General features: G+C 64.2%; 104 protein-coding genes and 2 tRNA genes (2 of these 106 cut by a window edge). 68 read left to right on the forward strand and 38 right to left on the reverse strand.

The annotated features are described in order from the left end of the window. The 5 genes in view from PanNE5_RS13315 to PanNE5_RS13335 are tightly spaced (at most 58 nt apart) and all read left to right on the forward strand, a layout consistent with a single transcriptional unit that may run on beyond the window. Positions 1-1,281, forward strand: the 3' portion of a protein-coding gene (locus PanNE5_RS13315; RefSeq protein ID WP_261938126.1) for an FAD-dependent monooxygenase. It extends 219 nt beyond the left edge of the window; 1,281 of the gene's 1,500 nt are visible here — the last part of the coding sequence; the start codon falls outside the window, past its left edge; the stop codon is at positions 1,279-1,281. Between the two features lie 4 nt (positions 1,282-1,285). Next, positions 1,286-2,623: an amidohydrolase family protein gene (locus PanNE5_RS13320; protein ID WP_261938127.1), complete on the forward strand. Its 1,338-nt coding sequence runs from the start codon at positions 1,286-1,288 to the stop codon at positions 2,621-2,623. Beyond that, the gene (locus PanNE5_RS13325) at positions 2,620-3,609 is read left to right on the forward strand and encodes an alpha/beta hydrolase (RefSeq protein ID WP_261938128.1); all 990 of its coding nucleotides are present in this window, start codon (positions 2,620-2,622) and stop codon (positions 3,607-3,609) included. Before PanNE5_RS13320 ends, PanNE5_RS13325 begins: the two co-directional genes overlap by 4 nt. Positions 3,610-3,646: 37 nt before the next feature. Further along, the gene (locus PanNE5_RS13330; RefSeq protein WP_261938129.1) at positions 3,647-4,495 is read left to right on the forward strand and encodes a fumarylacetoacetate hydrolase family protein; all 849 of its coding nucleotides are present in this window, start codon (positions 3,647-3,649) and stop codon (positions 4,493-4,495) included. 58 nt (positions 4,496-4,553) lie between these two features. After that, positions 4,554-5,501: a VOC family protein gene (locus PanNE5_RS13335; protein ID WP_261938130.1), complete on the forward strand. Its 948-nt coding sequence runs from the start codon at positions 4,554-4,556 to the stop codon at positions 5,499-5,501. Positions 5,502-5,692: 191 nt separating this feature from the next. Here PanNE5_RS13335 and PanNE5_RS13340 read toward each other — a convergent pair whose 3' ends face one another. Beyond that, on the reverse strand, positions 5,693-7,174 hold the full coding sequence (locus PanNE5_RS13340; RefSeq protein WP_261938131.1) for an efflux transporter outer membrane subunit: 1,482 nt from the start codon (positions 7,172-7,174) through the stop codon (positions 5,693-5,695). A 76-nt stretch (positions 7,175-7,250) separates the two neighbouring features. Here PanNE5_RS13340 and PanNE5_RS13345 point away from each other — a divergent pair, with 76 nt between their 5' ends. From PanNE5_RS13345 to groL, 6 genes are all read left to right on the forward strand, one after another. Beyond that, positions 7,251-7,868, forward strand: a complete 618-nt coding sequence (locus tag PanNE5_RS13345; protein WP_261938132.1) for a TetR/AcrR family transcriptional regulator — start codon at positions 7,251-7,253, stop codon at positions 7,866-7,868. Between the two features lie 82 nt (positions 7,869-7,950). After that, a complete protein-coding gene (locus PanNE5_RS13350; protein ID WP_261938133.1) occupies positions 7,951-9,066 on the forward strand; it encodes an efflux RND transporter periplasmic adaptor subunit in 1,116 nt (371 codons plus the stop codon). After that, complete coding sequence (locus PanNE5_RS13355; RefSeq protein ID WP_261938134.1) at positions 9,063-12,194, forward strand: efflux RND transporter permease subunit; 3,132 nt, start codon at positions 9,063-9,065, stop codon at positions 12,192-12,194. Before PanNE5_RS13350 ends, PanNE5_RS13355 begins: the two co-directional genes overlap by 4 nt. Positions 12,195-12,229: 35 nt before the next feature. Continuing rightward, entirely contained in the window at positions 12,230-13,036 is an 807-nt protein-coding gene (locus PanNE5_RS13360; protein WP_261938135.1) for an oxidoreductase, read from the forward strand. 649 nt (positions 13,037-13,685) lie between these two features. After that, entirely contained in the window at positions 13,686-13,976 is a 291-nt protein-coding gene (groES, locus tag PanNE5_RS13365; protein ID WP_017231613.1) for a co-chaperone GroES, read from the forward strand. A 49-nt stretch (positions 13,977-14,025) separates the two neighbouring features. Next, positions 14,026-15,672, forward strand: coding sequence for a chaperonin GroEL (gene groL, locus PanNE5_RS13370; RefSeq protein WP_017231612.1), 1,647 nt, complete (start codon positions 14,026-14,028; stop codon positions 15,670-15,672). Between the two features lie 142 nt (positions 15,673-15,814). Here the strand turns inward: groL and PanNE5_RS13375 are convergent, their stop codons facing one another. Next, positions 15,815-16,780 carry a LysR substrate-binding domain-containing protein gene (locus tag PanNE5_RS13375; RefSeq protein WP_261938136.1) on the reverse strand — a complete coding sequence of 322 codons (966 nt, stop codon included), beginning with the start codon at positions 16,778-16,780 and terminating at the stop codon, positions 15,815-15,817. A gap of 103 nt (positions 16,781-16,883) precedes the next feature. Between PanNE5_RS13375 and PanNE5_RS13380 the strand changes: the two genes are divergently transcribed. Next, positions 16,884-18,095: an MFS transporter gene (locus PanNE5_RS13380; RefSeq protein WP_261938137.1), complete on the forward strand. Its 1,212-nt coding sequence runs from the start codon at positions 16,884-16,886 to the stop codon at positions 18,093-18,095. Between the two features lie 84 nt (positions 18,096-18,179). On the opposite strand, the gene moaC is transcribed toward PanNE5_RS13380, so the two are convergent. Then, a complete protein-coding gene (moaC, locus tag PanNE5_RS13385; protein WP_261938138.1) occupies positions 18,180-18,659 on the reverse strand; it encodes a cyclic pyranopterin monophosphate synthase MoaC in 480 nt (159 codons plus the stop codon). 413 nt (positions 18,660-19,072) lie between these two features. On the opposite strand from moaC, the gene PanNE5_RS13390 reads away from it, so the two are divergent. From PanNE5_RS13390 to PanNE5_RS13400, 3 genes are all read left to right on the forward strand, one after another. After that, positions 19,073-20,560, forward strand: a complete 1,488-nt coding sequence (locus tag PanNE5_RS13390; RefSeq protein WP_369751539.1) for a M48 family metalloprotease — start codon at positions 19,073-19,075, stop codon at positions 20,558-20,560. A gap of 321 nt (positions 20,561-20,881) precedes the next feature. Further along, a complete protein-coding gene (locus PanNE5_RS13395; RefSeq protein ID WP_261938139.1) occupies positions 20,882-21,244 on the forward strand; it encodes a hypothetical protein in 363 nt (120 codons plus the stop codon). Between the two features lie 129 nt (positions 21,245-21,373). Next, positions 21,374-22,597: a hypothetical protein gene (locus PanNE5_RS13400; protein ID WP_261938140.1), complete on the forward strand. Its 1,224-nt coding sequence runs from the start codon at positions 21,374-21,376 to the stop codon at positions 22,595-22,597. Between the two features lie 12 nt (positions 22,598-22,609). On the opposite strand, the gene PanNE5_RS13405 is transcribed toward PanNE5_RS13400, so the two are convergent. The 5 genes from PanNE5_RS13405 to PanNE5_RS13425 all read right to left on the reverse strand — a co-directional run bounded on the left by PanNE5_RS13405 (position 22,610) and on the right by PanNE5_RS13425 (position 26,179). After that, a complete protein-coding gene (locus PanNE5_RS13405; protein ID WP_261938141.1) occupies positions 22,610-23,275 on the reverse strand; it encodes a DUF2946 family protein in 666 nt (221 codons plus the stop codon). Between the two features lie 9 nt (positions 23,276-23,284). Further along, a complete protein-coding gene (locus PanNE5_RS13410) occupies positions 23,285-24,316 on the reverse strand; it encodes a YheT family hydrolase (protein ID WP_261938142.1) in 1,032 nt (343 codons plus the stop codon). A 16-nt stretch (positions 24,317-24,332) separates the two neighbouring features. Then, positions 24,333-24,788, reverse strand: coding sequence for a nuclear transport factor 2 family protein (locus PanNE5_RS13415; RefSeq protein ID WP_017231603.1), 456 nt, complete (start codon positions 24,786-24,788; stop codon positions 24,333-24,335). Positions 24,789-24,848: 60 nt separating this feature from the next. Then, positions 24,849-25,874, reverse strand: a complete 1,026-nt coding sequence (gene waaF / locus PanNE5_RS13420) for a lipopolysaccharide heptosyltransferase II (RefSeq protein WP_017231602.1) — start codon at positions 25,872-25,874, stop codon at positions 24,849-24,851. A gap of 107 nt (positions 25,875-25,981) precedes the next feature. Next, the gene (locus PanNE5_RS13425; protein WP_010808463.1) at positions 25,982-26,179 is read right to left on the reverse strand and encodes a zinc-finger domain-containing protein; all 198 of its coding nucleotides are present in this window, start codon (positions 26,177-26,179) and stop codon (positions 25,982-25,984) included. A 455-nt stretch (positions 26,180-26,634) separates the two neighbouring features. Here PanNE5_RS13425 and PanNE5_RS13430 point away from each other — a divergent pair, with 455 nt between their 5' ends. From PanNE5_RS13430 to fba, 5 genes are all read left to right on the forward strand, one after another. After that, a complete protein-coding gene (locus tag PanNE5_RS13430; protein ID WP_017231601.1) occupies positions 26,635-27,420 on the forward strand; it encodes an AzlC family ABC transporter permease in 786 nt (261 codons plus the stop codon). Beyond that, positions 27,417-27,740: an AzlD domain-containing protein gene (locus tag PanNE5_RS13435; protein WP_017231600.1), complete on the forward strand. Its 324-nt coding sequence runs from the start codon at positions 27,417-27,419 to the stop codon at positions 27,738-27,740. Before PanNE5_RS13430 ends, PanNE5_RS13435 begins: the two co-directional genes overlap by 4 nt. Before the next feature lie 86 nt (positions 27,741-27,826). Beyond that, entirely contained in the window at positions 27,827-29,032 is a 1,206-nt protein-coding gene (locus tag PanNE5_RS13440) for a phosphoglycerate kinase (RefSeq protein WP_017231599.1), read from the forward strand. Positions 29,033-29,265: 233 nt separating this feature from the next. Then, a complete protein-coding gene (pyk, locus tag PanNE5_RS13445) occupies positions 29,266-30,699 on the forward strand; it encodes a pyruvate kinase (protein ID WP_150563483.1) in 1,434 nt (477 codons plus the stop codon). Positions 30,700-30,821: 122 nt separating this feature from the next. Further along, a complete protein-coding gene (fba, locus tag PanNE5_RS13450; RefSeq protein ID WP_026131529.1) occupies positions 30,822-31,886 on the forward strand; it encodes a class II fructose-bisphosphate aldolase in 1,065 nt (354 codons plus the stop codon). A gap of 101 nt (positions 31,887-31,987) precedes the next feature. Here fba and PanNE5_RS13455 read toward each other — a convergent pair whose 3' ends face one another. After that, entirely contained in the window at positions 31,988-32,521 is a 534-nt protein-coding gene (locus PanNE5_RS13455; RefSeq protein WP_261938143.1) for a hypothetical protein, read from the reverse strand. A gap of 376 nt (positions 32,522-32,897) precedes the next feature. Between PanNE5_RS13455 and PanNE5_RS13460 the strand changes: the two genes are divergently transcribed. The 5 genes from PanNE5_RS13460 to PanNE5_RS13480 all read left to right on the forward strand — a co-directional run bounded on the left by PanNE5_RS13460 (position 32,898) and on the right by PanNE5_RS13480 (position 38,240). Then, on the forward strand, positions 32,898-34,367 hold the full coding sequence (locus tag PanNE5_RS13460; protein ID WP_157211328.1) for a hypothetical protein: 1,470 nt from the start codon (positions 32,898-32,900) through the stop codon (positions 34,365-34,367). Positions 34,368-34,511: 144 nt separating this feature from the next. Beyond that, the gene (locus PanNE5_RS13465) at positions 34,512-35,417 is read left to right on the forward strand and encodes a phosphoribosylaminoimidazolesuccinocarboxamide synthase (protein WP_017231847.1); all 906 of its coding nucleotides are present in this window, start codon (positions 34,512-34,514) and stop codon (positions 35,415-35,417) included. A 16-nt stretch (positions 35,418-35,433) separates the two neighbouring features. After that, complete coding sequence (gene purE, locus PanNE5_RS13470) at positions 35,434-35,940, forward strand: 5-(carboxyamino)imidazole ribonucleotide mutase (protein ID WP_026131577.1); 507 nt, start codon at positions 35,434-35,436, stop codon at positions 35,938-35,940. A gap of 41 nt (positions 35,941-35,981) precedes the next feature. Further along, a complete protein-coding gene (locus PanNE5_RS13475; RefSeq protein ID WP_026131576.1) occupies positions 35,982-37,175 on the forward strand; it encodes a 5-(carboxyamino)imidazole ribonucleotide synthase in 1,194 nt (397 codons plus the stop codon). Between the two features lie 3 nt (positions 37,176-37,178). Further along, on the forward strand, positions 37,179-38,240 hold the full coding sequence (locus PanNE5_RS13480) for an L-threonylcarbamoyladenylate synthase (protein ID WP_261938144.1): 1,062 nt from the start codon (positions 37,179-37,181) through the stop codon (positions 38,238-38,240). Positions 38,241-38,283: 43 nt separating this feature from the next. Here the strand turns inward: PanNE5_RS13480 and PanNE5_RS13485 are convergent, their stop codons facing one another. Beyond that, positions 38,284-39,222: a sterol desaturase family protein gene (locus PanNE5_RS13485; protein ID WP_261938145.1), complete on the reverse strand. Its 939-nt coding sequence runs from the start codon at positions 39,220-39,222 to the stop codon at positions 38,284-38,286. 176 nt (positions 39,223-39,398) lie between these two features. Beyond that, positions 39,399-40,916: a D-alanyl-D-alanine carboxypeptidase/D-alanyl-D-alanine-endopeptidase gene (dacB, locus tag PanNE5_RS13490; RefSeq protein WP_261938146.1), complete on the reverse strand. Its 1,518-nt coding sequence runs from the start codon at positions 40,914-40,916 to the stop codon at positions 39,399-39,401. Between the two features lie 394 nt (positions 40,917-41,310). Between dacB and PanNE5_RS13495 the strand changes: the two genes are divergently transcribed. After that, positions 41,311-42,018, forward strand: coding sequence for a response regulator transcription factor (locus tag PanNE5_RS13495; RefSeq protein ID WP_017231841.1), 708 nt, complete (start codon positions 41,311-41,313; stop codon positions 42,016-42,018). Continuing rightward, complete coding sequence (locus PanNE5_RS13500; protein WP_017231840.1) at positions 42,018-43,427, forward strand: ATP-binding protein; 1,410 nt, start codon at positions 42,018-42,020, stop codon at positions 43,425-43,427. Before PanNE5_RS13495 ends, PanNE5_RS13500 begins: the two co-directional genes overlap by 1 nt. A 30-nt stretch (positions 43,428-43,457) precedes the next feature. Here the strand turns inward: PanNE5_RS13500 and PanNE5_RS13505 are convergent, their stop codons facing one another. Continuing rightward, entirely contained in the window at positions 43,458-43,859 is a 402-nt protein-coding gene (locus tag PanNE5_RS13505) for a hypothetical protein (protein WP_157211327.1), read from the reverse strand. Positions 43,860-44,109: 250 nt separating this feature from the next. Here PanNE5_RS13505 and PanNE5_RS13510 point away from each other — a divergent pair, with 250 nt between their 5' ends. Both PanNE5_RS13510 and PanNE5_RS13515 read left to right on the forward strand, forming a co-directional pair. Then, positions 44,110-45,645: a DegQ family serine endoprotease gene (locus PanNE5_RS13510; RefSeq protein ID WP_261938147.1), complete on the forward strand. Its 1,536-nt coding sequence runs from the start codon at positions 44,110-44,112 to the stop codon at positions 45,643-45,645. Between the two features lie 128 nt (positions 45,646-45,773). Then, on the forward strand, positions 45,774-46,217 hold the full coding sequence (locus PanNE5_RS13515) for a carboxypeptidase regulatory-like domain-containing protein (RefSeq protein WP_017231837.1): 444 nt from the start codon (positions 45,774-45,776) through the stop codon (positions 46,215-46,217). A 159-nt stretch (positions 46,218-46,376) separates the two neighbouring features. On the opposite strand, the gene PanNE5_RS13520 is transcribed toward PanNE5_RS13515, so the two are convergent. Continuing rightward, positions 46,377-47,396 (reverse strand): XdhC family protein, encoded by a 1,020-nt coding sequence (locus tag PanNE5_RS13520; RefSeq protein ID WP_150563473.1) that lies wholly within the window; start codon positions 47,394-47,396, stop codon positions 46,377-46,379. Positions 47,397-47,698: 302 nt separating this feature from the next. Between PanNE5_RS13520 and PanNE5_RS13525 the strand changes: the two genes are divergently transcribed. From PanNE5_RS13525 to PanNE5_RS13545, 5 genes are all read left to right on the forward strand, one after another. After that, on the forward strand, positions 47,699-48,316 hold the full coding sequence (locus PanNE5_RS13525) for a CoxG family protein (protein ID WP_261938148.1): 618 nt from the start codon (positions 47,699-47,701) through the stop codon (positions 48,314-48,316). Then, positions 48,306-48,830, forward strand: a complete 525-nt coding sequence (locus tag PanNE5_RS22950; RefSeq protein ID WP_315973434.1) for a winged helix-turn-helix domain-containing protein — start codon at positions 48,306-48,308, stop codon at positions 48,828-48,830. The genes PanNE5_RS13525 and PanNE5_RS22950 overlap by 11 nt, the downstream gene beginning before the upstream one ends. Positions 48,831-48,939: 109 nt before the next feature. Next, entirely contained in the window at positions 48,940-49,575 is a 636-nt protein-coding gene (locus PanNE5_RS13535) for a cytochrome b/b6 domain-containing protein (RefSeq protein ID WP_261938149.1), read from the forward strand. A 29-nt stretch (positions 49,576-49,604) separates the two neighbouring features. Next, a complete protein-coding gene (locus PanNE5_RS13540; RefSeq protein WP_017231647.1) occupies positions 49,605-50,423 on the forward strand; it encodes a molybdopterin-dependent oxidoreductase in 819 nt (272 codons plus the stop codon). 81 nt (positions 50,424-50,504) lie between these two features. Then, on the forward strand, positions 50,505-50,798 hold the full coding sequence (locus PanNE5_RS13545; RefSeq protein ID WP_017231648.1) for a hypothetical protein: 294 nt from the start codon (positions 50,505-50,507) through the stop codon (positions 50,796-50,798). 115 nt (positions 50,799-50,913) lie between these two features. Here the strand turns inward: PanNE5_RS13545 and modC are convergent, their stop codons facing one another. The 4 genes from modC to PanNE5_RS13565 all read right to left on the reverse strand — a co-directional run bounded on the left by modC (position 50,914) and on the right by PanNE5_RS13565 (position 54,535). After that, positions 50,914-52,020, reverse strand: coding sequence for a molybdenum ABC transporter ATP-binding protein (gene modC / locus PanNE5_RS13550; RefSeq protein ID WP_017231649.1), 1,107 nt, complete (start codon positions 52,018-52,020; stop codon positions 50,914-50,916). Then, the gene (gene modB / locus PanNE5_RS13555; protein ID WP_017231650.1) at positions 52,010-52,708 is read right to left on the reverse strand and encodes a molybdate ABC transporter permease subunit; all 699 of its coding nucleotides are present in this window, start codon (positions 52,706-52,708) and stop codon (positions 52,010-52,012) included. The genes modC and modB overlap by 11 nt, the downstream gene beginning before the upstream one ends. A gap of 19 nt (positions 52,709-52,727) precedes the next feature. After that, complete coding sequence (gene modA / locus PanNE5_RS13560; RefSeq protein ID WP_261938150.1) at positions 52,728-53,552, reverse strand: molybdate ABC transporter substrate-binding protein; 825 nt, start codon at positions 53,550-53,552, stop codon at positions 52,728-52,730. Between the two features lie 320 nt (positions 53,553-53,872). Continuing rightward, positions 53,873-54,535 (reverse strand): TetR family transcriptional regulator, encoded by a 663-nt coding sequence (locus PanNE5_RS13565; protein ID WP_026131538.1) that lies wholly within the window; start codon positions 54,533-54,535, stop codon positions 53,873-53,875. Between the two features lie 484 nt (positions 54,536-55,019). Between PanNE5_RS13565 and PanNE5_RS13570 the strand changes: the two genes are divergently transcribed. The 8 genes from PanNE5_RS13570 (at position 55,020) to PanNE5_RS13605 (ending at position 64,278) form a co-directional block, all read left to right on the forward strand. Beyond that, positions 55,020-56,231 (forward strand): efflux RND transporter periplasmic adaptor subunit, encoded by a 1,212-nt coding sequence (locus PanNE5_RS13570; protein ID WP_026131539.1) that lies wholly within the window; start codon positions 55,020-55,022, stop codon positions 56,229-56,231. A gap of 15 nt (positions 56,232-56,246) precedes the next feature. Beyond that, positions 56,247-59,426 (forward strand): efflux RND transporter permease subunit, encoded by a 3,180-nt coding sequence (locus tag PanNE5_RS13575; protein WP_017231654.1) that lies wholly within the window; start codon positions 56,247-56,249, stop codon positions 59,424-59,426. 3 nt (positions 59,427-59,429) lie between these two features. Next, positions 59,430-60,920 (forward strand): AdeC/AdeK/OprM family multidrug efflux complex outer membrane factor, encoded by a 1,491-nt coding sequence (gene adeC, locus PanNE5_RS13580; protein WP_017231655.1) that lies wholly within the window; start codon positions 59,430-59,432, stop codon positions 60,918-60,920. A 315-nt stretch (positions 60,921-61,235) separates the two neighbouring features. After that, the gene (locus PanNE5_RS13585) at positions 61,236-61,493 is read left to right on the forward strand and encodes an acyl-CoA-binding protein (RefSeq protein WP_017231656.1); all 258 of its coding nucleotides are present in this window, start codon (positions 61,236-61,238) and stop codon (positions 61,491-61,493) included. A 467-nt stretch (positions 61,494-61,960) separates the two neighbouring features. Further along, positions 61,961-62,179 (forward strand): hypothetical protein, encoded by a 219-nt coding sequence (locus PanNE5_RS13590; RefSeq protein WP_017231657.1) that lies wholly within the window; start codon positions 61,961-61,963, stop codon positions 62,177-62,179. Continuing rightward, positions 62,176-63,129 (forward strand): PilW family protein, encoded by a 954-nt coding sequence (locus PanNE5_RS13595; protein ID WP_174975148.1) that lies wholly within the window; start codon positions 62,176-62,178, stop codon positions 63,127-63,129. The genes PanNE5_RS13590 and PanNE5_RS13595 overlap by 4 nt, the downstream gene beginning before the upstream one ends. After that, positions 63,108-63,761, forward strand: a complete 654-nt coding sequence (locus tag PanNE5_RS13600) for a pilus assembly protein (RefSeq protein ID WP_261938151.1) — start codon at positions 63,108-63,110, stop codon at positions 63,759-63,761. The genes PanNE5_RS13595 and PanNE5_RS13600 overlap by 22 nt, the downstream gene beginning before the upstream one ends. Beyond that, a complete protein-coding gene (locus PanNE5_RS13605; protein ID WP_261938152.1) occupies positions 63,751-64,278 on the forward strand; it encodes a GspH/FimT family protein in 528 nt (175 codons plus the stop codon). The genes PanNE5_RS13600 and PanNE5_RS13605 overlap by 11 nt, the downstream gene beginning before the upstream one ends. Positions 64,279-64,369: 91 nt before the next feature. On the opposite strand, the gene PanNE5_RS13610 is transcribed toward PanNE5_RS13605, so the two are convergent. The 3 genes from PanNE5_RS13610 to PanNE5_RS13620 all read right to left on the reverse strand — a co-directional run bounded on the left by PanNE5_RS13610 (position 64,370) and on the right by PanNE5_RS13620 (position 65,688). Beyond that, complete coding sequence (locus tag PanNE5_RS13610; protein ID WP_261938153.1) at positions 64,370-64,888, reverse strand: DUF3318 domain-containing protein; 519 nt, start codon at positions 64,886-64,888, stop codon at positions 64,370-64,372. Between the two features lie 13 nt (positions 64,889-64,901). Next, the gene (locus tag PanNE5_RS13615) at positions 64,902-65,285 is read right to left on the reverse strand and encodes a phage holin family protein (RefSeq protein ID WP_017231662.1); all 384 of its coding nucleotides are present in this window, start codon (positions 65,283-65,285) and stop codon (positions 64,902-64,904) included. 94 nt (positions 65,286-65,379) lie between these two features. Further along, positions 65,380-65,688, reverse strand: coding sequence for a YqjD family protein (locus PanNE5_RS13620; RefSeq protein ID WP_026131540.1), 309 nt, complete (start codon positions 65,686-65,688; stop codon positions 65,380-65,382). Positions 65,689-65,893: 205 nt separating this feature from the next. Here PanNE5_RS13620 and PanNE5_RS13625 point away from each other — a divergent pair, with 205 nt between their 5' ends. Next, positions 65,894-66,532 carry a peroxiredoxin gene (locus PanNE5_RS13625; RefSeq protein WP_017231664.1) on the forward strand — a complete coding sequence of 213 codons (639 nt, stop codon included), beginning with the start codon at positions 65,894-65,896 and terminating at the stop codon, positions 66,530-66,532. Positions 66,533-66,790: 258 nt separating this feature from the next. On the opposite strand, the gene PanNE5_RS13630 is transcribed toward PanNE5_RS13625, so the two are convergent. Next, positions 66,791-67,984, reverse strand: coding sequence for an acyl-CoA dehydrogenase (locus PanNE5_RS13630; protein WP_017231665.1), 1,194 nt, complete (start codon positions 67,982-67,984; stop codon positions 66,791-66,793). 231 nt (positions 67,985-68,215) lie between these two features. On the opposite strand from PanNE5_RS13630, the gene PanNE5_RS13635 reads away from it, so the two are divergent. Further along, the gene (locus PanNE5_RS13635) at positions 68,216-69,064 is read left to right on the forward strand and encodes an IclR family transcriptional regulator (protein ID WP_261938154.1); all 849 of its coding nucleotides are present in this window, start codon (positions 68,216-68,218) and stop codon (positions 69,062-69,064) included. A 397-nt stretch (positions 69,065-69,461) separates the two neighbouring features. Here the strand turns inward: PanNE5_RS13635 and kynA are convergent, their stop codons facing one another. The 5 genes from kynA to PanNE5_RS13660 form a co-directional block, all read right to left on the reverse strand. Beyond that, entirely contained in the window at positions 69,462-70,430 is a 969-nt protein-coding gene (gene kynA / locus PanNE5_RS13640) for a tryptophan 2,3-dioxygenase (protein WP_017231667.1), read from the reverse strand. Positions 70,431-70,446: 16 nt separating this feature from the next. Further along, positions 70,447-71,700 (reverse strand): kynureninase, encoded by a 1,254-nt coding sequence (kynU, locus tag PanNE5_RS13645; protein ID WP_017231668.1) that lies wholly within the window; start codon positions 71,698-71,700, stop codon positions 70,447-70,449. A 75-nt stretch (positions 71,701-71,775) separates the two neighbouring features. Next, a complete protein-coding gene (gene kynB, locus PanNE5_RS13650; RefSeq protein ID WP_017231669.1) occupies positions 71,776-72,441 on the reverse strand; it encodes an arylformamidase in 666 nt (221 codons plus the stop codon). Between the two features lie 255 nt (positions 72,442-72,696). Next, positions 72,697-73,161: a MarR family winged helix-turn-helix transcriptional regulator gene (locus PanNE5_RS13655; RefSeq protein ID WP_017231670.1), complete on the reverse strand. Its 465-nt coding sequence runs from the start codon at positions 73,159-73,161 to the stop codon at positions 72,697-72,699. An 8-nt stretch (positions 73,162-73,169) separates the two neighbouring features. Further along, on the reverse strand, positions 73,170-73,688 hold the full coding sequence (locus tag PanNE5_RS13660; RefSeq protein WP_017231671.1) for a flavin reductase family protein: 519 nt from the start codon (positions 73,686-73,688) through the stop codon (positions 73,170-73,172). 160 nt (positions 73,689-73,848) lie between these two features. Between PanNE5_RS13660 and PanNE5_RS13665 the strand changes: the two genes are divergently transcribed. The 10 genes from PanNE5_RS13665 (at position 73,849) to msrA (ending at position 83,564) form a co-directional block, all read left to right on the forward strand. Beyond that, positions 73,849-74,898, forward strand: a complete 1,050-nt coding sequence (locus PanNE5_RS13665) for a hypothetical protein (RefSeq protein WP_017231672.1) — start codon at positions 73,849-73,851, stop codon at positions 74,896-74,898. Continuing rightward, positions 74,895-75,692 (forward strand): alpha/beta fold hydrolase, encoded by a 798-nt coding sequence (locus PanNE5_RS13670; RefSeq protein WP_261938155.1) that lies wholly within the window; start codon positions 74,895-74,897, stop codon positions 75,690-75,692. The genes PanNE5_RS13665 and PanNE5_RS13670 overlap by 4 nt, the downstream gene beginning before the upstream one ends. Before the next feature lie 9 nt (positions 75,693-75,701). After that, the gene (locus PanNE5_RS13675; RefSeq protein ID WP_017235003.1) at positions 75,702-76,946 is read left to right on the forward strand and encodes an acyl-CoA dehydrogenase family protein; all 1,245 of its coding nucleotides are present in this window, start codon (positions 75,702-75,704) and stop codon (positions 76,944-76,946) included. A gap of 45 nt (positions 76,947-76,991) precedes the next feature. Next, positions 76,992-78,542, forward strand: a complete 1,551-nt coding sequence (locus PanNE5_RS13680; RefSeq protein ID WP_017235004.1) for a class I adenylate-forming enzyme family protein — start codon at positions 76,992-76,994, stop codon at positions 78,540-78,542. A gap of 245 nt (positions 78,543-78,787) precedes the next feature. Further along, positions 78,788-79,534, forward strand: coding sequence for an IclR family transcriptional regulator (locus PanNE5_RS13685; RefSeq protein ID WP_017235005.1), 747 nt, complete (start codon positions 78,788-78,790; stop codon positions 79,532-79,534). A 37-nt stretch (positions 79,535-79,571) separates the two neighbouring features. Then, on the forward strand, positions 79,572-80,309 hold the full coding sequence (locus PanNE5_RS13690; protein WP_017235006.1) for a transporter substrate-binding domain-containing protein: 738 nt from the start codon (positions 79,572-79,574) through the stop codon (positions 80,307-80,309). 112 nt (positions 80,310-80,421) lie between these two features. Then, positions 80,422-81,090: an amino acid ABC transporter permease gene (locus PanNE5_RS13695; RefSeq protein WP_261938156.1), complete on the forward strand. Its 669-nt coding sequence runs from the start codon at positions 80,422-80,424 to the stop codon at positions 81,088-81,090. Continuing rightward, complete coding sequence (locus PanNE5_RS13700) at positions 81,087-81,863, forward strand: amino acid ABC transporter ATP-binding protein (RefSeq protein WP_017235008.1); 777 nt, start codon at positions 81,087-81,089, stop codon at positions 81,861-81,863. The genes PanNE5_RS13695 and PanNE5_RS13700 overlap by 4 nt, the downstream gene beginning before the upstream one ends. Before the next feature lie 19 nt (positions 81,864-81,882). Then, a complete protein-coding gene (gene hutG, locus PanNE5_RS13705; protein WP_017235009.1) occupies positions 81,883-82,830 on the forward strand; it encodes a formimidoylglutamase in 948 nt (315 codons plus the stop codon). 158 nt (positions 82,831-82,988) lie between these two features. Then, on the forward strand, positions 82,989-83,564 hold the full coding sequence (msrA, locus tag PanNE5_RS13710; protein WP_232424681.1) for a peptide-methionine (S)-S-oxide reductase MsrA: 576 nt from the start codon (positions 82,989-82,991) through the stop codon (positions 83,562-83,564). Between the two features lie 166 nt (positions 83,565-83,730). Here msrA and PanNE5_RS13715 read toward each other — a convergent pair whose 3' ends face one another. Further along, a complete protein-coding gene (locus PanNE5_RS13715) occupies positions 83,731-84,081 on the reverse strand; it encodes a hypothetical protein (RefSeq protein ID WP_017235011.1) in 351 nt (116 codons plus the stop codon). Positions 84,082-84,501: 420 nt separating this feature from the next. Between PanNE5_RS13715 and PanNE5_RS13720 the strand changes: the two genes are divergently transcribed. Together PanNE5_RS13720 and fabV are read left to right on the forward strand one after the other, a co-directional pair. Continuing rightward, complete coding sequence (locus PanNE5_RS13720) at positions 84,502-86,040, forward strand: MFS transporter (RefSeq protein WP_261939847.1); 1,539 nt, start codon at positions 84,502-84,504, stop codon at positions 86,038-86,040. A 169-nt stretch (positions 86,041-86,209) separates the two neighbouring features. Beyond that, complete coding sequence (gene fabV, locus PanNE5_RS13725; RefSeq protein ID WP_261938157.1) at positions 86,210-87,403, forward strand: enoyl-ACP reductase FabV; 1,194 nt, start codon at positions 86,210-86,212, stop codon at positions 87,401-87,403. 203 nt (positions 87,404-87,606) lie between these two features. Here fabV and PanNE5_RS13730 read toward each other — a convergent pair whose 3' ends face one another. The 4 genes from PanNE5_RS13730 to PanNE5_RS13745 form a co-directional block, all read right to left on the reverse strand. Then, positions 87,607-88,740 carry a DUF72 domain-containing protein gene (locus PanNE5_RS13730; RefSeq protein ID WP_261938158.1) on the reverse strand — a complete coding sequence of 378 codons (1,134 nt, stop codon included), beginning with the start codon at positions 88,738-88,740 and terminating at the stop codon, positions 87,607-87,609. Further along, positions 88,737-89,948: an SAM-dependent methyltransferase gene (locus PanNE5_RS13735; protein WP_261938159.1), complete on the reverse strand. Its 1,212-nt coding sequence runs from the start codon at positions 89,946-89,948 to the stop codon at positions 88,737-88,739. Before PanNE5_RS13735 ends, PanNE5_RS13730 begins: the two co-directional genes overlap by 4 nt. A 113-nt stretch (positions 89,949-90,061) precedes the next feature. Beyond that, on the reverse strand, positions 90,062-90,709 hold the full coding sequence (gene pdxH / locus PanNE5_RS13740) for a pyridoxamine 5'-phosphate oxidase (RefSeq protein WP_017235016.1): 648 nt from the start codon (positions 90,707-90,709) through the stop codon (positions 90,062-90,064). A gap of 282 nt (positions 90,710-90,991) precedes the next feature. After that, positions 90,992-93,070 carry an AsmA family protein gene (locus tag PanNE5_RS13745; protein ID WP_261938160.1) on the reverse strand — a complete coding sequence of 693 codons (2,079 nt, stop codon included), beginning with the start codon at positions 93,068-93,070 and terminating at the stop codon, positions 90,992-90,994. Here PanNE5_RS13745 and tcdA point away from each other — a divergent pair. Beyond that, the gene (gene tcdA, locus PanNE5_RS13750) at positions 93,069-93,905 is read left to right on the forward strand and encodes a tRNA cyclic N6-threonylcarbamoyladenosine(37) synthase TcdA (RefSeq protein WP_026132159.1); all 837 of its coding nucleotides are present in this window, start codon (positions 93,069-93,071) and stop codon (positions 93,903-93,905) included. The genes PanNE5_RS13745 and tcdA overlap by 2 nt on opposite strands. A 210-nt stretch (positions 93,906-94,115) precedes the next feature. On the opposite strand, the gene PanNE5_RS13755 is transcribed toward tcdA, so the two are convergent. Then, positions 94,116-95,768: a long-chain-fatty-acid--CoA ligase gene (locus PanNE5_RS13755; protein ID WP_017235019.1), complete on the reverse strand. Its 1,653-nt coding sequence runs from the start codon at positions 95,766-95,768 to the stop codon at positions 94,116-94,118. Positions 95,769-96,176: 408 nt separating this feature from the next. On the opposite strand from PanNE5_RS13755, the gene PanNE5_RS13760 reads away from it, so the two are divergent. Both PanNE5_RS13760 and PanNE5_RS13765 read left to right on the forward strand, forming a co-directional pair. Continuing rightward, positions 96,177-96,253 (forward strand) — tRNA-Arg (locus PanNE5_RS13760). A gap of 154 nt (positions 96,254-96,407) precedes the next feature. Beyond that, positions 96,408-96,484, forward strand: a tRNA-Arg gene (locus PanNE5_RS13765). A 169-nt stretch (positions 96,485-96,653) separates the two neighbouring features. Here PanNE5_RS13765 and PanNE5_RS13770 read toward each other — a convergent pair. The 3 genes from PanNE5_RS13770 to PanNE5_RS13780 are packed head-to-tail and all read right to left on the reverse strand — an operon-like array spanning position 96,654 to position 101,199. Continuing rightward, positions 96,654-98,126: an efflux transporter outer membrane subunit gene (locus tag PanNE5_RS13770; RefSeq protein ID WP_017235020.1), complete on the reverse strand. Its 1,473-nt coding sequence runs from the start codon at positions 98,124-98,126 to the stop codon at positions 96,654-96,656. A gap of 6 nt (positions 98,127-98,132) precedes the next feature. After that, on the reverse strand, positions 98,133-99,848 hold the full coding sequence (locus tag PanNE5_RS13775; RefSeq protein WP_261938161.1) for a DHA2 family efflux MFS transporter permease subunit: 1,716 nt from the start codon (positions 99,846-99,848) through the stop codon (positions 98,133-98,135). A gap of 10 nt (positions 99,849-99,858) precedes the next feature. After that, on the reverse strand, positions 99,859-101,199 hold the full coding sequence (locus PanNE5_RS13780) for an HlyD family secretion protein (RefSeq protein WP_261938162.1): 1,341 nt from the start codon (positions 101,197-101,199) through the stop codon (positions 99,859-99,861). Positions 101,200-101,301: 102 nt separating this feature from the next. On the opposite strand from PanNE5_RS13780, the gene PanNE5_RS13785 reads away from it, so the two are divergent. The 3 genes from PanNE5_RS13785 to PanNE5_RS13795 all read left to right on the forward strand — a co-directional run bounded on the left by PanNE5_RS13785 (position 101,302) and on the right by PanNE5_RS13795 (position 103,979). Further along, positions 101,302-102,051, forward strand: coding sequence for a CerR family C-terminal domain-containing protein (locus tag PanNE5_RS13785; protein WP_150563442.1), 750 nt, complete (start codon positions 101,302-101,304; stop codon positions 102,049-102,051). A gap of 201 nt (positions 102,052-102,252) precedes the next feature. Further along, positions 102,253-102,726, forward strand: a complete 474-nt coding sequence (locus PanNE5_RS13790) for an Lrp/AsnC family transcriptional regulator (protein ID WP_017235024.1) — start codon at positions 102,253-102,255, stop codon at positions 102,724-102,726. A 65-nt stretch (positions 102,727-102,791) separates the two neighbouring features. Then, positions 102,792-103,979, forward strand: a complete 1,188-nt coding sequence (locus PanNE5_RS13795) for an alpha-hydroxy acid oxidase (protein WP_261938163.1) — start codon at positions 102,792-102,794, stop codon at positions 103,977-103,979. A 484-nt stretch (positions 103,980-104,463) separates the two neighbouring features. Here PanNE5_RS13795 and PanNE5_RS13800 read toward each other — a convergent pair whose 3' ends face one another. Together PanNE5_RS13800 and PanNE5_RS13805 are read right to left on the reverse strand one after the other, a co-directional pair. After that, the gene (locus PanNE5_RS13800) at positions 104,464-104,898 is read right to left on the reverse strand and encodes a hypothetical protein (protein WP_150563440.1); all 435 of its coding nucleotides are present in this window, start codon (positions 104,896-104,898) and stop codon (positions 104,464-104,466) included. A 135-nt stretch (positions 104,899-105,033) separates the two neighbouring features. After that, a complete protein-coding gene (locus PanNE5_RS13805) occupies positions 105,034-105,960 on the reverse strand; it encodes a LysR family transcriptional regulator (RefSeq protein WP_261938164.1) in 927 nt (308 codons plus the stop codon). Between the two features lie 305 nt (positions 105,961-106,265). On the opposite strand from PanNE5_RS13805, the gene PanNE5_RS13810 reads away from it, so the two are divergent. The 3 genes from PanNE5_RS13810 (at position 106,266) to PanNE5_RS13820 (ending at position 110,207) form a co-directional block, all read left to right on the forward strand. Further along, positions 106,266-107,585 (forward strand): MFS transporter, encoded by a 1,320-nt coding sequence (locus PanNE5_RS13810; protein WP_017235222.1) that lies wholly within the window; start codon positions 106,266-106,268, stop codon positions 107,583-107,585. 134 nt (positions 107,586-107,719) lie between these two features. Further along, positions 107,720-108,508, forward strand: coding sequence for a substrate-binding domain-containing protein (locus PanNE5_RS13815; protein WP_026132209.1), 789 nt, complete (start codon positions 107,720-107,722; stop codon positions 108,506-108,508). A gap of 148 nt (positions 108,509-108,656) precedes the next feature. Next, positions 108,657-110,207, forward strand: a complete 1,551-nt coding sequence (locus PanNE5_RS13820) for an amidase (protein WP_254441002.1) — start codon at positions 108,657-108,659, stop codon at positions 110,205-110,207. A gap of 29 nt (positions 110,208-110,236) precedes the next feature. On the opposite strand, the gene PanNE5_RS13825 is transcribed toward PanNE5_RS13820, so the two are convergent. After that, positions 110,237-110,485 carry a DUF3820 family protein gene (locus tag PanNE5_RS13825; protein WP_026132211.1) on the reverse strand — a complete coding sequence of 83 codons (249 nt, stop codon included), beginning with the start codon at positions 110,483-110,485 and terminating at the stop codon, positions 110,237-110,239. A gap of 108 nt (positions 110,486-110,593) precedes the next feature. Here PanNE5_RS13825 and PanNE5_RS13830 point away from each other — a divergent pair, with 108 nt between their 5' ends. From PanNE5_RS13830 to PanNE5_RS13840, 3 genes are all read left to right on the forward strand, one after another. Beyond that, positions 110,594-111,217 carry a hypothetical protein gene (locus tag PanNE5_RS13830; RefSeq protein WP_017235226.1) on the forward strand — a complete coding sequence of 208 codons (624 nt, stop codon included), beginning with the start codon at positions 110,594-110,596 and terminating at the stop codon, positions 111,215-111,217. 221 nt (positions 111,218-111,438) lie between these two features. Beyond that, complete coding sequence (locus PanNE5_RS13835) at positions 111,439-113,019, forward strand: rhodanese-related sulfurtransferase (RefSeq protein ID WP_261939848.1); 1,581 nt, start codon at positions 111,439-111,441, stop codon at positions 113,017-113,019. Between the two features lie 168 nt (positions 113,020-113,187). Beyond that, positions 113,188-114,060, forward strand: partial view of a glycosyltransferase family 9 protein gene (locus PanNE5_RS13840; RefSeq protein ID WP_261938165.1) — the 5' portion only. 252 nt of this gene lie beyond the right edge of the window; only the first 873 of its 1,125 coding nucleotides appear in the window; its start codon is at positions 113,188-113,190; its stop codon lies off the right edge, out of view.

Raw genomic sequence — 114,060 nt, forward strand, 5'->3', positions numbered from 1 at the left:
TATCGACCATCGCACATTTGGGCGGGATTCCATCCGATCGAATGGAAGTACCTCGAGACGCGTTTCGGCTTCACGCTGGGTTTGCCGCAGAACAAGACCGAGGAAGTCCTGTGGGAGTGGGCCGCTGAATCGGGAGCGGTGATCCGGCGAGGCGAGGAAGTCCGTGACGTGCGCGAGTTGCATGACGGCGTGGAGCTTGCGCTATCCGATTCCACCGGAAATCTCTCGACGCTGCGCGCCCAGTACGTTGTCGGCGCGGATGGCGGGCGTAGCGTCGTGCGTTCCAAGCTGGGTCTTCCGTTCGACGGGCATTCGGGGACGTTTCGCGGCATTGTTGTCGACGCTGAGCTTGAGGCGCCGTGGCCGGGGGGACGTATCAATGTGGACAACGAGATGGGGTGGGTGCGCGGCTACGTATTTGGCGAAGGCATTACGCGATTCAATATCGTGCATCGTGATCGCCGGCACGCACCGAAGGACGAGCCGGTAACGCTCGATGAGGTGTTGCAGTGCATTCGTGACGTGCATGGCACCGATTACGGCATCAAGGGGTACCGCTGGGCTTCGCGTTTCGATGACCAGATGCGCGCGGTGCCAACCCTTCGGCAGGGGCGTGTGTTTCTGGTAGGGGAATCCGCCCGTATTCACTATCCGGCCAGTGGCGTAGGCATGAACTTCTGCTTGCAGGACGCGTTCAACCTTGGCTGGAAGCTGGCCAACGTCATCAACGGCGTGGCGGACGCCAAGACGCTCGACACCTACGATGCGGAACGCCTTCCGGTCATGCGCCGGCTGCTCGAGAGCGTAAAGGCGCAGTGCGCGTTGCAATTCAACTTCGGCCCCGAGGCCGTCGCGCTCAAGCGGCGGATGCAGGAGCACCTGATTCCGCTGCCGGAGGTGCAACGCAAATTGGTGCTCGAACTCAATGGTCTGGAGATGGCCTATCCGTGCGATCCAGGCAGCCATCCGTTGACCGGGCAGCGTTGCCCAGATATCGATCTGGTCTTGCTTGACGGCCGATCGGTGGCGATCACGCAGGCGTTGCGCGAGCGGAAATTCTTGCTGATCGATCTGGACGGCTTTGCACGTCAGTTCGAATCGATCGACGTTACCGGTCGGCCGGTGAGTGTGCTCAGGGCTCGTGTCGCACGCATTCCTGCGGCGCTCGAAGGCGTCAAGGGATTGCTGGTGCGTCCCGATGGCTATGTCGCGTGGGCAAGCGAGACGTTGGCTCGCGAAGAAGACGTCGACGTGCAACTTGGCAAATGGCTGAAGCGGTGACCCCATGAGCGAACATCGACGATTACTGACGGGCGGCTGGGTGCTGAGCATGGACCCGGCGATCGGCGATCTGCGCGTGGGTGACGTGCTGATCGAGGGGGAGCGCATTCTGGCGGTGGCGCCACGCATTGACGCATCGGATGCCGAACGCGTCGACGCAAGCGGCATGATCGTCCTGCCGGGGTTTGTCGATACCCATCGCCATACCTGGCAGAGCTGCGTGCGGCATCGCTACGCGGATATCGATCCGCAAATCTACTTCGCCGAAATGCTGGGCGCGAAGGGGGCCGCGTTTCGCCCCGAAGACGTTCATGTTGCCACGATGCTTGGTGCAGTGTCCGCGCTTGACGGTGGCATCACCACGATGCTCGATTGGTCTCATGTCCAGAACAGCCCCGATCACGCGGATGCCGCGATCCTTGGGCTGCGCGAGGCCAACATTCGGGGCGTGTTTGCACATGGCTGGCCGCTAGTGGACGGTGCATCGTGGATGTTCGACAGTCAGCGGAGGCATCCGGAAGATATTCGCCGGTTGCGAACGCGGTATTTTTCGTCGGACGATCAACTGCTCACGCTTGCCATGGCGGCACGGGGCCCAGAGATGACGCGGCGCGATGTCTGGCTGGAAGATCTGCGCCTTGCGCGCGACCTAGGAATTCGATCGAGCATTCACATGGGGGCGTATGCGCGAAACGCCTCGGTACGTGCGATCGCGCAGATGCATGACGCCGGCGTGTTGGGCGACGATTTGACGTTCGTGCACTGCTGCTTTTCCGGCGCCGACGAGATCGCGATGATGGCGGATGCCGGCGTAAGCGCTTCGCTCGGCGTGCACTGCGAGTTGAACGCACAAGGCATTGGCGATATCCCGTTTGATCGCTTGCTTGCGGTGGGCATCCGGCCTAGCTTGAGCGGCGATACCGAGACCAAATGCTCGGGCGATATGTTCACGCAGATGCGTCATGCCTTCGCGTACTACCGTTCGTGGATGGGCGGGCAACACTCGCGGGTTCAGAACGCGCCCGCAACGCTCTCGATGCGCGAGGTGCTGGAGTTTGCCACGGTGGCGGGGGCGCGCGCCAACGGGCTGGATCACAAAGTCGGCTCGCTGACGCCTGGCAAACAGGCCGACATCATCATGATTCGTGGAGAGGACCTCAACCTCACCCCGGTGTCGGACGCCGTGGGCGCTGTCGTGCTTGCCGCGCATCCGGGCAATGTGGACTCGGTATTCGTCGCCGGGCGCGCAGTGAAGCGACAGGGCCGAATGATCGGTGTCGACCTGAACGTTCTGCGACAGCGTGCTGTTGCGTCCCAGCAATACATTCTTGAATTGAAATGAGTGACGCTAAATTGCCTCAGCCGTTGGACCGCGAGCTGGCGGATCTCGTGTCGGCGATGCGCGCCGCGCAAACGCTCCCGCCATTTTCCGGAACGCCGCAGCAAGCCCGTGAACGTATGCGCCGCGGCATTATGGCAGCGCGTGAACGAAATCCATTGCCGAAGGTCGGCGCGATGGAAGATACGATCGCCGAGTCTGCGGGGGCGCATGTCCCAGTACGCGTCTACCGTCCCTTGGATACGAGCGCGGTGATGCCTACGGTGGTGTTTTTTCATGGCGGCGGATTTGTTCTCGGCAGTGTTGAGCTGATGGATGACATCGCGCGCAAGCTCTGCCGCGACATGCGGGCGGTGGTGGTGTCGGTTGACTATCGACTGGCCCCGGAGCACCCGTTTCCCGCCGCACATCACGACGCGTTGACCGCGACACGCTGGGCGATCCGACATGTCGCGGTACTTGGCGGGGATCCCTCGCGGGTCGTGCTGGCGGGTGAGAGTGCCGGCGCCAATCTGGCAACGTCGGCGGCACTGACGTTGCGCGATTGCGGCGTCGGTATCTCCGCGCAACTGCTCGTTGTGCCCGGCGTCGACATGGCTCGCGACGTCGCGCGCATTGAGGCAAAGGGCATCGACTTCCCGATGCTTTCGCCATCCGACCTGCGAGACATCTCGCGGCTTTATATGGGCTCGGCGTTGGCGCGTGCGCGGGAGTTCCCCCCGTCGCCACTGCGCGCTGCCGATCTGCGCGGCATGCCTGCCGCGTTGATCGCGATCGCTGGCCATGACCCGCTACGCGACGAAGGTATTGCCTACGCGCGGCGTCTTGAGGCGGCTGGTGTGCCGGTGCAACTCCTATGCTTCGAAGACATGTTTCATCCGTTCTTCGGCTTCTTCGAAGCCTCACGTTCGGCGCGTCGCGCCAACGACACCATCTGCCGCGCTTTTTCAGCGTGGCTCGAACAACATGCGCGGCCCCGCGATCTGTGAGCGGGCGCGCCAACCCTAAAGTCTCTGGAGAACACCCATGCGTTATGTATCGTTCGTAAAAAATGGAAAGGCGACGCTGGGCGTTCGCGATGGCGACGCCATTCGCGTGCTCGGCGAGGACACCCTGGAATCGTTGTTGGCGAGCGGGGTCGATCTCGTCGCTCATGGCCGCGCGCACGCCGGGCAGGAAAAGGTGAGCGCCGAAGGTCTCGTGTACCTGCCGCCGCTTGCCCGTCCCCCCAAGCTCATCTGTGTCGGTCTCAACTACGCTGACCACACGGAGGAAAGCCCGTACGAGCAACCGGATTACCCGACGATTTTTTTTCGCGTTGCAACCAGCCTGGTGGCGCATGAGCAACCGTTGGTGCGCCCGGCAGTATCCGATAGCCTGGGCCTCGACTTCGAGGGCGAAATCGCGGCCGTGCTGGGCAAGGGCGGTCGCCACATCCGCAAGGAGGATGCGCTCGATTGCGTTGCGGGCTACGCGCTCTTCAACGACGGGTCGGTCCGGGAGTACCAGTTCAAGTCGCCGCAATGGACGGTCGGGAAGAATTTCGACGGCACAGGCGCATTCGGTCCCGACCTCGTGACGGCCGACGAGTTGCCACCCGGCGCCAAGGGGCTGCTGCTGGAGACACGTTTGAATGGTGAGGTCGTGCAGTCCGCCAGTACCGACGACATGATCTTCGACGTCGCTCAACTGATCAGCATCGTCAGCCAGGCCATTACGCTCGAACCGGGCGACGTGATCGTGACCGGTACGCCTTCAGGTATCGGCTGGGCACGCACACCGAAACTTCTGATGAAGCATGGCGACCTTTGTGAGGTCAGCGTGGAGGGCATCGGCGTGCTGCGCAATCCTGTCGTTGACGAGGCCATCCGCTAAGGTGTTTCATGAACGATCGACCAACGAGTTGTCGCCGATGATTTCCGAGGAGCGAGTCATGACCGAATTCTCATCGACGCATCCGCGGGCAGCGGTGCATTCCATCGACCATTTCGCGCTGAATGTCCCGTCCGTCGACGAAGCCCATCGCTTCTTCGAGGCTTTCGGCCTGACGGTCAACCGCGCCGGACTGCAGGGCGACGAACTCGAGATCAGGGCGACTGACGGCCATCGTTGGGGACGCGTGCTCGCGGGGGAGCGAAAGGAGATGGCGTACCTTAGCTTCAATTGCTACGAGGACGATCTCGCGGACCTACGTGCCCAGACGGTCGCGGCGGGCGCGAGCGTTGTCGCTTCGATGGCTGGAGGGGGCGGTGCCGGTTTTGAGTTCCGAGATCCCGACGGTAATCTGATTCAAGTGCGGGTGGGGCCGAAGACCAGCCCGAATAGCAAGACGGCGAGTCAGGCTGTCGTTGTCCCGGCGGACGCCCGCGGCGCTTGTACTCGGGCGGAGGTGGTGCGGGTGAAGCCGCGACGGCTATCGCATGTGTTGCTTTTTTCGCCAGATGTCCTGCGAGCGGTCTCGTTCTACGAACGCGCGCTGGGTCTTCGTTTGTCAGATAAATCGCTGGATCTGATCGCGTTCACGCACGCGCCGCATGGCTGCGACCATCATTTGGTGGCGTTTGCCAAAAGTCGCTCGCGTGGCTGGCATCATTCGTCGTGGGATGTCGAAGGCGTTGATCTTGTTGGGGAGGGGGCCGCTCAGATGCTGGCCGCCGGCTACGCGAAGGGGTGGGGGACAGGGCGGCATGTGTTGGGGTCGAATTACTTTCATTATGTTGAGGATCCATGGGGATCCTTTTGCGAGTACTCGGCCGACATTGATTTTGTTTCGGCGGGACGAGATTGGCCCGCCGGGGATTTCGCGCCGGAGGATTCGTTGTACCTATGGGGGCCGAACGTCCCGGAGAATTTTATTTGCAACACCGAGGCCCAGGATTGAAGAGACCCATGCCGCCGCAGCCTTGGCGCAGCACATGCCGGCCCTGATGTCGAGATCCATTGAACGTTGAACCGGACGTGTCCTGAAATCAGTGGGTTCCGCCTGAGCCTGTCTGCCAATATTGAACTCAAAATTCTCCCAGGTTTGAACTATCCGATATTCGAATCTCGTCGCGTTGAACTTTCGAAACCCTATCCTTGCCCCTTCATCGGTTCAGCGCTTCCCGCAGCCTCCGGATCATTCGGTTGCCACCCCCCACCGAGTGCCTTGAATGCCGCGACCGCTGCGCGCGCCGATTCCGTTTGCGCCTGCACCCGGGTATCCGAGGCGCGCAAGAGGTTGTCGTCTGCCTGCAGCACTTCGACCAGGCTGACGACACCCTTTTGATATGCAGCGAATGAGGCTGCTCGCGCGCGTCCGAGCGCGCTCACACCCTGCGCGAGAATGGCAGCCTGCGCTTCGCGCTTGACGAGCGCCGAGAAAGAATTCTCAACGTCCTCCGTTGCGTGCAATACGGTAAGCCGGTACGCGGCAAGCATTTCGGCTTCCTGTCCTTTCGCCGCATTGATCTGCGCGTTGATTCGGCCAAAATCGAATAGACGCCAGCGCAGCCCCAGCACACCGGCCGCTTGACTGGCGCCGCTACTGAACAGGTTGCCGCTAGCCACTGAGGTGGCGCTCCCAATCAGTCCGCTGAGCGACACCTTGGGGTAATACTCTGCGATGGCCATGCCGATACGCGCGTTCGATGCAGCCAGGCGACGTTCTGCCACGATCAGGTCGGGCCGACGCCTGAGCAACTCGCCAGGCGATCCCGTGCCAGTGATTCGAGGGGCGACCGGGATATCGCCGCCCTCGAGCAGTACCGCCCGGTGCGTGCCGGGCTGTGAACCCAACATGACGTCCAGCGCGTTCATCGCTGCATCGAGCGCTGCCTCAAGGACCGGAATGGATGCCTGAACCTGAGCCAGCGCGCCTTCAGCCTGACTCACCTGGAGGTCGGCCGCCAACCCTTTTCCATAGAGGAGGTTAATGGTCGAGAGCAGATCCTGCTGCGTCTGCAACTGCTTGCGGGCCACCGCTAAACGAGCCTGCAATCCACGAATGGTGATGTAGATGTCCGCAGTCTGTGCTGCCACTGCCAGACGCGTCGCTACCTCGCCGGCCTCTGAAGCCTGATAGTCGGCAAGCGCCGCTTCCCGACCGCGACGCAGGCCACCGAAAACATCCAGCTCCCAGCTCGCGCTGAAATTGGCCTCGTAGTCGTTGCCATAGCGGTCGAAGCCGGGCGTCGAATTCAGGACGCGTCCCAGGGGGGTCTCGACCGACTGGTAGGCCCGCGCGCTCTGGCCGCTAACATTGCCGGACGGCAGCAGCGCGGCGTCCGCCGCGCCGAGTCCTGAGCGGGCCTGCGAGACGCGCGCGGCGGCCTGCGCGAGGTCCAGATTCTGTTCCAGCGCGAGCGTGACGAATCGTGTCAGTTGCGGATCACCAAAACCTGTCCACCACGCTTCAAGGTTGGCACCGGCCGCCGCGTGCCGCTGATCCACCGCGGCTTGACCCTGGAACTGCGCTGGCATGGCGACATTGGGTCGGACATAATCCGGACCGACAGCGCAGCCTGTCGAGAGGCTGGCGACGATGACCGCAGCAAGGAGGTGTTTAGGTAGCATGAGAAGCTTCGCGAGGTTTTATTTGTGACTATAATACCAAATAGTCACTGGTTGTCCATTCCTGTATGCTATCCGCATGAAAAACACCATGACTCCCTCCGTCCCCGCTCGCGGCCCAGCCGATCACGAGGTGCGCGACCAGATCGTTGCCGCCGCCACTGAGCACTTCAGCCGGTACGGCTACGAGAAAACGACGGTCTCCGATCTTGCGAAGGCGATCGGGTTTTCGAAGGCTTATATCTACAAGTTCTTCGAATCCAAGCAAGCCATTGGCGAGATGATCTGCGCCAACTGTCTGCAAGAAATCGAACGCGAGGTTCGGACAGCGGTCGCAGAGGCGGAGCTGCCGCCGGAGAAGCTGCGACGGGTGTTCAAGGTCTTTACCGAAGCCAGCCTCAAGCTGTTTTTCCGGGATCGCAAGCTTTACGACATCGCCGCATCGGCCGCCACGGAAAACTGGCAGGCCGTGCAAGCCTATGAAGCTCGTGTTCAAAAGCTACTTCGCGAAGTGCTGCAGGAAGGCCGGCAAAGCGGTGACTTCGAGCGCAAGACGCCGCTGGACGAAACCGTGATGGCGATCTATCTGGTGCTGCGCCCCTACCTCAACCCGCTGCTGCTTCAGTACAACCGCGATACCACCGATGTCGCGCCGGCCCAGTTGTCCAGCCTGGTACTTCGTAGCCTGTCGCCCTGATCGAGATCGCACCTGTGACTATTGACTATATTGGTCACTGGAATCACAATGGAAGCCATCGCCACTCACCGATGGGACTTCCATGTACTCGCGTCGCCTCGCCATCCCCACACTCGCCTGTGCACTGCCGTTTGCGCTAGCGGCCTGCGGCGAAAAACCACTGCCCGATCCGCGCACCCAGGCCCCATTGGTGCGCATGGCTGTCGTGCAACGCGCCATCCCGGCGTCCCGTTCGTTCACGGGGATCGTCGCAGCACGCGTGCAGAGCGATCTGGGTTTCCGTGTTTCCGGAAAAGTGCTGGAACGGCTGGTGGATGCCGGCCAAACCGTCAAACGCGGTCAGCCGCTGATGCGCCTCGACCCCATCGATCTCAAGCTTGCCGCGCGAGCCCGGCAGGAGGCGGTCACCGCCGCGCGAGCGCGCGCGCAGCAGACCGCGCAGGATGAGGAGCGCTATCGCGACCTGCGCGGCACGGGAGCGATCTCGGCTTCGGCCTACGACCAGGCCAAGGCGGCCGCTGATGCCGCCAGGGCGCAGCTCAATGCGGCCGAGGCTGATGCCGACGTGGCGCGCAATGCGACGGGCTATGCTGAGTTGACGGCGGACGGGAATGGCGTGGTGATGGAAACGTTGGCCGAACCCGGTCAGGTCGTCAGCGCCGGACAACCTGTCGTGCGCCTCGCTCACGCTGGGCGTCGCGAGGCGGCCATCCAGCTACCCGAAACCCTGCGTCCCGCGATGGGTTCGGTCGCCCAGGCAACGCTCTTCGGCAGCAGCGGCAGCACCGTGCCGGCGACGCTACGTCAGCTCTCGGATAACGCGGATCCCCGCACCCGGACCTTTGAAGCGCGGTATGTCCTGCAGGGTGAACTCGCCGACGCCCCACTGGGCGCGACGGTGACGGTCCAGATTCCGGACGCACCTTCTGTGGCGCAAGACCGATTGCAGGTCCCGATTGGCGCGGTGCTCGACACGGGCAAAGGCCCGGGTGTGTGGCTGATAAGCGGCGAGCCGGCCAAGGTTGCGTGGCGGCCGGTGACGGTTCTTCACCTGGACGACGACAGCGCTCGCGTGTCAGGTACGTTGAAGCAAGGCGACAGGGTCGTCGCGCTTGGCGCCCAATTGCTGCGCGAAGGCGAGCCGGTCCGCGTGTCCGGCCGGGTCGTCGCGATGGCGAGTGAAGGAGCCCGTCCGTGAGCGAAGGCCGATTCAACTTGTCTGCGCTCGCCGTGCGCGAGCGCTCCATCACCCTGTTCCTGATCTGCCTGATCTCTCTGGCCGGACTGGTTTCGTTCTTCAAGCTGGGGCGCGCGGAAGACCCCGCTTTCACTGTCAAGGTGATGACCATCATCACCGCTTGGCCTGGCGCCACCGCGCAGGAAATGCACGATCAGGTCGCAGAGAAAATCGAAAAGCGTATGCAGGAGCTGCGCTGGTACGACCGGACCGAGACTTATACGCGCCCCGGCCTGGCCTTCACTACGCTGACATTGCTCGACAGCACACCGCCTTCGGAGGTGCAAGAGCAGTTCTACCAGGCCCGAAAAAAGATCAACGACGAAGCAGCCAACCTGCCAGCCGGCGTGATCGGGCCTATGGTCAACGACGAATATGCCGACGTCACCTTTGCGCTCTTCGCGCTGAAAGCGAAGGGCGAACCGCAACGCCTGCTCGTGCGCGATGCCGAGACGCTGCGACAACGGCTGCTGCACGTGCCCGGCGTGAAGAAGGTCAACATCATCGGCGAACAGGGTGAGCGCATCTACGTACAGTTCTCGCATGATCGGCTGGCAACGCTCGGTGTCAGCCCGCAGGACGTGTTCGCCGCGCTCAATGGCCAGAACGCCCTGACGCCCGCCGGCTCCGTGGAGACCAAGGGTCCGGAGGTGTTCATTCGCCTGGACGGTGCCTTTGACAACCTGCAGAAGATCCGGGACACGCCGGTCGTGGCCCAAGGTCGCACGCTGAAGCTGTCGGACATTGCCACCGTTACGCGAGGTTATGAAGATCCGGCGACGTTCATCATCCGCAACAACGGCGAACCCGCACTGCTGCTGGGCGTCGTGATGCGCGACGGCTGGAACGGACTTGACCTCGGCAAGGCGCTGGACAACGAGGTCGGTGTCATCAACGCCGGGCTGCCGCTGGGTATGGGCCTGACCAAGGTCACCGACCAGTCCGTGAACATCAGTTCGTCCGTCAACGAGTTCATGGTCAAGTTCTTCGCTGCGCTGCTCGTCGTCATGTTGGTGAGCTTCGTGAGCATGGGCTGGCGCGTGGGCCTTGTTGTTGCGGCGGCCGTGCCGCTGACGCTGGCCGTGGTGTTCGTCGTAATGGCCGCGACCGGCAAGAATTTCGACCGCATCACGCTCGGCTCGTTGATCCTGGCGCTCGGCCTGCTCGTCGACGACGCGATCATCGCGATCGAGATGATGGTCGTGAAGATGGAGGAAGGCTATGGGCGCGTGGCCGCGTCGGCCTACGCGTGGAGCCACACGGCCGCGCCGATGCTGGCCGGCACGCTGGTGACCGCGGTCGGCTTCATGCCGAACGGCTTCGCGCGATCCACCGCCGGCGAATATACCAGCAACATGTTCTGGATCGTGGGGATCGCACTGATTGCATCGTGGCTCGTAGCGGTGGTCTTCACGCCATATCTCGGCGTGAAGATGCTGCCGGAGTTCAGAAAGTTCGAAGGCGGTCACGACGCGATCTACAACACGGCCCGCTACAACCGTTTCCGCCAGTTGCTGACACGCGTGATCGCGCGCAAGTGGCTCGTCGCAAGTTCGGTCGTCGGCCTGTTCGTGCTCGCGATTCTCGGCATGGCGATCGTCAAGAAACAGTTCTTCCCGATCTCCGACCGTCCCGAAGTGCTGGTCGAGGTGCAGATGCCCTATGGCACGTCGATCTCCCAAACCAGCGCCGCCACGAAGAAAGTCGAAGCGTGGCTTGCAAAGCAAAAGGAAGCAAAAATCGTCACTGCTTACATCGGGCAGGGTGCGCCGCGCTTCTTTCTGGCGATGGGGCCCGAACTACCCGATCCGTCGTTCGCGAAGATCGTGATCCGCACGGACAGTCAGGAAGCGCGCGACGCATTGAAGCAGCGGATGCGTCAGGCCATCGCAGACGGTCTCGCCCCGGAAGCGCGCGTGCGGGTCACGCAACTTGTGTTCGGGCCCTATTCGCCGTTCCCAGTCGCCTACCGCGTCACCGGTCCGAATCCGGACAGGCTGCGCGGTATCGCAGCCGAGGTTCAGCGCGTGATGGAGGGTAGTCCGATGATGCGTACGGTCAATGCTGACTGGGGTACGCGCTCTCCGACTCTGCACTTCACGTTACAGCAGGACCGTCTGCAGGCAGTGGGGTTGACGTCCAGCGCTGTTGCTCAACAGTTGCAGTTCCTGCTTACCGGAGTGCCTGTCACCGCTGTGCGCGAGGATATCCGGACTGTGCCGATCATCGCGCGCTCGGCCGGCGATGTGCGGTTCGACCCCGCGCGGCTTGGTGACTTCACGCTAGCCGGAGCGAACGGGCAGCGCATCCCGCTGTCGCAGGTCGGCAAGGTCGAGGTGCGCATGGAGGAGCCAATCATGCGCTGGCGCGATCGCGTGCCGACGATCACGGTGCGCGGCGATATCGCCGATGGCTTGCAACCGCCGGACGTCTCGAACGCGATCACGAAGCAGCTTCAGCCGATCATGGCGAAGCTTCCCAGCGGCTATCGAATCGAGGAAGCGGGCTCCATCGAAGAGTCGGGCAAGGCGACGACCGCAATGCTGCCGCTGTTCCCGATCATGCTGGCGATCACGCTGATCATCATCATCTTTCAGGTACGTTCGATCTCCGCGATGGTGATGGTGTTCATGACCAGTCCGTTGGGCCTGATCGGCGTGGTGCCGACGTTGATCCTGTTCCGGCAGCCGTTCGGCATCAACGCGCTGGTCGGCCTCATTGCACTGTCCGGGATTCTGATGCGTAACACACTGATCCTGATCGGGCAGATCCACCAGAACGAGCGGGCGGGACTTGAGCCGTTCCATGCGGTCGTCGAAGCCACAGTGCAGCGCGCACGTCCGGTGATCCTGACTGCGATGGCTGCGATCCTCGCGTTCATCCCGCTGACCCACTCGGTGTTCTGGGGCACGCTCGCCTACACGCTGATCGGTGGAACGTTCGCCGGGACGGTGCTGACGCTGGTGTTCCTGCCAGCGATGTATTCGATCTGGTTCAAGATTCGGCCCGGCAACCCGGCCGCTTCCCCCAAGGGCCGCCACGAGCACGCTTCTGCGCCCGAACCGACGTTGCACGACGCGCGCAGCTAATACGCAATCAATCTACTGTATGGAAGGAAATTGCTATGCCTAATTCCGAAGTGGTCGTTGTCACCGGCGTGTCGTCTGGTATCGGACGCGCGACCGCCGAGAAGTTCGCGAAGCGCGGGTGCCGCGTATTTGGCACCGTGCGCAGCATCGCGAAAGCGGTGCCATTGGCCGGCGTTGAGCTGGTGGAGATGGATGTGCGCGACGATGCTTCCGTTCGAACCGGGATTCATGCGATCGTCGATCGTGCCGGGCGTATCGACGTACTCGTCAACAATGCCGGCACGACGCTGATCGGCGCGGTTGAGGAAACGTCGGTTGCCGAAGCTGCGGCGCTGCTCGATACCAACGTATTCAGCATTCTGCGTACGACCCAGGCGGTGCTTCCCTATATGCGGGCGCAACGACGCGGACGGATTGTCAATATCAGTTCGGTACTTGGCTTTTTGCCGGCACCTTACATGGGACTCTATGCGGCGTCCAAGCATGCCGTCGAGGGGTTGACCGAGACACTGGATCACGAGGTGCGCCAGTTCGGCATCCGCGCAACGCTGATCGAGCCGTCCTTTACCCGAACCAATCTCGATGTCAACGCGCCTCAAGCGAGTTCGAATATCGCCGCCTATGACCGCGAGCGTGCGCTTGCATCGGGCGCCGTCGTCGACAGCGTCAAAGGTGCTCCCGCACCCGATGGCGTGGCAAACACAATCGTTGAAGCCGCGCTCGGCAGCTGGCGTATGCGTCGTACGCCCGCGGGTCAGGCGTCGCTCCTGAGAAAATTGCGGCGCTTCATGCCCTCCGGGCCGGTCGATGCCAGCTTGAGGAAAACTTTCGGGCTCGCGTGAACCCTTCCGTCGCAGCGAAGATGTTGTGCGTCGCATCAGCACGCCATGCGACCCTAACACCCGGTTCTCTTAGTGCCGAGTGCTACCGAAGTCGGGGGGACGTCGGGCCTCCGGCGTTACACAAGTCTTCACTCGAGCGGGTCTCGTACGCCCACCGGTGGGCGGGGCACACATGGCGGCTCAACTGGATGCGTATAGGCGCGTCTTTCGCCGCTTCCGTACGGCTTACCGTTGTTCGCGAGAGCCAGCAAAAGTCCACCCGACGTTAGGTTTCTTGTGGGAACACCGCCTGACGCCCATAGCGACCCACCGTACGAACCTCGTAGCGGTTCGTCGCATCGTCAGTAGCAAACGTTTACGCCCGGCAAGGGGGTGGGCTGCGATTGTCCCGTATGTCATTGATTTCATAGGGGTTGTCTCGGCTGTCGATCTGGCGAGTTCAACGTTGAGTGAACAACGTTCAAAATTCAGTGAATCTCGACAACAGACAATTCACCTCCGGGAAAACCCCGCGTCTTGAAATCGTCAAACCCCGTCCCTATAATTAGCACTCGTTGGCGCAGAGTGCTAACGCCATGAATTCACCAAATATGCAAATGTTTGCATATTTAGGTTTTGTCGATCTCACAGAGAGAAAGAGGAGCTTGTAATGAACCTTCGTCCCTTGCATGACCGCGTGATTGTCAAGCGCCTGGACAACGAAACGAAGACCGCATCGGGCATCGTGATCCCTGAAGCCGCCGCTGAAAAGCCGGATCAGGGCGAGATCCTGGCCGTCGGCCCGGGCAAGAAAGACGATCAAGGTAAGTCGATCGCACTCGATGTGAAGGTGGGCGACCGTGTTTTGTTCGGCAAGTACGCCGGCCAAAGCGTGAAGGTCGATGGCCAGGAACTGCTGGTCATGCGCGAAGAAGACATCATGGCCGTCGTGGCCGCCTAAGACTGTCTCCCCCCAGACATCTACGTAAAGTATTCAAGGAGTTAATGCAATGGCAGCTAAAGAAGTCGTTTTCGGCGATGCCGCTCGTGCCAAGATGGTCGAGGGCGTCAACATTCTCGCCAACGCCGTCAAGGTGACCCTGGGCCCGAAGGGCCGCAACGTCGTGCTCGAGCGCAGCTTCGGCGGCCCGACCGTGACCAAGGACGGTGTGTCGGTCGCCAAGGAAATCGAACTCAAGGACAAGCTCCAGAACATGGGCGCGCAAATGGTCAAGGAAGTGGCTTCCAAGACCAGCGACAACGCCGGTGACGGTACCACCACCGCCACGGTGCTGGCCCAGTCGATCGTGCGCGAAGGCATGAAGTACGTTGCCTCGGGCATGAACCCGATGGACCTGAAGCGCGGTATCGACAAGGCCGTTGCCGCCGCCATCGAAGAACTGCGCAAGATCAGCAAGCCCTGCACGACGAACAAGGAAATCGCTCAAGTCGGCTCGATCTCGGCCAACAGCGATACCTCGATCGGTGACTATATCGCCAAGGCGATGGACAAGGTCGGCAAGGAAGGCGTGATCACCGTCGAAGACGGCAAGTCGCTGCAAGACGAGCTGGACGTCGTCGAAGGTATGCAATTCGACCGCGGCTACCTCTCGCCGTACTTCATCAACACCCCGGAAAAGCAAGTCGCGATCCTGGAAAACCCGTTCGTCCTGCTGTTCGACAAGAAGGTCTCGAACATCCGTGACCTGCTGCCGGTGCTCGAGCAAGTCGCCAAGGCTGGCCGTCCGCTGCTGATCATCGCCGAAGACGTTGAGGGCGAAGCCCTGGCAACGCTGGTGGTCAACAACATCCGTGGCATCCTGAAGACCTGCGCCGTCAAGGCTCCGGGCTTCGGCGACCGCCGCAAGGCCATGCTGGAAGACATCGCCATCCTGACGGGCGGCCAGGTCATCGCCGAAGAAATCGGCCTGACGCTGGAAAAGGCCACGCTCAACGAACTGGGCCAAGCCAAGCGCATCGAAATCGGCAAGGAAAACACCATCATCATCGATGGTGCCGGCGAAGGCGTGAACATCGAAGCCCGCGTCAAGCAAATCCGTGCCCAGATCGAAGAAGCCACGAGCGACTACGACCGTGAAAAGCTGCAAGAGCGCGTGGCCAAGCTGGCCGGCGGTGTTGCCGTGATCAAGGTCGGCGCTGCGACCGAAGTCGAAATGAAGGAAAAGAAGGCACGCGTCGAAGACGCGCTGCACGCTACCCGCGCTGCCGTGGAAGAAGGCATCGTCCCGGGCGGTGGTGTTGCGCTGCTGCGTGCTCGCGTGGCCGTGGCCGACATCAAGGGTGCCAACCCTGACCAGGACGCCGGTATCAAGATCGTTCTGCGCGCCATGGAAGAACCGCTGCGCCAGATCGTCGCCAACGGCGGCGAAGAAGCCAGCGTCGTTGTGGCCAACGTGATTGCCGGCAAGGGCAACTACGGCTACAACGCTTCGAGCGGCGAGTACGGCGACCTGGTGGAAATGGGCGTTGTGGATCCGACGAAGGTCACCCGCACCGCACTGCAAAACGCCGCTTCGGTGTCGGGCCTGCTGCTCACGACCGATTGCGCTGTTGCCGAACTGCCGAAGGAAGATGCTCCGATGGCTGGCGGCATGGGTGACATGGGCGGTATGGGCGGCATGGGCATGGGCATGTAAGTCTCGAAAGAGACGGCATGACGGGGGCCGCAAGGCACCCCACCTGCCTCGGTCGCCGGACTTCGTCACGGAATCTTCGATTCGGTGGCGCAAGTCCGCACCGGAAACGGCAACGAATTCTTCGGAATTCGTTGCCGTTTTTTTATGCCTGGGCGATCGGCACGTCGCTGTTGCCGTCGCCGCGTCGCGTACTGGGTACGGCAAGCGGAGTCGTGGCCGCAATCTCATCCTGCATCCACTGCCAGAAGGCGTGAATCGCGCGCTCGCGCGGATGATTTTCCCGCCAGCTCACGTGATATTCGAGGCTCGGTGCAATGCGGACATCGCCAATCTGCACCAGCTCGCCGGACGCGAGCGCATCGCGCACGAGCAAGCTGCGTGTAGTGGCGACACCTTGTCCGGCCATGGCGGCACGCAGGAGCAACCCGGAGTCGTCGAAAATCGGCCCGCGCGTCGGCTCATGTGGCGCCAGTCCGGCGGCGACCTGCCAATCGCGCCATGATCGATAGGCGAAGCGCAGCATCGGCAGTTTGTGCGTATCGGCCACCGTGAACCCGGGCACACGCGCGATCAGATCGGGGTGGCACACGGCGATCACATAGTCGTCGAGCAGCTTGCGCGTGACGAACCCGGTCGCTTCGACCCGTTGATGCCAGATGCCGACGTCGACCGAATACGGATCGGGCGCGGCAATATCCGCGTGAATTCGCACCACCAGATCGATATGGGGCTGCTGTTCGCTAAAGCGGCCCAGCCGAGGAATCAGCCATTGGGCCGCCAGATCGGTCATGACGCTGATTTCCAGACGAACGACGGCGGGCGACACGCCCGACGCCGTGCCCGCCCGGGCTTCAGTCATCGCCTCAATGAGTTCCGACATCCCAACGCGTACTCGCTCGGCCAGACGCGCCCCGACACTGGTCGGGATCATGCGGGCCCCCACGCGACGAAACAGCGCCGTGCCGAGTTGCTGTTCGAGCGAGCGCATGTGATGACTCACGGCGCTGTGCGTCAAATTCAATTCGTCGGCCGCCCGCGTAAAGCTACGGTGGCGGGCAGCAGCTTCAAGTGCGCGCAGCGATTGGAGGGGAGGGAGGTGAGGAATCATGATGTCAAATTCTACTCACAATACGGGCGCAAAGGTTTCGTTGGCTTCACGGCGGCGTTCCGCCGACAATCGATACCCGAGCAAATGACTAAGGTTTGGCTTCATGTCGAAGGCACTTCGCATCTTCGTCCTGTTCGCCTGCGGATACTTCGTTTCCTACGTGTACCGCGGCGTGAATATTGGGTTTGCGCCGTATATGACGCGCGATCTCGGCCTCTCGTCGGCCGATCTCGGGTTGTTGACGAGCCTCTATTTCCTCGGGTTTGCCGGGGCGCAATTGCCCGCGGGCGTGCTGCTCGACAAGTTCGGCCCGCGCCGGGTGGCGTCGCTGGTGCTGCTGCTCGCGGCTGCGGGCGCCGCGCTGTTCGGACTGGCCCAAGGCGTCGGCGCGCTGATGGCGGGACGCTTGCTGATCGGCGTCGGCGTGTCGGTGTGTCTGGGCAGCGCCTTCAAGGCATTGGCGCAATGGTTTCCGGTAGCACGTCTGCCGCTGCTCAACGGCCTGGTGATGGCCGTGGGCGGCATGGGCGGCGTCGTGGTGGGAACACCGCTCAACTGGCTGCTCGGGCTGACCGACTGGCGCATCGTGTCGTTCGGACTGGCGGCGTTAACCGTTTTCATGTCGGTCGCGCTGTGGTTCGGCGCGCCCGAGAAGCCGGGGTCGCACGCGCAAGGCGGGTTGTCCGAGGCGCTCAAGGGCGTGCGTCAGGTGCTGGGAAGCGGAATGTTCTGGAAAGTGACTTCGCTCTCGGGGATCACGCAGGGCGTGTTCTACGCAATGCAATCGCTATGGATGGCGCCGTTCATGCGCGACGTTGAAGGGCTGTCGGCCTCGCAGGCTGCCTCGCTGGTGTCGGTCGTGGGGCTTGCGATGATGGCCGGGAGCGTAGTGTTCGGTGCGGCCGCGCGCTCGCTCGAACGCCGTGGCGTGAGCGTGTTCGCATTTTCCGGCGCCGGGATGTTGCTGTTCGTCGTGGTGCAGTCGCTGTTGTTGATGCGTGCGCCGATTCCACCGGTCTGGCTTTGGGCTGCCTATGGCATCTTCGGTGGCACGGGCATCCTGTCGTATGCGGTGTTGGCGGAGCATTTCCACGGCACGTTGATCGGGCGCGTCAATACGTCGCTCACGCTCGTCATCTTCCTGTTGATCTTCTTGTGTCAGGTGGGCGTCGGGGCCGTGCTCGGCACTTACGCGGCGCACAGCGCGCAGGCGCATTTCTCCGCTTGGACGGGCCTGATCGCACTGCAAGCGCTGGGAGCAGTGTGGTACTTCTGGCCCCAACGTCAGGGCGCGGGCAAGGTCGCCGCCGCGTGACGCGGTGTGTGTTGACTGGACGAGGCGGTTCGCATAGCGAGCCCGCCATCTTTGGTGTCGGGTGTCGAGGACTCCGCCGCTGGCTTAGTCCTGCGCCACCCAATCGCCCGACTTCCCGCCGTGCTTCTCCAGCACGCGCACGTCGCTGATCGTCATGCCGCGATCGACGGCCTTGCACATGTCATAGATCGTCAGCAAGCCGACTTGAACCGCGGTGAGCGCTTCCATCTCCACCCCCGTGCGACCGATGGTTTCGACCTGCGCGCGGCAGTGGACGGCATTCGCGCCGTCGTCCACCAGAAACTCGACCGTCACACGCGTAAGCGCGAGCGGATGACACAGCGGAATCAGATCGGCGGTGCGCTTGGCGCCTTGGATGGCCGCAATGCGAGCAATACCCAGTACGTCACCTTTCTTGGCCGTGCCGGTGCGAATCAGAGCCAGCGTTTCCGGCTTCATCTGAATGGTGCCGCGCGCCACGGCAACACGATGCGTGCTGTCCTTGCTGCCGACATCAACCATGTGGGCCTGTCCGGCGGTGTCGAAATGGGTGAGTTCTGCCATGAGTCGATGCTGAGAAGAGGTTGCGATAGTGTCGGGAGACGGTTCGCGAGCGCCTTTTGCGAGCGAAAGGATAGCGCCGTTTCGGATGAATTTTGCCTGTATTGACGACGTTTTGGCGATGCCGAGGAACGTCTGCGTCTGGCTGCTATCATAGCAGCAGCCCTGAATGATCAGCGCCAAGCGGCGCCCATTTCCATGACGCGTTCGTTCCGCTCGTTATGTTCGTTTCGCGCCGCCATCGGCATCTCCGGCCTGATTCCCATGTGTCGCGCGTTCTCATTGCCCGGTCCGGGGCGCCCATCTGGCGCATGGTGCGCATGACCTCCATGCCGAAGCCGTCGTCCCAGCCGCCTCACCCCGAGCGCCACGTCGCCCGGTGGCGGCGTTTCATGGCGTTGGCCATGCTGCCCGTCATGACGGCAATGACGTTCGCCGCCGTCGTCATCCCCACCCAGGCGGCCGCGCAGTCGCTCCCGTCCCTCGGCCAGAGTTCTGCCGCGGACTTGTCGCCGGCGATGGAGCGCAAGCTCGGCGAGCGCGTGATGCGAGAGATTCGCGCCGATCCCGATTACCTGTCGGATTTGCTGCTCTCCGATTACGTCAATGCCTTGGGTGGCAAGCTCGTGGCGGCCGCGCACACAGTGGGACTCGACGCCAGTCAGAGTTTCGAATTCTTCGTGGTGCGTGATTCGGACATCAACGCCTTCTCGCTGCCGGGGGGCTTCATCGGCATCAACACGGGATTGATCGTCGCGACGCGCACCGAGTCGGAACTCGCTTCTGTGATCGGACACGAGACGGGGCACGTTCTGCAACATCACATCGCGCGCATGCTCGGCCAACAGTCGCAGAACTCGTGGATCGCCCTCGGCGGCATGTTGCTCGGTCTGCTCGCCGGCATCGGGGCACGGAGCCCGGATCTCGGCATGGGAATCGCCATGGGCGGGCAAGGCCTTGCCGTCGATCGGCAACTGCGTTTTTCGCGCGATGCGGAACGTGAGGCCGATCGCGTCGGCTTCCAGTTGCTCCAGGCGGCAGGCTTCGACACGTACGCGATGCCGACCTTCTTCGAGCGTCTGCAACGCGCGGATTCGATCAACGAAGCCGGCGTGCCGGAATATGTCCGGACTCACCCGCTGACGACGGATCGCATCGCCGACATGCTCAATCGCTCGCGCACTGCCGCTTATCGTCAGCCTGTGCAGTCGCCCGAATATGCGTTTGTGCGGGCGCGCTCGCTCGTCTTGCAGCAGAAGTCCGCGAGCGATTACGCGGCGATCGCCGACGCGCAACGCACAGCGATCCGCGCGCAGACCACATCGAATGTGGCGGCGGCATGGTATGCGGTGGCGCTGGCCGAGTTCAAGCAGCGTCGTTGGGTGCCGGCGCGCGAGGCGCTGGAGAAGTCGCGCGCGGCTTTCGGTGGCACGGGGCCGGGTACGCCGAGTCTGGCTGTGCTGGCGTCGGATATCGCGCGCTTGTCGGGCCAGCCGGACGAAGCCTTGCGCGTCGCCGCGCAGGCGCGTGCCGCGTTCCCACTCTCGCAGGCCGCCGATATGGCTTATGCCGATGCCTTGGTCGCCAGCCAGCGGATTCCCGACGCGACGAAGTTCCTTCAAGCGCAGGTCGAGCGCTATCGAAGCGAGCCCATCTGGTGGCGGGCGCTGGCAGGGGCATGGGCCGCGGCCGGCAAGCGGACGCGTCAGCACGCAGCATTGGCGGAACAATATGCGCTGCAAGGGCAATGGATGGCGGCCGTCAGCCAGTTGAAGCTCGCGCGTGAGGCCGGCGACGCCAGCTTTTACGAGATGTCGGTCATCGACGCGCGACTTCACGAGTTCCAGCGCCGCTACAAGGACGACAAGGAAGACGAGAAGGACTTCGGCAAACTGGCCGGATAAGGGGATAAGCGGCGCGTGCTGCGAAGTTGCGTACACTTATTCGCGTGCGAGTTGCGCCGTTGCTTTTAATCTATCGGAAAGCGCCCGCCATGTGAAACTGGCGAAGCGTGAATATCTTGGGGTTTTCGCTATTTTTCGAGTGTCGATCCCAAAAGATCACGGAGAAATTGGAACATCGGAGTTTTCCCATTTGGGTTTCTGACGCACTCCTATTGCATACAACACTTCGATTGGCGAGTATGGCGACACGGTACCGTGCTCGCTTCGCAGTGTGATTTCGCTGCGAACTTTTCGACCAATATTCACTGAATGAGGTGAAGTATGGAGAATTGCCAGTACGAAGTCGTGATAGACAACGAGCGACCCATTAACAAGCCGATTGTTGCTTTAACGAAATGCCGAATCAAGTTTGGCGACCGCGATAACCTGCGCCAATGTGTCGAAGAAATTCGTAAGTCTGATCTTCGGCTGAGCTTGCGGCCAGAGGAGGATGTCCAATACGATTGGCAAAATCCAGTCGGAATTCGGGGGAATACCTTGTGCTTTGGCGTGCGCTGGTTTGATGCCAAGTATTTTTCCGAGCATCGGGATGTCTATTTAAACAACATGCATACGCGATTGCTGAAGCAATTTGGTGTCGATTGGGTCGACGCCAATGTCGAGCATTTCGTAGCCGCCCGCTAACATTCGCCTAGTGGCTGCCACAGCCGACGTTCGGTCGTGGTTGCTCTTTGACCTCGCACCGTGTCCCCATTCCGCATTTACCTGTCGTTGGATTTTCTCCTTGCGACCTACCTAGGCATGTGGAACGCAATGGTTCCCATCGTATTGCTCGGCCGCTTCGGCACCGCGGGCGTCGTAGCGTACGAGATAGCGCTCGCCACAAGTGCCTTCATCGCGCTGCCGGTGGCGGCTTCATGGACTGAGGGGTTGTCCCGCAGTAAGGTCCTGCGCTGGGCATGTGTGATCATCGTGCTATGCGGCGTGTCGCGGGTGGTGATTGCAAGTGCAACGCATAGCGTCACTTTTTGGATGGTGAATGACATGGTGGCGGTCGCCGCCTTCGCCGTCTTACAACCGCTACTTAGCATCTACCCGGCGGAGCTTGTCGAGAAAGCGCGTGTGTTATCCGCGTTCCGCCTGAAGCGGGTTACGGTCAATCTCGGTCGTATTATCGGGCCGTTGTTCGCCGCCGCCGCCTTACTACTCAGCACTCACCAATACGCTTTGTGGTGTGTTGCATTGTTCGGGGGCGTTTTACTGCCCCTGCTGTCACGACTTCCAGTACTGCCTTCGATGTCCGGGATCGGGACGTCAGCACCTGCCCCCGCGAGAACATGGTTTCGTCGTGCGTTTGCTGGATTTACGCTGAAAATCCGGTTGCCGGCGGAACGCTTCTTCACGCTCTGCGACATGTTGCTGGTTATCGCGACGGCAGGGATCGTTCCGATGCTGATTCCTCAACTCGTTCAACACGCGACACTACCGGACGCGCAGGTCGGTTGGTTGATTGCCGCATTCGTCGTCGGATCGATTGCAGGGGTTGTTGTTTTTCACCCTATCCTCTCCGGCGCACTGCAACACAGGCTGGGTTACATTGCGATTTGGGCGGCGCTGGCCGCTAGTCTTGCCGTGGCAACGGCTGTCGATTCCGTTGCCGCACTGGGTGGGTGCTTGATGTCGGCTGGCGTATTCGGTGCGTGTCTGTCCATGAACGGCATCGATCGGCGGGTGATTGCGATGCCATCTTCCGTGCGGGTTAGAGTCGCGAGCGCAACGCTGCTGGCGGGACAGATGGCGAGCATGCTGTCATTCACACTTTACGGTGCCGCGAACGCTTTGGGCAACATGAGTGGGGGATGGTGGTTGTACGGCGGGCTGGTCTGCATCGCCGGATTGGCGTCGTGTCTCGCGCGTGAACCGTGGAAATTGCTCAGCGAGAACGACGCTGGCGATGGCGTCGAGCGCTTCTATACGAGCCGATATCCCGATGCATTTGGCGAGTCCGCGCCAGTGCGACGAGATGTCGCGGCGTAAGGGCGCATTGACTCACGCCGATTGATCGTCGGCCCGCGGGGTGCGCTCGAACCCATACGTCTGCGGCAGGGTGCCCGCATGGGTCGTCGCGAACGGGAGTGAATCGCCGTTGCGCCAATGCAGCCGCACCGCGCCCTTGGCGTCGGCGGTATCGTCCGACGTTTGCGCAATCTCGAAGGCCTGCGCCAGATCGGACACCTGCGTGAGCAGATCGATGTCGTGATCGTGCAGCAACGCGAGCGGCGCGTTCGGCGTCGATCTCCCATTCTCCTCGCCGCCAGACACCGCCCCCACGAACGCGACGTTGCCGTCCTCGTCGAGCAGGCACGCCTGCGGCACGAAAGCATGGCCCAGTTGGTCCGTCAACACCGGTGCGCCGCGACCGTCGTTCGCTGCGGCATCCCACGTCAGCCGGACCACAAACGGGGCGTACGCAAGCGCCACATACACACGTTGCGGCCCATTCTGGAAGTACCACCGCCCGGCGTCGTCGCTGGCGTAATTGCGCGCGATGAACGCGACGAGCGCTGCATGACGAATCGGATCGCCAGCCGTGCCCGCCGCCTGCGCCGCGTCGTCGCGCATGCGCCACTGACCGCGACGGTCGAGCGCGAGCCAGCCGTAACAATGCGGCACGTTGGGCCACTTGGCCATCGCCTGTCGAACGATTTCATCCATGAGGCACCTTCAGGCCGGAGTCGGCAAAAATTGACGGAAGTAGTCGATGACCGTGTGCGGCATCCATGTCATGCCGCCCGGAAACGGCCCACTCATGAAGCCGACGTGTCCGCCGTGCGCCGGCTGCAGGAGCCGCACGTGGCGACCGACGTCGTCTTCGCCCGGCAACACATTGGCCGGCTGGAACGGGTCGTTGCGGGCATTGATGACCAGCGTCGGCACTTCGATGGCCGGCAGAATCGGCTTGCTCGACGCGCGCGTGTAATAGTCGAAGGCACTGTGATAACCATGCAAGGGGGCCGTCACCACATGATCGAATTCGCCGAGATCGCGCGCGGCCATCATCCGATCGCGGTCGTACAGCCCGGGGTATTGGTCGAGCTTCGCGAGCGCCTTCTTCTTGAGCGTGCCGAGAAAATTGCGCGTGTACACCATATTGAAACCGTGCGAGAGCGCCAGTCCGCCCGCGCGTAAATCGAGCGGCGCCGAAATCGCGCACGCGGCACTCACCACTTGCGCCGCATGCCCCTCGCGCTCGCCGAGCCAGCGCAGCAATACATTGCCGCCCAGCGACACGCCCGCCGCAAAGATCGGGCCGGACGCGTTCGCACGCAAGCGCCGCAATATCCAGTCGACCTCGGTACTGTCGCCGGAGTGATAAAAGCGCGGCGCGCGGTTCATGCGGCCGCTGCAACTGCGGAAGTGGGGAATCACGCCGCGCCACCCCTGCGCTTCGACTTCGCGCATCAGGGTGCGGGCGTAGTGGCTGCCGGACCCGCCCTCCAGTCCATGGAAGAGCACGACGAGCGGTGTCTCCACCAGCCCTTCGGGCGCGGGCGGGGCTTTCTGCGCCGCAGGCGGAGCGACCAGCCAGTCGACATCGACGAAGTCGCCGTCGGGCGTGTCCCACGTTTCGCGACGGAATTCGACGCACGGGCGTCGACCCAGCAGCGCCGGGTAGATCGTCTGGCTGTGCCCGTCGGGCAGCCACCGGGGTGCCCGGTAATCCAGGGGAAGAAACGTCGCGGGGCGCGCCGTCATGGTCGTACCGTACAGATCAGTGCAGCCCGTCCGGACGCGCGTGCATCATCAGGCTGAACTGCTCGACGGCATGCGGCGGCAACGGGCTGGAGTGGATATGGGCGAAGCGCCAGTCGCCCTGCTCGTGCACCAGCACGTATGTCGTGTGGATGAGCTGGGCGGTCGTCTGGCCGGCGTCTTCCTTGCCGACGCGCATTGCTTCGGTCGCCGTGTGCACGACCGTGCCAACGGTGTCGTACTCGGTCGTATCCAGCGAGTCGATGAGCACCACGCTTTGCGTGAACTGGGCGACCAGACCGTTGCGGATCTGTTCGAGACCGTCCCAGCGGGTGCCGTCGGCGCGAATATAGCTGACGAAATCCTCGTTCGCCCACAGCGACATGGCGCGATCCGTCTGCCCACGGCGCAGCGCATCGTAAAAGGCCGTGATGGTTTCACTGGCGGCATCGAACAGACGGACAAAACGTGGCATGTGGATCTACCGTTGAGTGTTACCGGAATCGAGCTGAGCGCGCCGCCGTCATGGACCACATCAGCGCTGCGTGAGCAGGATGTTGCGCAAATTCGCGAATACGTGCTCGGGCATCAGCTCATTGAGGCAGCGGGTGTGGCCCAACGGGCATTCGCGGGCAAAACACGGGCTGCACTCCAATTGTAGCCACAGGATATGCGCCTGGTCGGACAGCGGCGGTGTGTGGCGCGGATCGGACGATCCGAACAGGGCAATCTGCGGGCGGCGCAATGCGGCCGTCACATGCATCAGGCCCGAGTCGTTGCTCACCACCGCATTGGCGCGGGCCAGCAGCGCGCACGCCTCGGCCAGCGACGTCTGTCCACACAGGTTGCGCACGAACGGCGCATCGGCGGCGATTTGCTGCGCGAGCGCACCGTCCTTGCCCGAGCCGAGCGCAATGATTTGCGCATACGGGAACGAGCGGCGAACCAACTGAGCTAACTGCGCGAAATGGCCCGGCGGCCAGCGCTTGGCCGGTCCGAACTCTGCACCCGGGCAGAACACCACGAGCGGTACGCGCAGATCAAGGCCGAAGCGCGCGAAGACACGCGCCGACTCGTTCAGGTCGGCGTCGATGCGCGGCGTGGGCAGCGCATCGGGCAACTTGGCCCCGGGCGCGAACGCGAGCGCAGCGTAGTGCCGCACCATGGGCGGCCGCTCGTCTTTGCGCGGATTGGCGTGGCGCACGTTGAGCAGACCGTAGCGGTGCTCGCCCTTGTAGCCAATGCGCAACGGAATGCGCGCCAGCCACGGAATCAGCGACGACTTCAGCGAGTTCGGCAGCACATAGGCGGCGTCGTACCCCTCGTCGGCGAGCACGCTCGCGAGCCGGTAGCGCTCCAGCGGCTGCAACTTGCCGTGCGCGAGGTCGGTGGCGACGACGCGCGAAATCTCCGGCATGCGTTCCAGCACCGGGGCGACCCAGCTGGGCGCGATCGCGTCGATGGTCAGACGCGGATGCAGGCGCTTGAGCAGGGTGAACAACGGCTGCGCCATCAGCGCGTCCCCAATCCAGTTGGGGGCGATCACCAAGGCTTTATGCATCGTGGCGGAGACTCTAAACGTTAAGCGTTGCGAAGATACGGACAGTCAACCGGGCGGTACAGGGCAACCGCAGTCGGCTGCGCCCGGTTGGAGCAACGGCAGCCGGCTCAGTGGTGACCCTTGAGCACGACCCCGGCCTTCACGCGATAACGCGTGCCGCAGTACGGACAGGCCGCTTCGCCATGCGTCACATCGATGAACACGCGCGGATGGGCGCTCCAGGCTTCCATCTTCGGATTCGGGCAATGGACCGGCAGATCTTCGGCGCCGACTTCGACGACCGGCATTTGTTTGACTTCGCTCATGGGGTTCGGACCGTGATGGGTATTCGGACGATTGGGGATTGCATGGCCGGTGCAAAGGACGAAGCCGTCGCCCGCACGCTTACCAAAAGTCGCTATTGTAAAGCAGCCACGGCCCTTTGCGGATGGCTCGCAGCGCCCGCAGCCGCGACGCTTGCCAGTTCCTGTCACCGTCGAAGTCCCGCGTGGCGCGTACGCGACACCTCGTCCGTTGCCCTCGCAAAAACGCCCGGATATGCGCTTTCGACGTGGTAAGTAAATATTTACCCTGGCTATAATGACCGGACGCTCGCCGCCAACGATGACGATATTCAGGAGACACTCCGGCAACCCTGGCGGGCGCTGTGACCGCCAGCGGTCATCATGGGCGTGCCGGGCGCCGTCGGGACCGCTTTGCCCCGCAATGCCAGACACTGCGCCGAACGGCTCGGTGCTCGCCCCCCAAGCCGACCATGCCAATGCTTCGTCTGCCAGCCGCTGAACGTGACGGGTTCAGGGCCGGTTTCCGCATTATTTCGCCGCTGTTGCCAGCCATCTTCTCGTGGGGACTCGTGACCGGGGTCGCCATGGGCAAATCGATACTGACGGTGCCCCAGGCCATCGGCATGAGCCTGATGCTCTATGCCGGATCGGCCCAGTTGGCCTCGTTGCCGCTGTTCGCCGCCGGCATGCCCTTGTGGACGATTCTGCTCACGGTCGGCATCGTCAATCTGCGCTTTGTGATCTTCAGCGCCGCGCTCCAGCCGCATTTCTCTTATTTGTCGCTGCCGCGGCGCATCGTGCTCGGCTATGTCAATGGCGACCTCGGATTCGTGATGTTCATGAACCAGAAGTTCGCGAGCGGCTATGTCCCGGGCAAGGAGGGGACCTACTACGGCATCACGCTCAGCAATTGGGCGGTCTGGCACGTGTCGTCGATTCTCGGCATCCTGCTCGGCGCGCTCGTGCCGGATAGCTGGGGCCTCGCCTTCGCGGGCACGCTCGCCCTCATTCCGATGATGGTTCACACGATCACCAGTCGCTCGACGATGCTGGCGGTCACGCTGGCATCGGTCCTCGGCCTGCTCGCCTTCGATTTGCCGTATCGGCTCAATCTCGTGCTCGGGGTGGTCGGCGCGCTCGCCGCCGGCATGGTTTGCGACGAACTTTCGGCGCGTCAGGCGAAGCGGCTCGCGTTGGCGAATCCCCCCGCGGCCGCGCGCGACGGCGCCCAGCCCAGTCGTTCGGGAGAGCGTCGCTCATGAGTACGGTCGAAATCTGGCTCTCCTTCGTGGCGATGACGGCCATTACCATCGTCACGCGCACGTTCTTCCTGCTCGCGGGAGACCGCGTGACGCTGCCGCAGCGCTTGCAACGCGCGCTGCGCTACGCCCCGGCGGCGGCGCTCGCCGTCATCGTGGTGCCCGAGGTGCTGCTGCTCGATCACCAGTTCTCGCTGCATCTGCACAATCCCAAGCTGGCCGCGGCCGTGGCCGCCACCGGCTGGTTCGTCTGGCGACGCAACATGATCGAGATGATTGTCGTCGGCATGGCCGTCTACACGCTCTGCCGTCTGTTCCTGTAGGCGGAACCCTCGTCGGCCAAAATGGGCATCTGGACGGGCGGATCAGTTAAAATGCATGTTTTTTCCACCATTTATTCCGGATTCTCATGGCTTCCGTCGTACGTCTTTCCGATTTGATCGCCCAGGGTCGCCTGGCAGGCAAACGTGTCTTCATCCGCGCCGATATGAACGTGCCGCAAGACGATGCGGGCCGCATCACGGAAGACACGCGTATCCGCGCCTCGGTGCCGGCCATCCAGATGGCGCTCGACGCCGGTGCGGCCGTCATGGTCACGTCGCATCTGGGCCGTCCGACGGAAGGCGAATTCAAGCCCGCCGACTCACTGGCACCGGTTGCGCAACGCCTGTCCGAACTGCTGGGCCGCGAGGTGAAGCTGATCGCCAACTGGGTCGACGGCGGTTTTGAGGTGGCGCCGGGCACGGTCGTGCTGCTGGAGAACTGCCGCGTCAACAAGGGCGAGAAGAAGGACAACGACGAACTGGCGCGAAAGATGGCCGCGCTGTGCGACGTGTACGTGAACGACGCGTTCGGCACCGCCCACCGCGCCGAAGCCACGACGCACGGCATCGCCAAGTATGCGCCGGTCGCCTGTGCTGGCCCGCTGCTCGCCGCCGAACTCGAAGCGCTCGGCAAGGCGCTGAACGCCCCGGCTCGCCCGCTCGTGGCCATCGTAGCCGGCTCCAAGGTCTCGACCAAGCTCACCATTCTGCAGTCGCTCGCTGACAAGGTCGACCATCTGATCGTGGGCGGCGGCATTGCCAACACGTTCATGCTGGCCGCCGGCCTGCCGATCGGCAAGTCGCTCGCCGAAGCCGATCTGGTCGGGCAGGCCCGTTCGATCATCGACGCGATGGCCGCGCGTGGGGCCTCGGTGCCGATCCCGACGGACGTCGTATGCGCCAAGGAATTCAGCGCGACGGCTGAGGCGACGGTGAAGGCCGCCAGCGATGTGGCCGCCGACGACATGATTCTCGACATCGGTCCGCAAACGGCTGCCAAGCTGGCCGAGCAACTGGCGGGCGCGGGCACGATCGTGTGGAACGGCCCGGTGGGCGTGTTCGAATTCGATCAGTTCGGGCACGGCACCGAGACGCTGGCGCGCGCGATTGCGGCCGCCAAGGGCTTCTCGATCGCCGGGGGCGGCGATACGCTCGCCGCCATCGCCAAGTACGGTATTGCCGACCAGGTCAGCTATATTTCGACCGGTGGCGGCGCGTTCCTCGAATTCCTCGAAGGCAAGACACTGCCGGCCGTCGACGTGCTGCAACAACGCGCCAGCGAGCTCAACTGATCGCGCGGCGCCAGGTGGAGCGGGGCTCGCAGGCCGGTTTTCCGGTCGAAGGCGGGCACGAATGGGGCGGTTTCGATCGGTTTATTGCGAACATCTAAGATCGAATCAAACGATTTCGTACGGACAATACGAACTTTTTGGTTAACCTGTGGCGGCCTAAATGCGCTACAAATCGCTAAGCGCCAGACATGTCGAATGCGCTGTTACCCAAAGAGGATGAAGAGATGGATGTAATGAACCGCTCCACCAAGATCGTCGCCACCATCGGTCCGGCATCGAGCACGCCGGAAGTGCTCTCGCGCATGATCGCCGCCGGCGTCGATGTCGTTCGCCTGAATTTCTCGCACGGCAAGGCGCAGGACCACATCGAGCGCGCCGAGATGGTGCGCGCGGCCGCCAAGGCGGCTGGCCGCGAAGTGGCCATCATGGCCGACCTCCAGGGTCCGAAGATTCGCGTCGGCAAGTTCGAGAACGGCAAGGCCACGCTCGAGGCGGGCGCGAAGTTCATCCTGGACGCCGCCTGCGAAGTCGGTAACGAAGAGCGCGTCGGGCTCGACTACAAGGAACTGCCACGCGACGTGCGCACGGGCGACGTGCTGCTGCTCAACGACGGCCTGATCGTGCTGATCGTCGATCGCGTGCTCGGCAGCGAGATCCATACGACCGTGAAGGTCGGTGGCGATCTGTCGAACAACAAGGGTATCAACCGCCAGGGCGGTGGGCTGACGGCACCGGCGCTCACGGCCAAGGACATGGAAGACATCAAGACCGCGATGGCGCTGGGCGCCGATTATGTCGCGGTCTCCTTCCCGAAGAACGCCACCGACATGGAAATGGCGCGCCGTCTGGCCAACGTGGCCGGCGAGCCTTACGGCATCAAGCCGCTGATGATCGCCAAGATCGAGCGCGCAGAAGCCATTCCGGCGCTCGAAGAGATTCTGGCGGCGTCGGACTGCATCATGGTTGCACGGGGCGATCTGGCCATCGAAGTGGGCAACGCCGCGGTGCCGGGGCTGCAGAAGCGCATGATCAAGCTTGCGCGCGAGATGAACAAGACCACCATCACGGCCACGCAGATGATGGAGTCGATGATCCACAACCCGGTGCCGACCCGCGCCGAAGTCTCGGACGTCGCCAACGCCGTGCTCGATGGTACCGACGCCGTGATGCTCTCGGCCGAGAGCGCCGCGGGCAAGTATCCGGTCGAAACCATCGAGACGATGGCGGCGATCTGCGTCGAAGCCGAGCGCTCGGAGATGGTGGAACTCGATCGCGACTGGCTCGATCAGACTTTTACGCGCATCGACCAAACGATTGCGGCCGGCGCCTTGTTTACCGCGTATCATCTTGGCGCGAAAGCCATCGTGGCGCTGACCGAATCGGGCGCGACCGCGTTGTGGCTGTCTCGCCACAAGATCCATGTGCCGATTTTTGCGCTGACGTCACAGCTCGGCAGCCATCGCAAGCTGGCGCTGTACCGCAACGTCTACGCGATGCGTGCCGACGCCACGCTCGACCGCGATCACGCGCTCAAGCAGGCCGAGCAACTGCTGCTCTCGCGCGGCGTGGTCAAGCGCGGCGACACGATCGTGTTGACCGTGGGCGAGCCGATGGGACAACCCGGTGGTACCAATACGTTGAAAATCGTCCAGGTGGGCCAGGCATGACGAAGGGGGCCGCGCGAGTGCGGCAAGGCGCAAACGCCACGCCGCCCGCGAGCCGTCGTCATGAGGGGCACTTCTGGATCGAGGAAAGATTTGCTTAGTTTTGTGATTCCAAGGAGAACATCATGCCCCTAGTCTCTATGCGACAGCTGCTCGACCATGCCGCCGAAAACGGCTACGGTCTGCCGGCCTTCAACGTCAACAATCTGGAGCAGGTTTCCGCCATCATGGCCGCCGCCGACGAAGTCGGTGCGCCGGTCATCATGCAGGCCTCCGCCGGTGCTCGCAAGTACGCCGGCGAAGCGTTCCTGCGTCACCTGATCTCGGCCGCCGTGGAAGCGTATCCGCACATCCCGGTGGTGATGCACCAGGATCACGGCCAGTCGCCGGCCGTGTGTATGGCCGCGATCAAGAGCGGCTTCTCGAGCGTGATGATGGACGGCTCGCTCGAAGCCGACGGCAAATCGGTTGCCAGCTACGAGTACAACGTCGAAGTGTCGAAGAAGGTGGTCGAGTTCTCGCACTACATCGGCGTGACGGTGGAAGCCGAGCTGGGCGTGCTGGGTTCGCTCGAAACGATGAAGGGCGACAAGGAAGACGGCCACGGCGCCGACGGCACGATGACCCGCGAGCAACTGCTGACCGACCCCGATCAGGCCGCCGACTTCGTGAACCAGACGCAATGCGACGCGTTGGCCATCGCCATCGGCACCTCGCACGGCGCCTACAAGTTCAGTCGCAAGCCGACGGGCGACATTCTCGCCATCGACCGCATCAAGGAAATCCACCGCCGCATTCCGAACACCCACCTCGTGATGCACGGCTCGTCGTCGGTGCCGCAGGAACTGCTCGCCGAGATCCGTGAATTCGGCGGCGACATGAAGGAAACGTACGGCGTGCCGGTCGAAGAGATCGTCGAAGGCATCAAGCACGGCGTGCGCAAGATCAACATCGATACCGACATCCGTTTGGCGATGACCGGCGCGATCCGTCGCTATCTGTTCGAAAACCCGAGCAAGTTCGACCCGCGCGACTACCTCAAGCCGGCTCGCGAAGCCGCCAAGCTGGTGTGCAAGGCGCGCTATCTGTCGTTCGGTTGCGAAGGTCAGGCCGGCAAGATCAAGCCGGTCGCGCTCGAGAAGATGGCCGAGAAGTACAAGAGCGGCGATCTCTCGCAGATCGTGAAGTAAGCACCTGTATCACGGCCATGCGGGGGTTCTCCCGCATGGCTTGCTGCCCGGCCGGGGCGGCGTGGCGCCGACGAGGCAATCCGCTCGAAGGCACACGACGCTCAGGTCGCAGGCCCGGCTTTGGCCAGCACACGCTGGAACAGAAGCCGGGCTTTTTCTTTTGGCATCTGCAATTGAAACTTGCCGCCCAACTCCGAGCGGATCGTGGCGGTCAGCATTTCCACGCCGTCGACGATCAGCGTCATCGGTTCGTTCATATGCTGACGCGAGAAATCACGCATCCGTGCGGTGGCGCTGTCGCGCAGGCTCATCGTGACGACGACCTCGATATCGGCGGGGGCGACGCCGTCTTGCGCCGGGAACTGCAAACCCAACTGTTCGATATCGCGCGCGGCAAACAGGGCGAAACGCGCAATGCCGTCGTCGTTTTCCGGCGTGGCGATCGCCACCAGCCTGGGTAGCGTGGGCCGCTCGGTGGTGTCGGCGGTGGCCGTCGTGCTCGACGTTCCGGATGCCGCGCGCGCCCCACTGGCCCGATGGGCGGGCGCGTGCGCATGGGCCCCGGCAGACGGCGGCGCGGCCGCGTGCGGCGCCGCCGTCTGCGCCCGCACGGGCAGGCTCGCCAGCGCCAGCACGGCGGCGAGGGTTGCGACGCATTGCCCTGCACGGGTTGGCCAGACAACTCCGGGTGTCGATGTGATCGTCATGGCAGCGCCTTGGTTCAGGTGAACGCTTTCATTCTAGGCAACATCCGGCGCGCAGGCAGGCGGGGAAGGCGCCCGCATTGCGACGGTGCAAAACGACAGCGATACGCCGATTCCTGAAGTCCGGTGTGACATCGCGTGGCAGTCTCCGGTGCCCCCCGCCAATCCGCCCATGCCAATGATGGGCCAGCCGGAGATATCGATGCCATTGAATCGCCTTCCCAAGACCGTCGCCTGGTGCCTGGGGCTATCCAGTTCCGAGGAGGCGTCTCGGCCGCCGTCGCGGCGTTCGTCCATGGCGAGGACGATGACCTCCGCCGCGAATCGGGCAGCGTCCTCGCGCGCGCCGCAACGCGGCGCCGATGTGACCGGCGAGGTCCATGCCGCCACACCTGATCCGGTACCCGGGCCGTCGGTGCGCACGACATCCATGCGATCGATGGCCGCCGACTGGCAGGCTCGCCTGACGCCAACGGTTGACACGCCCGCGCCGATCGCGCTCTGGGAGGCGGATGACCCGGCGCCCGAGTGGGCGAGCGGGGAAGGGGCGGACCCGTGGGTCGAGGCCTATGGCGTGAATACGTCGACGCTCATCCGTGTGGACGGCAAATGTACGCGCTTCGGCCTGATCGAATTGGGCGGGCATCAATTCATCGTGGGTCCGACCGCGACGCCGGCAGAGGCCTCGGTGCTCACCCGCATGCTCAAGACCCATCCGCAGATCGGCGCGATCTTCTGCGTCGAGCCGGGCGCCATGCAGCTTCGTGACGCGCCGATCGACACGACGAGTGCCCCGGGTTACCACGAGCGCCCGATCGACGGATACATCCTGAGCGTGATGCACGGCGCGCGAGGCGCACGCGGGTCTGCTGCGCCGCAAGCGTCGCCCGTCGGCCTCGACGGCGGACTGTCGCATGTGCAGTTCATGGAGTTCACGGGCATGGAGCGATTCGACGCACAGATTCCCCGCGAGGTGCTATGGCGTGCCGGTCGGGGCGTGGCAACGTTCATGCGAGAGAACCCAGGCAAGATCGCGCTCGTGTGCTCGGAGCGTGGCATTGCGCGTCCAAGCGCCGTGGCGGCCAGCGCGGCGTTGCAACTCCGGTGCGGAGACGCGCACGTGCGTAACAATCTGGCCGCACAAGTGATCGCGCAGCGTTCGGAGGCGAGCGACCATCATATAAACGTCGCCTCGCGCAGCTTCGATCTCATGGCGGAATTTGCCCGATTGCTCGATATGCTGCGCAGCCCGGGGCGAGGGGAGCCGCGCTGGGAGCGCAAAGTGCATCTGCTTCGGCAGCGACTGCCGGAACTGACCGCCGCGCGCGGTGCGACCATCGACTGGCAGACCGACGCCGGGCGTCGCCGTGCAGCCGATATTCTGGAAGCGAACTTCGACCGCGTCGCCCCGCTGCTTGCCTCGGGCGGCTTGCCGGCCGGCACGGCGCTGCTCTGGCTGCGAGACGAAATCCATGCCCTGAGCGGTGTGCGATTCCTGAGCCCTAGCTATGTCGACGGGCACATCGACCGGATCTCTCAAGACGATATCGACCCGGACAGCCCGGACGCCGTGCGCCTGGTGTCGTTCGACGATTACGGGCTGACGTGCGACAACAAGTATTACGAAGCCTCGTCGGTGGCCGGCTGGTATCGGGCATGCCTGCGTCAAGACGGCTATTTGACGAACCCGATCTCGCGGGTGCCGGTGGTCGCGTTGCTGATCCATGAGGCGGAAAAAGCGCGGCTGGAACTTCGGTTCCGCCACCCGCAGGGGTAAGGAGGAGCGCGTCGGGGGGAGCCGGCGCGGGGCATTGAAGCGAGGGTGAAGGGGCCCGGCGCCACGCCGGACCCACATCTTCGTGAAACGCCGCCCGACGCGCGTATAATTACGCCTTTGCCCTTCCTGATATCGGGTCCCGCCGTGACTACCCCCGCTCCGAACGCCCTGTACGAATCCTCCCTCAAGAGCCTGCCGCTGCTCTCGCGCGGCAAAGTGCGCGACAACTACGCCGTCGGCGACGACAAGCTGCTGATCGTGACGACGGACCGCCTCTCGGCGTTCGACGTGATCATGGGCGAGCCGATTCCGGGCAAGGGCCGCGTGCTCAACCAGATGGCCAACTTCTGGTTCGACAAGCTCGCGCATGTCGTGCCGAATCACCTGACGGGCGTGGCGCCGGAGTCGGTCGTTTCAAGCGACGAAGCCGCTCAGGTCGCCGGCCGTGCGGTCGTGGTCAAGCGCCTCAAGCCGATCCTCGTGGAAGCGGTGGTGCGCGGCTATCTGGCCGGCAGTGGCTGGAAGGACTATCAGGCAACGGGCGCAGTGTGCGGCGTAACGCTGCCCGCCGGTCTGCAAAATGCGCAGCAACTGCCCGAGCCGATCTTCACCCCGGCGGCCAAGGCCGAGCTGGGCGAGCACGACGAGAACATCAGCTTCGACGAGATGGTGAGTCGTATCGGTCGTGAACTGGCCGAGCAGATTCGCGAGATCTCGATTCGTCTGTACAAGGAAGCGGCGGCCTATGCGGCCACGCGCGGCATCATCATCGCCGACACGAAGTTCGAATTCGGTCTGGACGACGAGGGCAAGCTGCACTTGATGGACGAAGCGCTGACGGCCGATTCGTCGCGCTTCTGGCCGGCCGATTCCTACGTCGTGGGCAGCAACCCGCCGTCGTTCGACAAGCAATTCGTGCGCGACTGGCTCGAGACGCAGACGTGGGGCAAGACCCCGCCCGCCCCGAAGCTGCCCGACGAAGTGGTCGAGAAAACGGCCGCCAAATACCGCGAGGCGCTCGAGCGCCTGACCGGCCAGCAACTGGCCTGAGCGGGACGTTGACGACATGAGCGAGAAACAAACCGTGGCCCCGCGCGTTGGCGTGGTAATGGGGTCCAACTCGGACTGGGAAGTGATGAAGAACGCGGCCGCCGTGCTGGCCGAGTTCGGTGTGCCCTATGAGGCACAGGTCGTCTCCGCGCACCGTATGCCGGACGACATGTTCCGCTACGCCGAAGCCGCGCGCGAGCGCGGACTCGTCGCGATCATCGCGGGCGCGGGCGGTGCCGCGCATCTTCCGGGCATGATCGCTGCCAAGACGTCCGTGCCGGTGCTGGGTGTGCCGGTGCCGAGCAAGTATCTGCGCGGCGAAGATTCGCTGCTCTCGATCGTGCAGATGCCCAAGGGCGTGCCCGTCGCCACGTTCGCCATTGGTGAGGCGGGCGCGGCCAACGCGGCATTGTTTGCGGTTGCGATGTTGGCGGCCGACGACAAGACGCTCGCCGGCAAGCTCGACGCGTTCCGTGCGAAGCAGACCGAAGTGGCGCGCGGCATGACCCTGCCCGCGCTGTAAAAGAACAACACGTCCCTGCGACTGTCAGCGCCTCAACCAAGATGAATTCTGCCTCTGCTGCGCCCGTTCTTCCCGGCCAATGGCTGGGTATGCTGGGCGGTGGCCAACTCGGCCGCATGTTCTGTTTTGCCGCCCAGTCGATGGGCTACAAGGTCTGCGTGCTGGACCCGGACCCGCGCTGTCCCGCCGGTGCCGTGGCCGATCGCCTGATCGTGGCCGATTATCGCGATGAGACGGCGCTCGCCGAACTGGCGTCGCTGTGCCCGGCGGTGTCGACCGAGTTCGAAAACGTGCCGGCGCAGTCGCTCGACTTCCTCGCCGCGTCCACGACCGTGAGCCCCGCCGGGCGCTGTGTCGCGATCGCGCAGGACCGGGTGGCGGAAAAGCGCTTCATCGAAAGCTGCGGCGTGCCCGTGGCCCCGCATCTGGTCATCGAATCGAACGAGGCGCTCGCGGCCATCGGCGACGCGGCCATCGAACGTGTGCTGCCGGGCATTTTGAAGACGGCGCGTCTGGGCTATGACGGCAAGGGCCAGGTGCGCGTGAGTACGGTTGCCGAGGCCCGCGACGCTTATACGGCGCTCGGCGGCGTGCCCTGCGTGCTGGAGAAGCGTCTCGCGCTGGCCTTCGAGGTGTCGGTGCTAAGCGCCCGTGGTGCGGACGGCGCGGTCGCGACCTATCCGCTCGCCCAGAACGTGCACATCGACGGCATTCTCGCGACCACGACGGTGCCTGCGCCCGACGCCGCGCCGGCGCTGGCCGATGCCGCACGCGCCGCGGCCGCCAGGATCGCGGCGCAAATGGATTACGTCGGCGTGCTGTGCGTCGAGTTCTTCATTCTCAAGGACGGCTCGCTCGTCGCCAACGAAATGGCGCCGCGTCCGCACAACAGCGGTCATTACACAATCGACGCCTGTGCGGCCAGCCAGTTCGAGCAGCAGGTGCGTGCGATGGCCGGGCTGCCGCTCGGCGAGACGCGTCAGCACTCGCCCGCAGTGATGCTCAACGTGCTTGGCGACGTCTGGTTCGAAGGCGAGGCCAAGGATCGGCCGCGCCCGCCCGCGTGGGCGGACGTGGTGGCGCTGCCCTCGGCACGCCTGCATCTGTATGGCAAGGAAGACGCCCGTGTCGGTCGCAAGATGGGCCACATCACGTTTGCCGGCGCGTCGCTGGACGAAGCGCGCAAAGCGTGCGTGACGGCGGCGGCAAGCCTCGACATCCCGCTGGAAGACTGAGCGATGACGTCGCCTCAAGCGCCGCACATCGTCATGCCACCCGCAGACGCGATCACGAAGGCCGCCGAGCAACTGGCGGCCGGTGAGCTGGTCGCGTTCCCAACGGAAACGGTCTACGGTCTTGGCGGCGACGCGGAGAACCCGACGGCCATCGCGGCCATCTATGCCGCGAAAGGCCGCCCGGCGAATCATCCGGTCATCGTGCACATCGCCCCAGAGGGGGACCCCGGCTACTGGAGCGACGATGTCACGCCGGCCGCCCGCAAGCTGATGGATGCCTTCTGGCCCGGCCCGCTCACATTGATTCTCAAGCGCGCGCCGCATATCCCCGATGCCGTCTCCGGCGGGCAGGATTCGGTGGGGCTGCGTTGCCCGTCGCATCCCGTGGCGCAGGCACTGCTGCGCGAGTTTGCCCGGATCAAGGGCGGAAGCGGGGGACAAGGCGGTGTGGCTGCCCCTTCGGCCAATCGTTTCGGACAAGTCAGTCCGACGGCGGCGCAGCACGTGCGCGATGAGTTCGCCGGACTGCCGGGCGCGACCATCCACGTGCTCGACGGCGGCGAGGCCGCCGTGGGGATCGAGTCGACGATCGTGGATCTGTCGCGCGGCTTCCCCGCGTTGCTGCGCCCCGGACATATCACGCCCGAGCAGATTGCCGAGGTGCTCGGCGAGATGCCGCGTCTGCCAGGGCAGGACACCGACGCGCCGCGGGCCTCGGGCACGCTCAAGGCGCATTACGCACCGCGCACACCGTTGTACCTGTGCGATGCCGATCAATTCGCGCCCGCGCTGGCGATGCGTCCCGGGGGCGAGCGCGTGGCGGTGGCGGCCTTCGCATCAACGCTTGCCAAGCTGCCCGCCGACGCGTCGGCGTCGGCCGATATCGTGAAGGTCGTGCTACCGGCCACGCCCGCCGCGCTCGCGACCGACCTTTACGCGATGCTGCGCCGGCTCGACCGCGCCAATGTCACGCATATCCTGTTCGAGCGTCTGCCGGACACCCCGGCATGGGCGGCGGTCGGTGACCGCCTGGGCCGCGCAGCAGCGGCATTCGAGCGCGCATAACGCGCAGTGGCGGGCTGGCGAGGCGATCGCGCCTCGTCAACGATCAAGGCGTGTGGCGCGACGCCCCAACGTCCCCAACATTTCCCATATTTCCCGATAATCCGCCGGCCGATGGCGTGACCGTCTGTCCTGCCGCGACTTGTGCCGCCTGCCACGCGCGTCGCCACTCGGGCGGCCCGAACAGCGCCATTGCCTTGTTGCGCCAACCCGGCATCGTGAGCGCGTCGCGCGCCATCGCCTGCCATTCGTGAAATGTCAGCGTGATCGGATTGTGCGTGCGGATCGGATCGACGATGCCGAATTCGCACGGCTCGGCCTCGCTTTCTTCCACGTAAGACCCGAATATCCGATCCCAGACGACCAGTACCCCGGCATAGTTGCGATCGATATAGCGCGGATTGCGCGCGTGATGGGCACGGTGAATCGACGGCGTATTCAGCACGTATTCCAGCCAGCCCAGTTTCGGAATCGCCTGGGTGTGTACGAAGAACTGGAACGCGAGGTTGAGCAGGACCACGCCGACGATCTGTATCGGTGTGAAGCCGATAAGCGCCATCGGCGTCCAGAACAGCCACATGCCCGCGACCGGATACATCAGGCTTTGCCGAAAGGCCGTCGACAGGTTGAGCCGCTCCGACGAGTGGTGCACGACATGTGCCGCCCACAGCCAGCGGATTCGGTGACTGGCGCGATGAAACACGTAGTAGAGAAAGTCCTGCACGACGAAGAGCAGCGCGAAGCCGAGCCATCCGCCCGGCATCGTATAGAGGCGGTGATGGTCGTAGAGCCACGCGTAAAACGGCACGATGAGCAGCCAGGCCAGTTTGTCCGCGCCCTGGTGCATGAGCGCGAGCGTGGCGTTGCTGACCGTGTCCTTCAGGCTGTACATGCCGGGGCGGCGGCGCCGCCAGTACCAGGCTTCGATGCCGATGCACAGCACGAACACCGGCGCGAGCGCCAGCAGGATCAACTCGACGTTCATGACCTCGCGTCTCCTCACGATGGGGTCATCGGAACCGGTGCCCCGGCGTCTTGGCGACGGTGGCACCGATGGAACGTCTATTCTGACGCGAATGGCACGCGACAGCGCGGCGGTTAGAGGGAAACGTCAAATGTGCTCAGGCGAGTCGCCTTTTCAGACGGTGCGCCGCTTCCCCATCAAGGCGCGTTCTCATACACCCACGAAATGAGCGCGTCGTTGAACCCGCGGGCCTGGCTCGCCCGCGGATCGTTCACGAGCGAGACCACCACGTAGATGTTGCCGGAGCGCGAGCCGACATAGCCGGCCACGGCCCCCACATCGTCGAGCGTGCCGGTCTTGATGTGCGCGTTGCCGGCGACGTCGCGATTCATCAGCCGATTGCGCATGGTGCCGTCGACGCCGACCGTCGGCATCGATTCGATGAGCACCTGGGCGGTCGGACTGTTGATGCCGTGTTGCAGCAGACTGGCCAACTCGGTCGCGCTGATACGTTCGATGCGCGACAGACCCGAGCCGTTCTCCACCACGAGCCCCGGCATGGCGAGATCATTTTTGTCGAGCCAGCGGTTCAATACGTCGCGCGAGCGCGTCAGGCTGGCCGGCGTGCGGTTGTTGTCGGCGGCGAGACCCAGCGTCAGAAACAGTTGCCGGGCCATCACGTTATTGCTGAACTTGTTCATGTCGTGCACGACTTCGGCGAGCGTTTGGCCGCGATGCGTGACGAGCAGGTGAGCGCCCGGCGGCACGACGCCCGTACGCACATTGCCGTTGAACTGTCCGCCCGAGGCTTGCCACAGCGCGCGGAAGCCTCCCAGGAAGAATTGATCGCGATCGGGGGCGGCCACGTTCCAGCCCTTGTCCTCGCACGAGGCCGGATACGTGCCCGAGAAGTGCGCGACGTAACTGCCGTCGGCCATCGCGTTCAGCGTGGGGTGAATGCGGGCGAGCCAGTCGCCGCAGTGGCCGGAGCCGGTCGACGACAGGTTGTTTGCCACTTGCAGGTTCGCCAGCGGCGGCAGCACGCCGACCTCGACGGTGCCGTTCGGATTGCCGGTGAAGCTGAACGAAACCGCCTTGAACGAGTACAGCAGGGGATCCGGTGCGACGTTGTACGGCCGGTCGTCACCGCCATCGATGGCACCGGTGTCGCCGATGTCTGCGCTGTAGGCGGAGCGGTCGAGCACGATGTCGCCGTTGATGTTCGTCACCCCGGCGTGGTGCAACTCGGCGACGAACTTCTCCATCTCCTCGGGCACGAGCTTCGGGTCGCCCGAGCCCTTGAAATACAGATTGCCGTTGAGCGTGCGGCCGTCGGATGTGCCGTCGGTGAAGGCTTGCGTGCGCCAGCGATAGTCGGGGCCGAGCGTGTCGAGCGCCGCAATCGTCGTGACGAGCTTCATCGTCGAGGCCGGGTTGCGCGGCACGTTGGCATTGACGGCAAGCAGCGGCGGCCCGATGCGGCCCCGCGTTTGCAGCGGGTTGTCGACCTTCGCGACGATCACGCTCACATGGGCGGCGGGGACCTTGCTGGCTGCGAGCGCGCGCGCCAATTCGGGCGGCAGCGGCGTGGCGCGCGCGGCGCTTGCCGGTACCCTGGGCATCTTCGCGTGCTTGAGCGGCTTCGCCTCGACCGGGCTGCTCACGACCATCGCGAGTGCCAGCGCCGCGCAACACGCGCGAGCGACGTTGCTCATGACGCGGCCCGATGGCGGCGAGTGAAGGGGGCTGCGCAGTGAGCCCGAAAGGTCGGGGGAGCGAGAGGCGCTGCGAAGCAGGCGAGGAACGCGCATGACGGGCGAGGGTCTCCAGTGTTGCGCGCAGCGAAACCGTACGGCCTGAATGCACGACGGGCACAGGCAAGGCGATGCGGACGCGGCGGCGAAGCGATAAGCGGGTTGCGGGGCCGCGACGTGCGTCTGCCATGCGCGGCCCATGCGTGCCATTGTAAGGCGGTCATGCAACGAACTGTCGCTACAATGGGTCGAATTCCGGCGAGTGTCACGTCAAGGCAACATCAAGCAAGCGCAAACAACGTTGCGTCGGCCGCCAGTGACACGCCCGGAGAGAATCTCAACCGGTGCTCAAGCCATGCGAATTTTGTTGGTGGAAGACGATGCGATGATTGCTACGGCCGTCATGAAAGGACTGCGCCAGGACGGCTGGACCGTCGATCATGTCGGCGACGGTCAGCGTGCGCTCGACGTGCTCTCGCTCGAGTCGTACGACGCGCTGCTGCTCGACCTGGGCTTGCCTCGCCGCGACGGTATCGACGTGCTGCGCACGTTGCGCGCGCGCGGCCAGACGTTGCCGGTGCTCATCGCCACGGCGCGCGATGCGGTGGCCGACCGAGTGAAAGGACTCGACGCCGGCGCCGACGATTACCTTGTCAAGCCGTTCGATCTCGACGAGCTGGCGGCGCGGTTGCGTGCGCTGGTGCGACGTCAGGCGGGGCGCAGCGAGCCGTTGCTGCGTCATGGCGGTATCGTGCTCGACCCCGCGACGCGTCAGGTCACGTGCGGCGGCGCGCCGGTGGGGCTCTCCGCACGAGAGTATGCCGTGCTCGAAGCGTTGCTCAATCGGCCGGGCGCGGTGCTGTCGAAGGCGCAACTGGAAGAGCGCATTTATGGCTGGGGAGAAGAAGTGGCGAGCAACGCGGTGGAAGTTCACATCCACGGGCTGCGCAAGAAGCTGGGCGCGGACGCCATTCGTACGGTGCGTGGCGTCGGTTACATGATGCCCGCGCAAACCGGTGAGACGCCGCCTGCCGCCGGCATGACGGCACCGGAGGCGAACTGATGCGCTCGATTCGCCGTCGTCTCCTTTTCGGATTGCTGATCACGCTCGCGGTGGCGCTGCTGCTCGCGGGCATCGCCATCTTCCGCCAGTCGCGCACGGAGGCCAACGCGCTGTTCGATTTCCAGTTGCAGCAAATGGCCCTGTCGCTGCCGGCCGAGCCGTTCTCGAGCGTGCCGGGCGCACACAACGAGTCAGGCGGACTCGTCATCCAGATTTGGAGCCGCAATGGCGTGGAGTTGTACTACTCGCACCCGAGCACGCCGTTGCCGCCGCGCGCGGAACTCGGTTTCACGACCGTGCAGACGCCCGAAGGCGACTGGCGCGTCTATGCGGCGCTCGTGGGCGACAACGTTGTGCAGCTCGCGCAGCCGATGGTCATTCGCGATTCGCTCGCGGTCTCGATGGCGGTGCGCACGCTGTTGCCGCTGGTGGTTGCGATGCCGGTGCTCGCCTTGCTCGTCTGGATCGTGGTGGGGCGCGGCTTGCAGCCGCTGCGTCGCGTGACGAAGGCGCTCGACACGCGTGCGCCGGGGGCGTTGGATGCCTTGCCCGAGGTCGGCTTGCCCGACGAGGTGCGTCCGCTCGTGCGCGCGCTCAATAGTCTGCTCGGCAGACTCGGCGCGTCGCTCGCACAGCAAAAGGCCTTCGTGGCCGACGCCGCGCACGAATTGCGCACGCCGCTCGCCGCGCTGCAACTGCAAGTTCAACTGCTTGACCGTGCCCACACCGACGCGGAGCGGGCCGAGGCGATGCGGGATCTGCGCGACGGCGTGCGACGCGCTTCGCACATGGTGGCCCAATTGCTCACGCTCGCGCGACAGGAGCCGGACGCCGCGCGTGCGGCCGCGGCATTCGTCGAGGTGCCGCTGGCTCCGTTGCTGAGTGAGGTGGTGGCACATCATGCGGCATTGGCGGTGGCGCGAGGGATCGATCTCGGGCTGGACGCTCCCGACGCACTGGCGGCCGTCAGTCGCGTGCACGGCGATGCGAACGCATTGCACACGCTCTTCGGCAATCTGGTCGACAACGCGCTGAAATACACGCCGCGCGGCGGTCATGTCGACGTGCGGCTGGTGGCGGCAACGCCGGCACCGGTCGTGGAAATCGAAGACACTGGGCCGGGCATTGCGCCCACCGAGCGCGAGCGCGTGTTCGACCGGTTCTTCCGCGGCGGTGCGGCATCGGTGGAGGGGGCCGCGCCCGCCCATTCGACGCCGGCGAGCGACGCGACGCAAGACGATGCCGATACCCCGCGTGCGCAGGGCAGCGGCTTGGGGCTGGCGATTGTGCGCAACATCGCGCAGGCGCATGGCGCGCGCGTCGAGTTGTTCGATGCCGCCAACGGCCAGGGGCTTCGCGTTCGCGTGAGCTTCGGCGGCGCGACATCGGCGCCGCCGCCTGCGCTTTGATACGTCCGTCGCACGCGATGTCTCTGGCCCTCACCCCCGTGTCACGCTCGTGACCTTGTCATTGTCGATCGTGAGCGTGCGGCGATCCGGGCGGTAGTCGCGCGTCGTCGGCATGGCTCTGCCATCCTGCGTGCCGATGCGCCACGGGCAACCCTGTAGCATCGATTTGGCTTCGCTGAGCGACTTGCCGACGATGGCCTGATCGGCTGGCGCGTCCGGTGTGCAGGCACTGTTTTGGCTCGGCAGCGGCATCGCGTTCGGCATGGAATCGGCCGGGCCTTGTGTTCCCATCCCATCGCCATGGCCGCCGGGCGCGGCGTGCACCGATGCCGCGAAGGCGAGGCACAACGTAGCTCCGGCGCATCCCATCCAGCGAGCGGCGCGGCCATGTACGGACCGGCGATCAAGCGGCGTGTCGATCGTAGACATCATGATTCTCCTGTAGTCGAAGACTCGCGGCGCGGGATCGCGCCACTTCGCCACCGTAGTCAGCGGAACGCATCATGCGCAAGGCGAACCACGCGAGTTGTCCCTCCAAACGCTTGCTGCCGTAACGCATAGCACTCAGTGCAATGCCCGTTGGCAGCCGATGGGTCACTTTTCAGATCGTCTTAAGGTTGCCTTAAGGGAGCCTCTCTACCATCACAGTCATGTCAAACGTGGTGTCAGTCAGGAGAGACTCATGCGGACCTCGAAGCTCACTCGTACGCTGGTTGCCAGCGCTGTGCTCGTCGCGTTGACGGGCGGCTATGTTGCCGGACGTCAGCACTGGCAGGCGCCGCTTGCCTCGGCGATGGTCGCCGACGCCAATGCGGCCAACCCGGCGACGCCAGCCGCCAATGCACCGAACATCCCGAATACCGCGCCACGCATGCTCGTGCCGGACTTCTCGCAACTGGCGGAACAATACGGACCGGCCGTAGTCAACATTAGTGTGACGCACGATGGGAAACCTTCGGCGGGGGGCGGCGCCACGGCGATGCCGATGCCGCCGGGCATGGATCAGAACGATCCGCTGTTCCAGTTCTTCCGTCACTTTTACGGCGCGCCGGGCAACGACGGTGGCGACGGCAGTGGCGATGGTGGCAGCGCACCGACGCGCAGTCTCGGTTCGGGCTTCATCGTGAGCGCGGACGGCTACATCCTGACCAACGCGCACGTCGTGGACGATGCGAGTCAGGTCACGGTGAAGCTCACCGACAAGCGTGAATTCAAGGCGAAGGTCGTGGGCAGCGACAAGGCGAGCGACGTGGCTTTGCTCAAGATTGCCGCCACGAATCTGCCGACGGTGAAAATCGGCGATCCGTCGAAATCGAAAGCCGGTGAGTGGGTGGTGGCCATCGGGTCGCCGTACGGCTTCGACAACACCGTGACGGCGGGCATCGTGTCGGCAAAGGCGCGTGCGTTGCCGGATGAGAACTACACGCCGTTCATTCAGACGGACGTGCCGGTCAACCCGGGCAACTCGGGCGGACCGCTGTTCAACCTGAACGGCGAAGTCATTGGCATCAACTCGATGATCTATTCGCGTACCGGCGGCTTCCAGGGGCTGTCGTTTGCGATTCCGATCGACATGGCGATGAAGGTCAAGGCGCAGCTCCAGCAGTTTGGCAAGGTGAGCCGTGGCCGCATCGGCGTAACGATTCAGGAAGTGAACCAGTCGCTGGCGAAGTCGTTCGGCTTGCCCAAGCCCGAGGGGGCGCTGGTGTCGTCCATCGACAAGAATGGTCCGGCCGCGAAGTCGGACCTGAAGCCGGGCGACGTGATTCTGGCGGTCAACGGCACGACCATCGAGGACTCGGTGCAGTTGCCGGAGAAGATCGCCGATATGCGTCCGGGCGAGAAGGCGACGCTGACCGTCTGGCGCAATGGTGCGAAGCAGGACGTAAGCGTGACGGTGGCGGCGCTGAACGAGAAGAAGGACGTCGCGAGCACGGACGACTCGGCCACGCATGGCCGGCTGGGACTTGCGGTACGCGACCTCTCGCCGGACGAGAAGCGCGCGGCACAGGTGACGCACGGTTTGCTGGTGGCCCGTGTCGGCGGACCGGCCGAGCAGGCGGGCGTGCAGGCGGGCGACATCATCCTGTCGCTCAACGGCACGCCGGTGACGAGTGCGTCGCAACTGAGCGATAAGCTCAAGAAAGCGGGCAATAATGTCGCGTTGCTCGTACAACGCGACGGGCAACAGATTTTCATCCCGGTCGATCTCGGCTAAGCGCCGGGCGAGGCACTCGCGGGATGCCACGCACTACCTTGTGTGCCGGTGCTCGGCAGCGATGGCTTCACGGCTGCCGCGCCACCGGTGCGATCCTGCATCGTGATGTCATGAACGGGAGGTCGAACATGGGGCAACAATGGCAACGCTGGTCGATGGCAGCCGCGACGGCCGCAGCATTGGTCGGAGGGCTTGGCATATCGGTGGCGCATGCGCAGGGCGGCATGCTGCCGCCGTCGATGCAGCAGGGCGACGTGACCTACGTCTCGGGCGGTATCGACAGCGATCAATCGGGGGCCTTCAAGCGCGAAGCGTCTCACTGGCCGCTGTCCATCGAGATGGCGGCTCGCGGCGACGGCGCGAACGAGTACATCGCCGACGCCCAGGTGCAGATCATGCGCGGTAGCAAGACGGTACTCGATGCACGCGCGAAAGGGCCGTTCATGCTGGTGAAGCTGCCGCAAGGCAGTTACACCGTGAAGGCGACGTACGACGGCAAGCCGATGACTAAGAATGTGAAGGTGCCCGCGAAGGGGCATGCAGCGGTAACGTTTCTGTGGCCGCATGACTGATGTGCCGATCGGTCGTGTCGGGTAAAGCGTCACGGAAGACGAGGTAACCCAGGTAGTACTCCGTAGCAACGAGTGAGCGAGTTGCGCCGCCGAAAGGCGGCGTTTTTTTGTTCAATGGAGAGTGGAGGCGGGCGGTCAGCGCGGGGCACGCGTCGACGGTCAAACCATGCCGCGGCACACCGAGGCGTTGTCGACGATGGGCTCGTCGGTCGCGCGCACGGCGAACGTTTGTTTGACGGCGATGCCGTTTTTGATCGCTGTCATCTCGGCGAGAATGGCCACGGCGATCTCTGCCGGGGTGCGCGCACCCAGATGCATGCCGACCGGCCCGTGCAACCGTTCGATTTCCGCCGAACTCAGATCGAACAGCGACAGCCGTTCGCGGCGTCGCGCGTTGTTCACCCGCGAGCCGATGGCGCCGATGTAGAACGCCGGCGACTTGAGCGCTTCGAGCAACGCCATGTCGTCGAGCTTCGGGTCGTGCGTGAGCGTAAGAACAGCGCTGTGCGAGTCGAGTTGACGCTGCACGATGAGGTCGTCCGGCATCTCGCGAGAAAGTTCGGTGCCGGCCACGTGCCATTCGTCTGCGTATTCGCTGCGCGGGTCGCAAACGATCACGTGATAGTCGAGTGCGCACGCCATGCTCGCAACGTACTTCGAGAGTTGCCCGGCACCGATCACCACGAGCCGATGGCGCGGGCCGTGCGAGGTGATGAGGCGCACGCCGTCGAATTCGAGCGGCGGGGTATGGTGCCCGGGGGCGATGCGCACCGCACCGGAGGTCATGTCGAGTTCGCGCACGACGAGGCGGAATCGCGAGATGGCGTCGAGCAGTTCCGGAATGCGCGAGGCGTCGCGCACCGGCTCCAGCACCAGTTGCAAGGTGCCGCCGCAGGGCAGTCCGAAGCGATGCGCTTCCTCGGCCGTCACGCCGTAGCTGGTGAGTTGCGGGCGATCCTGAGGCCAGTCGCCATCGCGCAGCCGGGCGATCAGGTCGTCCTCGACGCAACCGCCCGACACGGAGCCGACCAAATGGCCATCCTCCCGAATCGCGAGCATCGAGCCCACCGGACGCGGGGCGGAGCCCCACGTGCGAACCACCGTGCCCAGCGTGACGAAAAAGCCCGCTCGGGTCCACTGTACGGCGGACTTCAGCACTTCCAGATCGACACTGTCCATCCCACGGTTCCTTGGTCAATACGCGAGCGGTAGCGCATCGGCCAAGGCATGGGCCGCCGTCATGTCACCGCTCGATGTGATGCGCCGAGTATAGCGCGCCTTGGCTTGCGCTGTATCCCACGGGATATTGCGCTTTGCCGTCCCTTTCCGTGACCTTGCGAAGCCTTCTGCAGTGCGCTGCGGACTGCGGGCGAGCGGTCGCGGCGGTGATCTGGCGCGGGGAACTCGTGTCACAATAGTTCGCAGGTCGAGATGACGTCGCGTGACCGACGAGCGACCGCATCACGTTTGGGGAGGGGGCAATGGAGCTACATGACAGACGGCAATTGCCGGTGGCGCGAGACCTCGCGTGGATCGCGCTGAACGACCCGGGCATCCTGCAAGGGTGCATCCCAGGCTGCGAGTCGATCGAGCGGCTCGACGACACGACGTGGACGATCGTCGTGAGCGTCGCGTCGGGTCCGTTGGGCGGTCGTTGGTCGGGCAGGATCACGGTGACGGACGTCACGGCGCCGACATCCTACACATTGAATGTCGACGCTCTGGGCTCGGCTGCCGGACACACACGAGGCAAGGCGACCATCACGTTGCAAGCGCAAGGACCGATGCACACATTACTGACGTATGACCTCACGACGCACCTGGGCGCCGAGTCAGCGCATCTGGACACGCCCCAGGCGCAGGTGGCCGCCCGCAAGCTCGTTGACGAATGCCTCGCGCGGCTGACGGCGGCCATTGCCCCGCATGCCGCAACGTATCCCCCGACTGCCGCCGACGGCGAAGTGGCCGCCGCACTCGCCACCGATGCCGCGCTGCGCGATATGCTGGCCACGCGCGGCAGGCTGGCACGCTGGTGGCCGTGGGCCGTGGCGGCGCTCATTCTGATCGTCGTCTTCCTGTGGGGCGGCCATGCCAGTTGAGCGTCGTCGAGGCAAAGTGGATGTCGCGCCCGCCGGGGGCTCGCCCGCGCGCAGGCGGCGGGCGACGGCTGCGGCGCTGGAGGCACTGGAAGCCGTGGGGAAAGTGCCGGCGCCGGCCGGCGAGGCGGGCTACGACGTGCGCGTGCGCGTGCGTGATGGCGATACGCCAGTGTTCGGGCCCGGGCGCCTGGCGTTGCTGCGGGCCATCGAAGCGACGGGGTCGATTTCCGCCGCCGCACGCCGCATGGGCATGTCGTACCGGCGTGCGTGGCTGCTCGTCGAAGCGATGAATCACGAATTCCGGGAGCCTCTCGTCACCCGACATATTGGCGGTGTGGCCGGGGGCGGCGCGCAGCTCACGCCGTTCGCGCAGAACCTCGCGGCGCACTACGACACGCTCATCAATGAGATCCGTCTGCTGCTCGACGCCCACGTGCCGACGTTCGACGCGTATCTCAGAAGCGGCACGGCGGATGACCCAGAGACCGAATCGGTACCGTCGCATCGCCCTTGATGCCCGGACTCGCCGAGTATCACGAAAACGTTATTTCTCCGTGAGGACTTCGTCACCGTCTTGAAGTGACACTGGCTCCATCGACGCAAACCCAGCGATGGAGGTCTCCATGTCACCCTTGACGAAATCCGTGCCGCCCGCCGCACTGCCCCCCGTGCGAACCGGTCCGGTCCAGCCGGGTTGGCTGCGCGTCACCCATTGGCTGAATGCGTTGGCCGTCCTCGCGATGGTCACGAGCGGCTGGCGGATCTACAACGCGTCGCCGATCTTCGGCTTTCGTTTTCCCAACGAACTCACGCTGGGCGGCTGGCTGGGCGGTGCGCTGCGGTGGCATTTTGCCGCGATGTGGCTGCTGGCGGCCAACGGGCTCGTCTATCTGCTCTTCAATGTGTCGAGCGGACGCCTGTCGCGTCGCTTCTTTCCGTTGACGTTGCGCGGTGTGGTGCGCGACGCGTTCGCCGCACTGCGTGGCCGACTCGCCCACGACGATCCCCATCAGTACAACCAGGTTCAACGTATCGCGTATCTGTTCGCGGTGCTCGACCTCGTGTTGCTCGTGGCGTCGGGACTCGCGATCTGGAAGCCTGTGCAGCTTGGCTGGCTCTGCGCGCTGTTTGGCGGATTCCAGGGGGCGCGCTGGGTGCATTTTCTCGCGATGACGGGCCTGGTGGCATTCGTCGCGATTCATGTCGTGATGGTCGCGCTGGTGCCGCGCACGTTGCGCACGATGATTACCGGACGCTGAGTTCGCCGACGACAAGACACGGAGCTGCCATGACCCTCGATCGAAAGCCCAGCCACCTGCCTGCCGACGCACCGGTCGTGCGCGACGGCGAAGCGATTCTCCATGAGGCGCGTGCGTTGATGACGCGCCGCGTGGCCGAGCCCTCGCGCCGCGCGTTTCTGACGCGTACGCTGTCGCTCGGTGGCGTGGCGCTGCTCTCGGGCTGTTCGCTGGACGACAACGCGGGTGTCTCGTCGGCGCTCGACACGATCTCGCGATGGAACGATCGTGTGCAGGCCGCCTTGTTTCGTCAGAATGTATTGGCGCCAACGTTCCCGGCGTCGCGCATCACGCGACCGTTCCCATTCAACGCGTTCTATTCGATGGACGAAGCGCCCGTCGTCGAGGAAAGCGATTACCAACTGGAGTTGTCCGGTCTCATCGCGGACAAGGCCCCTTGGCCGCTTGACGCCTTGCGCCGTTTCGCCGCCCCGCGCGCGGCCGAACAAATCACGCGTCACGTGTGCGTGGAGGGCTGGAGCGCCATTGGCCGCTGGGGCGGGGTGACGTTCGCCGACTTTCTGCGTCGTATCGGTGCGGACACCACGGCACGCTACGTCGGCTTCAAATGCGCCGACGACTACTACACGAGCATCGATATGCCGACGGCGCTGCATCCGCAGACGCTGCTCGCGCTGACCTATGACGGCCAGACGCTACCCAGGGAATACGGCTTTCCGATGAAGCTGCGGATTCCCACGAAGCTCGGCTACAAGAATCCCAAGCATATCCGCGCGATTTTCGTGACCAACACGTATCCGGGCGGGTATTGGGAGGACCAGGGCTACAACTGGTTCGGCGGCAGTTGACGCAACCGCTCGACTGCATGATTGACGGGGCATTTGCGTGACGCTCCGGCAAGGCTCACTCACTCTTTGAGGACTACGGCAATGAAAATGCGATATCTGGCGGTCATGACGATGGGATTGGCACTCGGCACCGGCGCCGCGTTCGCGCAGGACGCGATGAGCAAAGGCGATGCGATGTCCAAGGGCGGCGCGATGAGCAAAGGCGATGCGATGAGCAAAGGCGACGCCATGAGCAAGGACATGGACAAGAGCGGGAAGATGTCCAAGGGCGACGCAATGGGCAAGCACGACGCCATGTCGAAGGGCGGTGCGATGAGCAAATCCGATGCCATGGGGAAGAAGGAAAAAGGCGACGCGATGGGCAAGACCCAGTAAGCCAACTGGCGTAGCACGACAAGCCGACAAGGCGTCGCCCCGAATGTACGTGGCGACGCCTTGCGTCGTTTTGGGGCGACGATTGCGTCGCGTCATTGCCCCAAGCTTGGGTGCATCAGCGCGTCAGGGCGACTGATTTGATGAGCAGGTACACCTCGCGGCCCGGCGCCAGATGCAATTGGTCGGCAGAGAAGCGTGTGATGCGGGCGCGCAGCACGGTCCCGGCCTTGTCGCCGAGCAGTGTGGCGCCGACTTCCACCGAATCGCCCAGGTCGCGCAGCGTCGCCACGCGTGCGGCCAGCACGTTCAGCACGCTGATGTCGAGCGGCGGCGACGTGGCGATGGCGACGTCGCGCTCGCGCACGAGAATCCGGCAGGCGTCGCCCGCCTCGCCGCTGGCGCGCGGAACACGCAGCCGAACCGTGTCGCTGCCGTTCACGGCCAGCTCGGTCAGGCCGTAGCGGGCATCATGCGCGACGATGCGTGTCTCCAGCACGGTACCCGGGGACTCCGCGGTGCTGTCGAGCGCGTCGCGATGCAGATTGAGCACGTCGGCCGGCGCCCCTTGAGAGATCGTGCGGCCGTCCTTGAACAACACGACCTGATCGGCCAGTCGCATCACTTCGTCGAGCGAATGCGTGACGTAGAGCACCGGCAGCGCCAACTCGTGACGGATGCGATTGAGGTAGTCGAGCACTTCGAGACGCCGCGCGTGGTCGAGCGAGGCGAGTGGCTCATCCATGAGCAGCAGGCGCGGGCACGACAACAGCGCACGGCCAATCCCCACACGCTGCTTCTCGCCACCGGAGAGCGCGCCCGGGCGACGGCCCAGCAAGTGCCCCAGATTCAGCACGTCGACCACGTGTGCAAGCGCAATCGCACCGGTACCGGCGGCGGCGATATCGCGGCGTCGCATCCAGCGGCCGAACAGCAGATTCTGACGCACGGTCAGATGCGGCAACAGGCGCGCGTCCTGAAACACGTAGCCGATGCGCCGGCGCCATGTCGGCAGCGCGACGTCTGCGCTGCTGTCGAACAAGATGTCGTTGCCGACGACGATGCGACCGGCATCGGGCTTGAGCAGGCCGGACACGGCATTGACGACCGTGCTCTTGCCGCTGCCCGATGGCCCGAACAGCGCCGTCACGCCCATGCCCGCGGCGAACTCGGCATCGAGCGAGAAATCGCCGAAGCGATGCTGGAGTCGCACTTCAACCGTCATGACCGAGCGCCTTGCGGTGGCCGAAGCGGATCAGCACCTCGGAGCCGATCAGTGTGGCGACCGCCAGCACGACCGAGATAGCGCACAGGCGCCAGACCATGGCGTCGCCGTCGGGCACCTGCGTGGCCGTGTAGATCGCCAGCGGCAGCGTCTGCGTTTGTCCGGGAATGTTCGAGACGAACGTGATCGTTGCGCCGAACTCGCCCAGTGCGCGCGCGAACGCGAGCACGAAGCCGTGCAATGCGCCGGTCGCGGTGAGCGGCAAGGTCACCGTCAGAAAGGTGAGCCAGGGGCCTGCGCCAAGCGTCTGTGCTGCCTGTTCGAGTTTTGTGTCGGCCGCGTCGAGCGCTTGTCGGATGGCGCGCACGAGCAGCGGGAATCCCATCACGCCCGCGGCCAGCGCCGCGCCTGTCCAGCGAAACGCGAAGGTGAAATGAAACCATTCGTGCAGCAGCTTGCCGATGGCGCCCTGTGTGCCGAACAGCACGAGCAGCGCGAAGCCGACGACCACCGGCGGCAGCACGAGCGGCAAATGCAGCAGGGCATCGAGCAGCGCTTTGCCGGGGAACTGCCGGCGTGCGAGCAGCCAGGCAGCCGCGTAGGCGAGGGGCAGGCTGCACAGCGTGCCCCACAGGCCGACGCGCAGGCTCAGTTCAACGATGCCCCATTCTTGCGGGGTGAGGTTCATGAAGGATGGGCGGGCGAATTCACGGGCGGGTGAAGCCGAAGCGCTGGAACGTGGCCTGGGCGGCCGGCGTTTGCAGGAATCGGTAGAACGGATCCGCGTCGGCGCGGTTGGCCTGCTTCGTCACCGCCACCGGGTAGACGATCGGGGCATGGCTGTCGGGCGGGAACGTGCCGGCGATGCGCACGCGCTTCTCGGCGTTGGCGTCGGTCTTGTAGACGATGCCGTAGGGCGCTTCGCCACGTGCGACCAGCAACAGCGCGTTACGCACGTTGTCGGCGGCCGCGACCTTGCCTTGCACCTTCGGCCAGAGCCCGAGCTTCTCGAGTGCAGCCTTGCCATAGAGACCCGCCGGTACGTGCGCGGGGTCGCCCATCGCGAGCTTGCCGCTGCCGAGCCTGGTGTCGAGGTCGGTGGCGCCCGGCGTCAGATCGACGTTGCCCGTGGTCGCGGCCGGGGCGATCAGCACGAGCGCGTTGCCGAGCAAGTCGTGACGCGTGCTCGTGTCGATCAGATCGTGCTTCTGCGCGTAGTCCATCCAGTCCTGGTCGGCCGAAATGAATACATCGGCAGGGGCGCCTTTCTCGATTTGACGAGCCAACGTCGAGCTGGCGCCGTAGACGAGCACCGGTGTCTTGCCGGTTTCCTTTGTGTAGGCAGCCGAGACATCGTCGAGCGCGTTTTTCATACTGGCGGCAGCATACACTTGCTGAGCCGCCGCGTGGCCGGCAAACAACAGGCTTGCGCCAACGATGGCGACGCCCAGTGCGCGGTGCAACATCGTGGCGGCTTTGTACGGAGCGTGGGACTTGCGGCGAGCGATTACGACAGTAACGACAGCTTTCACGAACGTGGTCTCCAGCTTAGGTTGGCTCGGCTGACTCGGTATTCGGCGAATGTCGCCGTGAGCCGGCTCATGAATGCAGTCCGGCAGCGAGGCCGGACCACTGGTCGCGCAAGGTGCGCAACGCGTTATGTAGGATTATATATAACGCTGCGACGCTGTACAGGTATACGCCGTATCACGGTGCTCAGATGACACTCGTAGGGCGCGCGAGAGACCTTTGGGGCGGGCAAAAGGCACACATAGGCGCGCAAAGGCACGTATGGGGGGGCGTAAGGCAGCGTAAGGGCGTGTAAGCGCGCCTAGAGGTGCGTAGACGTTCGTCAGGCGGCGCTCGGCGGCGGCTCGCTGCCGGCGCGCAACATCGCGGGGCTCGTGCGCAGCATGTCGAAGAAGCCGTCGACCACGGCATCGCACTCCACGCCGAGGTCGTAGTCGGGCAGGAAGAGCCAGTCCGACATCATGCCGACCACGAGCGCGTGCAACATGATCGCTGCGCGGCGCGTGTCGAGCGCCTGGGGGAGTTGACCGCGCTCGATCGCGCGTTCCATATCTCGCATGATGCGCTGCTTGCCGTCGGCGCACGCTTCGCGCTGACGTTCGAGCACCGACAGCATCTCGTTGGTGTATTCGCACTTGTGAAACAGAATGTCGAGCACGCGACGGCGGCGCTCATTACGCGCCGTCTCCCTGAGCACGAGCTTGCAGATCTCGTGCATGCGCGCCATCGGGTCACCGTCCTGGGGCTCCGTGCATTCCTCGTCGATCATGCGTTCCATCGGCAGACGGATGCGATCCGTCATGGCGTTAAACAGGTCGATCTTGTTCTTGAAGTGCCAATAAATGGCGCCGCGGGTCAGGCCGGCGGCCTCGGCGATGTCGGCGAGCGACGTACGCGATACCCCTTTCTGTGCAAACACCGTCTCGGCGGTGTCTAGCAACAGATTACGGGTCTCGATCGCTTCCTCTTTGGTTCTGCGGGCCATCGTCGTGTCACAGGGGCGGCGGAAATTTGCGAAATGCAGTGGAATGAAACGTAACGAGCGCCGCACATTGATGCGACGCAATATGATTTACATACATTCATGAATGTATCTATAATAGCAGCCGCTTGCTCTATTGCACAGGGAACATTTAAGCTCCTTCGTCTAAGGGAAACACCTCACTGATCCCAGGGAGCGAATTGACCGGGGCGCGCCGCGCGGTTTAGGGCAGGATTCGCCTGCTCACCCGCCGGGGCCCCGGAGCCTGTTCGACGATCTCACATGAGTGCCAGCGCGCGCGGTTCGCCGCGCCGGGGACGTCTTCTTGGCCGCCTTCCGGGCCTGTCTCCGGGGGCCCGCATTCCGGGCCTCAGGCACTTCCGACCCGCCTCTGCGCGACGGGATTGCGGACGGGCCTTTGCCGCCGCAATCGTACGCAACGTACTTGTCATTTTGTTTGACCGCATTCCATTTATCGGGGGCGTATATGCACGTCAAGAGAAGTTCACTGGGGATGGTCACTGCCGTCGCACTCGCGGTGTTGGCCTTGGCAGCATGCGGCAAGAAGCCGCCGCCGCCGCAGGCCATGGTGCCGGAAGTCGGCGTCGTGACGCTGCAATCCCAGAACGTAACGCTGACGACCGACCTGCCCGGACGCACCTCGCCCTTCCGCGTGGCCGATGTTCGCGCGCGCGTCGACGGCATCGTGCTCAAGCGCGATTTCACCGAAGGCGGTGACGTCAAGGCGGGCCAGCGTCTGTACAAGATCGATCCGGCCACGTATCAGGCCGCGTATGAAAACGCCAAGGCAACGCTGGCGAAGGCCGTGGCGAATCAGGCGTCGACGAAACTGCTGGCCGATCGCTACAAGCAACTCGTGGCCGTCGAGGCGGTGTCCAAGCAGGATTACGACAACGCCGTTGCCGCATCGCTGCAAGCCGACGCCGAAGTGCAGGCCGGCAAGGCGGCCGTCGACACGGCGAAGATCAACCTCGGCTACACCGACGTGCCGGCGCCGATTTCGGGCCGCACAGGGTTGTCGCAGGTCACGGAAGGCGCCTACGTGCAGGCAGGGGCCGCCACGCTGATGACGACCGTTCAGCAGATCGATCCGATGTATGTGGACGTGACGCAATCGGCGGCGCAAGGGTTGCGCCTGCGTCGTGCGCTGGCCGAGGGCAAGCTGCAAAGCGCGGGCAAGAACGCCGCCAAGGTGGAACTGACCCTGGAAGACGGCACGACGTACCCGCTCGAAGGCAAGCTGCAGTTCTCCGACATTACCGTCGATCAGACGACCGGCTCGGTGACCGTGCGTGCCATCTTCCCGAACCCGAACCGCGAGTTGTTGCCCGGCATGTTCGTGCACGCGAAGCTGCAGGAAGGCGTGAAGGAGGGCGGTCTGCTCGTGCCGCAGCAGGGGGTCACGCGTGATCAGAAGGGCCAGCCGACGGCACTGATCGTGAACAAGGAAGGCAAGGTCGAGTTGCGTCAGCTTGTCACCGATCGCGCGATCGGCAACATGTGGCTGGTGAGTGCGGGTCTGGCCGCCGGCGATCAGGTGATCGTGTCGGGTCTTCAAAAGGTGCGCCCGGGCGCGCCGGCGAAGGCGGTTCCGGCGCAGTTGCCGGGGGCTGAGGCGCCTGCAGGTGCCAGTGCACCGGCAGCGGCCGCCCCCGCCTCGGGCGCCAAAGCTCAATAACGCGGAGCCTCTTTCATGGCAAAGTTTTTTATCGATCGCCCGATCTTTGCTTGGGTGATCGCGATCGTCATTATGCTTGCCGGTGCGCTTTCGATCCTGAAGCTGCCGGTTTCGCAGTACCCGCCGATCGCCCCGCCGTCCGTTCAGATCACTGCCGTTTATCCGGGTGCTTCCGCACAGACCGTGCAGGATACGGTCACGCAGGTGATCGAGCAGCAGATGAACGGTATCGACAACCTCGAGTACATGTCGTCGACCTCCGACGGCTCGGGTACCGCTCAGATCACGCTGACCTTCGCGCAAGGCACGAATCCGGACATCGCGCAGGTGCAGGTGCAGAACAAGCTGCAACTCGCCACGCCGCTGCTTCCGCAGCAGGTGCAGCAGCAGGGCATCAAGGTCGCCAAGGCGACCAAGAACTTCCTGCTGGTGATCGGCGCGTATTCCGACGACGGCAAACTGACCGACATCGACCTCGCGAACTATCTGGCCGCCAACGTGCAGGATCCGATCAGCCGTGTGAACGGCGTCGGTCAGGTCCAGCTCTTCGGTGCGCAGTACGCCATGCGTGTGTGGGTCGATCCGCAGAAGCTCAACGGCTACAACCTGACGATCCTCGACGTCTCGAGCGCCATCCAGGCGCAGAACGTGCAGGTCTCGGCGGGCGAGCTGGGCGGCGCGCCGGCGGTGAAGGGCCAGCAGCTCAACGCCACGGTGATGGCGCAGAGCCGCTTGCAGACGCCGGAGCAGTTCCGCCAGATCCTGCTCAAGGTCAACAAGGACGGCTCGCAAGTGCGTCTGGGCGATGTCGCTCGCGTGGAGCTGGGCGGTGAATCGTACCAGGTGGTCGCGCGCTATAACGGCAAGCCGGCGGCGGGTCTCGCGGTCACGCTGGCCACGGGCGCCAACGCGCTGCAAACGGCCACGGCGGTCAAGCAGAAGGTGGCGGACCTCGCACAGTACTTCCCGACGGGCATGAAGGCCGACTTCCCGTACGACACCACGCCGTTCGTGAAGATCTCGATCGAGGAAGTGATCAAGACCCTCATCGAAGGTATCGTGCTCGTGTTCCTCGTGATGTATCTGTTCCTGCAGAACCTGCGGGCGACGATCATTCCGACGATTGCCGTGCCGGTGGTGTTGCTCGGTACGTTCGGCATCATGGGCGCGGCGGGTTTCTCCATCAACACGCTGTCGATGTTCGGGCTGGTGCTCGCCATCGGTTTGTTGGTGGACGATGCGATCGTGGTGGTGGAAAACGTCGAGCGGGTGATGTCCGAAGAGGGGCTGAGTCCGAAGGAAGCGACGAAAAAGGCCATGAGCCAGATCGTCGGTGCGCTGGTGGGGGTGGCGCTCGTGCTCTCGGCGGTGTTCGTGCCGATGGCGTTCTTCGGCGGCTCGACCGGCGCCATCTATCGCCAGTTCTCGCTGACCATCGTGGCGGCCATGGCGCTGTCGGTGCTCGTGGCCATCGTGCTCACGCCGGCGATGTGCGCCACGATTCTCAAGCCCATCAAGAAGGGCGAAGTGCATGAGAAGCGCGGCTTCTTCGGCTGGTTCAACCGCACGTTCGACAACAGCTCGAAAAAGTACCAGAGCCAGGTGGAGCGCATTCTCAAGCGCAGCACGCCGTTCCTGATCGTCTACGTGGTGATCGTGGCCGTCGTGGGCTTCCTGTTCGTGCGTATGCCGACCGCGTTCTTGCCTGACGAAGACCAGGGCTACTTCTTCAACCTCGTGCAATTGCCGCCGGGCGCGACGCAGGAGCGTACGCTCGACGTGATGAAGCAGGTCGAGAAGCACTATCTGGAGAATGAAAAGGACGCCGTGCGTTCGATCTTCACGGTGACGGGCTTCGGCTTCAACGGCCGCGGTCAGAACGTGGGTCTCGCGTTCACGATGATGAAGCCGTGGGATGAGCGTCAGTCGGCCGATCTCAAGGTGCAGTCGGTCATCGCACGGGCGTACCGGGCGTTCGCCGGCATGAAGGACGCGATGGTCTTCGCGATCAACCCGCCGTCGGTGCCGGAACTCGGTAACGCAGGCGGTATCGACTTCGAGTTGCAGGATCGCGCGGGTCTCGGCCACGACGCGCTCATGGCCGCCCGTAATCAGTTGCTGGGCATGGCGGCGAAGAACCCGAACCTTGCGAACATGCGTCCGAACGGACTCGACGATACGCCGCAGTACAAGGTGGACGTCGACGAAGAAAAGGCCGCCGCGCTGGGGCTGTCGATTGCCGATGTGTACTCCACGCTCTCGGCGTCCTGGGGGTCGTCGTACGTGAACGACTTTATCGATCGCGGTCGCGTGAAGAAGGTGTACGTGATGGCGGAAGCGAAGGATCGCATGCTGCCGCAGGACATCAACAAACTTTACGTCCGTAATTCGAGCGGGGCCATGGTGCCGTTCTCGGCCTTCGCCACGGGGCAGTGGATTTATGGCTCGCCGCGTCTGGAGCGCTACAACGGGGTGCCTGCCGTGGAAATTCAGGGCATGCCGGCACCGGGCAAGTCGTCGGGCGACGCCATGAAGGCGATCGAGGAAATTGCGAAGCAACTCCCGACGGGTATCGGTCTGGAGTGGACGGGGCTGTCGTTCGAAGAGCGCATCTCCGGCTCGCAGGCGCCGGCGCTCTACGCCATTTCGATCCTGATCGTGTTCCTGTGTCTGGCGGCCTTGTACGAAAGCTGGTCGATCCCGTTCTCGGTGATTCTGGTGGTGCCCTTGGGGGTGTTGGGGGCGTTGCTCGCCGCGACCCTGCGTGGCTTGTCCAACGACGTATACTTCCAGGTGGGTCTGCTGACCACGGTGGGGCTGTCGGCGAAGAACGCGATTCTGATCGTGGAATTCGCCAAGGACCTCCAGGAGCAGGGCCGCACCCTGATGGAAGCGACGATGGAGGCGGTGCGCCTGCGTCTGCGACCGATTCTGATGACGTCAATGGCGTTCGTGCTCGGCGTGTTGCCGCTGGCGATCTCCAACGGCGCGGGCTCGGCTTCGCAGCACGCGATCGGGACGGGCGTGATCGGCGGTATGCTGGCGGCGACGTTCCTTGCGATCTACTACGTGCCCGTCTTCTTCGTGCTGGTGCGCAAGCGCTTTGCGCATGAAGACCTGGACACCGTGGAGCATCCGGAAGCGCGCAAGCCGAACCCGGACGCCACCGAAGGCCCCGCCAAGGAAGGAAACTGAGCTATGAAGCACAAAGCATTGTCGATTGCCTTGGCGGCAGCGTCCCTGGCAGGCTGTACCCTGGCGCCGCATTATGAGCGGCCCGAGGCGCCGGTCGCCACGACGTTCCCCACTGGTCCGGCCTACAAGACGCCTGGCGCGGCAAACCAGAACGGCACCGCGGGCAGCAGTAGCGTGGCGGCGGCCGATTTGGGCTGGCGCGATTTCTTTACCGATCCCCGCCTGCAGAAGTTGATTGAGATCGCGCTGCAGAACAACCGCGATCTGCGCGTCTCGATGCTCAACGTCGAAGCCGCGCGTGCGCAGTATCAGATCCAGCGTTCCGCGTTGCTGCCCTCGGTGGGGGTGGCAGGGCAGGGGTCGGTTCAGCGCACGCCGGGGGACCTGACGTCCTCCGGGCGGGCCAGCATCAGCCGCAGCTACCAGGTAGGCGTAGGCTTTACGTCATACGAACTCGATCTGTTCGGTCGTATCCAGAGCCTGAAGGATCAGGCATTGGAGACGTATCTGGCCAGCGAGGACACGGCCAAGACGGCCCACATCACGCTGATCTCGGAAGTGGCGACGGCCTACCTCACCTGGTTGGCCGATCAGGATCTGCTCAAACTGACGGCCGACACGCTCAAGAGCCAGGAGTCGTCGTATCAGCTGACCAAGCGTAGCTTCGACGTGGGGACGGCCTCGGGGCTCGATCTGCGACAGGCGCAAACGCCGGTCGATGCGGCGCGGGCGAATCTGGCGCAGTACACGCGCCAGGTCGCGCAGGACGAGAACGCGCTCGCGCTGCTCATCGGTCAGCCGTTACCGGCGGACTTACCGCCGGGACGTCCGCTCGACGGGCAAGGCCTGCTCACCGATCTCCCCGCCGGGCTGCCGTCCGATTTGCTGCTGCGTCGCCCTGACGTGACGGCGGCCGAGCACACGCTCAAGGGCGCCAACGCGAACATCGGCGCGGCGCGTGCCGCGTTCTTCCCGTCGATCTCGCTCACGGCGAGCGCGGGGACGGCGAGCGCGTCGCTGGGCAATCTGTTCAAGGGCGGGCAGGGCGCATGGTCGTTCGCACCGACCATCACGCTGCCGATTTTCGCGGGCGGGCAGAATCTGGCCAATCTCGATCTGGCCAAGGTGAAAAAGCGCATCGAGATCGCCAACTACGAGAAGGCGATTCAGACGGCGTTCCGCGAAGTGTCCGACGGGCTGGCCGCACGCGGCACGCTCGACGATCAAATCGCCGCGCAGGAGTCACTCGTCAAGGCGAGCGACGAGAGCTACAAGCTCTCGGACCTGCGGTATCGCAATGGCGTGGATAGTTACCTGAACGCGCTCGTCTCGCAACGCTCGCTGTATGCGGCGCAGCAGACACTGATCGCGACGCGTCTGTCGCGCTGGACCAACCTCGTTACGCTGTACAAGGCGCTCGGAGGCGGTTGGGAGGAGCACACCGCACCGGCCAGCGCCGGGGCGGCATCGGCACCGGCGGCACCCGCATCGTGATCGTGTCGCGAGGCAGGCGCGCGGCGTGATTGGCGCAAATGTCTCGCGACGGTGCAAGGTTTGACGATCGAGACGCCCGGCAATACGCCGGGCGTTTTACGTTCGGGCGTCGTGTTTCGCGGTAAACAAGCTCAGTTCCCGAGAGGTTTAGACGCTGGGTTCTACGCTCGCCCCTACCTGGCATACCGCTTCGTCGATATCCTAGTTCGCGTTGTATTCGCAACACCCCGAGCGTCGACGCGAGCGTTTGCATGACGTTGCCGACGCGACGCGCGGGGCACTTATAAGCTGACCGTTTTTCCAGGGAGAGACACCATGAGCGATCTTCAAACGCGCTTCGACGAGGCCGTAGCCCAATCCAAGGCGCTGCCCGAGCGCCCCGACAATTTCACGTTGCTGCGGATCTACGCGCTCTTCAAACAAGGCACGGAAGGCGACGTGTCCGGTGCGCGTCCCGGCATCACGGATTTTGTCGGGCGTGCCAAGTTCGACGCCTGGGAGATGCTCAAGGGCAAGTCGAAAGAAGAGGCACAGGAAGCGTATGTCGCACTTGTCGATGAGTTGAAGGGATAAGGTTGCCGGGGGCGGCAATGACGCGATGAAGCGGCGTAGAGTCCCCTCGGTACGACGCGCCAACAGACGGCGACTTCGGTCGCCGTTTTTTTATGGGCGTTTGCGTGATGGCGGGCATGCGTTGCGTATGAGCAGTGAGGTGGCGCATGACGGGGCGGGTTTTGCGGCGGTGTCCGATTGGCGTTTCGTCGACCGTGCGCGACGATGGACGCGTCATCAACGAGACGAGGTATCGAACCATGAGACAGGATCGCCGACACCCCATGCGCTTGACCGACCGGCATACGCTTCGCGATGCGTTGACCCATCGCGCCCGGACGCGCTCGCGGCGAGGTCACGGTATGCCGCCGTTCGACGCGGGCCGAAGCCGGCGGCGGGGAGCGCAGCCCTGGACACCGCCCGCCTCGGTGCCACCGAGGCAGGCGCCGATGAAGGGGCGGCCGCAGTGCGGTGTGCGGCGTAGGGCATTGGCACGGGGCGCGACACTGCTCGACGTCATGTTTGCCGTGCTGGCGCTGACGGCCGGTGCGCAGGGCTTTGCACGATGGCAGGCCGCCGGGGGAATGTCATCTGCCGAACTCGCATCGACGCCGAACGTGACGATGATGGCCTTGCCAGCCCCGGGGGCGGCACTGTCGCGACCCCCAGCGGCGGGCGATGCGTGGCTCGCTCTCGGTCAACCATGAGCGCGCCGCGCGGCGACTGGGGCGATGGCTGGCGCAAACGTCGCATGACTGGCTTCACGTTGCTCGAGGTGGTACTGGCCATGCCGCTGGGCTTGCTGGTCGTCATGGCGGCGACGGCGATCTATCTCGCGGGCATTCGCTTGTGGCGAGTGCAGGCCGAGCGATACGACGTCAACGAGCGCGCCATCTTCGCGCTGACACAGCTCACGCGTGCCGTTGGTATGGCCGGATATCGAAACTGGGACCCGATGGAAGGCGCGATCCGATTGCCCGGGCAAGGGGTGAGAGACTGGCCGTCGCTGCGTGTCGGCGCCGAGTGTGCGCTCACGGCCGACAACTGTTCGCGGTTCGGATGGCAGGGCAGTGCGCTGCTGGAGGTGCAATTTCACGGGGCGGGCTTTTTGCTGGGCAATGGGGCTGTGCACAATTGCGGCGGGTACCGCGTGAAAGCCACGGGACGGCTGGACGAACGTCAACTCAGCATCTTCTATGTGGACAAGGGAGAAGACGCGATTCCCTCGCTTTACTGCCGCTACGGTGAGCGTCAGGCGACGGCGACCGATCTGCGCCGCCCGGAAGTGCTGGTCATGGGGGTGGAGGCCATGTACATCCGATTGGGGTTGCGTGACCGAGGGGCCGGGGGCTTGCGTTGGGTCGCGCCGGGCACGCGGATGCGGAACCGACCCGCGCGCCCGCCGGCCGGCGAGCGGGGATGGGAGAACGTGGCAGCGGTCGCGTTTTCGTTGGTGATGCGCGGGGCGCCGCGTCGCGGTGGCAAGCCGCGGGCAGTGAGCGTGATCGAAGTGTTCGACGCGGCGACCGGCGGTCGTGAGTTCAAGCGACTGGGCAACGCCGGCGACGTCCATTTACATGTGTTCAATGCGGTGGCCTATCGTCGCAACGACGGTGGCGTGGGGGCGGAGGCCGAATGGTTGGCGTCTTCATTGTGATGTGGTTGGCCGCCCTGATGGCACTGGCCGCCTCCGGCATGCAGCATCGCCAATTGGCGAACCGTTTCGTCGCGTACACGAACGATCGTGTCGGGGCGTTTGCCGCAGCCGACAAGGCACTTGCCGAGGCGCGCGACTGGCTTACCGACGGCGCACAGGCCGCGGAGATCGCGAGCATGTCGGCGTTCGACGCCGGGCCGAATGGGGTGCTGGCGGCGAGCCATCGGGGCGACGTCTGGTATCCAAAACGCGTGCCGCGATGGCGGACAGTCGAGTGGAGTGGCAGTGGAGCGGTCGTCAAACGGCATAAGGCAAGCTACTTCATCGAGCGAATCGCGTTGTCCGCCTATTGGACCGACGACGCAGCAAAGCGCGATGCGTCGGTGCGACGCTATCGGGTCAGTGCGATGGGATGTGGCGACTTGCCCGGGACGCGTGTCTACCTGCAGGCGATCTATGAGGTTCGTCGTCGCGAGCAGGAGGTTCGTCCCGGTGGGGGACGCGGATCGGATGCTTCGCGTTCGTCGTATTCGTCGCGCGCATTGAGTTGGCGCGAGGTGGTGACGTGGCACGACGATGTCGTGGGAAAGTCCACGCACGGCGCTCAGCGTGAGTCTTGCGATGCATCATGATCCGCGGGCGATGTCGGGCATCACGCTGCTGGAGTGTGTTGTCGCGGTGGCGGTGCTTGCCGTGGCGCTGCTGGCGGTCGCGCCTTCCATCGAGGCCGTTCGCCGCCGCGTGGGGGTCGATATCACGGCGCGCGCCTTCCTGGCGTCGATGCAGGCCGCGCGAGCGGAAGCCCTGGCGCGCCACCGGCGCGTGGCGATAGCGCCGCACGATGGCGGGGCGCTGAGCGGCGGCTGGGTGACGTTCGTGGACGAAAATCGGAATCATCGCTTCGACGCGGGAGACCAATTGCTGGGGCGACATGCGCCATTACCACCGGGAGTACACATCGAAGCGGACTGGGCGCTGTACTACACGGAAGGGCTGGCGTTCGCGGAAAGCGGTTTCATACGAACCGAGCGCGACAAATGGCTCTCGGGGACGGTGCGGATCGAGGGGCACGAGCGTCGCATCTGCATCACGATCAATGCCTATGGCCGCGCCCGCATGTCACGTCGGTGCGCCGCCGCGCCGCGATGATGCCATGACCGCGCGCCGTCATGCAGTCATGCGGGCGTGGCGTCGAGAAGTGGTGTTGCCGTCATGTCCTGAGGCATAGGGGGCGTGCCCATTACATGACGGGGGGGATGCCGGCGTCGTTCGCGTTGGCGTGGGTGCTGTTTGTGGCGGACGCGGCAGTGGCGTGTGCCGCGTTGGGTTCATCGGCTTGCGGCGCTGACGGCTTCGTCGAGTCCTGCCAGAGCTTGATGCCTTGCCATGCGAGCACGCCGAGGCCGCCCCACTTGAGACCGCGACGAACAACGCGTCCGACGGGGGTATGCGACAAGCCGGTGAGCGCAAGCGAGGCCACCGAGCTGACCAGGGGGTAGCGCTCGAGCAGACCGCCGAGTTTGAGCCCGGAGTTCGCGAGGCCCCCAAGCCCGGCGAACTTCGCGAGGCCGCCCGGCAACAGGTAGCGCACCCAACGGAAATTGCGCAGACGCTCGCGCGTCACGTGCGCGGCCTGGATCAGTTCGGCGCGCTCGACGGCGATGCGCGTGAGCACCAGCTCCTTGCGAATGGCGAGGAGATCGTGGCGCGAGCGTCGTGACGGTCGCGGGCGGCGAGGGCGGTTCGGTTCGAGCGGCACGGGCAGATCTCCTTCAGTCCGGACGCAGCGCGTCGCGATCCTTTTCGAACTCGGCCAGCGTGGCCTCGAACGGCATCGGCGCATCGCGCAGAATGTTGCGCGCACGCACGGCGCACCACCCCGCCAGCACCAGATACACGGCAAAGATGCCGGTCATGGCCTGAAGACGGTAGGTGTCCCAGAAAATCACGATCACCAGCGCGGTGAGCGACACCAGAGCGAGCACGCCGAAGAGCATCGCGGCCAGGCCGAGGAAAGCCACGCCCATCAGGCGCTCCTTCTCCTCGGTCAACTCGATGCCGATCAGTTCGATGCGCGACTGTACGATCTCGAGCAACGCACCGGCGAGGCGCCGCAGCGAAGGCCGCGGCGGGGTCGTGCGATCATTGTCGGTCATGGGGTGGGCTTGGCGGCCCCCTGACCCGTCGTGCCGGTCAGGTGGGCTCCGCCTTGGGCAGAGTAGGCGAGGAAGTGACTTGCGTCGGCGTAGCTTACTTACGGTTGAGCAGGAGGCCGATCACCACGCCGATGCCGGCGGCAATGCCCACGGCTTGCCACGGATGGTCGTGAACGTAGTCGTCGGTCACGCGCGCCGCCTGCTTGCTCTTCTCCACGACGACAACCTGCACGTCGGAGGCTTTTTCCTTGGCCTGCTTGAGCAGCGCCAGGGCCTTGTCGCTCAGTTCGGAGGCACGCTCACCGGTCGTGTTGGCGGCTTGCTTGAGCAGATCTTCGGCGTCGGCCAATACGGATTTGATATCGGTCATGAACTTCTCCTTGTTGGTAGGGACTTGCGACATGGTCGTTACCCGATTTTGGGAGGAAAATGCGAGAGGGATATGAGTCACATCGTAACGCGTTCAATGCGTCGTTGCCAGAAAACAACGTCCCAACCGCCTTATATTTCGAATAATTATTTGCACCAAATTTTTTATTCGTTCTGGCAAAGGTTAGCATCCTTTAGTCTTTACCCCACTGAGTTGACGGATCTCAAGGAGACTGTAAATGACATTGCGTTTGGGTGACATTGCCCCCGATTTCGAGCAAGACTCGTCGGTTGGCAAAATCAAGTTCCACGAATTTCTCGGCGACAGCTGGGGGGTGCTCTTCTCGCACCCGGCCGATTACACGCCGGTGTGCACGACCGAGCTCGGTCTGACCGCCAAACTCAAGGGTGAGTTCGAAAAGCGCAACGTAAAGGCCATCGCATTGTCGGTGGACGATGCCGAGTCGCACAAAGGCTGGATCAACGACATTAACGAAACGCAGCACACGACGGTCAACTTCCCGATCCTCGCCGACGGCGATCGCAAGGTGTCGCAGCTCTATGACATGATCCATCCGAACGCCAGCGAAACCGTGACCGTTCGCTCGCTGTTCGTGATCGATCCGAAGAAGAAGGTGCGCCTGACCATTACGTATCCGGCCAGCACGGGGCGCAACTTCGACGAAATCCTGCGCGTGATCGATTCGCTGCAACTGACCGATAACTACTCGGTGGCGACGCCGGGTAACTGGAAAGATGGCGAAGACGTCGTGATCGTCCCGTCGATCAAGGACGAAGCCGTGCTGAAGGAGAAATTCCCGAAGGGCTACAAGGTCGTGCGTCCCTACCTGCGTCTCACGCCGCAGCCGAACAAGTAATCCGGCTTGCATGTCGGAACGCTGTCGACGAATGTCGACATTGTTCGACGGACGCTGAAACGGAAAATGCCAGCGCGAGAGCGCTGGCATTGTTGTTTGGTACGCGCCGTCGCCCGGGGGATTGACGGCCCGCGACTTGCGGCCTGAGAAACGACGCGTACCAGACAAGTGCCCTACGCCGCGCGAGCGACGCGCGGTGTAGGGTATCGAACCCATCCAATCGATCGAATCGATCGATTGGATGCGATGCGACGACAATCAGAAGAACGCCTGGATGCCGGTCTGTGCGCGCCCGAGGATCAGGGCGTGAATGTCGTGTGTGCCTTCGTAGGTGTTGACTACTTCGAGGTTCACCAGATGGCGGGCGATGCCGAACTCATCGGAGATGCCGTTGCCCCCGAGCATGTCGCGCGCGAGACGGGCAACATCAAGGGCCTTGCCGCACGAGTTGCGCTTCATGATCGACGTGATCTCGACGGCGGCGGTGCCCTCGTCCTTCATGCGCCCCAGGCGCAGGCAGCCTTGCAGACCCAGCGTAATTTCCGTCTGCATGTCGGCCAGTTTCTTCTGGATCAACTGATTGGCGGCGAGCGGGCGACCGAACTGCTGACGGTCGAGCACATACTGGCGTGCCGTGTGCCAGCAGAATTCGGCGGCACCCAGCGCACCCCAGGCGATGCCGTAGCGGGCCGAGTTCAGGCAGGTGAACGGGCCTTTCAGGCCAGAGACGCCCGGCATCAGATTCTCTTCGGGCACGAACACCTGGTCCATCACGATCTCACCGGTGATCGACGCTCGCAGACCGACCTTGCCGTGAATCGCCGGGGCGGAGAGACCCTTCCAGCCCTTTTCCAGAATAAAGCCGCGAATCTTCTCCTCGCCACTCTCGTCGGCGAGCTTGCCCCAGACGACGAAGACGTCAGCGATCGGTGAGTTGGTGATCCACATCTTGCTGCCGCTCAACTCATAGCCACCGGCGACCTTCTTGGCGCGCGTGGTCATGCCGGCGGGGTCGGAACCGTGGTTGGGTTCCGTCAGGCCAAAGCAGCCGATCCATTCGCCGCTGACCAGCTTCGGCAGGTACTTCTGCTTCTGCGCTTCGCTGCCGAATTCGAAGATTGGCACCATGACGAGCGACGACTGCACCGACATCATCGAACGATAGCCCGAATCCACGCGTTCGACTTCACGCGCAATCAGGCCGTAGGCCACATAGTTCAAGCCCGGGCCACCGTAGGCTTCAGGAATCGTCGGGCCGAGCAGGCCGATCTCGCCCATCTCGCGGAAGATGGCCGCGTCGGTGCGCTCGTGACGAAACGCCTCGAGCACGCGCGGTGCGAGCTTGTCGTTCGCGTAGGCGGCTGCCGCGTCGCGAATCATGCGCTCCTCGCTGGTGAGCTGCGCATCGAGCAACAGCGGATCTTCCCATTGAAACTGTGCATTGCCTGCCATGACCTATCTCCTCCGATGTTCTCGAAAAATGCGCTGACACAATTCTCGTCGGCCCCGCCTGATCGGCCGGCGGACCTTGTGGCCACCCGAACCCATGACGTGCTCCGACTTGACTAAAGTTCCGCAATGCGGAACAATGTTCCAAAACTGAAGTTAGTTTAACACTAAAATTTTTGGCTCGGCAACGGTCACTTGTTGCGCGGGTCGCCCCTTTTTGCTGCGGAGCGCGCGATGGTTGTGGTCAAAACGTCCCTGTCTGCCTTTGCCGGTGCGCCGGCGCATGGTGTGCCGCCGTCACATGACGAGCGCAAGTTCGTCACGGCGCTGGCACGTGGTCTTGAGCTGTTGCGTGCCTTTGGACCTGACGATGTCCTGCTGGGCAATCGCGACTTCGCCGCGCGCACCGGGCTGCCGAAGGCGACCGTCAGCCGGCTGGCCTACACGCTCACTGAATTGGGCTATTTGCGTTACGACGCCGATCTGGGCAAGTACGCGCTCGACGCTGGCGTGCTGGCGCTGGGATATGCCTTCCTGAACGGCACCGACATGCTGACGCTGGCACGTCCGCACATGCGCGCGCTGGCCAAGGAAATGGGGTGTTCCATTTCGCTCGGTTGCCGGGAGGGCATCGACATGATGTATCTCGAGACCATCCGCAGCGATTCGGCGCATCTCACGCTGGGCCTGACGGCAGGATCACGCTTGTCGATGTTGACGAGTTCGATGGGGCGCGTCTACCTGGCGGCCATGACGCCTGTCGAGCGGGAGACGTTACTGGCCGATCTGCACGATGCCTATGACGCGAATCCGACGGCGCTGCGCAATGTCGGTTGGGACGCGCTGAAGTTGGGCGTCGACAAGGGCATCGAGACGTACCGGCGCGAGGGGTGTTGCTATTCGTTTCGCGATTGGCATGAAGGGGTGAACGCGGTCGCGGTGCCGTTGCGCGACGTGAGACAGAACCGATGGCTCGCGATCAGTTGCAGCGGCCCGTCGTCATCGATTCCGGATGCGGTCTTCCGCGAGGAGATCGCACCCCGATTGAAGCAACTCGCCGCGCGCCTCAGTGGGCAGGTGTAAGTCGGTGTAAGTCGGCAAAAGCCGGCAAACGGCGGTGGTCCATCGGGTTGGGGGCCGCCCGCGGCACTCCATTGCCGGTTAAGTCGCACCGCGGGCGGCCCCCAACCCGATTCGCAACCGCCTTCGACGCGACAACACCCACCAACACGACCCGGCCAACAAAGCCAGAACGACCGCAGTAATGACAGCAGAGACGAGCAGAGACGAGCAGAGACGAGCGGGAACGAGCAGGGGAACGTAGGGGCGCACGATGGCGGTGATTGTCCGTCCCCTGACGTAGCGACTTAACCGGCATTGGAGCGGAGTCAGGGGACGGGCAAGCGCCGCAGCCCTGGGCATGTGACAGGGCTGCGTGCGAATCTATGCGATGGGTGTCATCAGCGCACTGAAAAAAACCTCACAGCAACGTTCGCACATGCCAAAGCTCGGGGAACAGTACGACATCGAGCATCTTGCGCAAGTAGGGGGCGCCATTGGTACCACCGGTGCCTTGTTTGAAGCCGATGATGCGCTCGACCGTCGTGACGTGGCGGAAGCGCCATTGCCGGAACGCGTCTTCGAGATCGACCAGTTCCTCGGCCATCTCGTACAGTTCCCAGTGTTGCGATGGGTTGCGATATACCTCGAGCCATGCGGCCTCGACGGTGGCATCGTGCGGCGTCGGCGTCGTCCAGTCGCGTTCCAGGCGTTCAGGGGCAATGGCAAATCCGCGCCGTGCCAGAAGGCGCACCACCTCGTCGTAGAACGAAGGGGCGCCCAGCGCGGCCTGCACCTGCGCGAAGACATCGGGGCGATGCGAATGGGGCTTCAACATCGCCGCATTCTTGTTGCCCAGCATGAATTCCAGAATGCGGTACTGATACGACTGAAAGCCCGATGAGCTGCCCAGCGACGGGCGCATCGACGAATACTCCGACGGTGTCATCGTCGCGAGAACGCTCCACGCCTGCACGAGTTGCTCGAGAATGCGCGACACGCGGGCGAGCATTTTGAACGCGGGGGGCAGGTCGTCGTTGTGCACCGCCGTACGGGCCGCCTGCAACTCGTAGAGGGCAAGCTTCATCCACAACTCGCTCGTCTGATGCTGGATGATGAACAGCATCTCGTTGTGGTCGGTCGAGCGCGGATGCTGTGCATTCAGAATTGGATCGAGCGACAGGTAGTCGCCGTAGCTCATGCTCTTCGAAAAATCGAGCTTCGCCTCATGCCATTGCGTGGCATCGGTCGACGCTTCCGCCGGTGCGGACGATGCGTCCGGCGTTGCGTCGTCCGGGCCTTGATGGCCGAACGGGCACCCGCCCGATGCGGGCGTCGTCTGGGCCGGGATGTTCTGCGGGTCGGGCGCGCAGGAAGGGGTCTTGCTCATGCTTATGACTCCTCGCTCAGGTCACCGCGCCGCGGCGACGAAACTCGGGCTTGTCCCACGAACCCGTGGTCAGCACGTCACGCAAAATTTCGACAGAATCCCAGACATCGGCAAAGCTCGTATAAAGCGGTGTCATGCCGAAGCGCATGATGCGCGGCTCGCGATAGTCGCCGATCACGCCGCGCGCGATCAGCGCCTGAATCACGGCGAACCCCTCCGGATGTTCGAAGCTTACCTGCGACCCGCGCGCCGCGTGAGCGCGCGGCGTCACCAGCGTGAGCGGGAATTCGGCGCAACGCGCTTCCACCAGTTCGATGAACAGATCCGTCAGCGCCAGCGATTTGCGACGCAGGGCGTCCATCGAGGTCTGCGCGAAAATATCGAGACCGCACTGCACCAGCGAAAGCGAGACGATCGGCTGCGTGCCGCACAGGTAGCGCCCGATGCCATTGTCCGGCGTGTATTCCGGCTGCATCGCGAACGGCGTGCGATGGCCCCACCAACCCGACAGCGGCTGCCAGAAGGTATCTTGAAGACGCTTGTTAACCCAGACGAATGCGGGGGCCCCTGGACCGCCATTCAGATATTTGTACGTGCAACCCACGGCGTAGTCGGCGTTGGCGCCGTTCAGATCGACAGGCACCGCACCGGCGGAGTGGCACAGATCCCACACGCACAGCGCACCGGCTGCGTGAATCTCGGCCGTACGCGCGGCCATGTCGTACATGGCGCCGGTGCGATAGTTCACATGCGTGAGCAACACCACGGCGACGTCGTCGCCCAGCGCGGCAGGGAGTTCTTCCGGCGAATCGATCAGGCGCAGCGAGTAACCGTCGTCGAGCAGGCGCGTGAGGCCTTGCACGATGTACAGGTCGGTCGGGAAGTTGCTGCGCTCGGAGACAACCACCTTGCGTTGCGGCGCGAGGGTGCGCTGCGCATCAAGGGCGGCGGCCATCACTTTGAAGAGGTTGCTCGACGTGGTGTCCGTCACCACCACTTCGCCTTTGCCAGCACCGACGATGGGGGCCAGGGCGTCGCCGAGCGTGCGCGGCAGCGCGAACCAATCGGCCTCGTTCCAGCTGCGGATGAGACCCACGCCCCATTCGGCCGTAATCACCTCCTGGGCGCGTTGGGCCGAGGCCACCGGGCGCGCCCCCAGCGAGTTGCCGTCGAGATAGATCACGCCGGGCGGCAGATCGAATTGGGCGCGCAGCGCGGCGAGCGGATCGGCCGCGTCAAGGGCCAGGCATTCGTTGCGAGAAGACGTCATGGTTTGCGTTTTGTCAGTGAAAGCAATGCGGAAAATGGAAGTCGTGTGTCATGCGCTCGGCGCGGTATGTGTCGCTCAAAGCGAGCGCAGCACCGCACGCACCGGACTCGCATCGAGTCGCATGAACTTGAGCGGCAATGCGATGAGTTCGTAATCGGACGGTGCAATGGCATCGAGCACCAGTCCTTCGAGGATCGCCATGCGATGCGCCCGAATGCGGTGGTGGGCGTCCATCGTCTTGCTCTCCTGGGGATCGAGCGACGGCGTGTCGATTCCGACCAACTTCACCCCATGCGCCGCGAGCAGGTCGATCGTCTCGGGCGCGACGGCGCAAAACGCACTGTCCCAGCGAGCGACGGGGGCCTGTGCATACGTGCGCAATAGCACGCGTGGCGGCACGTCTGTCAGGTAGGGGGCCACCCGATCCGGCGTGACGACCGGCGACGCGCCAACGCAATGAATGACCCGGCACGGCCCAAGATAAGTCTCAAGCGCCACTTCCCCGATAAAGGCGCCGTCGTCGTCGTAATGACGCGGCGCGTCGGCGTGGGCGCCCGTATGCGGCGACAGCGTGATGCGCCCGACGTTGACCGGGCAGCCCGGTCCGATCTGCCACACCGACTGTTCCGAGAACGGCGTGTCACCGGGCCAGACCGGCGTGTCGCTCGAGAGTGGCGCGCTGATATCCCACACGCGGCGCTCGACGGGCGTGTTGGCTGGGCGGTGGCGGGGTTCGGTCATGGGTGTGCGCAAAATCGTCAATCGATATGCGCATCTTAGAAGAATTCGCTTCGCAAGTGCTTGCGTATTCGGGGATGGCGAGGCGTGAAATTGATCGAAAAAATCGTATTTTCTTAATTTTAGGAAAGAATATTCGACAAGATTGCGAAGTGATCGAATATTCGACGATTCGCCGCGCAAGGCGATCTGCGATTTCGGACGCTGCCGCGCGGTGATCGGAATGCGCCTACACGGGCGTTGCGCCCGCTGTGTCCCTTACGTTCCAGACGGTCCCGACGTCCCCTGCGTCATCTCGTCGATCAACCGGCGCAGGGTCGCTTTGAGCAAGGTGGATTGTTCTGTACCGAAGCGGGCGAGCACGCCGGCTTCGTGACGTCGCGCGCTGGCGAGCAGCGGGGTTACGCGCTCACGTCCGGCCTGGGTGAGCGAGACCATCGACTGGCGGCGGTCCGTGGCGCTCTCGCCGCGCACGACGTCGCCGGTCGCTTCGAGCCGGTCGACGATCTTGGTGAGCGTCGGCTGCTTGGCGAGCACGATGTCGGCCAGTTGATTGATGGTGCGCGCGCGACCGTCGGAGAGCGTGGCGAGAACACGCCACTCCGTCACACCGAGCCCGGCCGCCGCGACTTCACGGTGAAATTCGTCGGACACCAGCGTGCTCGCGCGCGCGAGCAGATAGGCCAGGTAGTCGTCGACGAACGGTGCACCGGCGGCAGACATGAGGCGGCTCAGCCGAGCGACTGCGGCTTGTGGAAGCCACCGGCGTGGAAGATCAGCGGCATGCGCTCGCCAACGTCGGCATGTACGCCGCAACGCTCGACTTCGCCAACAAAGATGACGTGGTCGCCTTCGTCGTAGCGGCTGCGGTTATGACATTCGAACCAGGCCAGCGCACCGTCGAGAACCGGCGTGCCCGACGCAGAGAGCGTATAAGGCACACCCGCAAAACGGTCGCCCTTCATCGTGGCAAAACGCTTGCAGATGTCAAGTTGATCGGACGCCAGCACATTCACGGCATAGTGCGAGTTCTCGCGAAAGACCGGCATGCTGCCTGCGCGCGTGGCAAGACTCCACAGAATGAGCGGCGGCGTGAGCGACACTGAGTTGAACGAACTGGCGGTGATCCCGATAAGCGATCCGTCGTCGGCGCGCGTGGTAATCACGGTCACCCCGGTCGCGAATTGACCGAGCGCATGACGAAAGGCCGTGTTGTCGAAATCTGGCGCTGAGGCGCGTTTGGCGTTCACTGTCCCTGCACTCCCGTCCGGCAAATTTGATCGGGTTGATTTGTATGAATATTCATATACTATGGCACGAACAACAGATCGACAAGACGCATGACGGCCAGCCGCGTGCCAGAGGGGAATGTCCCCGGCAGGCGAGAAGGTCAGACGCTCAGGAGACGATATGCTGATCGAGCGAATCGAGCATAAGTGGATCGACGTATTTGCCGAGACCTTGCGGCGCTGCGGTATCGGACCCGGTGATGTGGTGGCGATTGTAGCCGAAACGCAATCCCGGCCTGTCAACGTGGAATTAGCGCAACTTGCCGCCGAATCGCTTGGCGCCGCGCCATTTCGGCTGGTCGTGCCGAGTCGGCGCGTGAGTGCGCCGGTGCCGGTGCGCTCGACCGGCGCGAGCGACGCGCTGGGTGGGTTGGCGCCCGTCGTCGCCGCGCTCAAGGCGGCCACACTGGTCGTCGACTGCACGGTCGAAGGCCTGTTGCATGCCCCTGAACTGCCCGACATTCTCGGCGGCGGTGCGCGCGTGTTGATGGTCTCGAACGAACATCCCGAAATTCTGGAACGTTGCGCGACCGATCCGGCGCTCGAACCGAAAGTGCGCGCCGCGATCAAGCGTTTGCGCGCGGCCGCCCAAATGCACGTCACCTCCGCCGCCGGTACCGATCTGCGCATCGGGCTTCGCGATGCGCGTGTGGGCGGCGTCTGGGGCTGGTGCGCCAAGCCGGGGCAGGTGGCCCACTGGCCGGGCGGTCTGGCGCTGGCATTTCCCGCCGCGCACAGCGTGAACGGACAGCTCGTGCTGGCCCCCGGCGACATCAACCTCACATTCAAGCAATATCTACGCGATCGCATCGCGCTCACGGTCGAAGACGACTATGTTGTCGCCATCGATGGCGAAGGTGTGGACGTCGACCTCATGCGCGACTACTTCGCGGCGTGGGGCGATCGCGACGCCTATGCCGTCTCGCACGTCGGCTTCGGCCTGAACCCTCGTGCCCGCTGGGACGCACTCGCCTGTTACGACAAACGCGATTGCAACGGCACCGAGCAGCGCGCCTTTGCGGGCAACTTCCTGTACTCGACCGGTGCCAACGAAGTGGCGGGACGTCACACGCTCGGGCATTTCGACCTGCCGCTGCGGCGTTGCACGATCGCGCTCGACGGCGACGTCGTGGTGCGCGACGGGCAATTGCAAGGCGAGTTCGCGTCATGACGCGCCTCGTGCCCGCCTGTCGCATCGCCGGTGACGGCCCGCTCACGCTCGTGCTGCTGCATGGCATCGGCGGCAATCGTCACGTGTGGCCCGCGCAATTCGAGATGTTCGTGGCGGCCGGTTATCGCGTGGCCGCCTGGGACATGCCCGGTTACGGCGAGAGCGCCATGCCCGCCGAGGCGACAATGGCGGCGCTGGCCGACCGCTTGCGAACGCTGCTCGACGCGTTGGGGCCCTCGCGTTTCGTGCTCGTCGGCCACAGCATGGGCGGCATGGTCGCGCAGGAGCTGATGGCGCGCGGCGCGCCGTTCACGCGCGATATCGCCGCGCTGATCCTGTGCGGCACGTCGCCCGCGTTCGGCAAGCCCGACGGCGACTTTCAGCGCGAGTTCGTGCGGCAGCGCACCGCCCCGCTCGACGCAGGCAAGACCTTGCGCGAAATGGCTGAAGCCATCGTGCCGGGCATGCTTGGCGACCCATCCGCGACCGCGCGCGCGAGTGCGCACACACTGGCCGTCGATGCGATGGGCGCGCTCACGCCCGCGGCCTACCGCGCGGCGCTCCAGGCGCTGGTCGGTTTCGAACAGCGCGCCGCACTCGCGCGTCTTGCCGTGCCGGTGCTGCTGATCGCCGGTGAGCACGACGCCAACGCGCCGGCGAAAGTCATGGCGCGCATGGCCGACGCCATCCCGGCGGCGCGCTACGTTTGCCTGCCCGGCGCCGGGCATCTCATGAATCTGACGCATCCGGCGGAATTCAATGCCGAGGTGCGCGCCTTCCTCGAATCACTCTAGGAGACCACCGTGGCCTATCAGCCCCCTTCGATCGTCGGCGAGCATCATCCGCTCACGGACAAGCAACGGCGCCTGCTGGCGCTGGCCGAGCAGGTGGGACGCGAGTCGCTCGCGCCGCGCGCCGCCCGCTGGGATCGCGAAGCGTCGTTCCCGTTCGAGAACTACGACGACATGCGCGCCGCCGGTTTGCTGAAGTTGTGCATTCCCGAATCGGACGGCGGCCTGGGCGCCGATTTCGCCACGTACATGATGGTCTCCGCCGAACTGGGCCGCCATTGCGGTGCGACGGCGCTTACGTTCAACATGCACACATGTTCGATGATGTGGACCGGCATTCTCGCCGACGATCTCGACATGACGCCCGAGCAACGCGCCGAGCATGCGCGCTATCGCGAGCATCACTTCGCGCGCGTGATCCAGGACGGGGCGATCTATGCGCAACCGTTCTCCGAGGGCAGCGCGGCCGCGGCGGGCAAGGCGCCGTTCGGCACGACGGCGACGAAAGTCGACGGCGGGTGGAAGATCAACGGACGCAAGATCTTCGCGTCGCTCTCGGGGGCGGCGAACTACTACGGCGTGCTGTGCACCGAAGACAAGCCCGAGTTGTCGATGAAGGACACGTTCTATATCGCGGTGCCCGGCGACGCCCCGGGCGTCACCGTGACCGGCGACTGGGATCCGCTCGGCATGCGCGGCACCGTCTCGCGCACGCTGCTTTTCAAGGATGTGTTCGTTCCCGACGAACTGCAATTGATGCCGCGCGGCGTTTACTATCAGGCCGCCAGCCGTTGGCCGCACATGTTCATGACGCTGGCCCCGACGTACATGGGTATCGCTCAGGCCGCGTACGATTTCACCGTGCGCTATTTGCGAGGGGAAGCCGAGGGCATGGGGGCGCCAGTCAAGCGTCGTATGTATCCGACCAAGCAGATTGCCGTCGCGCAGATGCACATCATGCTCGAGCAGACGCGCGCGCTTTTCCTGCGCGCGTTGCAGGACGGCCGGGCCGACCCGGGCAAGGAGGCGCGTCTGCGCGCCTATGCGGCGCAGTACACGATCATGGAGAATGCCAACGAGCTGTGCCGTCTGGCCATTCGTACGTGCGGCGGACAGTCGATGCTCAAGACGCTGCCGCTCGAACGCCTGTATCGTGATTCGCGTTGCGGTGCGCTGATGTTGCCCTGGACCGCGGAGCTGTGCCTCGATCGCATCGGCCGCGAGGCGCTTTACGAACCGGGCGAGCGCGACGAGTAAGCTACGCACTCACGCCTCACCGTCTCTCTTGTCACGGAGAATCAGTTGACGCCCTTTGTAGAAGCGCTTGCCCGTCACGCACGTGCCACGCCGCAGCGGCTGGCGCTGCGCTGCGGCGTTGGCGACGAAGCGCAGCAGACCGACTTCGCCGCACTTTGGCGCCGCATCGAACGTGTGGGCGGCCATCTGCGCGGCACGTGGCGGATCGCCCCGGGCGAGCGCGTCGCGTGCCTGGGGCTGAACGACGAGCTGCAACTGGCGCTGTTGTTCGCGTGCGCACGTGCCGGCGCCATCTTCCTGCCGCTGAATTTCCGTCTCGCCGTTCCCGAACTGGCGGCCATCGTGCGCCATGCCGGGGTGCGCGTGCTCTGGTCAGACGCGACGCACCGCGACATGGCCCGTCAGATTCGCGATGCGCTCGAAGTCACCGGCGACACCGAGCTGCCGCCACCGGCCATTGCGTCGATCGAAGGGCTGATCGCGGTGCCGTCGATCAAGCCGGTCGATTACCCGGACGTTGCCGCCGATGCCCCCGTGTTGCTCGCCTATACGTCGGGCACAACGGGCGAGCCCAAGGGGGCCTTGCACACACAGGCCGGGCTGCTGGCCAACGCCGAGGCCAGTTGGTGGGCGCACGAGATGCGTGCCGAAGACCACGTCCTCTCGACCTTGCCGATGTTCCACGTCGGCGGTTTGTGCATCCAGACGTTACCGGCGCTGTTGCGCGGGGCGAGCGTTACGTTGCATCCGCGCTTCGATCCGGCCGCCTGGATCACCGACGTGGCGAAACATCGGCCGACGCTGTCGTTGATGGTGCCCGCGACAATGCGCGCGGTGCAATGCCACCCGCTATGGCAGACGACCGATCTGTCCTCGTTGCGCGGCGTGATGGCCGGGTCCAGCGTTGTGCCGATGTCGGCCATCGACGCCTTCCATGCGCGCGGCATCCCGCTCGGGCAAGTCTATGGCGCGACCGAGACCGGGCCGGTGTCGATCGCGTTGCGCTTCGGCGAGGCGAAGGCACATCCCGGCACGGTTGGCCGGGCGTGCCCCGGCGTGGAAGTCCGCCTGACCGATGCCGCGGGCCGGCCGGTTCTCGCCGGAGAGGTTGGCGAGATTCTCGTGCGCGCGCCGAATGTGATGCGCGAGTACTGGCGCGCGCCGGACCACGCTTCATTTGAAGGCGGCTGGTTTCACTCCGGCGATCTGGCACGGTTGCGCGACGACGGCTGTTTCGAAGTCGTGGGTCGCAGCAAGGACATGATCATCTCGGGCGGCGAGAACATCTATCCGGCAGAAATTGAAAACGCGCTGGTCGACTGTCCGGGCGTGTTGGAGGCCGCTGTCGTCGGGGTGCCGGATGAGCGATGGGGCGAGGTGCCCGTTGCCGTCGTCGTGTCCGCGTCATCGGCGAGCGCGACGCAACAATCCGTGCTCGATTTCCTCGGCGCACGCATCGCTCGCTTCAAATTGCCGCGACGGGTGGTCATCGTCGACGCGCTGCCGAAGAGCGCCCTTGGGAAAGTGCAGAAGCCGATTCTCATTGGCTGGTTATCGGCCGCCTCCGAATCGCAAACGTCGATGCTCGGTCGATAATAAAAAAGATCACCCGGTGTTCGCTGAAAAACGCCGAATCCCTTGTTTCATAAGGGGTTCGGCGTTTTTTTGTGCGTCGCTCGCGTAATGCGTAAGGGAAAATACCTATGCGTAATCCTTTGGTTTGTTACCATCGGGTGGGAATTCAATTTTTTACTTTGGGAATTGCGTCGCAAGATAGCGCCCATGTCGTCATCAACGGGGTAGCCCGCTGATTTCTTTGCTTTCTTTGGCTTTTTAAGACGATGGACACCACCGAAGCGCAATCGGTCTCAGAGCGCGTGTTGCAAGTGCTTGTGACGGTCGCACGTCATGGACGACCGATCGCGGCACGCGAGATCGCCGCGCAAACGAGCTTGCCGCTCTCTACCGTTTACCGCCACCTCGTGCCGCTCAAGAAGTGGGGCCTGGTGCAGGAGCACGCCCATGAGGCGCTCTACGAACCGGGCCCGGTCGGCGTGCAATTGGCGTGGGGTTTCGACCACAACTCGCATCTTGTCACTCAGGCACGCGAAGAAATCGAAGCCCTCGTGCAGCGCACCGGCGAGACCGTGGGTCTGCTGGTCGCCGCGAATGGCCAGGTCGTTTGCCTTGACATGCACGAGAGCGAGCAATCGCTGCGTTGCTCCTTTGCGAAGGGGCGTGCCCACCCGCTGGTGCATGGCGCTTCCGCCAAGGCGCTGCTCTCGTTCCTGCCGCAAGCCACGCGCGAGAGCTTGATCAGCCGACAACTGGCGGGCCAGCCGGTGGCGCAGGAGCGTCTGGTTGCGCAGGTCGAGGAGATCCGCAAGCAGCGGTATGCGGTGTCCGAAAGCGAAGTCGACTTCGGCGTCTGGGGCGTGTCGGCCCCGGTGTTCGCCGCCAAGGAGCGTCTGGAAGGCACCATCACCTTGATGGCGCCGGCCGTGCGTGTGGCTCAGCGCCACGATGAGCTGATTCGCCTCACGTTGGCGGCAGCCGAGCGTATTTCGAATCGATTGCAATACTTTTAACCGGTTATCCGACCGAGACTACACGAAGGAGTCCCAGATGAAATTGCGTCACATCCTGTTCACGATGGCGCTGGCCATCACCTGCTCGAGCAAGGTTTTCGCGGCCGACGACGTGCTGCGTGTCGCCACCGATGCGACCTTCCCGCCGTTCGAATACGTGGAAAACGGCAAGCGTACCGGGTTCGACGTCGAGATGATCGAAGCCCTCGGCAAGGTCATGGGCAAGAAGATCGAGTGGATCGACATCGATTTCAAGGGCCTGATCCCGGCCGTGCTGTCAAAGCGTGCCGACGTGGCTGCATCGGCGATCTATATCACCGACGAGCGCCTGAAGGTCGTGAATTTCACGCATCCGTACTACACCGGCGGTCTGGCGATTCTGGTCAAGGCTGACAACACGGCCATCAAGGAACCGGCCGACCTGAACGGCAAGAAGGTGTCGGTCCAGGTGGGCACGAAGTCGGTGCAGTTCCTGAAGGAAAGCTACCCGAAGGTCGAGCGCGTGGAAGTCGAGAAGAACGACCAGATGTTCGAACTCGTGAAGATTGGCCGCGCCGACGCCGCCGTGACCGGCAAGCCTGCGGCGCTGTTGTACGCGAAGGCGAACCCGGTCGTGAAGGTGCTCGACAAGACGCTGACGGTCGAGCGCTATGGTTTTGCCGTGCGCAAGGGCGACACCGAGCTGACCAACGAGATGAACAAGGCGCTTGAGAAGGTGCGTGCCGACGGCACCTACGCCGCGCTGGTCACCAAGTACTTCGGTGCTGCGAAGTAAGTTTTTCACCAACGTAATGCCAACGTAATACCGGGCGGGTGGATCGTCGCCCCGAATGGGGAGACGGCGCCCGCCGACGCAATAAAGCCGTAGAGCTACTGACGGAGTACGCATGGAACTCGATTTTTCGCCGGTGTGGGCCAACTGGCAAGACCTCGCGCGGGGCGCGCTCGTGACCGTCGAGGTAACGGCCTGTGCGCTGGCGCTGGGCTGCGTGTTGGGTTTGCTGATCGGCATGGGCCGCCTGAACCCGGCGCATCGCATTCGCTACAGCATTTGTACCGCCTACGTCACATTCATTCGCGGTACGCCGCTGCTGGTGCAACTCTTCATTTTGTTCTTCGGCCTGCCGCAGTTCAACATTCTGCTGCCGGCATTCCTGTGCGGTGTACTGGGCCTGGGCATCTATAGCGGCGCCTACGTCTCGGAAATTGTGCGTGGTGCCATCCAGTCGATCGAACGTGGTCAGATGGAAGCCGCCCGCTCGCTCGGCATGCCTTACGGCATGGCCATGCGTTCGGTGATTCTGCCGCAGGCGATCGTGCGCATGATCCCGCCGCTGGGCAATGAATTCATCGCGCTGATCAAGAACTCTGCGCTGGTGTCGCTGCTCACGATTCACGACGTGATGCACGAAGGCCAGAAGATCATCAGCGTGTCGTACCGCTCGCTCGAAGTGTATCTGGCGATTGCGTTTGTCTATCTGATTCTGACCAGCACCACCACGCTGCTGCTGCAGCGCGCCGAGAAGTCCCTGCGTGCCGGAGGTGCCGTGCAATGAACGAAGCGAAGAAGGAATTCGGCGCGCCTATCCTGAAGATCGAAGGACTGGGCAAGGCTTACGGTAGCCTTCAGGTACTCAAGGGCATCGATTTCGAAGTCGATGCGCGCCAGGTGGTCGTTGTCATCGGCCCGAGCGGCTCGGGCAAGAGTACGTTCCTGCGCTGCTGCAACGGGCTGGAGACGGCCGAGCAGGGCACGATCGAGATTGTCGGCCACAAGCTCGTCGATCACGGCAAGATGATGGGCGAGAACGCCCTCAATCAACTGCGCACCGAAGTGGGCATGGTGTTTCAGTCGTTCAATCTGTTCCCGCACTTGACGGTGCTCGAGAACGTGACGCTCGCGCCGCGCAAGCTGCGCGGCATGAAGGCCGCCGAGGCCGAGACACTGGCCCGCGAACTGCTCGCCAAGGTGGGGCTGGCTGCAAAGGCGGACGTCTTCCCCGGCACGCTCTCGGGCGGCCAGAAGCAGCGTGTGGCGATTGCCCGCGCGCTGGCCATGCAGCCGCAGGTCATGTTGTTCGACGAGCCGACGTCGGCGCTCGATCCGGAACTGGTGGGCGAAGTCCTGCAAGTGATGAAGACGCTGGCGAACGACGGCATGACGATGCTCGTCGTCACACATGAGATGGGGTTCGCACGCGAAGTGGCGGATGTCGTGGTGGTGATGGACCAGGGCCGGATCATCGAAGCCGGGTCGCCCGAGCAGATCTTCACCGCGCCGCGCGAAGCGCGTACGCGGGAGTTTCTGCAAGCGGTTATTGCACGGTAAGGCAAGGCAGGCAAAACGTATGACAATCGATCGAACGGTCTGGCAAGGCCGCGTGGATACTGGTGAAGCCGGCCACACCCTGCGTCTGCATCAGGTGCTGCGCGACTACGACGCGTCGCAGGTCGCGGGTGGCGCCGTTGTGCTGGGGTTTTGCAGTGACGAAGGCGTACGCCGGAATCACGGACGTTTGGGCGCCGTCGCCGGCCCGGACATGCTGCGTCGCGCGCTGGCGAGCCTGCCTGTGCAGGGCTCGCCCGCGGTGTTCGACGGCGGCAATATTGTGTGTGCCGACGGCCGGCTCGAAGCGGCGCAGGCCGCGCTCGGCCATCGCGTGGCCGAGGTACTGGCGGCGGGCGCCCGTCCGGTGGTACTGGGCGGCGGACACGAGATCGCCTACGGCACATTCCTTGGCGTGGCCGAGCATTTCGGCGACCGCCTGCGCGACGAGCCGATCCTGATCCTCAACTTCGACGCCCACTTCGATTTGCGTGCCCAGCCGAGCGCCAGTTCGGGGACCCCCTTCTGGCAAATCTCGCAGTGGCTCGCGGGCCGTCAGGCGCCTTTCCGCTACGCGTGTCTTGGCGTGAGCCGTTACAGCAATACCGACGCACTGTTCGAGCGGGCGGCGGCGTTGCAGGTGGACTATTGGCTCGATGAGGCCATGTTGGCGCATCGTCTGCCGGAGATGTGTGAACGACTCGATGCAATGCTCGCCGAGGTGAGCCACGTGTACCTGACCATCGACATGGACGTTTTGCCGGGCGAGAAGGCGCCGGGGGTGTCGGCGCCGGCGGCTCATGGCGTGGCGCTCGAAGTGGTCGAGGCGCTGATCGGTGTGGTGCGTCGTTCGGGCAAGCTGCGCGTGGCGGATATCGCCGAGTACAACCCGACGTACGACCGCGACGGTCTCACGGCCCGCGTCGGTGCGCGTCTGCTGCATCCGCTCATCACGCAATTTCAGTGCTAGGTCGTTAGTCATGCGCGGGCGCGACATGCGGGCCGCATAGGGTTATTTGCGCCGTTCACCGGACTTCTGCGCGACAATAGGGCGGGCGATCGAACCATGGATCGCCCGCCCTATTGGTTTGGTGCGCCGCGGCAAAATCATAGTCGACAAGCGAGGTCATGATGACAGAGCAGACGAACTCCCTGAGCAATACCCATATGGAAGTTGCCACGCTGGCCGGTGGTTGTTTCTGGTGCCTCGAGGCCTGCTACCAGCAGCTCGATGGCGTCAAGTCCGTAGTCTCGGGCTACGAGGGCGGTCATGTCGACAACCCGACCTACGAGCAAGTCTGCGAGGGCGAGACCGGTCACGCGGAAGTGGTGCGGCTGACGTACGACCCCGGCGTCGTCACGTTTGAGGAACTGCTGATCGTGTTCTTCCAGATCCACGATCCGACGACCGTCAATCGCCAGGGCAACGACATCGGCACGCAGTATCGCTCCGCCATCTTCTATCAGGACGAGGCGCAGAAAACGGCGGCAGAACATCTCATCGCCGAGTTGATGGCCGAGATGACCTATGCGCATCCGATCGTCACGCAAGTGGTGCCCGCGCAGACGTTCTGGCCCGCCGAAGCGTATCACCAGAATTACTTCCGCCAGCATCCCGATCAGGGCTACTGCGCGTATGTCGTGGCGCCGAAGCTCAAGAAATTCCGCGAGAAGTTTGCGCGCAGGCTCAAGACGGCGGCTTAACGCGGACCGCGGGCGCTCAACGGGCGCTCAACGGGCGTTCGGCGGGCGTTGCTCGGGAGGCTTGGCCGACGGACCGTGCCGTTGCGGACCGGGCATCGCCTGGCGCGACTCGCCGCGTAATTCAGCGACGCGCGGGGCGCGCCCGCCGTCGAAGCGCATTGGCGTGTCATCCAACGATACGCACGGGCGCGTCTGCGGTTTCGGCGAACAATATCAGGCAAGGCTCGCCGACGTCGGCGGCATGCGCGTAGGCGGCGTCGAGGCTGTCGAAGTAAAACGCTTCGGCGGCGCGCGGTACCTGTTGCGTGACGATCTCGAAGCGATGGTGATCGAAGCGAATGTCTAGATACGTAACGCTCCCGTAGCACCAAACCACATAGCCAGCAAATGGCAACGTAGCGGGCAGTGGGGGAAGTGCTGGGGGTGGGAGCGTCGCGTGCGGCGCGTCGCCCGACGCCGCAGCGGCCTGCGTCTCCAGCCAGCGTCGATAGTCGTTGCGCACGGGGCGATGTCTCATGGGCGTATCTCCTGATGGGGGCCAACGACGGGCGATGATCGGCAAACGCGGTCAACGACCGGGACACACTCATGATGCCGAGTGCGTATGCCGTTGGGCTAAAGGAGTCTCCGAAAGAGGTATCGGACAACGCCGCGTTCTGGCGAAACGAGGGCGGCGACGCGCGGTGGGGCGGTAGCCGTGTTCGTGAATGTGACTCGATCTGCCGTTGAATTTTCTTCGAAGACAGTTGCCATCGTGGATTTCGCACGGTCGGATCCCCGCCCGCCGGGGCATCGCGGGCGATAGGGCCCGGAAACCCGCGCCGCGCCTAACCGTTCATATGTTCATTAATTTTCACGTAAAATGGCGGCTCCCCTCCATGTAGTCTTCAGGTAGCCCGCCGTGCGCCCCCTGCCTTTTCGCGATGCGTTGATGGCCATGATTGGCATTGCGCTCGTCAACATGCTGGTCGCTCTCGACCAGACCGTCGTCAGTACTGCATTGCCGTCCATCGTCGCCGAACTCAAGGGCTTTGAGTATTACGCCTGGATCGCGAGCATTTACCTGCTGGCCTCCGTCGTGACCGTGCCGGTGTTCGGAAGACTTGGCGATTACTTCGGTCGTCGCCGGTTCGTGATCGCCTCGGTGCTGACCTTTACCGTCGCCTCGGTGCTTTGCGGTCTGGCCCCCAACATGCCGTTCCTCGTTTTCGCGCGCGGATTGCAGGGGATCGGTGGCGGCATGATGGTCGGTACCGCTTTCGCCTCCGTGCCCGACCTGTTCCCGGACGCTCGCTCGCGCGTGCGCTGGCAGGTCGTGATCACCACGGCCTATGGCATCGGCACGGCGGCGGGGCCATCGCTGGGGGGGCTGCTCTCCGAGCATTTCGGCTGGCGCTCGACATTTTTCGTGAACCTGCCGGTCGGTCTGGCGGCGCTGTATTTTGTCTGGCGATACCTGCCCAAGTTTCCGTCGGCACATCAAGGCGACGTGCGCGTCGACTGGCGTGGCGCACTGTGGATCGCCGTCGTACTCGGCGGCTTCCAGGTGTTCATCGAGAACTTGCCGGCCCATGGCGCATCGCTCGGGAATGGGCTGTTGATTGCCGGGGTCGCGATCGGCTTCTGGGTATTGCTGCGCACGGAACGGCGCGCCACCCATCCCATCGTGCCGCTCGACATGTTCCGTCACCCGCAGCTCGTGGTGCTCTTCACACTGTCGGTGCTGATCGGCTTCGTGATGTACTCGCTGATCTTCTTCGCGCCATTGCTGTTGCAGGGCGGCTTCGGTCTCAGCCCGCAGGCGGCCGGCTTGATCGCGACACCGCTCGCCGCGTGCATCGCGCTGGGCAGCTTCATCAATACGCCGATCGTGGTGCGCCTGTCGCGTCCGACCAACATGCTGATCCTCGGGTTCTGTCTGCTGGCCGTGGCCTCGGCCGGGGTGGGGCTGTCCCATCGCGTGACGTCGCACGGCATGATCGCCCTGATGATGGGCTGTGCGGGCATTGGCATCGGCTTCATCCTGAACAACATGAACGTGTTCGGGCAGGAAATCGCCGGGCGCGAACGTTTCGGCATCACCACCGCGCTGTTGCAGTCGACGCGCATGGTCGGCGGCATGCTCGGCACGACGATTGTGGGCACGCTGGTCAATCACTGGTATGCCAACGGGGTGGCCGGTGTGGTGTCGGGTTACGACGGTACGCCGGCGGCCCATGCCGTCGGGCGCGCGCTCGACCCGCGCATCCTGATCGATCCGGTCCTGCGTGCCGACCTGTTGACCGATCTGCGGGCCATGGGAATCGACGGCATGCCGCTGGTCGAAACCGCTCGCCAGACGCTCGTGAACGCCGTCCACGCGGGGGTGCTGCTCACGGGCATCGCGGCGATTGCCGCCGCATTGCTGGTGCGCCGTATCCGGCAGATTCAGTTTCCCAAGCGACACGATCGCTCGGCCGTGGCCGCACCCGAATAAGCCGAGAACCGTTCGGCGTTGTCCGAACGGACTTCGCCGGGTGTCTGAAAGCCAAAGCATGGGGTGCGAGAACCCCCCGTCAAAATGCCGGCTCGGTCCCGACCTCGTTTACAATGCGCGGTGTTTGCCGGGTGAGCCGGCATCTCCGATTTTTGTGAACGAGGTTTCCATGATCATCAAGCCACGCGTGCGCGGCTTCATCTGCGTCACCACCCATCCTGTCGGCTGCGAGGCCAACGTCAAGCAACAGATCGCGTATGTGAAGGCGCAGGGTGCGATTGCGAACGGCCCGAAGAAGGTGCTCGTGATCGGTGCGTCGACCGGCTACGGCCTGGCCGCGCGCATTACCGCCGCCTTCGGCAGCGACGCCGCAACGCTGGGCGTGTTCTTCGAGCGCGCCGGTAGCGAGACCAAGCCGGGAACGCCGGGTTGGTACAACACGGCAGCCTTCGACAAGTTCGCCACCGAGAAGGGGCTGTACGCGAAGAGCATCAACGGCGACGCCTTCTCCAAGGAAATCAAGGCCAAGACCATCGAGACGATCAAGCAGGATCTCGGTCAGGTCGATCTGGTCGTCTACAGCCTGGCGTCGCCGCGCCGCACGCATCCGGAAACGGGGCAGGTGTTCAGCTCGGTGCTCAAACCGGTGGGCAAGTCGGTGACGTTGCGCGGTATCGATACCGACAAGGAAGTCGTCAAGGCGTCGGTGTTCGAGCCGGCCACGCAGGAAGAGATCGACAACACGGTGGCCGTCATGGGCGGCGAAGACTGGCAGATGTGGATCGATGCGCTCGCCGAGGCGGGCGTGCTTGCCCCGGGCGCCAAGACCACGGCGTTCACGTATCTCGGCGAGAAGCTCACGCACGACATCTACTGGAATGGGTCCATTGGCGCGGCCAAGAAGGATCTCGACGAGAAGGTGCTGGGCCTTCGCGCCAAACTCGCGGCCAGCGGCGGCGACGCGCGCGTGGCCGTGCTCAAGGCGCTGGTCACGCAAGCCAGCTCGGCCATCCCGATGATGCCGCTCTACCTCTCGCTGCTGTTCAAGGTGATGAAGGCCAAGGGCACGCATGAGGGGTGCATCGAGCAGATCTACGGCCTGTACAAGGACAGCCTGTATGGCGCGACGCCAAAGCTCGACGACGAAGGCCGTGTGCGCACCGATCAGAAGGAGCTTTCGCCCGACGTGCAAGCTGAAGTCGCAGCACTGTGGGACAAGGTGACCGACGAGAACCTGTATGACCTCACGGACTTCGCCGGCTACAAGCACGAATTCCTGCGCTTGTTTGGATTCGAGATCGACGGTGTGGATTACGAGGCCGACGTGAATCCGGACGTGCCGATTCCGCATCTCGTGGCGTAAAGCGTAAGGGCGTTCGGGAGCGTTCAAGCACCTCCCGGGACGTTCAGCCGCTTCGCAGTGCAATCACGATGGCCCGAGTTTGGCGCAGATGCCGGCTCGGGCCATTGTCGTTTTCGCGAGGGGTGCGTGCCGCGTGCCGAGCGTGGCGTGGTTGTGTCTTCACGTCTTCACGTCGTTCCGTCGTCGCATCGGGCAGGCCATCGTCACTCCGCGCTGGCGAGCGACGGTGTCGAAGACAACTCGACGATACGTTCGGCCAACGCGCGGCACGACAGTGGCGACGAGCCTTCGGCCTTGTTGTTGACGATCACGTACACGGGATGGCCAGCGACGGCGTAGTGGGCGGCCAGCGCGGCCAGCACGTCGCGCGTTACCGGGTCGGGATCGACAATCTTGTCGAACGGCGCGTATTTCGCCTTGGCTTGCTCGTAGCGATGGCCACTGTTCAGATTCCAGCGCACCACGAGTGGCCCGGCGCCCGCTTCGTCGAGCATCGCCAGTGCCGCGGCCTGCCGCTCCACATGCGGCATCCGCGCGTGCAGGCCGAGGCAATAGCGCACCCCCAACGGCCCGAGCGAGCGCATGAGACGCGGCGTGAGCAACGCGCCGTCGCGAATTTCCAGTGCGTAGCACGGCCCGGGAGCGGCGAGGCCTTCGGGCGTAGTGTCCCCCTGTGGCAGTGGCGGCAGCGCGGCGAAGAACGCTTCGATACGGTGAATCAGGGCGGGGATGTCGCGCAGCAGATCCGACGGCAAGGGCGACACTTGAAACACCAGCACGCCCGCCTTCGACCCGAGCCCGGTCAGGCACGGGGTCACGAACTGCTCGGCGGCAATTCGCGCGTCGAGAAAGCAGGGGTTCGCGCTCAGGCCTTCGCCTTTTTCTCCGCGCAAGAGGGCGTCGGTCACGACGCTGGGCGCCTTGACCAGGAAGCGGAAGTCCTCCGGCACCTGCTGCGCGTACTTCTGATACTCGACAATCGACATCGGTTTGTAGAACGACCGGTCGATCCCCACGCAACGCAGCACCGGATGGCTCGCGTATGCGGTGAGCCCCTGACGCGAGAGCTTGGTGTCGCTGTAGTCGTCGTCCCAGACAATGCCTTTCCAGCCCGGGAACGACCACGACGAGGTGCCCAGGCGAATCGAGCCGGGTAGCCGCTCGCCCAACCGATGCACGTCGCCGGGAAGATCTGCCGCACCGACACCGCCGCGGCGTGTTTGACCGGCGCGAGGGGCGTGGCTTGCTGGTGCCTCGGTGTCGCCATCGACCTGCCTGGCACGTCCGCCTGTCGCGGGATCGTCAGGCGCCGTGCCAAACAGATCGAACTGGCTCATCGGTTCTCGTACATGTAACGGCGCGACCAGGGCAGACGCGTGGCGGATTGACCCGCCTTGCGGCAGACCACCTGATAGAGCGAGACGTGATCATGCTCGAACGCGTACGCGCAGCCCGCCAGGTACACGCGCCAGACGCGGAAGCGCTCTTCGCCCGCCAGTTCGCGCAGACGCGGGGCGTGCGCTTCAAAGCGCTCGGACCAGAGCGCGAGGGTGCGGGCATAGTGACGGCGCAGGCTTTCCACATCACTTGCTTCGAGTCCTCCGCGCTGCATCGATTCGAGCGCGAGGCTGATGTGCGGCAACTCGCCGTTGGGGAACACGTACTTGTCAATGAAATCGCCGCCGCCCATCGCCGTTTCGCCGCTATCCGGATCGGTCGACGTGATGCCATGGTTCATGGCGACGCCGTCGTCCTTAAGCAGCGACGCCATCTTGGCGAAGTAGTCTTTCAGGTTCTTGCGTCCAACGTGCTCGAACATCCCCACGCTGGTGATGCGATCGAACTGACCTTCCACGTCGCGGTAATCCTGGATGCGGATTTCGATCCGATCCGTCAGGCCGAGTTTCCTGACCCGTTCGGTGGCCAGATCGAACTGATTCTGCGACAGCGTGATGCCGACACATTTCGCCCCGAACTTCTGCGCAGCGCGAATCACAAGGGCGCCCCAGCCGCAGCCGATATCGAGCAGTGTCTGCCCGGGCTGCAAGGCGATCTTGGTGAGAATGTGATCGATCTTCTTCTCTTGCGCCGTATCGAGGTCTTCGTCGCCGTTCTCGAAGTAGGCACACGAATAGACCATGTTCTTGTCCAGCCAGAGCTGGTAGAACTCGTTCGACACGTCGTAGTGGAACTCGATCGAGCGCTTGTCGGACTTCTTGCTGTGCGTGTAGTGGCGCACCGCACGTTCCAGCGGGCCGAGCGTGGTGAGGCTGCTGCCGGCGAGGGCGTAACTCATGTCGATGACGTCGACGAGCTTGCCCTCGACGTCGATCTCGCCCTTCACATAGGCCTCGCCGAGATTGTCCAGGCTGGGACTCAACAGACGCGTCACAGCCGCGGGGCCATTGATGCGCAACGTTACGCTGGGGTTATCGAACGCGCCGAAATCGTAGTGCTGTCCATTCCAGAGCGCGAGGCGGATCGGCAGGTTGGAGGATGTCTTGACGCCGCTGACCCAGTTTTCGAGTTTTTTCTCCCACAACATGGATATGCTCCAAGTGTCACCAAAAAAACTTCATTCCGTAGCGCACGGCACAGTGACGTCTCCTCGTCAAACGGGCAGGCAGGCGTACCGCGTCGGCGTCGCCGACATCATGATTACGGGGACAGGCGCGCGACGCGCCAGGATCCGTCGGCAAGCTGGAAATATTTGATGCGATCGTGCAGGCGCGACTCGCGGCCCTGCCAGAATTCGAAGGTCTCCGGCAGGAGCCGGTAGCCCCCCCAATGGGGCGGTCGCGGCGGGGCGTCGCCGAACTGGCGCCGGAATTCCGCCTCGCGTTGCTCGATGATGCTGCGATCCGACACTTCGGCGCTCTGTACCGAGGCCCAGGCCCCCAGACGGGAGCCCACCGGGCGCGAATGATAATACGCGTCGCTCTGCGCTTCGCTCACCTTCTCGACACGGCCCTCGATGCGCACCTGGCGCTCGAGTTCGATCCAGTGGAACAGCAGGCAGCCGTAAGGCGTGGCCGCCAGTTCGCGGCCTTTGCGCGACTCGTAATTCGTGAAGAACGTGAATCCGTTTTCGTCCGCGCCCTTGATGAGTACGATGCGAGCGTCGGGCCGGCCGTCAGGCGTGACGGTGGCGAGCGTCATGGCATTGGGCTCGGGCAGTTGGGCCGCGAGCGCTTGCTCGAACCAGCGTCGGAATTGATCGAACGGGCTGGGCGCGACATCGGTCTCGGAAAGTGAGCCGAGGGCGTAATTTTTGCGCAGGTCCGCGAGAGAAAGCGTCTGGGTCACGACGATCGGTGTCGGTCTGTTGCGGGTGGGGTTGCGACACAGTATAGCGAAGACTCGGCGAACGTGCGCAAGAGGCGATTTGCCGCATTGCCGGCGCATCGATTCTCCGAATGCACCGTGGGACGGGCGATTCGCGTCATGTGCTTGATATTTAAGGAGTGAACTAATGGAGGGTGCGGTTGGCGCCATCCGCGACGTTGCGTGGCGCGGCAGCGACAATTCCCTAGCGCGGGCATGGGCATTGCGTTGACCGAGCGACGGCGACGTGATCGGCATGGGCGGTCAGGGCGTTTCGCGGCCCGGCCCGAACGTCGGGGCCGTGGCCGATGCGCGGGGTTCGCGCTGGCCGCCGGCCGGATTGCCGTTCGCGCCGGGCACCGGCTTGACCGCCGACGGATGGCGGCTGGGGGGACGCTTCAGGCTGGCGAGCAGTTCGCCGCAAGGGCTGTCCTTGCCCGGGCCGAGTTCGAGCAGTGGCACGAGTGCCGTGTACGGCGCGAGCACGCCCAGTGCGATCGCGCCCCCGGCGCGGGCGATCAGCGTGGGGACATTCACGCCGACGTCCGGATGCTTGAATGTGCCCCGCACATAGAGCGGCGAGCGCAAGGACAGGAGGCCGAAGTGCTTCGGCTCGGGCCGGATGGTCAGATTGAAGTGCTCGCGCTTGAGATCGACCTGTCCGGTAACGCCAATGCTCGTGTCGTCGGTGTCGACGACGAACGTACGCGCGTCCATGACACCGTCGCGCACGGCAAAGTCGGCGGCCGCGCATCGCATCTCGATCTGCTTGTCGCCGAAGAGTTTGGTGACGACGATATTACCGACGTTGAGCCCCAGATACTCCAGCAGCAGCTTGCTCATCGAGCCGCGGTCGATCAGTGTCTTGATCTCGCCATTCGACGAGCCGGCCAGCGCGGCAATCGAGTTGCCGGTCGCCGTGAGTGCGGCGTCGCCGTTGACCTCGCCGACGCTCGTCTTCATCAGATTGACGTCCGGCAGCAATTGCTTCATCTGCAGGTGGCGGAGCGAGACCTGCGAATCGACCTTCATCGGCGTGGTCTGCCCGTCGAGCACGAGGGTCGAGGTGATGCGTCCGCCCGCAACGCCGAATTCCAGTGGCCGGAGCGAGAGTACGCCGTCGTCGAGCACGAGATGGGTGACGAGGTTGTCGATCGGCAGGCGTTTGTCCTTGATGATCTTGCGGCCGGTGAACTGCACGTCGGCGTCGATGGCACGCCAGCGATCGGTCTTGAACGGGTCGACCGGCAGCACCTTGTCGGACGGCGGCGCCTTAGGCTTGCCCGTCAGATCGCCGCCGCCCGAAGGGTTCTGTGCGCCGACAAGCGGACCGAGATCGACCAGCCGCAATTGATTCGACACGACCGCGCCCTGCAGGATATTGCGCGGCTGCCGCTGACGAAAGACCAGGGTGCCGGACAGATCGCTCTGCCCGACCTTGCCCTGGAAGCGTTCATAACGCCACACGCCCGCCGTATGCAGCAGATGACCGTTGGTCTCGTAGGCCGGGGTTTGCGGCAGCAGCACGCCGGTAATCGGATACAGGTCGGCCATCGTCGGCCCGGACAGGCGCAGATGCATGTCGAGCGCGGAGAGCGTGGCCGGATTCGTGAACGTGCCAATGGCTGCGATCTGCGTGCGTCCGATGCGCACGTCGGCATCAAGCGGGTAGGGATCGCCGGAATCTTCGAGTGAGAGCACGTCGCCCGCGCGGGCGTGGCCGGTGACGGCGACCTTGCGAAAGGTGCCTTTGAGCGAAATGCCGATGCCGTAAGGTGCCTGGCCGTCGATGGTGGCGATGTTCGCGTTCAGATCGAGCTGCTGCGGCACGAGATTGGCGTGGACCTCACCGTCTTCGAGAATCAGGCGGCCGATGCGCAGTGTCCACGGCGACGGTTTGCCGTCGCCCTTCGTGAAGGTCCAGTTGTTTTGCCCGTCGGCCCGCTGCTCGATGAGCACCTTCGGCGCGGACAAGGCGACTTCGGGCAGGACCACGTGCTTGTCGAGCAGCGGCAGCCATTCAAGTGAGAACGTGAGCCGGCCCAGCGTGATCATGTTCGGCGTCTGGCTCCACGCAACATTGCCTAACACGATATCATTCGCGATCAGGCGAGGCCGCGGCAGCCAGCGCCCCAGCCCCGGGGCATTGGCGTTCGGGGCCAGCCAGTGCAGCGAGAGGTCACCCCGGATGTCGAACGGACGACCGGTCGCGGTGCTCACCTCCCGGTTGATGAAGGGCCGGGCGTAGTTCCAGTCAAACCACGTGATGAACGCCGCGAATGCCAGCACGATGGCGACCATCGTGATCGCCAGCCATTTCAAGGACGTTACCCATCGCATCATGAACAGTACCCCGTCGAATATGTTTGCTCCGGTGCCCACTCCGCCACCGGAGGAAGATTTTGACGCCGGCCGCCGTTTCGGCGGCGTCGCGCGTTTGTACGGTAACGACGGTCTCGCGCGCCTGCGTGACGCGCACGTGGCCGTCATCGGCATTGGCGGCGTTGGCTCGTGGGTGGCCGAGGCACTGGCGCGCAGCGCCGTGGGCCGGCTCACGCTCATCGATCTCGATAACGTCGCCGAAAGCAATGCCAATCGTCAGGTGCATGCCCTCGACGGCAACTTCGGCAAGCCGAAGGTGACCGCGATGGCCGAGCGAATCCTGGCCATCAATCCCGCCTGCCAACTCACGCTGGTCGAGGACTTCGTTGCCCTGGACAACCTCGACGCCATGCTGGGCGGCGGCTTCGACTGGGTCGTCGACGCCATCGACAGCGTCCGCGTGAAGACGGCACTCATCGCGTGGTGCGTGGCGCATGCGCAGCGTCTGATCACCGTGGGTGGGGCCGGCGGTCAGATCGATCCGACACGCATCCGTATCGACGATCTCACCCGCACGATCCAGGATCCACTGTTGGCCAAAGTGCGCGCGCAATTACGCAAGCAACATGGTTTTGTCCGTGGGCCGAAAGCCAAGTTCAACGTACCCGCCGTGTACTCGGATGAGCCGTTGCAGTACCCGGAAGCGGCGTGCACCCCCGCTGAAGCGGCGAATGCCGTTGCGGGCCCACAGGGCCTGAACTGCGCCGGTTTCGGCTCGAGCGTGTGTGTCACGGCCACCTTCGGCATGGCGGCCGCCGCTTACGTTTTGACGCGAATCACGACGCGTGCCGCCTGAAAGCTTCGCTGACGTGCTCCTGTTGTACCAAGGTGTGCACGTCACGTCTGTAACCAAAAGTTACCAATCGAGGCCGATCTCTCGATCGAGACGACGATGTTTCGCCGTCTGAAATGACAATGGCCGGGATGGCTCCCGGCCATTGTCAACGCGGCGTCCACGTTTCTGAATGTCGTTACGGACGACGAGACAACTCGATGACGTGAATCGTTAGCGCAGTTCGCGGCGCAGCACCTTGCCGACCGGCGTCTTGGGCAGTTCCGTGCGGAACTCGATCACGTGCGGCACCTTGTAGTTCGTCAGGTGTTCGCGGCAGAAGTCGACGATGGCCTTCTCCGTCAGGTCCTGCGCCTTCTTGACGATCACGGCCTTCACCGCTTCGCCGGTACGCTCGCTCGGCACGCCGACGACGGCCGATTCGAGCACGCCCGGGCACATGGCCAACACGCTCTCCACCTCGTTCGGGTACACATTGAAGCCCGACACGATGATCATGTCCTTCTTGCGATCGGTGATGCGCACGTACCCTTGTTCGTCCATCGTGCCGATGTCGCCCGTGCGCAGCCAGCCGTCGGGCGTGACGGTCTTGGCGGTCTCGTCAGGGCGGTTCCAGTAGCCCTTCATGACTTGCGGGCCGCGCACACAGATTTCCCCTTCCTGTCCGAAGCCGAGCGCCTCGTTGGCATCGTTGCGGATACTCACCTCCGTCGACGAGATCGGCAGGCCGATGGAGCCGTTGAACTCGCTGCCGAGTGGGTTGATGCACACGGCGGGCGATGTCTCGGTCAGACCGTAAGCTTCGATCAGCGCATGGCCCGTGACCTTCTGCCAGCGCTCGGCCACCGCCCGTTGCACGGCGGCGCCGCCGCCGAGTGCGCATTTGAGTGCGCTGAAGTCGAGTTGGTCGAAGCCCGGGGTATTGAGCAGCCCGTTGAACAGCGTGTTGACGCCGGTCATGAACGTGAACCGCCACTTCCCCAATTCCTTCACGAAGCCGGGCATGTCGCGCGGGTTGGTAATCAGCAGGTTCAGTGCGCCCAGTTGGAGGAACACCAGGCAGTTCGCCGTCAGGCAGAAGATGTGATAGAGCGGCAGGGCGGTGACGATGATTTCCTTGCCTTCCTGGAGTCCCTCGCCGATCCAGGCGCGCGCCTGCAACATGTTGGCGATCATGTTGCGATGCGTGAGCATGGCGCCCTTGGCAACGCCGGTGGTGCCGCCCGTGTATTGCAGGAACGCGATGTCGTCGTGACCCAGTGGCACTTCCTGATGCGTGGCGCGTGCGCCGTTCGCCAGCGCGGTGCGGAACGGCACCGCGTGCGGGATGTGCCACTCGGGCACCATCTTCTTCACGTGGCGCACCACGTAGTTCACGATCCAGCGCTTCGGCGCGGGCACGAGGTCGCCGATGGCCGTCGTGATCACGTGCTTGACCGGCGTGTTGGGCAAGGCCTTTTGCAGCGTGGCGGCGAAGTTCTCGATCACGACGATGGCGCCGCAGCCGGCATCCTGGAGTTGATGCTCGAGTTCACCCGCGGTGTAGAGCGGATTGACGTTGACGACGACCATCCCGGCACGCAGGATGCCGAAGACGGCGACCGGGTATTGCAGCAGGTTCGGCGACATGATTGCCACGCGCGAGCCGCGCTCGAGTCCGGGCAGGCTTTGCAGATACGCGGCGAAGTGGCGCGATTGGCGCTCGAGCTCGGCGAATGTCATCGTCACCCCGAGATTGGTGAACGACGGACGATTCGCGAACTTCCGGCAGCTCTGCAGGAACAGATCGTTCAGCGAACGATACGTGTTGACGTCGATCTCGGCCGGCACGCCGGGCGGATAGCTCTTGAGCCAGACTTTTTCCATGAGCGCCTCCTTGAATATGGTTTTTATCGCATTGTCGTCGCCGGGGGAAGAGCGTAGGCGCGCGGTGCGTGGTTTCGTCGCATTTTTCTTTTGGCCGCGCGAGAGAGGGAGCCGAACCGATTGTCTTGCCGATCCGGTCTCGCGCGTGCGGCAAACGCGCCCTTCGACGCGCTGCAAAAAGCCGTAGCATACCGTGCTGTCGCGCATGGGCGCACATGGAAAGCCCTGATTCGACGCGGGTTTGCGTGGAGTAATTGCTCTAGCTGCAAAGACTTGCCAGTGCGGATGATTCCGCGCTAATCCCGCATGGAATGCGCGATACGGTAGGGAAATCGGAGTTATGACAAAAGAATTGCAAAAATCACTTGCGTGGTAGGCGGGTTTCTTACATAATTCTGTTCTCACGACGCGGCTGTAGCTCAGTTGGATAGAGTACTTGGCTACGAACCAAGGGGTCGTGGGTTCGAATCCTGCCAGCCGCGCCACTTATTTCGAGGGTCTCCTCACGGGGAGACCCTCCGTTTTTCGGGAGAGTCCTTCCCAGTGACGCGCCGCATGTCATGCACATTCGGCCCGCGTCGATGAGAAGGCGAACCGACAGCAGCAGCATCGCCTGATCGGGTCTCGCGTGTAGTAAATGCGGCTGTAGCTCAGTTGGATAGAGTACTTGGCTACGAACCAAGGGGTCGTGGGTTCGAATCCTGCCAGCCGCACCAACTCAGTTGGTAAAAACGCTCCAGACGCGAAAGCTTCTGGAGCGTTTTTTCATTGGCGCCGCCGAAAAGTACGTTGCCATGCGATGCCCGTCTTGCCTGCGCCGCCCGTCAAGATGACCGCGCCGCCCGATTGTCATCTTGTTCGGCGATGCATCGTATCGCGTGTCCCTTACCCCGTCGTCGAACCCGGCGTCGATCCCACCTGCCATCCCAGACCCAGCGCCTTCTGTAGCGTCACGAACGACTTGAGCAGTTGCGCATCGCCCGCGACCCGGTCCTGCTCGGCGGAAAAGCGCGTGCGTTCGGCATCGAGCCAATCGAGCGTGCTTGCGGTGCCGGCGCGATAACGTTGACGCGTGAGCGTTGCGGCCCGCGTGGCCGAGGCCTCCACACTGCGCAGACGGTATACGTTTTCGCGCTGATGCCCGTAACGTGCCAGTGCCACGTCGGCGTCGCGCAACGCGCTGAGCACGGCACTTTCATACTTCGCCTGCGCCTGATCGCGACCGGCCTTCGCGCCGTCGACGCTCGCCTGCACGCGTCCAAAATCGAGCACATTCCATTGCAGGCGCGGTAGCGTCATCCAGCTGAAGTTGTCTTTACGCACCAGATGGCCCGGATCCAGCGCCGAATATCCGAGTTCGCCCATGATCGAGAGCTTCGGAAACCAGTTGGCCGTTTGCACACCGATCTGGGCGTTCTGCGACGCCAGGCGACGTTCTGCCGCACGGATGTCCGGGCGTGCCTGCAACAACGCGGACGGATCGCCGATGGCGACCGTCTTCGGCACGCTCGGCAAGGCCCTGGGAACCGACAGCTCGGTGTCCAACGCACCCGGCGCACGGCCGGTGAGCAGCGCCAACTGATCGAGCGATTCGATGACGTCCGCTTCGAGCGGCAGCACGCGCGATTGCGTCTGTTCCACCTGCGTGATGAGTCGTTCGACGTCGAGTTCCGACGCGACGCCCCCCGCGCGACGCTGGCGGGTGAGATCGAGCATCTCGCCTTCGAGTTGTGCCGAGTCGCGCACCAGCGCCAGCCGTGCCTGCTGATCGCGCAAGGCGACGTAGGCCTGTGCGACTTCGGCGGCGAGTTGTACGTGGGCGTCCGCGAGATCCTCCGACGCCGCATCGGCGTCCGCGCTGGCGGCCTCGACAGCGCGTCGCGTGCCGCCGAACAGATCGATCTCCCAACTCGCGTCGAACCCGGCGAGATACAAGTCGAGCGGGCCGCGACCACTGCCGCTGCCGCCATTTCCGCCATTGCCGCCAAGCAGGCTCAGATCGGGCGAGCGCGTGCGCAGCGTCGCGAGATCGAGTCCCGCCTTGGGCAGCAGGTCGGCCTGATGATTGCGCAGGCTCGCGCGAGACTGGCGCACCTTCGCCTGTGCCGCGCGGATATCCGGGCTATGGGCGATGGCGTCGTCGATCAGCGCCGTGAGTTGCGCATCGCCAAGCGTCGTCCACCATCGGGCGACCCCCGGCGTATGCGCCGCGATGCCGTCTCCGGCATGCGCATACGTGGCGCCCGTGCGCAGGGCATTGGCCGCCACCTCGGGCGCGCCACGATAATCGGGGCCAACCGTGCAGCCGGTGACGAGAAGGGCGGCCGCGAGGGCCATCGTTCGGATATGCAGCGTCATGATCGGTCAATGTCCGCCCGAACTGAAGCCGGTCGGTTGCTTGAGCAGCAGGGCCAGCGGCACGCAAAGCAGCAGCGCGATCCCCAGTGCATAGAAAGTTTCGGAAAAGGTCATCACGCTCGCCTGCTGCGCGATCTCGGCGGCCAGCTGTGCGGTGGCCTGCAATTGCGCATGCACGCTATCCCCCGTCTGCGCGAAGAAGCTCGCCGCGTTGGCGGCAAGATGCGCCTGACCCAGCGAACTGTTGGCAGTGATCGTCTCGCGCAGCATGGCGTCGTGATAGGCGGTGCGCCGGTCGATCAGCGTACCGAGCAACGCGAGTCCGACGGACCCGCCCAAGTTGCGGGCCATGTTGTACAGACCGGCGGCGTCTCCCGCGTCCTGCGCCTCGACGGCCGCCATCGACGCCTGGTTGAGCGGCATCATCGCGAGCATCTGTCCCACGCCGCGCAGCAATTGCGACATCGTGAAATCATGCCCCACGCTTTGCGCGGTCAGATCGATGTCGAGCATGCAACTGGCGAAGAAGCACAGCAGCCCGAGAATCACGAGCAGACGAATGTCCACGCGGCTGATCAGGCGCGGCAGGAACGGCATCATCAGAAAGGCAGGCAGCCCCGAGAGCAGCATGATGTTGCCCGACTGCTGCGCGTTGTAGCCCGCGATCGTCGCGAGGAACTGCGGCAGCAGATACGACACGCCATAGAGTCCCGCGCCCACCGTGAACACGATGTAGATCACGCTCGCGTAATTCCTGTTACCCAGCAGCGAGAGCTTGACGATCGGTTTCTCCGCCGTGAACTGCGCCACCAGCATCATGGCGATGCCGATGGCCGACACGATCGAGAGCCAGACGATCAGCGGCGAGTCGAACCAGCGTTCGCGCTGTCCTTCCTCCAGCACCACGGTCAGCGTACTCAGGCCGATGGTCAAGCCCACGATACCCAGCCAGTCTGCCTTGAAGAACGCCTGCAGATGGGTCGGTTCGCGCTTCAGGCCGAGCATGAGCAACGTGACGATAGTCGCCGAGATCGGCAGGTTCAGGAAGAAGCACCAGCGCCAGTTGGCATTCTCGGTGAGCCAGCCGCCGACCACCGGGCCGAGCAGCGGGCCGAGCAGTACGATCAGGCCGAACATTGCCATGCCCACGGGCATCTGGTGGCGGGGCAGGCGCGTGCGGATGATCATCTGCGCTGTCGGAATCATGGCGCCGCCGGCAAAGCCCTGTCCGATGCGGCCGACAATCATCTCGGCCAGACTGCTCGATGCGCCGCACATCATCGAGAAGAGCGTGAAGAAAACGGCGTTGAGCATCAGAAAGCGCCGTAGACCGAGCACGCGCGTGAGCCACGCGGCGAGCGGAATCATGACGATTTCCGACATCAGGTAGCCGGTCGAGATCCAGGTGCCCTCGGTGCCCGACGCACCGATCTGCCCCTGTATTTGCGGCAGGGCGGAGTTGGTGATCGAGATATCGAGCGTGGCCAGCAGGGCGCCCAGTGCGCCGGCCGCCACGGCGATCCAGTCCGACGCCGACGCGTTGCGCGGCGTGGCGGCGTTCGCGGCGACACCGCCTGGGTTTCCCCCGCGTCCGCCAGGTCCCCCATGCCCGCCGCTGCCGGCCGCCACGGCACTCCGCGCCTGGTCGCGCGTCGGCTCGATGGGCAAGGGCGACGGAGACGACGCAAACGACGAAGGCGAAGTGATCGACGATGTGTCCATCGTGCCACGCTCAGCCACGTTGCGCCCCAACGTTTGCCGATGACGGTGCGGCGTCGGCGTTCGACGGCGCGCTGGTGACGGGGCCGACGAGGGCGTTCAGTGGCGCGCTGAGCGCGAGCTGTACCACGGGGTCGCTCGCCCGATCTGCTTGATCGGCCCGACTCGCCTGCTTGGCGGGGGCGGCCGTATCGCGGCGATGGGTGTCGACGTCCGCCGTCACCGACAGGCCCGGCAGCAGCACCGTGCGCAGCGATGCCGGCACGTCGAGCCGGATGCGCACCGGCACGCGCTGCACGATCTTCGTGAAGTTCCCGGTCGCATTCTGCGCGGGCAGCAAGGCGAACTGTGCGCCCGTGCCCGGCGAGAGCGAATCGACCACGCCGTGAATCGGCTGACTCGGCAGGGCGTCGACGTGAACCGTCACCGGCTGGCCGGGCCGCATATGACCCACCTGCGTTTCCTTGAAGTTCGCCGTCAGATACACGTTTTGCACCGGCACGACGGTCAGCAACCGCGTGCCCGGCTGAGCGAACTGGCCCACGCGCACGGCGCGATCGCCGATGCGGCCGGCCAGCGTGCTCTTGACCACTGTGTCGGCGAGATCGAGTTCCGCCTTGCGCGCACTGGCCTGTGCGACCGTCAATTGCGCCTTGGCCTGCGCCAGCGCGGCGTCGAGCGTGTCGGCCTGACGCTCGCTCGCCTGAACGCTGGCTTGATGGCTCTTGAGCGTGGCGTCGGCGCGGGTGCTGGCATTGCGCAGCTCGGCAAGACGCTCGTCGGTTTCCGCGCCGGTGGCCACGAGCGGCGCATAGCGTTTGACCTGACCCGCCGTGTAGCGCGCGTCCGCTCGCGCACCGTCGAGTTCGGCGCGCGCTTGCGCGATCGTCGCGGTGTGCTGGGCGCGTTCGGCCTCGGCGCGCGCGACATCGGCTTCGCGCGCCTGCACGGTTGCCTGTGCCTCGTCGAAGGCGGCCTGGTATTGGCGCGCGTCGAGCCGCACGAGCGGCTGACCAACGCTCACCGTTTCGTTGTCGCGCACTAACACTTCCGTTACGTAGCCGCCCACTTTGGGCGCGACAGTCATGCTGTCGGCTTGCAGGTAGGCATCGTCGGTCGACTCGATGAAGCGCGCAACGAACCACCAGTGCGCGCCCCAGCCAAGACCCGCGACGACGCCCACTGCCAGCGCACCCAGCAGAATCGTTTTGCGACGACGGTTGGCCGGCGCCTCGGGCCGGCCCGGCGTCTGCGTGGTCTCGGCGGCTTCCACGGTCCTGGCGGTCGGGGTGTCGGCGTGGCGTGCGATCGGCGGTGTCGAGGTTGTCGGTTTGACCGGTGCTGCGGTTGACATGAGGGAGCCTTCAAATTATTCCGTTTGGCAAAATTATTCCAGTTGATCGATTTGTGTCAAGTGTTATATTTTTGACGAAAGTTTTGGCAAGCAAGGACAGACATGACAGGAACTTCACGCGCCGGGCGAGCACCACGCACGCCTGTGCGAACGCGGCATGCGGTCGACACGGGGTATCAACGTGGTGAGGAAACGCGCGCGCGCATCATCCTGGCGGCGATCAAGTGCTTTGGCGAGTTCGGTTTTGCGGGGGCCTCCACGCGGGACATCGCGAACGAGGCCGGTGTGAACGCACCGGCGCTGCAGTATTACTTCGACAACAAGGAGGGGGTGTACACGGCGTGCGTCGAGTACATCGTGGGTCTTGTCATGGGGCAGATGGGCGAAGCGATCGAGGCGGCCGAGCGCGTGGTGGCCGAACCGGAGGCGACCGACAAGCAGCTTATCGACGCATTCTGCGAGCTGCAGAACCGCAAGGCGGGGTTCATGGAGGAAGTGCCGGAGATCGAGGGTTGGCACATGTTCATGGCCCGTGAGCAGGCAGGGCTTGGACCCGAGGCGGGTTTCAAGGTGTTCCACGAGCGCTTTTCGAGCCGGCTCGCCGCGGTAGGGGCGAACATTGTGACGCGGCTCGCGGGCGTGGCGCCCGACGATGAGGCAATGCGGGTTCGGGCCGTGTGCATCAGTACGCTGGGCATGGCGTTTCGCGTGATGCGCCGCTCTGTCGACAGTTCGATGGGGTGGGCGAGCGAGCCGAATCCCGAACGCAACCGGATGGTGCGCGAGGCGGTGCTCGAACAGACGCGGTACCTGCTGCAACGCATCGTCAAGCAACGCAAGTCGGGTGGGTAGGCACGTCGCAACGCGAAAGCGGCGCGACAGCGGCAATCTCGGAAAGCGGCGTTCACGGCCCGGATAGCACACCGTGCCCGGGCTTGGCCGGGCGTTACGAGTTCAACGCAAAAAATGGGATTTGCTGGCCATTTGTGGCGGACAACTGGCGGCGATTCGAAGGATCTGCCAGAATCCTGGGGAACTTGATGGATTCTGCCAATGAACCTTGACCTTGCCGATCTGCGTATCCTGCGCCATCTCGAACTCAACGGGCGCATCTCCAACCAGGAGTTGGCGGATGCCGTCGGGTTGTCGCCATCGGCCTGCCTTCGTCGGGTGAAGTTGCTCGAGGATCGCGGGGTGATTTCCGGATACCGCTGCATCGTGGACGCACAGCATATCGGCCTCGAGTTCGAAGCCCTGGTCCAAATCTCGCTGCGCCCCGATGTCGATCAATGGCACGAGAAGTTTCTCGCTTGCGTCCAGAATTGGCCTGAGGTGGTGACCGCACGCATCGTCACTGGCTCGGCCAATTACATCTTGACCGTCAGGGCCCGGAATCTCGCGCATTACTCGGATTTCATCGTGAACGAGTTGTACCGTGCGCCGGCGGTCATGGCGATCCAATCGAACATCGTGCTCAAGACAATCAAGCAAACCCAGTCGCTCGTCGATCTGGTGAAGCAGAAATAAAAATATCGACGATATTCACCAGTTCCCGAAAGACGGTCGGGACTTCCCGGAAGAAGAGACGCAGCATGGCAGTGATTACCACCATTGAGGACTTGCGGGTGCTCGCGCAGCGGCGCGTGCCGCGCATGTTTTACGAATATGTCGATTCCGGCTCATGGACCGAGTCGACGTATCGGGCGAATGCGGCGGACTTTGGCGGGATTGCGTTTCGCCAGCGTATCGCGGTCAACATCGAGCATCGCAGCACGCGCGCGACGATGTTGGGCGAGCCGGTCGCCATGCCGGTGGCGTTGGCGCCCACCGGCATGACCGGCATGCTGCATGCGGACGGCGAGATTCTCGCGGCGCGCGCGGCCGAGGCGTTCGGCGTGCCGTTCACACTCTCGACTGTTTCGATCTGTTCGATCGAAGATGTGGCCGCGCATACCAAGGCGCCGTTCTGGTTCCAGTTGTACGTGATGCGCGATCGCGACTTCATCGAGCGACTGATTGATCGCGCCAAGGCGGCGGGGTGCTCGGCGCTGATGGTGACGATGGATCTGCAGATCAGCGGCCAGCGCCATCGCGACATCAAGAATGGCCTGTCGGCGCCGCCGAAGCTCACGCTGCCGAACATTGCGAACATGATGACCAAGCCGCGCTGGTGCCTGGGCATGTTGGGCACGCGCCGTCGCACGTTCGGCAACATCGTGGGGCATGCGAAGGGGGTGGACGACATCGGTTCGCTCGCGGCGTGGTCGGCGGCGCAGTTCGACCCTCGCCTGTCCTGGGACGACGTGGCCTGGATCAAGAAGCGCTGGGGCGGCAAGCTCGTGCTCAAGGGCGTGCTCGATCCGGACGATGCGCGCGCGGCGCGCGACGCAGGGGCGGATGCGATCGTGGTGAGCAACCACGGCGGACGTCAGCTGGACGGGGCGATCTCGACGATCCGGGCGCTGCCCGACATTGTCGCGGCGGTGGGACGCGACACGCAGGTGTGGCTCGACGGCGGCGTGCGTTCCGGGCAGGACGTGATCAAGGCGATGGCGCTGGGCGCGAAGGGGACGTTGATCGGGCGACCGTTCCTGTACGGGCTGGGGGCGATGGGCGAGGCGGGCGTGCGTCGCGCGCTGGAGGTCATTGCCAGGGAGATGGACGTGACGATGGCGCTGACCGGTCGCACGAGCATCGAGCGTCTCGACACGTCGATGCTCATCCCGGGAAGCTATCCGACGGGCATTGGATCGTACCTTGTGGAACCCGGCAGGCGGTGAGCCGTCTGTCGTGCCCGTGAGAGAAGCCGCAGCCATCGTGCTGCGGCTTTTTCATTGGCGTAGGGGCTTTCCGATATTCGGCCTACCCGCTTCCGCCGGATCGTGGGGGCGGCGATGATGCAAGGCATGGGTCAGATGGCCGTGAGATGGCGGTGCAGGAGTTTGCAACAAATTTGTTGTGATTTCTGTGCGGCATACACGACAGATCTGTTGTAATTTTCGGTTCCATCGCGGGTGAGGTATGACGTACAGCGAATTCCGAAGGTGGCTTTTGTATGCACGTCAATCAGGTGCAGGTGGATCGGCTACTGAAGCTCGGCTACGCCTCTCGCCTCGACGCGGTGGGGAACGCGTTTGCCGTGTTGGGCAAGCGGCTGGAGGTGCGCGCGGTATAGCGCCGTCGCGGCGACCGCGCCAGGCTGGCCGTCCCAACGACAACGCCCCGCAATCGCGGGGCGTTGTCGTTCAGGCAGACGCGGGTCGATCAGTGATGATGCTTGCGATGGCCGTGGCGCTTGCCACGGTAGCCGTAGCCATCGTTGTCGTACGAGCTGGAGCGCGACATGTTGCCGCCGAGCGCGGCGCCGGCGCCGCCGCCAACGGCCGCACCGATCAGGCCGCCCGAGCGTCCGCCCATCGCATTGCCAGCGGCCGTGCCGGCACCACCGCCGAGCGCGCCGCCAACGATGGCGCCCGTGCGCTCGCGACGATTGGACGTGATCGCCCCGCCGGCCCCGCCGCCGACTGCGCCGCCAAGCACTGCACCGGTGCTGCCGCCGAGCGCGCCACCCACGGCCGCGCCCGCCACGCCGCCCAGCGCACCGCCAACGGCATTGTTCATATCACTGGCCGACGCGGCCAGCGAGGTCGTTGCAACCACGGCGGCGATCGCCACCATCGGGAAAATTCGTTTGATCATAGGTCGTGAATAAGATGCGGATGAATGCGGACCCAGTATAAAGACACGCGACCGTGCCGCCGTCACCCCAATGTTTCATGTCTCGTAAGGCCAGTAACAAAATGTTTCAGTGCGTGCGTTGAAAGCGGTTAGCTTTTATGAGGCATCGCCGCCCGTGCGACGCCGCGATGGCACTTTCATCTCGGCCACGTAGTGATATAACTGTGCCGCCGCCGGCGAGAGCGGCCGCGCCTTGCTGCGTATCATTCCCATGCGCCGCGTCACTACCGGATCGACCAGCGGCACGCTCGTGAGCAACGGATGTTCGCTACCCGGCATTGCCATCGTCGGCACGGCCGCCACGCCGAGCCCCGCTTCGACCAGACCGAGCATGGTGGTGACGTGCTGCGTCTCGCAGATGCTTGGCGGGCGCTGGGGCAGCGAGGTGAGCGCTTGATCGAGCAGCAGCCGGTTGCCCGAGACGCGGCCGACACTGATGTAGTCGTATTCGTAAAGCTCACGCCACGTCACCCGCTTTCTGCCCGCGAGTGCATGGTCGCGCCGGCAGGCCGCCACATAGCGCTCCTGCAACAGGAGCTTGAACTCGATGTTCGGCTCCTGGCTGCCGATGAAATTCAACCCGAAATCGGCGTCGCCATTCGCCACCGACGCGAGCACCTCGTTGGCACTTGCGTCGAGCACCGAGATGCGGATGCGGGGAAACGCCTGGTGGTAGCGTGAGATCACCTGCGGCATGAAGTAATACGCGGCCGACGGCACACAGGCAATGGTCACGTGTCCGAGGCTCGACGAGGCCACATCGCGAATACCCAGCAGGGCGTTGTCCAGATCGTCCAGAATCCGCTCCGCGTCGCGGGCGAAAGCGCGTCCGACGGTTGTCAGCGCCACGCGCCGCGTGCTGCGCTCGAAGAGCTTGACCCCGAGCGCGTCCTCGAGCTTGTCGATACGGCGCGAGAGCGCGGGCTGCGAGAGATGGATCGACTCGGCCGCGCGGCGAAAGCTCGCCAGTTGCGCCACCGCGCGAAATGCCTGCAAATCGTTCAGATCGAAGTTGATCGCCATGACGTTGGGAGCAGAAAGTCGGGTAGACGCCTCGAGGCACGCCGACGTCCAGCGCACGCCGAGGCTTGGTTGCGATGCGGAGTGTAGCCCGTTACCGCTTGGCAGACGCATCAACATCCTACGATTGATCGCATATGTGCATCAATACTTCCAAAACTTGCAATTCACAAGCCGGGAACTTCCGGCGCACCATTGGCAACTTCTAAAAAGCGCTCATGACGATTCAAACGTCCCTGGTAGAGGCGCATTCCGACGACACATTGGCGGCCCGATCTCCCGGGCTGCCGGCAACACGGAGACAGCGCATGTCACAGCGCCCCAACGACGCGGTTTCGCGTCGCCCCTCGAAAGCCGGCGCGATCCTGCGCGTAACGGCCGGCAACTTCCTCGAGCAGTTCGATTTCTTTCTGTTCGGTTTCTACGCCACTCAGATCTCACACGTGTTCTTTCCGGCGGGCAGCGAGTTCGCTTCGCTCATGATGACCTTCGCCGTCTTTGGCGCGGGCTTCCTGATGCGACCGCTCGGCGCGATTGTGCTGGGCGCTTACATCGATAACGTCGGCCGCCGCAAGGGGCTGGTCACGACACTGGCGATCATGGCGAGCGGCACCGTGCTCATCGCGTTCGTGCCGGGGTACGCCACCATTGGTCTCGCGGCGCCGGTGCTCGTGCTGATCGGACGTTTGCTGCAAGGTTTCTCGGCCGGTGCCGAGCTGGGCGGCGTGTCCGTGTATCTTGCGGAAATCGCCACGCCGGGCCGCAAGGGCTTCTACACGAGTTGGCAGTCGGCGAGCCAGCAGGTCGCCATTGTTGTGTCGGCGGCGCTCGGCTTCACGCTTTCGCTCACGCTCACCGCGCAGCAGATCGCGGCATGGGGCTGGCGTGTGCCGTTCATCGTGGGCTGCATGATCGTGCCGATGATCTTCGCGTTGCGCCGCTCGCTCCAGGAGAGCGAAGAATTCAAGCAGCGCAAGCGTCATCCGTCCTTGGGCGAAGTGTTCCGCTCGATGGCCGCCAACGCCGGCGTGGTGATCGGCGGCACGCTGCTCGTGGCCCTTACCACGACGGCGTTCTACCTGATTACCGTCTACGCGCCGACCTTCGGCAAGAGCGTGCTGCACCTGTCGAGCGCCGATGCGTTGCTCGTCACGCTGTGCGTGGGTGTGTCGAACTTCATCTGGCTGCCGATCGGTGGCATGCTGTCCGACCGCATTGGCCGCCGCCCGGTATTGCTGCTCTTCGCGGGACTGACGCTCGTATCGGCCTATCCGGTGCTCACGTTCCTGGTTCAGGCCCCGAGCTTCACGCGCATGCTGATCTCGCTGCTATGGCTGTCGTTCCTGTACGGCATGTACAACGGCGCGATGATCCCGGCGCTGACCGAAGTCATGCCGCCGGACGTGCGCGTGGCCGGCTTCTCGCTTGCGTATAGCCTCGCGACGGCGCTTTTCGGCGGCTTCACGCCTGCGCTGTCGACTTATCTGATCCACGCCACGGGCGACAAGGCCGCGCCGGGCTACTGGATGAGTATCGCCGCGCTGTGCGCGATTTGCGCGACGCTGGCGCTCTACCGCCGCCGCCCCGGCGGGCAGGGGAGTCCCCGTACTGAACTCGCCGCAGGCTAAGCCACGCGGCAGGCGCGCCCCGTTCGCGGGCGCGCCCGGCAACGCTTCCCCAAACCGGGTGCCGACGCGCATCCATCCCCAAAAGCAAAATTCAGAGAGACACTGCCATGAAAGCCATCGCCCTCCCGGCGCGCATGCGCGCGCCCCGACATCTGCTTGCCGCGCTCGGCGCCGGCATCGCCCTGACCACGCTGCTCGGTGCCACGTCGGCCAGCGCGGAAGACCTGCACGTGATGAACTCCGGCGGCTTCACGGCCGCGTACAAGTTGTTGTTGCCCAAGTTCGAGGCGTCGAGCGGCGATCATGTGGACACCGCGTGGGGGCCGTCGATGGGCAAGGCGCCCGAGGCAATCCCCAACCGTCTGGCGCGTGGCGAGTCGGCCGATGCGGTCATCATGGTCGGCTACGCCCTCGACGGTCTTATCAAGGCCGGTAAGGTGCGCGCGGATTCCCGCGTCGATCTGGCCGATTCGCGCATCGGCGTCGTCGTGAAATCGGGCGATGTGGTGCCCGATGTCAGCACGCCCGAAAAGCTCAAGGCCGCGCTGCTCGCCGCGAAATCGGTCGCGTACTCCGACAGCGCCAGCGGTGTGTACGTCGAGCGCGAACTCTTCAAGAAGCTGGGCATCGTCGACCAGATGCGGGGCAAGAGCGTGATGGTGCAGAAGACGCCCGTGGCCGAAAAGGTCGCTGCCGGCGACTATGCGCTGGGACTGCAACAGGTCAGCGAGCTGCTGCCGGTCAAGGGCGCTGCGTTCGCGGGCAAGATTCCCGAGTCGCTGCAATCGGTCACGCGTTTCGCCGGTGGCGTGCCGGTGAATGCGCCGCATCCGGACGAAGCGAAGAAACTGCTGACGTACCTGGCCGCGCCCGCGGTGGCGAAGGAAGTCGAGTCCACCGGTCTCGATCCGCTGGCACATTGATGTGCCGGTCTTCATTGAAGATATGAACTAACGTGTTGCCTGCGTCGGGGGAGATAATTTTCCCTCGGCATCCTTGGCGGGTTTGACCGACAATGACGCGTCAGACAACGGCGTTGCACAGGACGACGCCACCGCCAAGGAGACCGACATGGCCTCAGCGCCAGCTCAACCCGCTCAGCCGATACAGGCTGCCGATTCGCGTGCCGGCGCAGCCGGCCCCTCGGCCCCCCACGCCCCGCCCTTGAACGAGATCGTCGCGCTCGACGCGCTGGCGTTGTCCGACGCCATTCACACGCGCCGCGTGTCGTGTCGCGAGGTCATGCAGGCGTATCTCACGCACATTGCGCATTACAACCCGGCGGTCAACGCCATCGTGTCCTTGCACGATGCCGACGCCTTGCTTGCGCAGGCCGACGAGCGCGACCAGCAGTTGGCCAATGGCCAGTCCCTGGGGTGGATGCACGGCATGCCGCATGCCGTGAAGGATTTCGCCGCGTGCGCGGGATTTCCCACGCGCAAAGGCTCGCCATTGACGTCGGCGGCGCCCGACACGCAGGACAGCATCGGCGTTGCGCGCATCCGCGCGGCGGGCGCGATCTTCATCGGCAAGACCAACGTCTCCGAGTTCGGATTGGGCTCGCATAGCTACAACCCCGTCTTTGGCGTCACGGGCAACGCTTACGACGCGACGCGCAGCGCAGGTGGCAGCAGCGGCGGGGCGGGCAGCGCGCTTGCGCTACGCATGCTGCCGGTCGCGGATGGCAGCGACATGATGGGGTCGCTGCGCAATCCGGCTGCGTTCGGCAACGTGTATGGCTTCCGGCCGTCGCAGGGCCGGGTGCCCTATGGTCCGGCGCCTGAGTTGTTCGTCCAGCAACTGAGCACCGAGGGGCCGATGGGGCGTTCTGTCGCCGACGTCGCCCAACTGCTCGCCACGCAAGCGGGCTACGACGCGCGCAGTCCGCTTTCCCTGGCGCAGGCGCATGGCGCGGTGCCGTTCGCGAGCGCGTTGCAACGCGACGTCAAGGGATTGAAGCTGGGCTGGCTGGGCGACTATGGCGGCCATCTGCCGATGGAAGACGGTGTGATGGCCCTGTGCGAGGCATCGTTGCGCGACTTCACGGCGATGGGGTGCGAAGTGCAATCTTGTGCGCCCGACTTCGCGCCGGAGCGATTGTGGCAGACGTGGCTCACGTTGCGTCACTGGCTCGTGAGCGGCTCGCTGGGCGAGTTGTATGCCGACCCTGCGCGCCGCGACAAGCTCAAGCCGGAGGCGCAGTGGGAAGTCGAGGGCGGGCATGCGTTACGCGCGGCCGATGTATATCGCGCGTCCGTTGATCGCAGCGAGTGGTATCGCTCGCTCGCGCGGCTGTTCGAGCGTTACGACTTCCTGCTGCTGCCTTCGGCGCAGGTCTTCCCGTTCGACGCACAAATGCACTGGCCGTCGTCCGTCGCGGGCAAGCCGATGGACACCTATCATCGGTGGATGGAAGTGGTGATCGGGCCGACGCTGGCCGGACTGCCGGCGATCAGCGTGCCGGTCGGATTCGATGCGCGCGGGTTGCCGATGGGACTGCAAATCATCGGACCGGCGCAGGCCGATCTCGCGGTGTTGCAACTGGCGCATGCGCACGAGCAGCAAACGCAGTGGGTGCGTCGCCGGCTGCCGCCGATGCTTGCCGGTACCGCGAGGGGGTGATCGGCGGGCAAGGGACGGGCCCGTTCGGCTTACCTTGGGCGGGCGGCGCGTGCCTGCGCCCGTAGCGGGCGCAGCAATTCACCCAGCGCGTTGTGATCGATCTCGTGCATGAGGGCGAGCAGGCGACCGATGTCGCCCGGCGGAAAACCCTCGCGGGCGAACCAGCTCAGGTAATTGCCGGGCAGGTCGGCAATGAGCGTGCCCTTGTGTTTGCCGAACGGCATGGGCGTGGTGACGAGGCGCATCAGCGCGTCGGCATCGAAATCGAAATCGAGCATAAGCGACAGGCGCGAATGGCGCGCGGGCACGAAGAGAGGCAAAGCGTTACGCTACCACATGCGTTCCACCGGGTCGGCCGGGGAGCGCGCCCAACTTTGGGGGTTCGTATGCATCAACGATTGGATGGCCTCGCGGCGTCGGGCGAGTTGCCCGGCCCGGATGGCGAAGCGCTCGATCCGTTGCGCACGTTCGTCGCGGGGCTTTCGCGACTGCTGGCGCGTCATCCGGACGAGACAACGCTGCTCGACGCCGGCGCGGGTCTGCTGGCACCACTCGTCGCATGTGACGACTGGTTGCCCGCCGCGTTCGCGGTGCCACATCCCGAGCACTATCAGCAATACCTGTTGCATTGCGATCCGGCGCAGCGCTTTTCCATCGTGAGTTTCGTTTGGGGGCCGGGGCAGGTCACGCCAATTCACGATCACACCGTGTGGGGCCTGATCGGCGTGTTGCGCGGGGCGGAGGATTCGCAGCCCTATCGGCTCGACGCGCAGGGCGTACCGGTCATGACGGGGCCGCCGGTGCGTCTGTCGCCGGGCGATGTGGAGGTGCTCTCGCCGCGGTTGGGGGACATTCACCGTGTGAGCAATGCCTACGCCGACCGGGTCTCGGTGAGCATCCACGTGTACGGGGCGAACATTGGCACCGTGCGTCGCAGCGTGTTCACCGAAGCGGGCGAGCGCAAAAGCTTCATCTCCGGATACGCCAATGCGCAATCGCCGAATCCATAAAGAAAGGCGCCGCAACGTGCCGACGGCCCACGCCACGCGTTCGGGCGCCTTCTGCCACAATAGCTTTCTGGTTGCGCGAATGCGCGAGCCCATCGCGCCGATACGCAAATCGAATCGACGCTTGCCGAATTCAAGGAACCACCGTGTCCTCTTTCTCGACCGATGCGCCGTCGCAGACGGCTGCGCCGACTGCCGTTGCTGAAGACCTCGCTTTCCCCGAACTGACCTATGCCGACGTGCGTGCCGCGCTGCTCGCCCGTGAGGAAATTGCGTTGCTCGACGTTCGCGAAGAAGATCCATTCGCGCAGGCGCACCCATTGTGGGCGGCGAACCTTCCGCTCTCGCGCGTGGAGATCGACGTCTGGGCGCGCATACCGCGCCGCGACACGCGCATCGTCGTCTACGGCGAGCATGGCGGCGAGGATCTGGCGCCGCGCGCTGCCGGCGTGCTGCGCAAGCTCGGCTACACCGACGTCAATTGTCTCGCGGGCGGCCTCGACGGTTGGATCGCGGCTGGCGGAGAAGTCTTTCGCGACGTCAACGTGCCGAGCAAAGCCTTTGGCGAGTGGGTCGAAGGGTTGCGGCATACCCCGTCGTTGTCCGCGCAGGAAGTTCAGGCACTGCTCGATGCGCGCGCCGATGTGGTCGTCGTCGACGCGCGCCGGTTCGACGAATACCAGACCATGAACATTCCCGGCTCGACCAGCGTGCCCGGTGCCGAACTCGTGCTGCGCGTGCGCGAACTCGCCCCGAACCCGGCCACGCGTGTGATCGTCAATTGCGCCGGACGCACACGCAGCATCATCGGCACGCAATCGCTCGTGAACGCCGGTCTGCCGAATCCGGTGGCGGCGCTGCGCAACGGCACCATCGGCTGGACGCTCGCCGGTCAGACACTCGAGCGCGGGGCCGATCGCCGGCCCCCGGCCGTGGTGAGCGACGCTACCCTGAACGTCGCGCGCGCTGGGGCCCGTGCCATCGCCGATCGTGCGGGCGTGCGCCGAATCGCGGTGGGCGACGTGCCCGCACTGAATGCGCCTGGGCGCACCGTCTATCGCTTCGACGTGCGTACGCCGGAAGACTACGCAGCCGGGCACTTGCCCGACTTCGCCAGTGCGCCGGGAGGGCAACTGGTGCAGGAGACCGATCATCATGCGCCGGTGCGTGGCGCGTGGATCGTGCTCGCGGACGACAACGGCGTGCGTGCCGACATGACCGGTTCGTGGCTCGCCCAGATGGGCTGGACCGTCTACGTCGTCGAGCCGCATGGCGACGAGGCGCGCAGTGCCCAGGGCGGATGGCCGTTGCATACGCCGAGCGCGGCCGATGTCGAGACCGTCTCGCCGGCGGTGCTCGCGCGCTGGCTTGACGAGTCAGCGCCTGGCCAGATCGTGGTGCTCGACGTCACCTCGGGCGTCAACTACGTCAAACGCCACATTCCGGGGGCGTGGTTCGTCATTCGCGCGCGCCTGGCCGAGGCCTTGCGGGAGATCGGCCCTGCGCAGCGGTACGTGCTCACTTGCGGCTCCAGCTTGCTTGCGCGCTTTGCGGCGGCCGATTTGCGGCGTCTGACCGATGCCGAAATCGTGGTGCTCGACGGTGGCACGCAGGCGTGGATCCAGGCTGGGCTGCCGCTCGAATCGGGACCGACGCGGCTGGCGAGCCCGCGCGACGATCGCTATCGTCGTCCGTACGAGGGCACGGACAATGCTGCCGAGGCGATGCAGGCGTACCTCGATTGGGAGTATGGGCTCGTCGACCAGTTGCATCGCGATGGAACGCACCATTTCCGGGTGGTGTGAGCGAGTCGAAGGGACGCCCGGTGGTGCAGGGCGGAGGGAGCGTTGCGTTGCCGTCAATCGGGGGCAGACGTGGCATACTCCCCACCTTCTGACGCCGCCGCCTGACGCCACGATGTGAACCCGATTCACGCGCGGGCGAACCGGTGCCGACTCGCTTTCGAACCCATCATGCCATTGCAGCGCTTCATTGCCCGCCGACTGGGCGCTCTCACCGAACCGAGCACCCGCATTCCTTATGCCTGGGTGTACCACGAGCCCGACGTATTCCTGCAGCGCACGTCATCGTTGAGCGTTGCCAAAAAATACCTGCATCGTCGCTTGCGTCTTGCGTTGAGCGGGCAGTCGAGCCGAGAGGTGCGTCGGGTGTCGCCGGGTGCGCGCGTGCTGTGGATCTATGGGGGCAAGGCATCGGTCGGTGATGCGGTGATGGATATGTCGGGCCGTGCGTTGTTGCGTGGGCGCGAGGGTCCGGTCGATTTGTTGATTACGCCGGGCTTGAAGGGCGTGTTCGAGGGCGACGATATTTTCCGTCACGTGTACGACGATCCGGCGAGTGTGAAGCCGGGCGATTACGACGTCATTGTGTTGCAGGAGTTCAACTATCCGACGCTGCGGCTGAAGCGGAAATATTTCCCGTCGCTGCCGTTTGCGTGTTTGTTCCGATTCTTTCACGGGCCGGACCGCAACCAGACCCAGTTCAGCCTTGCGGCGGTCAACGACGTTTTTTCGCTGGGGTTGGCGTCCGACGACTTGTTCGCGCGCGCCAAGCCTTACTTGCGGCAGGAAACGGCGCTGCCGGGGTCGGTCGTGGGGCAAGTATTGCCGGGGGCGTTCCTGGTGTTGGCGATGGGGGGGGTCGAGCCGCGCCGGACGTATGCGCATTGGCGGGAATTCCTTCAGGCGTACGACATTGCGTACCAGCCGGGGATGCCGGATGGCGTAGTGTTGCTGGGGTCGGGCAATGGTGTGGATGCGGCAAACGCGTTAATGGAGGCGAAATTTGTCCATCTGAAGCTGACATCTTTCGTGGGTCGGTTGACG

The organism is Pandoraea sp. NE5, assembly GCF_024363545.1.
In the GTDB taxonomy this organism is placed as follows: domain Bacteria; phylum Pseudomonadota; class Gammaproteobacteria; order Burkholderiales; family Burkholderiaceae; genus Pandoraea; species Pandoraea cepalis.

Bases quoted from the DNA above. Each gene is read 5' to 3' on its own strand.
- PanNE5_RS13320 (WP_261938127.1), top strand. From the start codon at position 1,286: ATGAGCGAACATCGACGATTACTGACGGGCGGCTGGGTGCTGAGCATG.
- PanNE5_RS13325 (WP_261938128.1), top strand. From the start codon at position 2,620: ATGAGTGACGCTAAATTGCCTCAGCCGTTGGACCGCGAGCTGGCGGAT.
- PanNE5_RS13330 (WP_261938129.1), top strand. From the start codon at position 3,647: ATGCGTTATGTATCGTTCGTAAAAAATGGAAAGGCGACGCTGGGCGTT.
- PanNE5_RS13335 (WP_261938130.1), top strand. From the start codon at position 4,554: ATGACCGAATTCTCATCGACGCATCCGCGGGCAGCGGTGCATTCCATC.
- PanNE5_RS13340 (WP_261938131.1), bottom strand. From the start codon at position 7,174: ATGCTACCTAAACACCTCCTTGCTGCGGTCATCGTCGCCAGCCTCTCG.
- PanNE5_RS13345 (WP_261938132.1), top strand. From the start codon at position 7,251: ATGAAAAACACCATGACTCCCTCCGTCCCCGCTCGCGGCCCAGCCGAT.
- PanNE5_RS13350 (WP_261938133.1), top strand. From the start codon at position 7,951: ATGTACTCGCGTCGCCTCGCCATCCCCACACTCGCCTGTGCACTGCCG.
- PanNE5_RS13360 (WP_261938135.1), top strand. From the start codon at position 12,230: ATGCCTAATTCCGAAGTGGTCGTTGTCACCGGCGTGTCGTCTGGTATC.
- groES (WP_017231613.1), top strand. From the start codon at position 13,686: ATGAACCTTCGTCCCTTGCATGACCGCGTGATTGTCAAGCGCCTGGAC.
- groL (WP_017231612.1), top strand. From the start codon at position 14,026: ATGGCAGCTAAAGAAGTCGTTTTCGGCGATGCCGCTCGTGCCAAGATG.
- PanNE5_RS13375 (WP_261938136.1), bottom strand. From the start codon at position 16,780: ATGATTCCTCACCTCCCTCCCCTCCAATCGCTGCGCGCACTTGAAGCT.
- PanNE5_RS13380 (WP_261938137.1), top strand. From the start codon at position 16,884: ATGTCGAAGGCACTTCGCATCTTCGTCCTGTTCGCCTGCGGATACTTC.
- moaC (WP_261938138.1), bottom strand. From the start codon at position 18,659: ATGGCAGAACTCACCCATTTCGACACCGCCGGACAGGCCCACATGGTT.
- PanNE5_RS13390 (WP_369751539.1), top strand. From the start codon at position 19,073: ATGACGGCAATGACGTTCGCCGCCGTCGTCATCCCCACCCAGGCGGCC.
- PanNE5_RS13395 (WP_261938139.1), top strand. From the start codon at position 20,882: ATGGAGAATTGCCAGTACGAAGTCGTGATAGACAACGAGCGACCCATT.
- PanNE5_RS13400 (WP_261938140.1), top strand. From the start codon at position 21,374: ATGGTTCCCATCGTATTGCTCGGCCGCTTCGGCACCGCGGGCGTCGTA.
- PanNE5_RS13405 (WP_261938141.1), bottom strand. From the start codon at position 23,275: ATGGATGAAATCGTTCGACAGGCGATGGCCAAGTGGCCCAACGTGCCG.
- PanNE5_RS13410 (WP_261938142.1), bottom strand. From the start codon at position 24,316: ATGACGGCGCGCCCCGCGACGTTTCTTCCCCTGGATTACCGGGCACCC.
- PanNE5_RS13415 (WP_017231603.1), bottom strand. From the start codon at position 24,788: ATGCCACGTTTTGTCCGTCTGTTCGATGCCGCCAGTGAAACCATCACG.
- waaF (WP_017231602.1), bottom strand. From the start codon at position 25,874: ATGCATAAAGCCTTGGTGATCGCCCCCAACTGGATTGGGGACGCGCTG.
- PanNE5_RS13425 (WP_010808463.1), bottom strand. From the start codon at position 26,179: ATGAGCGAAGTCAAACAAATGCCGGTCGTCGAAGTCGGCGCCGAAGAT.
- PanNE5_RS13430 (WP_017231601.1), top strand. From the start codon at position 26,635: ATGCTTCGTCTGCCAGCCGCTGAACGTGACGGGTTCAGGGCCGGTTTC.
- PanNE5_RS13435 (WP_017231600.1), top strand. From the start codon at position 27,417: ATGAGTACGGTCGAAATCTGGCTCTCCTTCGTGGCGATGACGGCCATT.
- PanNE5_RS13440 (WP_017231599.1), top strand. From the start codon at position 27,827: ATGGCTTCCGTCGTACGTCTTTCCGATTTGATCGCCCAGGGTCGCCTG.
- pyk (WP_150563483.1), top strand. From the start codon at position 29,266: ATGAACCGCTCCACCAAGATCGTCGCCACCATCGGTCCGGCATCGAGC.
- fba (WP_026131529.1), top strand. From the start codon at position 30,822: ATGCCCCTAGTCTCTATGCGACAGCTGCTCGACCATGCCGCCGAAAAC.
- PanNE5_RS13460 (WP_157211328.1), top strand. From the start codon at position 32,898: ATGACCTCCGCCGCGAATCGGGCAGCGTCCTCGCGCGCGCCGCAACGC.
- purE (WP_026131577.1), top strand. From the start codon at position 35,434: ATGAGCGAGAAACAAACCGTGGCCCCGCGCGTTGGCGTGGTAATGGGG.
- PanNE5_RS13475 (WP_026131576.1), top strand. From the start codon at position 35,982: ATGAATTCTGCCTCTGCTGCGCCCGTTCTTCCCGGCCAATGGCTGGGT.
- PanNE5_RS13480 (WP_261938144.1), top strand. From the start codon at position 37,179: ATGACGTCGCCTCAAGCGCCGCACATCGTCATGCCACCCGCAGACGCG.
- PanNE5_RS13485 (WP_261938145.1), bottom strand. From the start codon at position 39,222: ATGAACGTCGAGTTGATCCTGCTGGCGCTCGCGCCGGTGTTCGTGCTG.
- dacB (WP_261938146.1), bottom strand. From the start codon at position 40,916: ATGAGCAACGTCGCTCGCGCGTGTTGCGCGGCGCTGGCACTCGCGATG.
- PanNE5_RS13495 (WP_017231841.1), top strand. From the start codon at position 41,311: ATGCGAATTTTGTTGGTGGAAGACGATGCGATGATTGCTACGGCCGTC.
- PanNE5_RS13500 (WP_017231840.1), top strand. From the start codon at position 42,018: ATGCGCTCGATTCGCCGTCGTCTCCTTTTCGGATTGCTGATCACGCTC.
- PanNE5_RS13505 (WP_157211327.1), bottom strand. From the start codon at position 43,859: ATGATGTCTACGATCGACACGCCGCTTGATCGCCGGTCCGTACATGGC.
- PanNE5_RS13510 (WP_261938147.1), top strand. From the start codon at position 44,110: ATGCGGACCTCGAAGCTCACTCGTACGCTGGTTGCCAGCGCTGTGCTC.
- PanNE5_RS13515 (WP_017231837.1), top strand. From the start codon at position 45,774: ATGGGGCAACAATGGCAACGCTGGTCGATGGCAGCCGCGACGGCCGCA.
- PanNE5_RS13520 (WP_150563473.1), bottom strand. From the start codon at position 47,396: ATGGACAGTGTCGATCTGGAAGTGCTGAAGTCCGCCGTACAGTGGACC.
- PanNE5_RS13525 (WP_261938148.1), top strand. From the start codon at position 47,699: ATGGAGCTACATGACAGACGGCAATTGCCGGTGGCGCGAGACCTCGCG.
- PanNE5_RS22950 (WP_315973434.1), top strand. From the start codon at position 48,306: ATGCCAGTTGAGCGTCGTCGAGGCAAAGTGGATGTCGCGCCCGCCGGG.
- PanNE5_RS13535 (WP_261938149.1), top strand. From the start codon at position 48,940: ATGTCACCCTTGACGAAATCCGTGCCGCCCGCCGCACTGCCCCCCGTG.
- PanNE5_RS13540 (WP_017231647.1), top strand. From the start codon at position 49,605: ATGACCCTCGATCGAAAGCCCAGCCACCTGCCTGCCGACGCACCGGTC.
- PanNE5_RS13545 (WP_017231648.1), top strand. From the start codon at position 50,505: ATGAAAATGCGATATCTGGCGGTCATGACGATGGGATTGGCACTCGGC.
- modC (WP_017231649.1), bottom strand. From the start codon at position 52,020: ATGACGGTTGAAGTGCGACTCCAGCATCGCTTCGGCGATTTCTCGCTC.
- modB (WP_017231650.1), bottom strand. From the start codon at position 52,708: ATGAACCTCACCCCGCAAGAATGGGGCATCGTTGAACTGAGCCTGCGC.
- PanNE5_RS13565 (WP_026131538.1), bottom strand. From the start codon at position 54,535: ATGGCCCGCAGAACCAAAGAGGAAGCGATCGAGACCCGTAATCTGTTG.
- PanNE5_RS13570 (WP_026131539.1), top strand. From the start codon at position 55,020: ATGCACGTCAAGAGAAGTTCACTGGGGATGGTCACTGCCGTCGCACTC.
- PanNE5_RS13575 (WP_017231654.1), top strand. From the start codon at position 56,247: ATGGCAAAGTTTTTTATCGATCGCCCGATCTTTGCTTGGGTGATCGCG.
- adeC (WP_017231655.1), top strand. From the start codon at position 59,430: ATGAAGCACAAAGCATTGTCGATTGCCTTGGCGGCAGCGTCCCTGGCA.
- PanNE5_RS13585 (WP_017231656.1), top strand. From the start codon at position 61,236: ATGAGCGATCTTCAAACGCGCTTCGACGAGGCCGTAGCCCAATCCAAG.
- PanNE5_RS13595 (WP_174975148.1), top strand. From the start codon at position 62,176: ATGAGCGCGCCGCGCGGCGACTGGGGCGATGGCTGGCGCAAACGTCGC.
- PanNE5_RS13600 (WP_261938151.1), top strand. From the start codon at position 63,108: ATGGTTGGCGTCTTCATTGTGATGTGGTTGGCCGCCCTGATGGCACTG.
- PanNE5_RS13605 (WP_261938152.1), top strand. From the start codon at position 63,751: ATGCATCATGATCCGCGGGCGATGTCGGGCATCACGCTGCTGGAGTGT.
- PanNE5_RS13615 (WP_017231662.1), bottom strand. From the start codon at position 65,285: ATGACCGACAATGATCGCACGACCCCGCCGCGGCCTTCGCTGCGGCGC.
- PanNE5_RS13620 (WP_026131540.1), bottom strand. From the start codon at position 65,688: ATGTCGCAAGTCCCTACCAACAAGGAGAAGTTCATGACCGATATCAAA.
- PanNE5_RS13625 (WP_017231664.1), top strand. From the start codon at position 65,894: ATGACATTGCGTTTGGGTGACATTGCCCCCGATTTCGAGCAAGACTCG.
- PanNE5_RS13630 (WP_017231665.1), bottom strand. From the start codon at position 67,984: ATGGCAGGCAATGCACAGTTTCAATGGGAAGATCCGCTGTTGCTCGAT.
- PanNE5_RS13635 (WP_261938154.1), top strand. From the start codon at position 68,216: ATGGTTGTGGTCAAAACGTCCCTGTCTGCCTTTGCCGGTGCGCCGGCG.
- kynA (WP_017231667.1), bottom strand. From the start codon at position 70,430: ATGAGCAAGACCCCTTCCTGCGCGCCCGACCCGCAGAACATCCCGGCC.
- kynU (WP_017231668.1), bottom strand. From the start codon at position 71,700: ATGACGTCTTCTCGCAACGAATGCCTGGCCCTTGACGCGGCCGATCCG.
- kynB (WP_017231669.1), bottom strand. From the start codon at position 72,441: ATGACCGAACCCCGCCACCGCCCAGCCAACACGCCCGTCGAGCGCCGC.
- PanNE5_RS13655 (WP_017231670.1), bottom strand. From the start codon at position 73,161: ATGTCTGCCGCCGGTGCACCGTTCGTCGACGACTACCTGGCCTATCTG.
- PanNE5_RS13665 (WP_017231672.1), top strand. From the start codon at position 73,849: ATGCTGATCGAGCGAATCGAGCATAAGTGGATCGACGTATTTGCCGAG.
- PanNE5_RS13670 (WP_261938155.1), top strand. From the start codon at position 74,895: ATGACGCGCCTCGTGCCCGCCTGTCGCATCGCCGGTGACGGCCCGCTC.
- PanNE5_RS13685 (WP_017235005.1), top strand. From the start codon at position 78,788: ATGGACACCACCGAAGCGCAATCGGTCTCAGAGCGCGTGTTGCAAGTG.
- PanNE5_RS13690 (WP_017235006.1), top strand. From the start codon at position 79,572: ATGAAATTGCGTCACATCCTGTTCACGATGGCGCTGGCCATCACCTGC.
- PanNE5_RS13695 (WP_261938156.1), top strand. From the start codon at position 80,422: ATGGAACTCGATTTTTCGCCGGTGTGGGCCAACTGGCAAGACCTCGCG.
- PanNE5_RS13700 (WP_017235008.1), top strand. From the start codon at position 81,087: ATGAACGAAGCGAAGAAGGAATTCGGCGCGCCTATCCTGAAGATCGAA.
- hutG (WP_017235009.1), top strand. From the start codon at position 81,883: ATGACAATCGATCGAACGGTCTGGCAAGGCCGCGTGGATACTGGTGAA.
- msrA (WP_232424681.1), top strand. From the start codon at position 82,989: ATGATGACAGAGCAGACGAACTCCCTGAGCAATACCCATATGGAAGTT.
- PanNE5_RS13715 (WP_017235011.1), bottom strand. From the start codon at position 84,081: ATGAGACATCGCCCCGTGCGCAACGACTATCGACGCTGGCTGGAGACG.
- PanNE5_RS13720 (WP_261939847.1), top strand. From the start codon at position 84,502: ATGATTGGCATTGCGCTCGTCAACATGCTGGTCGCTCTCGACCAGACC.
- fabV (WP_261938157.1), top strand. From the start codon at position 86,210: ATGATCATCAAGCCACGCGTGCGCGGCTTCATCTGCGTCACCACCCAT.
- PanNE5_RS13730 (WP_261938158.1), bottom strand. From the start codon at position 88,740: ATGAGCCAGTTCGATCTGTTTGGCACGGCGCCTGACGATCCCGCGACA.
- PanNE5_RS13735 (WP_261938159.1), bottom strand. From the start codon at position 89,948: ATGTTGTGGGAGAAAAAACTCGAAAACTGGGTCAGCGGCGTCAAGACA.
- tcdA (WP_026132159.1), top strand. From the start codon at position 93,069: ATGAACAGTACCCCGTCGAATATGTTTGCTCCGGTGCCCACTCCGCCA.
- PanNE5_RS13745 (WP_261938160.1), bottom strand. From the start codon at position 93,070: ATGATGCGATGGGTAACGTCCTTGAAATGGCTGGCGATCACGATGGTC.
- PanNE5_RS13755 (WP_017235019.1), bottom strand. From the start codon at position 95,768: ATGGAAAAAGTCTGGCTCAAGAGCTATCCGCCCGGCGTGCCGGCCGAG.
- PanNE5_RS13770 (WP_017235020.1), bottom strand. From the start codon at position 98,126: ATGACGCTGCATATCCGAACGATGGCCCTCGCGGCCGCCCTTCTCGTC.
- PanNE5_RS13775 (WP_261938161.1), bottom strand. From the start codon at position 99,848: ATGGACACATCGTCGATCACTTCGCCTTCGTCGTTTGCGTCGTCTCCG.
- PanNE5_RS13780 (WP_261938162.1), bottom strand. From the start codon at position 101,199: ATGTCAACCGCAGCACCGGTCAAACCGACAACCTCGACACCGCCGATC.
- PanNE5_RS13785 (WP_150563442.1), top strand. From the start codon at position 101,302: ATGACAGGAACTTCACGCGCCGGGCGAGCACCACGCACGCCTGTGCGA.
- PanNE5_RS13790 (WP_017235024.1), top strand. From the start codon at position 102,253: ATGAACCTTGACCTTGCCGATCTGCGTATCCTGCGCCATCTCGAACTC.
- PanNE5_RS13795 (WP_261938163.1), top strand. From the start codon at position 102,792: ATGGCAGTGATTACCACCATTGAGGACTTGCGGGTGCTCGCGCAGCGG.
- PanNE5_RS13800 (WP_150563440.1), bottom strand. From the start codon at position 104,898: ATGATCAAACGAATTTTCCCGATGGTGGCGATCGCCGCCGTGGTTGCA.
- PanNE5_RS13805 (WP_261938164.1), bottom strand. From the start codon at position 105,960: ATGGCGATCAACTTCGATCTGAACGATTTGCAGGCATTTCGCGCGGTG.
- PanNE5_RS13810 (WP_017235222.1), top strand. From the start codon at position 106,266: ATGTCACAGCGCCCCAACGACGCGGTTTCGCGTCGCCCCTCGAAAGCC.
- PanNE5_RS13815 (WP_026132209.1), top strand. From the start codon at position 107,720: ATGCGCGCGCCCCGACATCTGCTTGCCGCGCTCGGCGCCGGCATCGCC.
- PanNE5_RS13820 (WP_254441002.1), top strand. From the start codon at position 108,657: ATGGCCTCAGCGCCAGCTCAACCCGCTCAGCCGATACAGGCTGCCGAT.
- PanNE5_RS13825 (WP_026132211.1), bottom strand. From the start codon at position 110,485: ATGCTCGATTTCGATTTCGATGCCGACGCGCTGATGCGCCTCGTCACC.
- PanNE5_RS13830 (WP_017235226.1), top strand. From the start codon at position 110,594: ATGCATCAACGATTGGATGGCCTCGCGGCGTCGGGCGAGTTGCCCGGC.